A 115,343-nucleotide genomic window follows, 5' to 3' on the forward strand; every position below is an offset into this window, starting at 1 on the left:
AACAAGATAGGGTGGCACCAACTTCAAATGTCAACGGGTCGACATCCCAACAGGAGAACAATGAGCAACTCCGAGGTAGACAAGGTCAATTTTCGACTTGATCAAGTTCTAGTAACTTCTGGCGCAATGTTGGAATTGCCGCCCGGCGGCGTTACCGTAATAGTGGGCGCCAATAACGCCGGAAAATCGACGTTGCTTCGACAGATTAATATGGTCCTACAGTCAGGGGCTGATGTCCTTCCACACCAACTACCACGTCTAGTGCAACAGCTTGGCATATTCGCGGAGTGGTCTAGTGAAACTCTATATCAATGGCTCAAAGCTTCTCATGGAGTAATTAAGCGTGACCCTGCAGCAGGCGGAGACTACTTCCACCTCGCCGGATTACACAACGGCAACGGTCAAATTATTCCAGTGACTTCAGTATTCAACGGAAGCTTGCACAGTACGCAAGCTGCCGTAGCGCAACAGCTATACGGCGAGCTCGTCTTCTTTGCAGACGCTCAGTCAAGACTTGGTCAACAATTTTCGTGTGCCGGAAAATCAGAAATTGGGGCACCTTCTGGGGAGCCGCTGCACCGCCTGCAAGACAACAGGGACGTCTTTGACAATCTAATCGCAATTTCGGAAAGAGTGTTTGGTAGCTCTCTACTATTGGATGACTACGCTGGTGGGACTCTCAGAATTAGAGTCGGAAAAGTAGATCTTCCTATTCCCTTGCGGAATGAGCCACTTGGCGAGTTCGGAGATGCGGTTAGGGATCTGCCCGCACTAGATACTCAAGGTGACGGCATGCGTAGCTTCTTTGGACTAATAGTGCCGGTCATTACGGGAACTAAAAAAATTGTCCTAGTTGACGAACCGGAAGCATTCCTGCACCCGCCCCAGGCGAGAGCGCTAGGGCGCGAGCTTGGTACTATCGCAAAGAACACAGACCAACAGCTTGTAGTCGCGACTCACGACAAAGATTTCATCGCCGGTCTATTGCAGTCAGAAGCACCCCTATCTGTAGCTCGTTTGGTGCGGGACGGAAATCATACGCGTATAGCGCAGGTCCCAGCAGCTGACCTAAAGAGGGTTTGGGATGATCGCGTACTGAGATACTCGAATGTACTCGATGGCCTATTCTCGCGACTCGTAATTTTGTGTGAGGCAGAACAAGACTGTCGGTTCTATGAGACAGCGCTGGAATCATACATCGACGAAGGAGGAGACGGAACTGCTAGCGCCCCTCTGCCGTCGAGCGATGTTCTCTTCATCCCAACAAATGGGAAGGACGGGTTCGCAAAACTGATCCCCACCCTCCAACAACTTGCAGTACCAACCGCAGTAATTGTGGACATTGACATTCTAAAATCCGTGGTTCAGACAAAGCAGCTTTTTGAGAGCCTCGGTGGAAATTGGAACGAAGTCGATACAGATTATCGATTGGCTACAGAGTGGCTGAAGACCGCTGGAGCTAAGAAGACATTTAGTAGTGTTCTGCAGACTATTACTAGCGTTCTAGGTCCAAAAGTAGCGGAGAACCCGGAAGGCTCCTACGACAGCACCACCAAGGAGGTCATCGACGAGCTTCTTCGAACGGGCAAGGATCGATGGCATGAACCCAAGGCAGCAGGAGTCGCTGTATTTCGAGGGCAGGCGCAGACTGCGATCTTGGAACTCATCAAAAAGTTCGACGCTCGAGGCCTGCATATAGTTCAAGTTGGCGAGCTGGAAAGATTCGCTCCGGCTCTAGCCAAGAACAAGACATGGCTTCCGGATGCGATCCACCTAGAGGCACACAAGAGTGTGGAAGCACAGAATCTCATTCGCAGGATCCTAGCTCCCCACCTTGTTTCAACGACTGAGTAACCCCAACGCATTCAAGTGGTTCCAAGTGGTTGTCTTGGATTAAAGTCAGAGAAATTGCTGAGGCCATCTCGTCTGCACCTCGGTTTGCCAGCGCCTCTACCATTAGCTCGCCAAACACTGGCCGCTGCCGAGCGAGTTCTCCGACAACCGTTGCGAGCACCGACGCATCTTTGAAGGAGTCCAGCAATGACTCGTGAGTAACCCCCATACGAGAAGCCAGCGTCTGAAGAACCTGAAGCTCAGCTAGCCCCGCCCGAAGCGCCGCTGCCTCGTTTGTCGTATCACGCCGTATCTTCCTGGCCGAGTCAGCTATGTCCAGCATGCGCTCAGAGATACTCACCGGGTTCATCCTGATAGACGCTTTGAAGCTATCTTGCATCGCTGGAGCAGCATGATTCTTGATGTGCCTGTACAGTGAGTGGGAAGAAACTGCGAACCGTTGCGAAATTTGCGAAATTGGTGTGTTCGAGTAAATCGCATCCTCAATCTCAACACGCTTGAACGAACGACATACATTGCATGGCCTACCGCTTTCAGCAACCTCTACTTCCATCTCCGACTCCCTGATAATAGATCTAATTTTATCAGAAGTTGAGTTTGCGATGAAATATGCAAGGTTCATTCGAACTAAGATGAATATTTCGTATGCGTGTTTCTGAAATTATCAATATTCAATTAATTTAACATATTTCATGATCTATGCTATTTCAAATCGTATCTATAGCAATTAGAGTAACATTTGGATGGACAACACTCCTTAACCTGAGGTTAAGGTAGTTCATGAGAATAATTTGAGAATTATGTGTGTACACAGGTGTACACAAATTTGAAGGGTGTGTTTACACTCCTATTCTGATCTGGCCATTTTTCTGTATCGAGCGATAGTCGCCCTACTCATTTTTTGGTCAGGGAAGTCCTCATTCCAAAGTTTCGACTCAAAAGTGTCGCTTCCAGTTGCAGCAAGACTCCCTCGCAGAGTGGTCCTCCAGATGGCCCACATCTCGACTCGATGGTCGCGCGTCTTTTGGGATTTAGCGCCACTTATTTGCCCGCGCTTCGAATTGATCTGGCTAGAGGCTTCTGCCACTTCAGGATCATAGTTCTTCTTGGCAAATTCCGCCGCCCTGCCGCAGAGCACTGCAACATCCACTTTTCCATTCTTGACTGCATTTGGATCTGAGGATAGGTAAGTATACTCTGTCAGCATTTCCCTATTAATATATCTGTAAACCTCCTCTGCTAGTTCGTCCTCTGTCAACTCGAACGGTTGTGACATCGCGAACGACACCGCTACGCGATTGAGTAGGTCAAGTCGGCTAGCAGGGTAGTTCTGCGCTCTCCAGCGCATAGATCGCACCTCGGCATCACTGAATCTCGTTTGCTGGGATGGAACCTGTCTTACCGGAAGATCTGAATTGAGGTGTATTGCTTTAATGTAAAAATTCCGCCACTCACGCCCCGCCGGTTTCGCCGATCTGACAACCCGCCGAGTGGAACCTTCGTCCTTCTCTGCTTTAGACAAAGGCGAAGCCTTATGCTCCAACTTCATTAGCCTGAGATACTCCTGCAAGAGCCACCGTATCTCCACATCTCGCGCAGTTCTTGCAGAAGCAGCTCTCTTTCCCGTTTCAGTAAGTAAAATACGTTTACTACTAGACACAACTCCCCTGGCTGCAGGTTCTATCCCCTCTACATCGTTTGGCTGCAGATTCGTGGTTTCTTCTTTTGGGGGCACTTGTTCCGGAAGAACTTCCTCGTACTCTCGTCTTTCATCCATTGCTAGTACTCACCGCCATAGAAGTCCGGTTCAAGATTCAATCCTGTTGCGATTTTATGCACTACCTGTAGTCTTTCAGAGCCTCGCCCACGTTGAAGAGTTAAATCCATCAACCCCTGTACAACGTTCCTCTTCTGCTCTAGATCTAATTCCTCAAAGGCTTTACGGATATCTTTACGTGCTTTCACGGGATCCGCTCCGTCATCCAACGATGCTCTCCTAGATGTCGGCATAATATTCACCGCTAGTGATGCCATGACACTCAGGGATGATTGCTGAAGTCGTAGCTGGTCAATCTTAGTTTCTAGTGCGTTATATCTTTTTCGCAGGTCGCGCAATCTCTGTACTGATTGAGCAGTTGTAATTAGACCCTCGTCTTCTCGATCCATAGTTTTGAGCATGTCGTTATTGACTTTTTCAAGCTCTCGCATTGGTTCGATGAGGTCAATCTCTTCTTCTTGTCTGAACATTGCAGGAGGACCGGTTAGAAAGGCTAGCTCCATCTGTTCTAGAACCCTCTTCTCAGCAATCTCACCTTTGATTACTGGGTGGCCTGCCTTTGGGGTGAAGCAGTAATATCCTTTGTTTGTGTATCGCATCTTCGCGCCACAAGTTCCGCACAGAATTAGCCCGCTTAGAAGATGGCGCCTTGCGGGCCCGGGTGTAGTTTGTCTTGTAGGATCGCGCAAGATCGCATTCGCAGCCATCCAAATTTCTTCACTAACAATCGGTTCGACATGTGCAGACTTGATAGCTTCTCCGTGACGCACCACGCAGCCGTAGTAAGCAGGGTTCGCCAACATGTCTCTAATACGCACTGCCTGCCACGGCGTCACCTTGCGCTGCTTTTCGCCTGCGTTCTTCTTCTCTTTCTTTGGCACCCCTCGTTCATTTAGATCCTGCGCCATCCCGTATATCGATCTTCCCTCGATTAGGGCGGCGTAAAGCTCTCTAACGATCTTCGCTTCGCTCTCGTCTACCTTTTCGTTCATACGTCTGCCGACTTTCTTGTCCGCAAACATGTACCCGTACCGTGCTTTTCCGGGGACCGGGCGGCCAGATTCAACTAACTGATTATTTTTCGACCGCTGACGTGAGGCTTTGTGTTCAACCTCATATTGCGACCAAGCAGCAACGGTGCGCGCCACGGCACGAGCCGCCGGGGTGGTCAAGTCAAGACCACCTGCCTGCACCGTGTGGATGTTAACTCCAAGTTCAATGACCCGTTCGAGGTCCTTCGTGCGGCGCAGAAGCCGATCCTGCGCCCAGGTGAGGATTACGTCCGGTTTCGATTGAAGAAGTGCTTCAAATTCTGGGCGCACTCCTTTAGTCGCGCTCTTGTCATTTTCCTTGTACACCTTGGTAACGAAAAGCCCCAGGTCTTCTGCCAATTTTTTGCATTCGGCCAGTTGTCGAGCGACTCCGGCACCTTCGCCTGATTCGTCCTGAGATATCCGAACGTAAATCACTGCCATATTTTGAACCTCCTACACTTATTATTGCTTTTACGATGCAGAAATCTCCAGCGAGTGGGGGCGCCGCCCGGGATGATCTCGGAGCAAACGGCGCCCTGCTCGGCGATACGGTCGATCAGGGTGGCATGCGCAGCCGGATAGGCGCGGTCTGCGCCGCCCGCGAGCACGGCGATGGTCGTTGCCCCTGCGGCGAGCGCGGCGCGATGAGCGACGGCATCAATGCCATACGCGGCGCCCGAGAAGATCACCGCCCCGGCGTCGCAGACGCCTCCGACGATCTCGGCGGTGACGTTTTCGCCGTATCCGCTCGAGGCGCGTGCTCCCACCACGGCAAGGCCGTGCGCGTGCAGCACCCCAGGGTCACCGCGCACCCAGAGCGCGAGAGGTGCGTGATCCCCGAGGTCATCGACACGGGCGGGCCAGTTCGGGTCGCCTGGGACGAGCAGACGAAGCCCCGCAGCGGCGGCCTGCTCTAGGTCGCGGAGGGTCGCGCTGTGGCTGAGCCTCGGGCGCCACCGTTCGACTGCGGCCCGAACGGAGCGCGGATCGAGCGCCGCGCGCCGAGCTTCCGTCGGGTCTCGCCAGGCGTCTGCCACGATCTCAGCCGGAGTAGAGCCGGCCACCAGATGGGCGAGTAACGCCGGCGCGCCGAGCATCGCGACCAATACCCCTGCCGCACGATCACCGGGCTCGGCGATCCTGGACCAGGCAGCTCGGGCGAGCAGCTCATCGGCCCCGTGCTGCGCGGCCATTCCTGCGGCCCCGGCTGGGTGTACCCCTTCTAGTAGGCGCCGGGTCTCAGCGTTGGCGGCGAGGGGGATCATGCCGCCACCCCATTCCGCAGCATCAGCGCGCGCGCCACCTCGTGTCGGCCGGGCCGCTCCATGCCGTCGAGGTCCGCGATCGTCCACGCAACTTTGAGCGCCCGGTCATACCCGCGTAGCGTGATCCCTCCCCTGGCGAGTGCCCGGTCGAGCACGATGGTTTCGGTGCGCGCCAACCGGAGCTCGGGCCCGCGCAGCCATCGTCCGGGCACGTCGGCGTTCACCGCCCACGGGGTGCCGACGAGTCGCTGTGCTGCCCGGGCACGGGCCTCGACCACCCGGACGCGCAGCTCGGCGCTGCTCGGGCGGGCGGTCTGCGCGTCCTGAAGGAGCAGGCTCGAGACCCGTCGCACCGTGAGCCGCAAATCGATGCGGTCCGCAAGGGGGCCGGAGATGCGCGCGAGGTAGCGGCGACGCTGCAGCGGCGGGCACTCGCACTCGAGCGAGGTTTCGGCGGAGCCGAGCTTGCCGCACGGGCAGGGGTTCGCCGCCAGGATGAGTTGCACACTCGCGGGCAGGGTCGCCCGCATGCGCGCCCGGTGTATCTCGATCACGCCCGACTCAAGCGGTTGCCGCAGCGCGTCCAAGACTTTGGGCGCGAACTCCGCCGCTTCATCGAGAAACAACACTCCATGGCAGGCGCGGGTGACCGCCCCCGGACGGATCACGTTCCCGGTGCCGCCGCCGATGATCGCGGCTGCCGAGGCGGTGTGGTGCGGACTCTCGAAGGGTGGACGCCGCACGAGCCGGGTCAGCGCGGCACCGCTGCCCAGCGACGCAATGCTGCTGGCCTCGATCGAGGCCGCGTCCGAGAGGTCCGGCAGGATCGACGGGAGCCGGGTCGCCAGCAGCGTCTTCCCCGCCCCGGGCGGGCCGACGAGCGACAGGTGATGGCGCCCGGCGGCGGCGACGAGCATCGCCTCCACCGCTTCGGGCTGGCCCACCACGTCCACCATGTCGAGCGCATCGCCCGGATCCTGCGCGGGTGTGTCGCTCTGAGCCCCGAGGAAACGCGCGTCGGCGCTCGCCGCAGGGTGTGTCTGCATCGGCACCCCGCGGTACCAGTCGACCGCCTGCGCGAGGGTCTCGGGGGCCACGACCGTCATGCCCGCAACGAGGCCTGCCTCTGCCGCACAGCTCGCCGGGACCATCACCCGGGTAAACCCGAGCCGCTGTGCCGCCACGACCGTTCCGAGGAGCCCGTCAGGGCGCCGCAGACCGCCGTCGAGCCCCAGCTCGCCGAGGTGCGCGGTCGAGGCAAGTCGTTCGCGTACGTCATCGCTGCCCGGGAGCTGAGCCGAAGCGGCGAGCGATGCGAGTGCGATCGCGAGGTCGAAACCGGAGCCCTGTTTGGGGAGCGCCGCGGGCGCGAGGTTCACGGTCAAGAAGCGGTTTGTCAGCGGCAGATCGGCCTGTGCCGTCGCCAGCCGCACCCGCAGCTTCGCCTCCGCGAGCGCCGCGTCGGGCAGGCCAATGATCGCCATGCCGGGGAGCTGCTGCGACACGGCCGCCTCGACCTGCACCGCGGCCCCCTCAAGGCCGTTCAGGGCAATCGTTGCGGCCCGGCAGACCGCGGCAGTCACGAGATGCCCTCGAGGTGGTCGATGCGGGGGCGCTCGCCCGGCCTGACCGTGATGCCGATCGCGTCGATCCTGAGGGCGTGCGCGGCGGGGTATTCCGCGCGCACCCAACTCAGCAATAGCCGGCGCAACCGCTGCGCCTTCTGCAGGGTGATCGCCTCGAGGGGGTGGCCGTAGCCGGTGCCGCTGCGGGTCTTCACCTCAACCGCGACGATCGTGTCACCGTCGAGCGCGACCAGGTCGAGCTCACCACGGGCGATCCGCCAGTTGCGCGCCAGGATCTGGTACCCGCGCTCTTCGAGGTAGCTCGCCGCGAGTTCCTCGCCGTGATCCCCCAACGCTCGGGATCGGGGCACCGCCTGCGGTACCGCAGGGCTGCCAATACTGTGCTGTGCCATCTCGCACCTCCGCACTCAGCCTGCGATGCAGCGGGGCGCGGTGGGGCGGGAAATCAGGATCGGTGGAGAACTCGCTCGGGCGAGTCGCTGTGGACGGGAAATGCCGTCCGTGCGTTCGATAACGAGGGCCGGTGGCCTATTCGTCGAGCGCGAGCTCCTGCGGCAGCGAGAACTCGCGGGCCGAGAGCTCTTCAACGTTGACGTCCTTGAACGTCAGCACGCGTACTGACTTTACGAAGCGGTCGGCGCGGTACACATCCCACACCCACACGTCCGTCATGCTCAGCTCGAAGTAGAAATCACTGCCGGCGTCCTGGCGCTTGAGGTCGACCTCATTCGCGAGATAGAAGCGCCGTTCGGTCTCGACGACATAGCGGAACTGCCCGACGATGTCCCGGTACTCGCGGAACAGCGACAGCTCAGCTTCGCGCTCGTAATCGTCCAACTCATCATCGTTCATCACCCCCATCCTAGCCCCGGACGCGCCGCCTGAAACCCGGATTGACTTATTCGAACATATGTTCGAATATTGCAGCATGAACCATTCCGCGACCGTGCAGCAGCTGCAGCAGCGCATCACCGAGATGCAGTCGCTGCGTCTCGACGATCGCGCCCTGCCCACTGCTGATGCGGCGCGCGATTTACTGCCCGGCGGGGCGCTCCGCAGCGGTTCGAGTTACGCCGTACACGGCTCGACCCAGCTCGCCCTGGCCCTGCTCTCGGAGGTGTCTGCCGCCGGGTCGTGGTGCGGCGCCGTGGGTCTGCCGGGTCTCGGCGCCGAGGCCGCCGCGACGATCGGCATCGCCCTCGACCGCTGGATCAGCATCCCCCACCCCGGCGAGCACGCCGTCGGCATCGCCGGCACGCTCAGCGAGGTCTTCACCGGGATCATCCTGCGCCCCACCACCCGGGTTGAACCGCGCGAGGCGGAGCGACTCTCGGCGAAGCTGCGCGAAAATGGCGCAGTGCTGCTCGTCCTCGGCGATTGGCCGCGCAGCGAGAGCACGCTCCGCGTCGAGCGCTCCGTCTGGTCCGGCCTCGGCGCGGGCCACGGCCTACTCGGGGACCGCGAACTCACGATCAGCTCCGACGATCGGCGCGGCCTGGGGCGGCACACCGTCCGCTTCTCGGGTGGCCGCCTGGTCGCGGGCGCCCCCGTCGCCCCGCTGCGCGCGGTTCCCCCGCTGGGCGCGTCCCGATGAACGCGCACTCGGCCGTCCCGCCGCGCACCATGGTCGTCTGGATCCCTGACTGGCCGATCCTCGCCCACCGGCAGAGCCTGGGCCTCGCAGGCGACACTCCGACCGCGCTCGTCGCGGGCCGCCGCATCGTCGCCGCATCGGCCGCGGCCCGCGCCGAGGGCGTGCGCGCGGGCCTGCGCGAGCGCGAGGCCCAGCAACGCTGTCCGGGCATTGAGCTGCACCCCTACGACCCTGAGATCGACACCCGGGCGTTCGAGCCGGTGCTCTCGGCGATCGAGGAAACGGTGCCGGCGGTCGAACCGATCAGGCCGGGGCTGTGCGCGATTCGGGCCCGTGGGCCCGCCCGCTATTACGGGGGCGAGGCCGCCGCCGGGGCGGCGCTGCTGGCCGTACTGCGCGAGCGCGGCCTCACCGAGGCGTGCATCGGCATCGCCGACGGACGCTTTGCGGCCGAACAGGCGGCCCGGGGCGAGACCATCCCCGGCGGCTCCCCCGCAGAGACCGCGTCGTCCGGCGCCGATCCGGCACTCCGCGTCGTTCCCGCAGGATCCGCGCCGGCGTTTCTCTCCCCGCTGCCCGTGGCGCGAGCGACCGGCGCCGAGCTCTCGGACGTGCTGCACGGCCTCGGCATCCGCACCCTCGGCGGCCTCGCGGCCCTACCCGCCGCGGTCGTCGCCGAGCGATTTGGTCCGGCGGGCGCCGCCGCGCACCGGCTGGCGAGCGCCACCGACGGGGCAGGTGGGGCTGCCGAAGAGGTGCGCCCCCGGAAGCGTGCGCGAGAGCTCGAGGTCTCGCTCGACGCCGAACCTCCGATCGCCCTCGTCGACCAGCTCGCCTTCACCAGCAGCGCGCAGGCCGAGCGCTTCGTCCGCCAACTCGCGGAGGAACGGCTCGTCTGCACCGAGCTCACCATCACGCTGGTGGACGACACCGGCGCGGTCCACGAACGCAGCTGGGCCCACCCGCGCCAGTTCACCGCGAGCGACGTCATCAACCGCATTCGATGGCAAACCACCGCACTGTACAGCGCCCTTGAGCGGGGTGGGGCGGGCATCGCCCAGGTGCGCATCTCGCCGCAGCGCACCGATCGCGCCGAGCGCCACGAACCGGGGCTCTGGAACACCGGCCCCGACGAACGCATCCATCACCACCTCACCCGCATGCAAACCCTCCTCGGCCACGAGGAGGTCGTCTCGCCGCGCATCGCGGGCGGGCGCGAGGCACGCACCCGGCAGCGGCTCGTCCCGTGGGGCACGCAAGAGACTGGCGCGACGCCGAAGCGCACCCGCGCGTCAGCGGTGTCCGGCCCCTGGCCCGGGCACCTTCCCGCCCCGTACCCCAGCATTGTGCTCGGCGAACGAGAACAGGTCGAGCTGCTCGGGGCGGACGGCCAACCCATCACGATCGACGACGAGGACCTGCTCGCCGCCACTCCGGGCTGGTTCCGGGTCTCCCCGCACGAACGCCCCACCGCGGTGCAGGCTTGGTCGGCACCCTGGCCCCTTCGCCAACACTGGTGGGACGAGGGCGAGGCCCCGAGCGGCGAGCTGCACCGCATGCAGGTCGTGCTCGCGGACGGCAACGCCTGGCTGCTCGCCCACACCGAGCAGGGCTGGTTCGCTGAGGGGAAGTATCACTAGGGCCGGCCCGCTCAGCCGCCTACGCGGCACCACCCGCCACGGCACCACACGCACCACACCACGCCACACCACACCACACCCCGCAGCACCGGAGGCCCCCATGGGCTGGAACAACCCGCCACTCCCCTGGAGCGAGTTCGAGCGCACCCTCTCGGGGCGCGCAAGACCCACGCCCCTGCCCGTGCCCGAACCGGCCGGCGAGGAACTGTCCGCTCCCGCAGGGCTGGCCGCCGCGGGCAACACTCCGACCCCACCGACAATCCCGCAGACCACCCCGGTCACCCCATACGCCGAGCTGCACGCCCATTCCTCCTACAGCTTCCTCGACGGTGCCAGCGAGCCACAGGATCTCGTGGCCGAGGCGGCGCGGCTCGGCCTCTCGGGGCTCGCGGTGACCGACCACGACGGCTTCTACGGATCGGTGCGCTTCGCCGAAGCGGCAGCAGCGCACCCCGAGCTACTCACCGTCTACGGCGCCGAGCTCTCCCTCGGGCTCGATGGCCCGCAGCAGGGCGTTGCCGACCCCATGGGCAGCCACCTGCTCGCGCTCGCCCGCGGCACCTCCGGGTACCACCGCCTCGCGACCGCGATCACCGAGGCGCAGCTCGCGGGCGGCGAGAAGGGCCGGCCCGTCTACGACCTCGAGCAGCTCGCCGCGCAGGCGAACGGCGAATGGGTGATCCTGACGGGGTGCCGCAAGGGCGCGGTGCGCGGTGCCCTCGAGAGAGAGGGCCCAGTGGCCGCGCGCCGCGAGCTCGACCGCCTGATGCACCTCTTCGGGCGGGACAACGTCTTTGTCGAGCTGACCGACCACGGCCACCCGGGCGACGACGTCCGCAACGACCGGCTCGCCGAGCTCGCGGCCGATACCGGCCTGCCCACCCTCGCCACGAACGCCGTGCACTACGCCCGCCGCGACGGCCAGGCGGTCGCCGAGGCGGTCGCCGCCGTACGGGCCAGGCGCAGCCTCGACGAACTCGACCCCTACCTCCCCGCGACCGGCAGCGCGCACCTGCGCTCGGGGGCCGCCATGGCCCGGCGGTTCGCCCGCTACCCCGGCGCCGTCGCGCGCACCGTCCCCCTTGCACAGGATCTCGCCTTCCCGCTGCGCGCCGCGCGCCCGCGGCTGCCAAAGCTCCCCGTGCCCGACGGCCACAGCCCGATGAGCTGGCTGCGCGAGCTCGTCGCACAGGGGGTCCGGCGGCGCTACCCGCGAGCGGACGAAGCGACGCACGCCCGCATCCAACGCGAACTTGAGGTCATCGAACAGAAGGACTTCCCGGGCTACTTCCTCATCGTGCACGACATCGTGCAGCGCGCCAGGCAGCTCGGGATCCTGTGCCAGGGCCGGGGCTCGGCCGCGAACTCAGCCGTCTGCTACGTGCTCGGCATCACCTCGGTCGACTCGATCTTCTACCAGCTGCCCTTCGAGCGCTTCCTGTCGAGCATGCGCGAGGAAGAGCCCGACATCGACGTCGACTTCGATTCCGGTCGGCGCGAAGAGATCATCCAGTACGTCTACGAGACCTACGGCCGCAGAAACGCCGCCCAGGTCGCGAACGTCATCACGTACCGCCCCAAGGCCGCGGTGCGCGACGCGGCGAAGGCGCTCGGGTACAGCGCCGGGCAGCAGGCAGCCTGGACCCGCGGCATCGAGCGCTGGGGCAGCATCGAGGAGGACCCGTCCTCGCCCATCCCGCCGGCCGTGACCGCGCTCGCGACCCGCCTTTTGCGGGCCCCGCGACACCTCGGCATCCACTCGGGCGGCATGGTGCTCACCGACCGCCCCGTCGGCGAGGTGTGCCCCATCGAGCACGCGCGCATGGAGAGGCGCACGGTGTTGCAGTGGGACAAGGACGACTGCGCCTGGATGGGGCTCGTGAAGTTCGACCTGCTCGGCCTCGGCATGCTGTCGGCGCTGCAGTTCACCTTCGACCTCGTCGCCGGCGCCACCGGCGAAACGTGGGACTTCGACTCGATCCCGAAGGAAGAGCGGGGCGTCTACGACATGCTCTGCCGCGCCGACTCGATCGGAGTGTTCCAGGTCGAGAGCCGCGCGCAGATGAACACCCTGCCGCGCCTGCTGCCGCGAACGTTCACCGACCTGGTCATCGAGATCGCGCTGATCAGGCCCGGCCCTGTACAGGGCGGCGCCGTGCACCCGTACCTGCGCCGGCGCGCGGGCGAGGAGACCGTCACCTACGCGCACCCCGCGCTCGAACCGGTACTCAAACGCACCCTCGGCATCCCCATCTTCCAAGAACAACTCATGCAGATGGCAATGGCCGTGGGCAACTGCTCGGCGGAGGACGCCGACCTGCTGCGGCGTGCGATGGGCTCCAAGCGAGGCCAAGAGCGCATCTCCGAGCTCAAGGAGAAGCTGCTCGCCGGCATGGCCGACAACGGGATCGCGCCCGATGCCGCCGAGCAGTTGTACGGCACGATCGAGGCGTTCGCGAGCTTCGGCTTCGCCGAGAGCCACTCGATCAGCTTCGCCCTGCTCGTCTACCTGAGTTCCTGGTGCAAGCTGCACTACCCCGCGGCCTTTCTCGCGGGGCTCTTGCGCGCACAGCCGATGGGCTTCTACTCGGCGCGCACGCTCACCGACGACGCCCGCAGACACGGCGTACGCGTGTTGCGCCCCGACGTACAGCACTCGGACGTGCACGCCGCCCTCGAGCCGCTCGGGACGAGCACGGGCGCCGGCGCACCCACCGGTCTGCACACGTGCACGCACCCCGCACAGGATCCCGTCGGCGCGTTCGACCGCACGGCGCCCGACACGACCGCGGAGCACCGGCGCGACGGTGGCTTCGCCGTACGGCTGGGGCTCGCCGAGATTCGGGGAATCGAACAGGCGGTGGCCGCCCGGATCGTCGAGGCACGCCGGCGCGGCGGGCCGTTTCTCGATCTCGCCGACCTCGCCCGCCGGGCCGACCTCGACCGCTCCCGCATCGAGATGCTCGCTTCGGCCGACGCGTGCGCGGGACTGGGTCTCGGGCGCCGCGAAGCCCTCTGGGGCGCCGGTCCGGCAGCCGACAACCGGGAGCGCTACCTGCCCGGCACCGCGGCGAGCGTGCAGCCACCCCTCCTTCCGGTACTCAGTCCCGCCGAACAGACTGAGATTGATTTGTGGTCCACCGGCGTCGCCCCGGGCGCGCACCCCGTGAGCTTCCTCAGGCGCTCGCTCGACCGGCGCGGGGTGCTGCGCTCGGACCGGCTGCCGCACGCAGAGAGCGGGCGCCGCGTCGAAGTGGCGGGCCTCGTGACCCACCGGCAGCGCCCGGGAACCGCCGGCGGCATCACCTTCCTCAGCCTCGAGGACGAGGCGGGCATGGTGAACGTGATCGCGAGCGTCGGGGTGTGGACCCGCTACCGCCGAGTCGCCCGCACGTCCCCGGCGCTCGTCGTGCGGGGCCACCTCGAGCGCTCGCCCCAGGGTGTAGTGAACATCGTCGCCGACCATTTCGAGGCGCTCGCGGCGCCCGGCAAGACCCGGTCCCGAGACTTCCAGTGACGGCCGCGCGCCGTCGCGCGCAGCAGAGGCCTGCACCCCACGAAGGAGCTCGAAGCAGGCGAAGCGCGATGGGAATCGGAGAACTCTTCGCCGAGCCGCACCTGACCCCCGCTGCCGCAAACGAGTAGGCTGGCGCGTGTGAACGACACCGTAGCCCGGCACGCATCGACCGCCTTCTTCACCGATCACTACGAGTTGACGATGGTCGACGCGGCCCTGCAGGCGGGTACGGCCCACCGCGAGAGCGTGTTCGAACTCTTCGCTCGCCGCCTCCCCGGCGCGCGGCGCTACGGCGTCGTCGCCGGCACCGGCCGATTACTCGAAGCGATCCAGGACTTCCGCTTCGGCGACGCCGAGCTCGAGTGGCTGCGCAGTCAGGGGTTCCTCCGCCCCGAGACCCTCGACTGGCTCGCGGACTATCGCTTCAGCGGCGACATCTGGGGCTATCCCGAGGGCGAGGTGTTCTTCCCGAACTCGCCCCTGCTCGTGGTGCAGTCGAGCTTCGCCGAGGGCGTGCTGCTCGAGACGCTCGCACTCAGCGTGCTCAACGCCGACTCGGCTGTCGCAACCGCGGCCTCGCGCATGACCCACGCCGCGAACGGCAAGCCGCTCGCCGAGATGGGCTCGCGCCGCACCAACGAGCACAGCGCCGTCACTGCCGCACGCGCCGCGTACATCGCCGGCTTCAGCGCCACGTCGAACCTCGAGGCCGGCCGCCGCTTTGGCGTGCCGACCATGGGCACCGCCGCGCACTCGTTCACTCTGCTGCACGACAGCGAGCGGGAGGCATTCCAGGCACAGATCGACGCGCTGGGCGTCGGCACCACCCTTCTCGTGGACACGTACGACATTGAACAGGGCGTGCGCAACGCCGTCGAGCTCGCCGGCCCCGGCCTCGGTGCGGTCCGCATCGACTCGGGCGACCTGCCCGTCGTCGTCGCTGAGGTGCGCGACCTCCTCGACGAACTCGGCGCGCTACAGACGAAGATCACGGTGACGAACGACCTCGACGAGTACACGGTCGCGGCCCTCGCGCACTCCCCCGTCGACTCGTTCGGCGTCGGCACCTCGGTCGTCGTCGGCTCGGGAACACCCACGATGGGCATGGTCTACAAGCTCGTCGCCCACAAGGACGACGCCGGGGAATGGGTATCGGTCGCGAAGAAGTCCCAGGACAAGGCATCTGTCGGTGGACGCAAGAGCGTCAAGCGCCGATTCAGCGCGCGCGGGCGCGCGGTGGCCGAGGTCGTCCTCGTCGGGGACGGCCCCGCGGGCGCGCCGGAGGGCACCGACCTCGGGGCTTCGGCGCGCGAGATCCTCGTGCCGCTAGTCGTCGCGGGTGAGCCGCTGACGCAGCACCTGGGCGCGGCCGGCATGGAGGCCGCACGCGAACGCCACGCGAAGAGCGTCGCCGAGCTACCGCGCGTCGCGATGAGCTTGACGCGCGGTGACCCGGCGATCCCGACAGAGATTCGCTAGCGCCGAGCGTCGGCCGCGTCAACCACGCGGACCGACCGTGACCGGCTCGGGGATGAGCGTGATCCCCACCCGGTCACCCGGCCGGAACGTCGTCGACGCACTGTGCTGCGAGGCGAGCGTGCTCCCGTCAGGAAGCTCCACGACGGTGCGCCGAATCGCCCCGAGAAAGCCGGACGTCAGGACAACCGATTCCGCGGCCCCCGCCCCGCCCCGCGTCGGGCCCAGCACGACATTTTCCGGACGAACGTAGGCGGTGACCTGACGGTCGACACCGCTCGAGGCGCCTCCGGGGTCCGGCAGCGCGGGCAGCGCCCCGCCGAGCACCGTGACCACCGAACCGTCGAGCACACCGGAGACCCGGTTCGACAGCCCGACAAAGTCGGCAACAAACGCCGAGCTTGGCCGCCGGTACAGCTCCTCGGGGCTCCCCAACTGAGCGATGCTCCCCCGGTTCATGACCGCCACCCGGTCCGAGATCGCGAGCGCCTCCTCCTGGTCGTGGGTCACGAAGATCGTCGTGATGCCGAGTTCCGTCTGGATCGAGCGAATCTGGTCCCGCAACAACACCCGCACTTTGGCGTCCAGCGCCGACAACGGCTCGTCGAGCAATAGGGCGCGCGGCCGAGTCACGAGCGCACGGGCGAGCGCGACCCGTTGCTGTTGGCCGCCGGATAGCTCGTGCGGGTACCTCGCCGCGAGGTGTCCGAGTCCCACAACATCGAGCATCTCGCCGACTCGGGCACCGCGCTCGACGCGCGGAACCCGACGCATCCCAAGGCCGAACTCGACGTTGCGCGCCACGCTCAAATGCGGAAACAGGGAGTACTGCTGAAAGACCATGCCGATGTCGCGACGGCTCGCCGGCACGTCGGTGACATCGACCTTTCCGATGCGCACGCGTCCACTGGTCACCGGTTCTAACCCCGCGACGCAGCGAAGCGCCGTCGTCTTCCCGCAACCGGATGGGCCCAGCAGACAGACGAGCTCACCCGGGGCGAGCGCAAGATCGAAGTCTCGCAGCACGGCCGTGGCTCCGTAGGCCTTGGTGACGCCTTCGAGTCGCACGGATAGGCCGCCGCCGATCGGCTCGGCGGGAGATGGCGTCGGACGAGTAGTCATGGGGTTGGGTCCTTCTTCGAGACGGAACGAGGGGGTGCCGACGGAGCGCGCCCGCGCCGATCCAGGCCACTTACCGTGAGCAGCAGGAGGAACGCGCCCACGAGCGCCAGCAGCGAGACGGCGACCGCGACGAACGGATCGGACTTTGAAACCTGTAAGAGCGCGGTCTGGAGCGTGGTTCGGTTCAGCAGCGATGACACCGTGAACTCGCCCAGCACGATGGCGATCGTGAGGAGCGAGGCCGCCAGGAGGCTTCCGCGCAGACCTGGCGCGATCACTCGAACCAGGACCGTGCCCCAGCCCGCCCCCAGCGACTGGGCGGCCTCCGCGAGCACCCGCGCATCCATCCCGGTGAGCTCGGCGTTGATCGCCCGATAGACAAACGGCAGCACGAGCACGCCGTAGGCCAGACTCAAAGTCCAGGTTCCCGTCGCGCCCCAGTTGCCGAGCACGCGAAAGAGGGGCGCGAATCCGACGACGAGCACGATAGCGGGAATCGCGATGGGAAGCACGGTGAGTAGGTCGAGCGCGCGCTCCAGGCGCGGAAAGCGCAGATGCACGAGCACGATCGTCGGGAAGAAGAGGACGAGCACGATCACGACCGTGAGTGCCGCCAGCAAGAGCGAGTTCCCGATTCCCTGCACCAGCGCCCGGGTACTGCGCGCATTCTCCGGGGCGAACAGCGCACCCCAGTGCTCGAGGCCGTACCCACCGCCCATCTGGCGGAACGTGAACTCGAGCATCGAGAGCAGCGGAATGAGAAACACGACACCGACACCCCCAATTACCGCGTACGCGACGCCGCGCGACGGGCGGCCCGGGACCGGCGCCCTCAACGTTGCCACCGCCCGGCGCGCCGCATGAGCCATCCGTAGGCGCACATCACGACGGCCATCACCAGGATCATGCCCAGCGCCAGTACGCCGGCGGAGCCGGCATTGCTGCCCCCGGTCTCACCGATCAGTGCGGCCCGAATCTGCAGCGGGACGATCTGTGACCCCTGGCTGATCAGCGCCGCCGCCGTGGCATACGAGGAGAAGGCATTCGCGAAGAGCAACAGCAGGCACCCGAAGAAGCTGGGCGCGAGCAGCGGTGCGCCGACCCGTGTCCAATAGCTCACGCGCGAGCCGCCCAGCGTAGCCGCTGCCTCGGCCCATCCGGGGCGCAGCGCCGAGAATGCCGGGCCGAAGGTAATCACCATCAGGGGAATTTGAAAGTACAGATACGGCAGGATCAGGCCGGGAAGCTCGTACAGCCACACGCCGTCGGCGAAGAGATCGATCCCCGCACGCTCGCGGAGCGTCACGGTGATGATTCCCTGGATCCCGACCGTCGCGACGAACGCGAAGGCAAGCATGATGCCGCCGAACTGAGCGAGCACTGAGCTCGCCGCGTCCACGCTCTTGCGCAGCAGCCCGCGCTCGGGGAGGGCGGCGATCGCCCAGCACAGGATCGCGCCGACGCACGCGCCGATGAGTGCCGTGAGCGCACTCACCCACACGCTCGCCCCGAACGCGTCGAGCGTATTCGGGGACAGCAGCACCGAGAGGTTCGCGAGGGTGAATCCGTCGGGGCCGACGAAGCCGCTTCCGACGGCGAGCACGGTGGGGACGCACAGGAAGAGGAAAATGTACAGGACGAAGGGGGTGAGCCCCAGCGCCGGGAGCAGTCGTTTCATCGCGGGATCACGGCGAAACGTGGGGCGCCGACGAACCGGCACCCCACGCGTTCGCTACTTGATCGCTGCGGCCCAGCGCTCGGCGAGCACCGCGTTTGCGGCCGCAGTCTGCGCCTCGTCGGGCGAGACCCAGTCGGCACCGCTCGTGCCGAAGGTCGCCGCGTCGATGAGCTTCTCGTCAACGGCGCCCGACTCGGTCAGCGCGTCAATGCGCACTGGCACCGCGTTACCTTCGAGGAACAGAGCCTGGGCCTCGTCCGAGAAGATCCATTCCTGCCAGAGGCGCGCCGCGGCCGGGTTCGGCGCGTCCGCATTGATCGCCTCGTTATAGAAGGAGACGTAAGCGGCACCGGGCAGCACGACCGTCTTCCAGCTCGGCACGTCCTGTGCCACGGCGACGTTGTTGAACGACCAGTCCAGGACGGCCGGCGTTTCGCCCGAGGCGATGGTTGCCGGGGTCGGATCGAGCGGCAGGAAGTTGCCCGCCGCGCGCAGGTCACCGACGAAGTCGATGCCAGGCCCGAAATCATCGACGCCGCCGCCGTTCAGGGCCGCAAGCCAACCCACCGCGGCAAAGGCTGCGCCGGCCTGCGTCGGGTCTCCGTTCAGCGCGACCGATCCACGGTAGTCTGCGCCAAGCAGATCGGCGAGCGCCGTGGGCTCGGGGAGCTTGTCCGAGTCGTAGCCGAGCGACATGATGCCGGAATAGTTGTTGACCCAGAGGCCCTCGGGGTGCTTGTTTGCCGCCGGGATGTCGTCCCACGTCTCCACCTGGTAGGGGGCAAACTTCGCGGTATTTTCGAGTGCGACCGCGGTCCCGAGGTCGAACACGTCGGGGGCAGTGTCCTGACCCTGCAGGTTGTCCGCGGCCTGAATCTCCTCCGCGCTCGAGGCGTCGGGCGAGGCGGAGTTCACCGTAATGTCGTATTTCTCCTCGAATCCGGAGATGATCGCACCGTAATTCGCCCAGTCCTCGGGGAGGGCGATGACGTTCAGCTGGCCCTCTTCTTGAGCGGCCTGTACCAGGGCCTCCATGCCACCGAAGTCGGCGGCGCTCTTCGCGGTCGATGCGTCGTGTGTTGCCGACACGCTGCCGGCAGCGTCTCCGGACGACGATGAACAGGCCACCAGCGTTCCGCCCAGGACGAGGGCAGTGGTGGCAAATACGGCGGTACGCAAGATAGGACGTACGGTCACTGAGGAAACCTTCCGTGGGGAGTGTTCGGACCGCCCAACAGGGCGCCTGCGGCCACCGCTTCTGGCGGGGGCCGGTCCGCTCCAACACTAGGTTTTCTCAGTAAACGGCAGACAGTCTGCGCGTGAATGAACGGGGCGAATGAGATGCCGAACTGGCGCTGGCGCCTCGGCTCGCACTCGCGGTGGGGCGAACCGCCCTACTTCTTCATCTTTTCGTAGACCTTCTGGCAGTCCGGGCACACCGGGAACTTCTCCGGGTCGCGACCCGGGGTCCACTTCTTGCCGCAGAGCGCACGCACGGGCTTCCCCGTGAGGGCAGACTCGAGGATCTTGTCCTTGGGCACGTAGTGCGAGAACCGCTCGTGGTCCCCGTCCTCCAGGTGTTCCTGGTTCAGGAGCTCCTCAAGTTCGCGGTCGAGGACGTCAGTTCCGCCTGCGGGCGAGCCCGGATCGTTGCGCGTAAAGATACCCATGACGCCATTCTACGACGTCGCTCGCGCAAGGCGCCTGCACGCTCGACGAGAGTTCTACGGGTCAGTCAAACATCTGCGCGACGGCAAGCAGCTCGGGGGCGTTGCGGTCAAAGACCCGCCCGCCGACAAACACTCCGACGAGCAAGAAGAACGCGCCATACACCACGCCGAACACCAACGCCCCGATCTGGGCGGGGAAGGTCGGTTCGGTGATCGCCGAGAGGGCGACCCAGACCGGCGGCAGCGCGAGCACGACCGATGCCCCCATCGAAATCGTCTGCGTGAGCGCGGAGCCTGACCCGGACCACTGGGGCTGCACAAAGGGGCTGTCGCCGGGACGAGTCGTCGGATACGGCGACAACGCCGACGTCACACTCGACACACCGCAGCCGATCAACAGGACCGCCGTCGACATGCCAATCACGGCGGGCAGCGGGCGCCAGTCACCAAACACGGCGACCGTGACACTCGAGCCGATGAGTACGACCGGGATGCCGAGCAGCAGCACGGGGACCACCCGGCCAAATCGATCGTCTCGGCCCTTGATGCCGCTGGCCACGTGGATCCAGATCGCCGTGGCGTCCGTCGCGACGTCGTTGTGGATGCTCCAGGCAAGCAGCAGGCAGATCACCGGAAGCGGGATCAGGGCGAGCGCCTGGTGCGGGGCGCCAGCGACCATCATGGCAATCACCATTGCCAACGGCGCGAACGGGATTGCGAACAGCGCCACCCGGTAACGAGGGTCACGGAGCCAGTACGTCACCGTACGCGCGCCGATGAGCGACGAGGGGCGGGCAGAGAATCGTTCGAACCACCCGAGCCCGCTGCGCGCGAGCCCGACGGCCACGGGGCGGTCGATGCGCTGCATCGAGACGCGCACCACGAGCACCCAGAGCGCCAGCAGCACGAGGATCGAGACCAGCGTCACGGCGAAGCGCCCGAGCGCGCCGCCGAGCTCCCCCGCCACCGCGAGGTCGAGACCGCGCAACGCGGCGCCGAAGGGGGTCCAGCCCGCCACCGCAGCGGTGTCGGCGGCCGAGCGCTCAAGCCCGTCTCCGATCGCGCTGCTCACAACGAAGAACAGCAGCGGAAGCGTCGCGACCGCGATGATGGCACCCAAGACGCCACGCACGTCCGCCGCGCGCTCCGACGAGAAGATCAGCTTCGAGGCGCCGGAAGCGGTGCGTCCGAGCAGCGCCGCGAGGACGAGCGTGCCGAGCATTCCGAGCACCATTGCCCAGGACTGCGACCACCAATCGGGGCGGAACACCGTCAGTGCGATCAGCCACGTGCACACGAACAGGAACGGCCAGGTCAAGACCGTACTGATGAGCAGACCGAACGCGATCGAACGAGGCGATGCGGGCAACCCCGCGAACTGCCGGGGCTCGAGGTGCGAGCGGTTGAGAAAGAGCGGCAGCACGCACGCCAGGCCCAACACGAACGTCGAGGTCACCGTGTCGAGATCGGCGCGAAGCACGGCATTCCCGTTCGAGAGCGCGCTAGGAGCCCAGGCGATCGCGACTGCGGCCGCGCCCCCCAGCACGATCCCCAGGAAGATCAGCGCGAGATTGCGCGAGGGGTGGCGAAACGTGTTCGCCAGCAGCGCTAGTCGGAGTCTGAGGATCGGTGCAACCACTCCAAGCCCTTTCCAGCTTCTGACGCCTGCGTGAGGTGCGTGAAGCGCTCTTCGAGGCTCACCCCATCGCGTACCGCGTCGACCGTTCCCTGCGCGATGACCTCACCGTCGGTGATGACCGCGACATGGTCACACACGCGCTGAATGAGATCGAGGCTGTGGCTCGACATGATGACGCTGCCACCGCCCGATACGAACTTCTCAAGAATCTCGGTGACGTTCGCGGCAGACACGGGGTCGATCGCCTCAAACGGCTCGTCGAGCACCAGCACCTCGGGCGAGTGGATCATGGCCGAGGCCAGGGCGATCTTCTTCTGCATGCCGGCCGAATAGTCCGACACCAGGCGATCGAGCGCGGAACCCAGGCCAAAGGCCTCAGCGAGCTCGGACGCGCGGTCGTTCACTACGGATTCTTCGACGCCGTGCAGCACGCCTGCGTAGTACAGCATCTGGGCGCCCGTGAGCCGGTCGAACAGGCGCAGGCGGTCGGGCAGGACACCGATGAGGCGCTTGGCCGCGGGACCGTCGGTCCAGACATCGACCTCGCGCACCGTGACGCGGCCCGAGCTCGGGCGCAACAGGCCCGTGATCATCGAGAGCAGGGTCGTCTTACCGGCGCCGTTGGGCCCGACGATGCCAGTGAATGAGTTCTCGTGCACCGCAATCGATACCTCGCTCGCCGCGAGCACCGAACCGTAGCTCTTCGTCAGGCCCTCGGTGCGCAGCACCACGGGCCGCGATTCGGCAATGCGACCGCGCTCACGCGCCCGAACGACGGAGGGAACGGGGACCTGGATCCGGCCGGTCCGCGGTGAGCGCGCCTCGGCGCGAGTCTCAATGACGGGCAGCGGTTCGGGTGCGGGCGAGGCTGTGGGGGCCGAAACAGGATCCTGCGCGGGGGCGCTCTCCTCGGAAACGGTCAGCGACTCTTGCGCGGGCTGCACGACCTGGACCTCATTCTGTGTTTCGGGCTCTGGGGATGTCACGCCATCGTATTCGGGCGCAGTCTCGGTCTCGTCGCCAGGCGACGTTTCGGCGATGACGGGGAGCACCGGTCCGCCGTTCGCGCGGCTCGGGCGCACGCGCGGGGCAGCCCCGGATCGCCTGGTCACGGTGCGGGGAGTGGAGGCCACGGGCACCACGGACGCGCGTTCCGGCTCGCCGACGACGTGTTCGGCGTCAGGGGCATTTGATTCGGGCGGCACGCTCTCTAACCTACCAAATTTGAGCCATCCGAAAGTGCGTCGATTGCCCGTCCGGCATGCATTACCGGCAGAATGGCAGACGTGAGCCAATCCCCCGCACCACGCGTCCGCCGCGCGACCTCGTGGTCATCGCTGCGACTTCTCACATTGCGTGACCTCAAGGTCCGATACGCAACGTCCGCCCTCGGGTGGGTCTGGTCGATCCTTGACCCCCTGCTGATGAGCCTGATCTACTGGTTCATCTTCACGCAGGTGTTCTCCCGGTCAGTCGGAGAAGAGCCCTACATCGTCTTCCTCCTGTGCGCCATGCTGCCGTGGGTCTGGTTCAACGGCGCGGTTCTTGACTCCACGAAGGCCTTTCTGCGCGATGTGAAGCTCGTGCGCTCCGTCGCGCTGCCGCGGTGGATTTGGGTCGCCCGCATCGTCCTTTCGAAGGGCATCGAGTTCCTCCTCAGCCTGCCGGTGCTGGTGGCCTTCGCGGTGTTCTCCGGCGCCACGGTCAACTGGCGGATCGTGCTCTTCCCGCTCGGCATCGTCCTGCTCGGGCTCCTGATCCTGGGAATCGGCCTTCTGGTCGCTCCGCTCGTCGTGTTCTTCCGAGACTTCGAGCGCGCGTCGCGCCTGATCTTGCGCGTATTGTTCTACGCCTCCCCCATCATCTACGGCGCCGCCGACCTGCCGACGTTCGCGCAGCCGCTCGCCTGGATCAACCCGCTCTCGGGCATCTTCTCCCTGTTCCGCGCGGGGTTCTTCCCCGACCAGCTCGACTGGGGCCTCGTCGCGTCCTCGGCGGGTATCACCGCCGTCATGCTGGTGCTGGGCATCATCGTTTTCCGCCGCTCCGTCGGCGGAGTACTGAAGGAGCTGTGACCGTGGCCGATCCCATCATCGTGGCCGACGGCCTCGGCGTGCGCTTTCGACGCAACCGCGGTTCGCGTCGGAGCTTCAAGGACCTGTTCGCTGGGAAGCGGCGCCGCTCGCGCCCGGGCGAGTTCTGGGCCCTGCGCAACGTCTCGTTCTCGGTCAGTCCGGGCGAGGCCATCGGCGTGGTCGGCCGCAACGGCCAGGGTAAGTCGACGCTGCTCAAGCTGGTCGCCGGCGTGCTCCTGCCCGATGAGGGGTCCGTGTCGGTACACGGCGGGGTTGCCCCGCTCATCGAGATCACGGGCGGTTTCGTCGGGGATCTGACGGTCCGCGACAACGTGTTTCTCACCTCGGGCCTGCACGGCCTGAGTAAGGCGGAGATCCTCGCCCGCTTCGACGACATCGTCAGCTTCGCGGGCGCGGGCGACGTGCTCGACACCCCGTACAAGCACCTCTCGAGCGGCATGAAGGTGCGCGTCGCATTCTCGGTGATCTCACAACTGGACGAGCCCGTCCTCCTCGTCGACGAGGTGCTCGCGGTCGGCGACCGCGCGTTCCGCGAGAAGTGCTACCAGCGCATCGAGCGACTCCTCGGCGAGGGCAAGACCCTGTTCCTGGTGTCACACAACGAGCGCGACCTCAAGCGCTTTTGCACACGGGGGCTCTACCTCGACGGCGGCAAGCTCGCGCTCGACGGCCCGATCACCGACGTGCTGGCGGCGTACAACGAAGACCACCCGGCCTAGCCAGGAGGGCGTCCGGCAGGATCCTGCCCCCGCTATCAGCGACTAGCGAATGACGCCCTCTCCGCGGTTCCAGGCCTCCCAGCGATCCATGAGCGTGTCGATCGCGGCGTGGAATCGCTTCGTCGGCGCGCCCGGCGTAGTGTCGCCGAAGTAGCGTGTCGACCACTGCGCCACATGATCCCGCGCGTCCGGATCACCGTGGACTCGGTCGAGGACCGCGACCGCGTTGCTCGCGTCGTCCACGGTCAACCACTCGCACTCGCTGAGGTACCCCTGCTCGTCAACTTCGGCCTCGGGGTTTGCGGGGCGCGTGACCATGAGCGGGCGACCCGTCGCGAGCCGGTCGTAGATCATCGCGGAAATGTCGCAGATCGCGACGTCAGACAGGGCCAGCTGCCAGCCGATGCTCGGCGATTGGTCGAAGATGTGGTGGGCGGACGGGTCGGCCTCATTCGCCGCGCCGATGGCCGCGATGATCCGCTCGTTGGCGGCGCCGAACTCGGCGTCGACCACGCCGCTGCGCGGGTGCGGGCGGTAAATCACCCGGTGGCGTCCACTCGCGAGCAGCGCGTTCACGAGCCGCTCACCGTGGCTCGCGACCGAGCCGTAGGTTGCCGTCGGGCGGTCGCCCTCCCAGGTCGGCGAGTACAGCACGACCATGCGGTCATCGCTCGGGTAGGGCGCGTCGCCGCCGAAGTGGTCGGCCTGTGGACGGCCGATCTCGATCGTGCGCTTCTCGACGTCGTAGTCCCAGAGCGCCCGCGAGAGCCGAGCCTTCGCAGCGTCGCCGGCGACAAACGCGTAGTCGTAGGTCTTGAACTGGTTCGACGTCATGTACATCTTGTCGCTCTCGCCATGGTTGACGAAGACGTGCCAGCGGCGCCCGTAGCGCATCATCTGGAAGTTGCGGGTGTTCTGGTTCACGTAGAGCACGATCTGCAGCGGCTGCTCAGTGACGATCGTCTCGAGGTCGACGACGCGCGGCACGAACGCAACGTCCAGGCCGCTCTCGTTGAGCAGCGCGCGGGCGCCTCCCGCCGACCGGGCGAGCAAGAGCACCGGATACCGCTTCGACAGCTCGCGCAGCGGCGCGTACCACTGACGCATTTGGTAGAGGTTGACCTCGCCGTCGGAGAAGTAGACGGCGATCCGGAAGTGCTGCTCAGGCAGTGGGCCGCGCGCCTCAAGCGCCTCGAGCACGTCCGCGCGCGCGCGGCGTCCCCGCAAGACCTTCTTCACTAGATTGCGAGCACGTCGACCATCGTTCAGGATTCCCACGAGAGCCAAGTCTACCGGTGGGCTCCTGATCGGCGGTCGGCGTCGGCCCACCGCGCCGGTCCAGGCTGGTCCCGCCCGGGCATGGGAGGATCGTTCAGTGACCTCCAGTGAACTCCCCGCAGTCAGCTTCGTGATGCCCGTCTTGAACGAGGAGGGCCACCTCGAGGCCGCCGTGCGCACCATTCTTGCCCAGGACTACCCGGGCGAGAAGGAGATCGTGCTGGCACTCGGCCCGTCGCGCGACCGCAGCACTGAGATCGCCGAGCACCTCGCGGCGGAGGATTCTCGAGTGCGGATCGTGCACAACCCCCGGCGCGACATCCCCATCGGACTGAACCTCGCGATCGCGGCGAGCCACTCCCCCATCATCGTGCGCGTCGACGCACACTCGGAGCTGACCCCGGACTACACGCGGCTTGGCGTCGAAACCCTGCTCCGCGAGGGCGCCGCGAACGTCGGTGGCATCATGCAGGCCGCCGGGCGCACCCCCCTGCAACGCGCGATCGCCCGGGGGTACAACAGCCCGTTCGGCCTCGGCGGCGGCGCGTACCACGGCGACGGCACCCCCGGGCCTGCCGAGTCGGCCTACCTGGGCATCTTTCGACGTGAGGCGGTCGAGGCCGCTGGCGGCTACGATCCCATCATTCGGCGCGGCGAGGACTGGGAACTCAACCTCCGCATTCGGCGCGGCGGCGGGCTGATCTGGTTCGATCCGGCACTGAAAGTCACGTACTGGCCGCGCTCGAAGCTCAGCCATCTCGCCCAGCAGTTCTTCGCGACCGGAACCTGGCGGGCTGTCCTCGTGCGGAAGTACGGCGGGGCGAACCCGTGGCGCTTCTTCGTCCCGGGCACGCTCGTGCTGGCCCTCGCCGCCTGCGTGCTGCTCGCCGTGCTGCAGCTCACGGGCGTGGTTGACGGACCGCTCTCGGCCTGGCTCAGCCTGCTGTATCTCGCCCCCCTCACCTACACCGCGGGCATCGCGTACGCCGTCGCGAAGATGCCCGGCCAGCAGAGCCCGCGCGACCGGCTGCTCAGCGCGCTCTGCCTCGTCATGATGCACGTCTGCTGGGGCAGCGGCTTCCTCGCCGGCCTCCTCAAGGGCGGCGGGAAGACCGTGGACCGCTCGCGCGCGTAGCGTTTGCCCGGCGTCCGCGCGAGCGTCGAACGGGCTAGTGTGCGGCCGGCAGGATCCCGCGACGTTCCAGCTCGCGCACCACTCGTTCCGCGGCGTGCCCGTCGTCGTGCGGGTTGAATTTCTCGCGCCAGAGCGATGCTCGCGGAGCCGATTCCCGCACCCACTGCGCCTGATCACCATCGGCCGCGAGCTCCGTGGCCAGGCGCACCACGTCGGAGCGCTGGGTGACGAGCGGACCCGGGGCGGTCCCCGTGAAGTCAAAGGTGAAACCGCGTTCGGTGTCGCGGTACGCCGCGAGGTCGGGCACGAGGAACACGAGTGGTACCCGGGCGACGCTCGCGTCAAACATGATCGACGAATAGTCGGTGACGAGCAGGTCTGCCGCCAGGATCACGTCGTTCACGTCAGGATGCCGCGACGCGTCCACGACGCCCGCGTAGCTGCCGAAGGCGTGCGTGCGGGTGTGCCCTCGCGCCACGACGACCCAGTCGGGGCCGAGTTCCTCGGCCAGCCGTGCGACGTCGAGCTCGTCCACGAGAGACGTGCCCGCATCACGCCACGTCGGCGCATAGGCGAGCACCCGCGCGGCAGGATCCACGCCGAGCGCCTCGCGCGCCGCACGGACCACGGCGGGGTCTCGCCGCAACTCGGTGTACGCGCCTGCCCCCGGCGCCTCGCTCAGGAGCGAGCGGGCAAGCCGGTCGTCCCGCGGGTACCCGGTTTCAAGGATCGTCCCGCGAAAGGCGTAGCTCCTTCGGAACTGGCTGCTGGAATGGGGGTTCTGCGAGAGCATGATGCTCCACCGGCGACTTTCCCGGCGGATCGCGAGATTCGTGCGCAGTGACACTCCGGGACGGCCAAGTGCCAGGTGTTTCAGCATGGTGCCGTGCCAGGTCTGCAGGACGGTTTGGCCGCGGCGGCGTGAGAACCCGTGACGCAGCCAATCATTGACGACCAAGAGACTCGCCTCGCCGCGCGCGCGATGCCACTGGGGTGATCCCTCTACGACCGCGGTCGCACCCTCGGGGACCGCCTGATCGGGGCTCGTGACGCTCCAGAAGCGCCGCGCGCCGGGGTGACGACGCGCGATCTCCCCATCGATCGCGAGCGGGTTGCAGCTGACCTGACGGCCGTAGAAGCTCTCGAAGAACACCGTGGGGGTGGAGGGAGCCGCCGCCAGCGATACGACGTTGGAACCAGGCTGCCGCAGCGCCGCAAGCACCCGCGCGGCCGCACCTCCCTGCGGGAAGGCATGGAACCGGTGCGCGAGCGCGCTCGCCTGCGCCACGCTCTCCTCGTGCGCATCTCCCGCGGGAAGGGCGGCTTCGAGTCGCGCGAGCGTCTCTGCCCACGTCCGGGCGACGGCGCCACCGCTCGTGAGCTCGAGGGGCTCGTACAGCCCCCGTGTCGCCTCATACTGCTCGAGGTCCGGCGCGAACCAGACGATCGGGCGCTCGAGCAAGGCGAAGTCGATCGCGATCGAGGAATAGTCGGTGATCACCGCATCGAATGCGCCCAAGTGCGGGGTGACGTCGCGCGCCTGGTCGGAGCCAAACTCGTGCACGCGCTCGCCGAGCACCGAGGCATAGGCCCCCGCGCCGAGCGGGTGCGAACGAAGCATGAGGCGCGCGTTCGCGCGTTCAGCCCAGGCGTGGATCGCCGCGGCCTCGGTGGCGCTCGGCACGGCCGGGTCGGGGGCGCCATCGCGCCAGGTCGGCGCGTAGAGCACGAGCCGTTCCCGCGCGATGGCCGCGTCCGCGGTCACGGACCGCTCAGCGGGCAGCCCGAGCACGGCGCGCACCGCATCACGAGCCGCGCGCGCCCGGGCAGGATCCTGCGCCTGCATCGCGAGCGCGTCGTCCCGCGGGTCGCCGAGCACGCGCACGCGCTCGGGAGAGATCCTGAATGCCGAGACGATGCGCGCCGCCGCAGTTTCCGAGCCGACGACAAACAGCGTGATCCGATCGGAACCCACGCGGTACATGCGCCGCAGCAGTGCGCGCAGCGGCCGGGGCCCTCGCACCTCGGTCGTGACGGCTGAGTCGAGGTGCAGACGCTTGAGCGGCGCGCCGTGCCAGAGCTGCACGACGCGGGCCCCAAAGAGACCGAACCGGTTTGCGTCGCCCAAGCCGTGCGTCACGACGACCGTGCGCGCGCGGAGCGTCTCCCAAAACCCGCGCCAGCCGGCCCGGAGCACCGGCTCGAAACCGGCGGCCCGGGCGCGCCCCGCCTCCGCCTCGTTCGCGACGAGCCAGCGAATGCGCGCGTCCGGGTCTTCCCGTCGAAGCTCGTCCGCGAGCGCGAGCGCACCCTCGCCGACGCCCGCACCGCTGCCAAACACCCAGCGGTCCGCAGCGCGCGGCACCAACCAGGACACCGGGATGGACAGCACGTACTTCGGCAACGCACACAGCTTCGCCAGGTTTCCCTGAGCGAAGCTGAATGCGGCGTCGGCCACGCGGCCTCCTTAGAACGAGTGAGACCTACAGCGTACCGAGGGTCACGGTCGTCTCGGCAGGAACGCCGTCCCGGACGTAGCCGAGCGTGATCTTGCTGCCCCCGGCGTGCGAGCGCACGAGCGCCGACAGCGAGGTGCCGTCGTCGATCGCACGGCCATCGACCGAGGTGACCACGTCGCCGGAGCGAAGGCCCGCCTTCTCGGCAGCGCCGCCCGGAACGATCTCACCGAGGAGCGCACCTGCAACAGTCGCGTTCGGGTCGTTCTCGGCGTCCATCACGGTCGTGCCGAGCAGGCCGTGCGAGGGAACCTCACCCGCGATGATCGCGTCGGAGACGCGCTTGGCGAGGTTCGACGGAATCGCGAAGCCGAGGCCGTCGCTGCCCGCAACGCCGGAGCTCGACGAGGGGGAAGCGATCGCGACGTTGATGCCGATGAGCTCGCCCTTGCTGTTCAGCAATGCGCCACCCGAGTTGCCAGGGTTGATCGAGGCATCGGTCTGGATGACCCCGAGGGTCACCTGGCCGCCGCCCGTCGACTGGGGCTGCTCGTTCGGGTTCGGCACGTCGAAGCGGAAGTCCCACGGGTTTTCCGGCGTCTCCTCGGGGGCCTGCCCCGGGTTCTGCGGAACCAGCGGGCTGCCGACCGAGATACCGCGGTTGAGCGCGCTCACGACGCCGCTGGTGACGGTATCCGCCAGATTCAGCGGCGCGCCGATCGCGACGGCAAGATCGCCGATGTTGATCTTGTCCGAATCTGCCCATTCAATTGCGGGCAGGTCGGTCGCGTCGACCTTGACGACGGCGAGGTCGGCGTAGGGGTCAACGCCCACGACCTCGGCCTGCAGCAGGCGTCCATCGCTGAGCTGCACGCGGACGGACTGGTCGGTGGCGCTGCCATCGACCGTCACGACGTGCGCATTCGACAGAATGTAGCCGTCCTCGGAAATGATGACGCCAGATCCGGTGCCCGAGGCGCTCGCCGAGTTCACCTCGAGCGTGACCACCGACGGCATGGCCTTCGCCGCGACCGCGGTGATCTCGGTCACGCTGCCCGGGTTGGCGATCTTGACCGTGCCGCTTCCGCTGCTCACAGGAGCCGGAGTCTGGTTCGACGCGATGAGCGCGGCCGTGCCGCCACCCACGATTCCGCCGAGCAGGGCGCCGATCGCGAGGCCCGCCACGAGCATGCCCGCGCCGCGGCCACCCGATTTCTCCGCGGGAGCGACTGGGGCGCCGAGGCCGAAGGCGTTGGTCTCAGGCGTCGCCTGCTGCGGCAGGGTGTGCTGCGGAAGCGTGTGCTGCTGGTCCGCAATCTGTGGAGCCTGCTGGGCGTACGCAGGCTGGGCCGCGGGCGGCGCGTATGCCGGCGGCACGGGAACGACCGGCTCCGGGGCGCCGCCCTGTGCCGGATCGATGTTCGTGGGATCAGAAGGTGAAGTCACGTGTATGCCCTTTCTCGTTACTGATGAGTCTGCCCGTTGAATCTATGAATCGCATTTGCTATACCTGGACACCCGCTGCAGACCTTGACGAATGCCCGGAGCGCCCGAGCGGTGCCGCTAGTCCAGCCCGAGCTCAGGCGGGGAGGGAAAGCCCTCGTGCTCACGGGTGCCGTCACTCGCCGCGTCAGCCACGACGTGTTCCCGCAAGAACTCCCGCAGATACGGGAGCGTGATGGTGACCTTGCCATAGCCCGCCGGGGCAATCACCCCAGCCTCGATCAGGCGCTGCCGATACATCGCCGCGTACCCCGAAGCGACATTTCCCATGCGGCGCCGGACGTCCTGCATCCGGCTGGCCTGGTCGTCGTGCACCATCGCGGCAAGAAAGCCACGGTCCGTTGCCGACAGCCCTGAAAGCGACGGCTCAAGAATGAAGCTTCCCATCGAGCGTCGAGCACGGCGATACGCATGTTCGACGTCTTCGATCAGCACCGCGGGCGCGGCGGGATGGCGGCGCCAGGCAATGTCGCCAATCTGCTGCACGAGGAACGGATAGCCCTGCGAGGCGCGCACCATATAGTCCAGGACCTCGGGGCTGACCTGACGACCCGCGTCTCGAATGGGCGTGCGAAACGCCTCGAGTGTTTCTTGCGGCGTCAGCAGCCCGAGCGACACGGGTGCGCACCGGCGCAAGAAAGTCGCCGAGCTCGAGGACAGGAGCCCCCGCACCTCGCCCTGCACCCCGGCCCCAATGAACGCCACTTCGCAATCGGCGCGCACCAGATGCTGGTACTCCGCGGCGAAGCGCTCGATCGTGCTCAGCGCCGCCTTGTTCACCTCATCCAGGGTGAATAAGAGCCCACCGGTGCCTTCAAGCAGCGCACAGACCTGTTCGCACATGGCCCGGAACGACGGAGCCTCGGTGCGACCGTCTGTGTACTCAATACCGATACTGCCGAGCCCTGCGAGCCCGAGTGAGGTCACCCGGAATGAGTTCTTGGGGTCGAGTGCATTCAGGATCTTGGGGAGATGCACGCCGGTGACCCGGTCAAAGAAGTCCTGCGTGGCCGTTTCAGAGATGACGACCCAACCCCGCGAGCGGGCGAGGTCCTCGGCGTGATTCAGCAGCACCGTCTTGCCCACGCCGCGCAGGCCCGTCAGCAGCATGCCGCGTTCCTGTGGCCACTGGCCGAGTTCGAGCCCGTCCTCGAGCTGGTTGAGGGCAGCCTCACGCCCGGCGAGATACGGTGGGTTCTTTCCAAACCCTGGGCGGAACGGGCTGTCCATGTCACTCCTCACGTCGTGACACCAGCATAGCCGATCTGTTTATATCCTTTATAGGTTCACAGGGATTTATAGGCTTTATATCTGCCGGCTCGGACAGCGGCCTGCTCAGCCTCGTTCGCGCTGCGGCGGGAGGAGCGTGATCGTCTCGCGACTCACGCGGCGCAGCCCAATGGCCCACACGACGACCCCGATACCCAGCAGGATCGAGCCGAACCCGATCAGCCACAGGAGCGCCAGCGCCACCGCGGAGGGGTTCAGCGCAGTCGCCACTGCCAGCGCCGCGGCAAGCCCGGCAATGACGGCCCCGACGACGCCCAGCACCCCGAAGCCGCCGCCGGCCCGCTTGATGGATAGCGCGAATCGGAACATGGCGATGCCCGCAAACAGCCCGACGACGACCGCTCCCCAAATGACGAACAGGCTCAACACCGTCCAGGTGACCAGGCCCGGCAGCAACAGCGCCACGGCGCCGACGATGATGGCGAACACGCCCTGGCCAGTGAACCAGCCACTGCGCTGCAGCTTGCGCCGCTCGATCGCTGTAGTGATCACCGTCACGACGCCGTCAAAGATGAGAAAGAGCCCCAGCATGGTGATGAGGGCCTCAACGGCGGTGCGCGTAAACCCGACAGCGAGCACGCCAAACACGATCATCAGGAGGCCGCGCATGAGCAGCAGACCCCAGAGCCGACCGAGGTCGGCGCCGAGCGGACGTGAGGAACTCATCTGCAGACTCAATGTAATGGCCCCTTCGTGTCAGCTTGGTGCCCCACACTCTACTGCTCCGGGCTTGAGGCGCGCGCCGAGCCGCGACGGGCGAACCTCCGCCGTGCCGGCAGCGAGAGTCCAGCGGACAGCACAAGGACACCGCCCAGCGTCGCCAGCCACCCCGCCCAGCCCGGCACGGCCCCTCCCCCTGCGCCCGTCACCGCGAGCCCGAGGCTCACACGCGGGACAGGCGGAGACGCGTGGACCGTCTCGGACGGAATGCCGTAGTCGTCGCACCAGACTCGCACGAGCGGACGCTCACCCTCGACGGCGGTTCCTGCCGGATCCGTGCACCAGCGCACGGTGTACCAGCCGGCTCGGTCCGGGAGATCAATCACGACCTCGGCGCGTTCCCCCGGACCCGTCAGCTCCGCGCGGAGCGTCATCACCGCCGCAGCGCCGCCGGGGGCCTCGGCCGCCCGGACCGGACGCGTCTCGCTCCAATACACCGTCCCCACAAGCGGGACTGCCACGCGCGCGCGTTCCCATTCGGCCCACGGCCCATCAGTCGGCTCGCCGACAATGACGTCCACGACCGAAGCGCCAGGGTGCACCTGCGCGTCCGAGAGGGTGGTGTCGAAGCGCACCCCCACCGGAGCGAATTGCGTCTCCGAGCGGAGCCCGAAGGCGTCGGCGTAGCGATATCCGGCGGGGAGGCCCGCTGCGCTGCGCGCGTCGTCCTGGTCACTCGCGTCGATACCGCAGACCGACACGTAGTAGCCGCCACCACTGGGCGTCAACGCATACTCGAACGAGGCGACCTCGGCCAGCGGGTCGCCCGAGGACCCGCCCACCTGCACACGCACCGGTGCGGTAGCCAGCGGGGCATCTGCCGGAACATCCGCCGACTCTTTCGGCGGCGCCTCGAACGGGCCATAGGCATGACACACCAGCGTCATCGGCAGCGTGGACCCGTCGGTGAATCGACGCCAGGGCGCGCTGCCGTGTGCGAGAGACAGGCTCACAGTGTCGGCGAGCGGCTCACCCTCGGCCAGGATCCTGCTGGGAACCTGGGTCGAAAAGCGCGGCGAAAAGACGAGCGAGTGCGCCTCGCTCGCGCGCAACTGCCACCGGAAATCCGATTCGACGGGGCCGACCGCGGCGACATCTTGCAGCGCAGGGGCGCTCTGCCAGACCCGCAGCGCCGGCCCGGCGGAACCTCCGGGGAGCGTGAGCTCGGCCGACACGGTCACCTCGGCTGAACCGATTTCCGCGTCGCTCGGTGTCAGACGATAGGGAAGGCGCACATCGCCGACAATGGCGGCCGTGGTCACGGGACTGGGACTGGCCCCGGGGCTGGCCGCGCCACCGAACTGCGCCCCCGTCACCGTCATCGTGCCGCTTGCGCCGAGCGGGACGCCCGAGACAGCGATCTCTCCCCGCATCGCGTCCGCAGGGTCAGGGACCACCTGCACCGAGCCCGCGGGCGCCGGAGCCACATATCGGTAGTCATCCATCAGCCTGCTCAGGCGCTGGGCCTCGGCTACCACACGGCCACGCACCGTGGCGTCGGGGATAGCCGCGATGAAGAATCGATGATCCACCCGAAATGGGTCACCCTCTCCCGGGTGACGCAGCCAGATTGCCACTCCGACTGCGGCGGCCTGCTCATTGGTGACCCGTTGGCCGTGCGCGCCGATGAGCCAGTTCACCCGCGCCACCTCTTCGGGGCTCCAGCCCGCATACTGAGTGACCACTGTGCTCTGGTGCGCGGGATCACTCGCAAGCGTGGGCGGCTCCTGACCCCACTCGAGGCAGTACGCGAGCGAACCGTCGGGTGCGCGGTACGCCCCGACTATCGAGAGCCGGAAGTCGTGCGGGATCCGAAAGCCGGGACCCTCGAGAAGCTGCGCCGAGGCAGGCGAGTTGCCCTGGAGCCCGGGCAGGGGCGAGACCAGCAGCGCCCCGCACAGGGCGAGCACAGCGCAAACCATTGCCGCGGCAGAGAGTAGCGGGCGCGAGCGGGTGATTGCAGTCATGTCAATCCTTCCTCGACGGAAGGTCCGTCAGACTCGAAAGATTGCGCCGTTTCCGCGGCCGCCGTCCCCGTTATCCACAGCCGCCATCCGGATCGACACGCCCGGTTCCCGCGCAAATGACCCCTCGATTCGACCGCCGAAGGGATCGCGTGGTAGATTTTCTCTTGTGCCGCGGGGTGGAGCAGTTCGGTAGCTCGCCGGGCTCATAACCCGGAGGTCGTAGGTTCAAATCCTGCCCCCGCAACGAGATATCGCGGTCACACAGTACGGCCCCTGTCACAGACAGGGGCCGTACTGTTTTCCGTTTGCGTCTGGCAGACACCAGGAACACGCCCACCCAGGCGGCCAAATGGATTTGCGGCCGAGAGCCCCGTAGACTCTCTCTTGTGCCGCGGGGTGGAGCAGTTCGGTAGCTCGCCGGGCTCATAACCCGGAGGTCGTAGGTTCAAATCCTGCCCCCGCAACGAGATATCGCGGCAAAACAGTACGGCCCCTGTCAGTGACAGGGGCCGTACTGTTTTGTGTGCGGACGACCACCGATGAGGCGGCCACGCCCAGGGCGGCCACGCAGCCTGTGAACGGCAGAGCGACACGGACACTCTCGGACCCCCACAGACGCAGGCAGGCCCCCACCGAGTCGGTGAGGGCCTGCCTGTGGTTCGAGCCGCGCGGCCGCTACTGCGCCGCGAGCGCCGCCGTGATGGCTGCTCTGAGGCGAGCGTCCGCCTCGCCAAAGGCCGTCCAGTCCCCCGCCTTCATCGCGGCGTCACGGTCCGACAGGGCGGTCTTCATGAGCGCGAGCGCCTCCTGCAGCGCCGGCGAGTCGGTCGAGCCACCAGCAGCAGTATCGTCCGGCGTCGCCGGGGTCTCCCCGCCATCGGTCGGCTCATCCGGTGTCACCGGCACGATCGTGTCGCCCGCCGCAGCACCCGAGTCGCCGCCGAACAGCTCGTCGAGCGCGAGGTCCAGCGTGTCCTCGAAGGCGATCTTCTCGCCGAACGACACGAGCACCTTCTGCAGGATCGGGAAGCTCGTGCCCGTCTTCGCCTTCACGTATACGGGCTGCACGTAGAGCAGTCCGCCACCGACTGGCAGGGTCAGCAGGTTGCCACTGATGACCTCGGTGCTGCCCTGACTCAGGAGGTTGAGCTCCTTCGACACGGTCGGGTCGGTCGTGAAGCTGTTCTGCACCTGGCCGGGGCCGGGCACCGTGTTGCCCTTCGGCAGCGTCAACAGCTTCAGGGTGCCGTAATCCTTCGAGACCTTTCCGGCTACATTCCCCGCGTTCGAGTCCGCGGCAAGGTAGCCGGTGAGGATGTCTCGCGACTCCGCACTCGCGTCCTTCGGAATGTACGTCGAGTAGATCGAGAAGGTCGGGTCTGCTTTCAGCCCGGCCGCCAGCGTCAGGTAGTACGGGGGCTGCGCAAGCGCCGCCTCGCCAGCGGTCTTGCCCGACACGGGATCGCTCGGCGTGCGCCAAGCGTCCTCGCGGGAATAGAACGAGCCGGCATCGGTGACGTGGTACTCACCGAGAATCTCGCGCTGCACCTTGAACAGGTCACCCGGGTAGCGGACGTGGCTCATGAGCTGGGCGCTCATGTCCGAGATCGGCTTCAACGTGGTCGGGAAGACGTTCTGCCAGGCCGTCAGCACCGGATCAGTGGTGTCCCAGGCGTACAGCGAGATCGAGCCGTCGTAGGCATCGACCGTCGCCTTCACGGAGTTGCGGATGTAGTTGATGTCGTTGCGGGCCAGCGAGGTGCGCGGGTTGTCCGAGTCGACGATTGAATCGTTCATGTCGGTGACCTTCGAGTACGGGTACTCGGACGACGTCGTGTACCCGTCGACGATCCAGACGATGCGCCCGTCCACCACCGAGGCGTAGGGGGTCTTGTCGATCGTCAGATACGGCGCAACCTTCTGCACACGATCGACAGGATCGCGGTCGTACAGGATCTGGGAGCCCTCGCTCACGGCGCCCGAGAGCAGGATCTCCATCGACTGGAACTTCAGCGCGTACACGAGCTTGTGGAAGAGCCCCTCGAGTACCGGTCCGCCGTCGCCGGTGAACGTCGTCATGTTCTGCTTCGACTCGTCACCCGTGTCATCGGCCGGGTAATCGATCTCGATGGGCTTCTTCGTCTCGCCTCCGACGATCGAGTACTCGGGCGAGTTCTCGCCGAAGTAGACGCGCGGCTCAAACTCGCCAAGCTTCCCGCTCGTGGGGATCCCGCTTTCCAAGAACACCGGCTGACCGTCAACTGCGCGCTGGTTGCCATAGGCGGCGACGAGGCCGTAGCCGTGCGTGTAGACGAGCGTGCGGTTGTACCAGCCGGTCTGATCCGTGATGTTAATGTCGCGGACGGCGGAGACCGTGTCCTCAATCTTGCCGTCGATCTCGTAGCGATCGACGTTGAGCGAGCTCGGGAACTTGTAGTACTGGCGAATCTGCTCGAGCTGCGAGAAGGTCGGCGAGACGATCGCGGGGTCGAGGATACGGATGTTCGCGGTCGCCACCGCGTCGTTGCGCAGCGCGCCGGGCGTGGCGTCGGTGACCGCGTCGTAGCGTTCGACCTCGACGTCGGCGAGGCCGTAGGCGTCGCGCGTCGCGTCGATATTGCGCGAGATGTACTCGGACTCGAGGCTCTTCTCGTCGGGGTCGACCTGGAAGCGCTGCACGGCCCAGGGGTACCCGACGCCGATCACAAGGCTTGCCACGATGAGCAGCGCGGTGCCGGCGACGGGCAGGCGCCACTTGCCGGTGAACGCGGTAATGATGAAGAGGATCGCGACGATCGCCGCGATGCCAGCGAGGATTTCCTTACCGGGGATGACCGCGTGCACCTCGGTGAAGGCGGCACCCGTGAGGATGCCCTCCTGGTTCGTTACGGTGCGGTACTGGTCAAGCCAGAGGCTCCCGGCCTGCAACAGGAGGTACAGCGCCGCGATGACGGCGGTCTGGATCCTGGTGGACTTGGAGACGCGGACGTCGCGACCGTTGAAGGAAATGCCGCCGTACAGGTAGCTCGTGCCGACCGACGCGATCAGCGAAATCAGCAGGATCGCAGACGCGAAGGCCACGATGCTCTGGAGCACGGGGAGGTCAAACAGGAAGAACGACAGGTCGAGACCGAACTCGGCGTCCACCTTGCCGGTCCCCTCGCGGTTCAGCCACAACAGCACCTGCGGCCACTGGGCCGCCGCCGCGATACCGGCGAAGAAGCCGAAGGCCGCGGGCAGCAGGTACTTGACGACCCGACGCAGCGGCTCGATCATCTCCTGGTAGCGGTCAAGCTGGGCCGTGAGGCGCGCGTACACCGGGCGGGTGCGGTACGCAATATCGATCGCCAGGAAGACGGGGACGGCCATCGCGAGGAACCCGATGGCGAACATCACCACAGCGGCGATCCATTGCGTCGCGAATACCTCGAGGTAGCCGACCTGCTGGTACCAGAACACATCGCTCATCAGGCTGGCGATGGCCAAGAAGCCACCCACCAGCAGCACCACCAACACGATGGTGATCGCGAGCGGCGATGGTCTACGCCGTACAGGGGTCGAATCGGCGGTGGTCGTTTCGGTCACTGAAGCCCTCTTCTGAGTCTTTGAACGGGGTTTTACTACCCTAGCCGTGCATCCCCTGATGATTCGATGGGGCAGCGCTCCAAACCTGCGGGCACACGGCCGGCGTTCAGGTCATCGATCGCCTGCAACGCCTCGTCGAGGGTAGCGACCGGGGCCACGATCATGTCGCCGGGCACCGTCGCCGGCACCTGCGCGCAGTTCCCGAGCGGCATGAGGAAGAGTTCGGTACCGACGCGCGAGGCGCCCCACATCTTTTGCGGCAGCCCGCCGATTGCGCCCACCCGGCCAGTGTCGTCAATGGTGCCGGTGCCGCTAATGATGTGTCCGCCGGTGAGGCTCTCCTCCGTGAGCTCGTCCCCGATACCCAGGGCGAACATCAGGCCTGCGCTCGGGCCGCCGATCCGGTCGAGATGCATCGTGACGTCGACCGGGAATTCGTATTCCGCGCTGACGGTGATCCCCAGGATCGGCGCGGTCGCACCCTTCGGCTGCTCGGGCGTGGCGGTCACGTCCCGTTGCTCGTCATCCCTCAGGATCCCGAGGGTCACGGGGGTCCCCGCCCCCGCGTCGGCGAGCGCGGCCCGCAGCCCCCCGGCCCCGGTGATGGGGGCGCCGGCCACGCTGAGAATCTCGTCTCCCGGCTGCAGCAACCCGTCGGCGGGCAGGTCCGCCACGACGTCCTGAATCACGACGCGCGCAGTGAAGTCGATCCCCAGCGCGCGGAGTGCGGAGGCGGTCGCGTCCGCTTGGGACTTCTCCATCATCAGCTTGTTCTGCTCGTTCCGGTCCTCGGACGTCACGCCCTCGGGGAATACCTCGGAGATGGGCTTGGCAGTCTGGGACGGATCGAACAGCACCGGCAGCAGCGATAGCCAACCCAACTGGTTTTCCGGGCTGCCGTTGATCGAGACCGTCAGAAGGTTGAGTTCACCGTCGGTCGGGTGGGTCTGCACACCGTCGATCGAGATCACCGGGGTGGCCTCGCCGTCGAGCTCAATTTCGCCGAGCGTGTCGACGACCGGCCCGGGTCGCTCAATCACCATCTGGGACGGGACCGTCCACCCGAGTATCAGCACGATCGACAGGATCGCCACCCAGATCATGCCCCGCGATGCGCGGGGGCTCGTGGGCGGCTGAATGGCGGGCAGTTGCTGCGGCATCGGTGCTTTCTCTGGGTTCGTCGGGGCGTCCGGACCGGGCAGGAGCCTCGCTGTTCGCACTGGGCGCAACCAAATCGTGCTCGGGCGGTCAATCTACCAGCGGATTCTGGAGGAGGTCGGGGTAGCGTAATTTCTACCACCAGCGATGGCCTCAGCCCTTCGAGCTTCGGTGGCGATGCGGGAGGCAAGCACAGATGACGAACGACAATCGCGACGAGCGGCCCGAAGACGGACCTGAGGACGCGGCCGAGGAGCTGCAGAAAATGCTGCGCGAGCTCCTTTCAGGCGGCGGGCCCTCCGGGATCGATCCGGCCCAGCTCGCCCGCGCAGCTGGCCTCCCCGGCGACTCCGCTGCGCTACAGGGTCTCTTCTCTACCTTGCAGCGGGCCATGCAGCAGAGCGGCGACGGCATCGATTGGTCGGTCGCCCGCCGCACCGCCATCGATACGGTGAGCGCCGCGCCCTCATCCCCCGCGGATGCGAACGACGTGCTGCGCGCCTTCCCCGTCGCCTCACTGTGGCTCGACGAGGTGACCGACATGGGCGCCTCCCCCGACGCCCCCCGCGCGCTCTCGCGCATCGAGTGGGTGCAGCAGTCAATCGACACCTGGACCGAACTCGCCGAGCCGGTCGCCAACTCCATCAGCAACGCGCTCACCGAAGCGATGTCGACGCAGCTGCCCGAGGAGATGCGCGCGGCGATGCAGGGCGCCGAGGCGATGTTGCGCAACGTCGGCGGTGCGCTCTTCGCGATGCAGCTCGGCACGGTCATCGGCAAGCTCGCGACCGAAGTCGTCTCCGCGGGCGACGTCGGTGTCCCACTCTTGCACGGCCCGGGTCGCGAGGGCGGAGCGCTCTTGCCCGTCAACGTCGCCGCGTTCGCCGAGGGCCTCGACCAGGACGCCGAGGAGGTGCGGCTCGCGCTCGCGGTCCGCGAACTCGCCCACGCCCGCCTCTTCCGTCACGCGAAGTGGCTGCGGCTGCACCTCATCACGGCCATCACCGACTACGCGCGCGGCATCCGCATCGACACCGAGCGCATTGGCGAGCTCGCCGCAGATCTCGACCCGCAGCACCCCGAGCAGATCCAGGAGATGCTCTCCAATGGCTCGCTGATCCCACCGAAGTCCCCGCAGCAGGAGGCGGCGCACTCGCGCCTCGAGACGATGCTCGCGCTCGTCGAGGGCTGGGTCGACGTCGTCACCGAGAACGCCACTTCGCGCCTTCCCGGCTCGACCGCCATCGCCGAGATGGTGCGCCGTCGGCGCGCCGCCGGGGGGCCCGCAGAGCACGCCTTCTCGACCCTGGTCGGCCTCGAGCTTCGCCCGCGGCGCCTCCGCGAGGCAGCCGCGATGTGGCGCGGACTCGAGAACCTGGGCGGCGCCGAGGCGCGGGACTCGCTTTGGGCGCACCCCGACCTCCTGCCCACCGCCGAGGAGATCACTGACCCGGCGCTGTTGTTTGCCCGCCTCGGGCTCGCCGGATCACCCGCCGAGCCCGAGGAAGACGAGTTCGATCGCGCGCTCGCCGAGCTGCTCGGCGATGCGCCCCGGCCCGTCGAGGGCGTCGACGGCGGCATCATCGCGGACGCTCCGGAGACCACTGGTGAGACCGAGGATCCGGAGCTCCCGGGCGAGCCGGACACCCCGCGCCCCTAGGGGTTCGGTGCGGCGCTCGGCGGAGCCTCCCTCACAGGGGTCTCGTCGAGCGCACACGGCCGTCTTTCTGTGGATAACTCCTCCGCGGGTCGCGAAGGTCGCACACTGGGGCAATGAACACCCCCATGCCGCTCGCACTTTCCGCCGACCTCCCCCTCGTCTGGGAGTCGCCAGACCGGTTGCGGATCGGGGTGGCCCGTCCCATCGCGCGCCTGGACGGGCTCTCGCCCGCCGAGCAACGATTCCTTTCCGTGCTCACTGCCGGCGTTTCCGAAGACCGCCTCGCTGAGGTCACGAAACGATGCGGGTTGACCCACGCACGACGCACCGCGCTGCTCGCACGTATCGCGGACGCGCTGGGGCCGCCGCCGCCGGGCTCATGGCCGCGGCCCACACCTCCGCTGCGTGTCTGCATCGCGGCGGGCGAAGGCTCGGTTGATTCCGCGTGGGCTCGCGTGTTCGCCGCTGCCCTCGGCTCGACTGGGCCGCACTGTGCGATCGCGGCAACCGTCGACGCGGTGACGGACGCGGACTTCCTCGTGCTCCCGGAACGCTACGCCGCTCCCCGCGCGCAGCTCGGGCCGTGGTTGAGCCTCGGCCTCCCGACACTCTCCATTCGACTGCGCGACCGGTCGGTGCTCCTCGGCCCGCTTCTCGGGGCGAATGGCGCGCCCTGCCTGGACTGTTGCAATCAGGCGGAGCTGGCACGGGATCCGGCCTGGGCAGTCATCACCGCCCAGGTATCGGGAACGCGACCTCCGAGCGAGACGACCAGTGTCGCGCTCGCGCTCGCCGCCCACGTCGCCGCACTATTGGAGGCCCAAGCGGGGCGCGTCGCGGCTGCGCCGTCGAGCGTGCCGTTGGCGCCGACTTCTGCCGGCGGCTGGGACACGCTGGGCGCTCAGCTCGAGCTTCCCGTGCACCAGGGACTGCCGCGTCACGGCGGTGAACACCGCCAGGTGCCCCGCCGTGCGGAGTGCGCGTGTGCGACGCTCGAGGCGCTTGAACCGGACTACGCCGCGGCGGGTACTCCGATGCCGGCGGCCGCCAGGAAGCGGGATGGGGTGCGTCGCGCCCGCCCGCCCGCGGCTGAGCCCGAGAGCCGCAGCTCGTCGCGGGCGCGCGTGAGCGCCACGTAAGCCAGACGGCGCTCCTCGTCGATCGCATCGTCGCCGACGGCGTAAGAAATCGGCAGGATCCCCTCGCTCATCCCGATCACGTGCACGAGCGACCACTCGAGACCCTTCGCGGCGTGGATCGCGCTGAGCGTGACGGCCTCGAGCGTCGGCTCGTGATGCGCGCGCTGGCGCTCGAGGAGGTCGGTGCTGAAGTCAGCAACGCTGATGCCCTCTGGCGCGTCATCGACCAGCGTCAGCAGCGCGCCCAGCGCCTCCCAGCGCTCGCGCTGCGCAGGCCCCGTCGGAGGCTGCGCCGTCCACCCGAGCTCGCGGATGACGTCGCTGACCACCTGAAAGAGCGGTCGCCCGTCCGGCGCGAACGACTGCGCTCGGATCGCCATGACCGCGCTCTTGACGTCCGCCCGGTCGAAGTAGCGCTTCGCCCCGTGCACTCGGCTACTGATGCCACGCGAGTTCAGCGCCTGCTCGATGCGCGCGGACTGAGCGTTGGTCCGCGAGAGCACCGCGATCTCCGATGCCGGCAGGCCGCCCTGAATGCGGGCGCGGATGGCGTCCGCAACCGCGTTCGCCTCACTCGACTCGTCGGGAAACCACTCGAAGCTCGGATCGGACGCCGCTTCCTGCCGCATGGCTCGGAGGGTGAGCGCCCCCGGCTGGCCATGCATCAGGCGGTTCGCAGTGCGCACGATCGGTTCCGTGGAGCGGTAGTTCCGTTCCAGCCGAAACTCGTGCGCACCCGGGTGCTCGCTCGCAAAGCGCAGCAGCGACCGGCTCGAGGCACCGGCAAACGAGTAAATGGTCTGGCTCGCGTCGCCGACCACGCAGACCTCGTCGCGTTCACCGAGCCACACCGACAGCAGGGCGTGCTGGAGCGGCGAAACGTCCTGGTACTCGTCCACGGTGAAGAATCGGTACTGCTCGCGCACTTGCTGTGAGACGCGCGGCTCCGACTCCAACATGCCAGTGACGAGCACCAGCACGTCCTCGAAGTCGATCTCGCGCCGCTCCTCTTTGAACTTCTCGTACGCGCGATGCATTTCGAGCATCTGTTCCGGTGTGACCGCATCGGGCAGCGGTCGCTCGGCCAGCATGCCGGCGTAGCTGTCGAGGCTCAGCATCGAGACCTTGCGCCACTCGATCTCTGCGGCGACATCGCGCAGCGCCTCGCGGTCAAGCCGCAATCGCATCGCCTCGGCAGCTTGCGCGAGCGTCGCGCTCTTGCTCGGGAGCACGCGCGGGGCGAGGCCGCCGACCACCTGCGGCCAGAAGAACCCGAGCTGCGACAGCGCCGCGCCGTGGAACGTCCGCGCCCGCACGCCGCCCGCGCCGAGCGCACGCAGCCGGGTCTGCAGTTCGCCCGCCGCCTTACGCGTGAACGTCACGGCGAGCACGCGTTCGGGGGCGTACGCGCCACAGGCGACGCCGTGGGCAATGCGGTGGGTGATGGTGCGAGTCTTTCCGGTGCCGGCACCCGCGAGTACGACGACCGGTCCGCGCAGGGTCACCGCGACTGCACGCTGTTCCTCGTCGAGGGCGTCGAGCAGCTCAGACTCCACGCTCGGCACCCCCCGCACGGCCGACCTCCGCGTCGTCGCCCTGGGCGATCCAGCTGTCGATAATCCAGCGCGCGATCGAGCCCTCGCGCGGCAGCTTCAGGCCGTCCGCCGGGCTTCTCAGCTCGTCGCGCGAGAACCAACGCAGCTCTGCGATCTCGGTCGGGTCTGGCGAGAGCGCGGCAGGATCCTGCCCGGCCGCCAAGCCCGCGAGGTAGCCGAGCATCAGGGAGCGGGGGAAAGGCCAGGGCTGCGAACCCAGATAGTCCAGCCGGTCGATGCGCACGCCCGACTCCTCGGCGACCTCGCGGCGCGCAGCCTGTTCCGCGGACTCGCCGGCCTCGACAAACCCCGCGAGGAGCGAGAAGCGGCCCGCTTCCCAGAGCAGGTTCGAGCCGAGCAGCGCGCGATTTTCATGCACGACCAGGACGATCACAGCCGGGTCGGTCCGCGGAAAGTGTTCGACGCCCGTCACGGGTTCGACGCGAGCCCAGCCGCCCTGCGCGGTCTGGGTTTCCGAGCCGTCGCGGGGAGAGAAAGCGGCCGACGCGTGCCAGTGCTGCAGCGCGACCGCCATGGCCACGAGTTCGGCCTCATCGGGAGACAGCGCCACCCCCGCGGCCCGCGCGGGGACCCACTCGCGGGTCGTCGCGTCGCGGTCGGCCGTCCCGCCTGTCCCAGCCGAGTCGCCTGTCCCACCCGAGCCGCCTGTGCCGTCTGTCCCGTCTGTGCCGTCGACGTCCGTGGCGAAGATGGGCGCCCCTGCGAACCGTCCGAGATACCAGTGCGCCGTGCTCCGCGGGCCGGCAATGGGCAGGAGTGCGAGCGCGCCGTCCTGCAGCGGCAGCGTGGTGCCGCGCAGTTCGAGCAGCCGCGCACCCGGCTCGGCCCAGGCCCGCTCAAGTGCGGCATCGTCCATCCGGGTGGCCGCGTCGCGGTCGATTCCGCCGCGAGCCAGCGGCGGGATGCGTGAGTAGTCCCTCATCGACTCCTCCTCCCGTGCGCGTGGCGTACCCTCGACGTCCAGCGCTCTTGCCTACGCTAGACGCCATGGCCAGCACTCCACTCACTCTAGCCGCGCTCGCCACGTCGGCGGTCCCAGACCTCGCCGTGCACGGAGCCTCCGGGGTCGCCGCAGGGCCGAGCGGGTCCTTTCTCTCCGCGCTCCTCGAGTCTGATCGCGGCCGCCTGATCGTGCGCGTTCCGCGCACCGCCACCGCCGAGGCGGAGCAGTCGGGCGAGTTGCTCGGGCGTTCGGCGTTGACCGCCGGCACGCGCGCCCAGCTACCATTCGCCGTGCCCGAAACCCTCGGGCTGACCCGAGCGGGCGAGAGCCGCGCGGTCGTGTCCACCTTCCTCGTGGGTGAGCATTTCTCGGTCTCGGACCTGGCTGACGATTCGCTGCTGCTGCAGCCGATCGCCGAGGCCATCAGCGCGATCCATCGTCTCCCTCCCTCGACCGTTCAGCAGGCCGGGCTCGCGAGCCGCACCGCCGCCGAGGCCCGCGCCGCGAGCGCACGTCTCGTCGAACGCGCCGAAGCGACGCGCATGCTGCCGTCGACGGTCGCGGCGCGGTGGGCCGAGGTGCTGCAGGCCGCCGAGCTCTGGGAGTTCGCCCCGACCGTCGTACACGGTTCGCTCGACGATACGCAGTTGCTCGTCTCGGACGACCAGGTCGTGGGAGTGCTCGGCTGGTCCGAGCTCCACATCAGCGACCCGGCCGATGATTTCGCCTGGCTCGCCGGCGCGGAAACCGGTGTGCTCTGCGCGGTCGTCGCCCGCTACGCGGCGCTGGGTGACAGCGCCGACGGCGAACGCCTCCTCGCACGCGCGGCCTTCGCGCACGAGCTCGACGTCGCCCGCTGGCTGCTGCACGGCGTCGAGCAGCACGACACGGGCATCGTCAATGATGCGGTCGCGATGCTTGATCGCCTGGTCGACCAGCTCCCGTCGCTCTCGCAGCCCTTGCTCCCCCATTCCGTACTCGATGTCGCACAGGTCGACGACCTGCTTGACGACACCCCACGCGTCGACGAGCGCGTGCACGACACGTCGGCGTCCGACGTGTTCGACGACGAGCGCGTGTTCTTCGCCGACACCGACTTCATCGAGCCCGTCGAGCGCCGCACCGACGCTGAAACCGACCTCGACGAGACCGGGGTGGTCGACGAGCTCTCCGAAGCCGGGGTCACCGACGAGGCCGAGCGGGACACTCCGTTTGACCCGCTGGCGACGGCTCCGCTCGAGCCGTTCGACTTTGGGGAGCTCGAAGATGGCCCGGACGGAAACTCCCGCTAGGCCGACTTTCTCGACGTCGCCCGAGCGCTATCGCTCGTTCCAGAGCCGCTCGAGCTCCTCGACTCCGCGCGGGTGTTCGCCTTGCAGCTCGATCCCCTCGGCGACGTAGAACAGAGTGACATCGATGCGGCCCGCGTCGATCCCGGTGTGCGCCGCGTACGCGTGGCGATACAGGTCGAGCTGCAGGAATCGGCTAGCCTTTTCCGCCTGGTCGCGGGGCGCGCGTCCGGCCTTCCAGTCAACAATCTCGAAGCGCGCGTCGTCGCCCTCCCCCTGCTGGTAGACCGCGTCGAGTTTGCATACGAGCCTCGATCCGGCGAACGGGATCGACACTTCCTGCTCGACCGCGATCGGCATCAGCTCGGCCCACCGCGACGCCTCGAAGTGCGCGACCATCGGGGCGAGCGCCTCGGCATCGTCCGCAAACCGGTCATCGAACGACGCCTCGACCTCGGCCTCGAGCTGATCGTCGAACTCATCCGCGCGCCGGTCCTCAAGATCGACATCCCACGCAAAGAGGGCCCGGGCGGTGCCGCGCGCGGTCGTCGCGCGGCGCTCGACCCACTCGTGGAAGCGGTTGCCCACGCGGGTCTGGCGGAAGGGGCGCTCCGGCATCGGGCGCAGCCTCCGGCGCTCGGCGGCTGCGGGGTCGGCAATGATCTCGTGGAACAGCGAGGCATTGATGCGCTCCCCCGGTAGCAGCTCGGTACGCCCGGGGCGGGCCACCGCGGCGGCGTCCGCGTCTCGCTCGGCAAGCAGCAGGCGCACCGTCGGATCGAGCGGCGGGGCGGAATCGCCTGCGCCGCTTTCCCCAGCGACCGCATCGATGGACTCGCGCACGCGTTCGGCAGCGGCGAGCACCTTCTCCCGTCGCCGACCCAGCGGGTCGAGCGGCCACTGCAGCGTGAGCTCGGCACGCGCGCTCGGGTCCTCGTCATATTGCGAAGCCTCCGGCGGCGCGGTGATGATGCCTGCCTCGCCGAGTTCGCTCAGCACGATCGACGGGCCGCGCTGGCCCTTCTGCCCGCCCCAATACGACCCGGTGAGCAGGAGCCGATCCCGTGCCCGAGTGAGCGCCACGTAGGCGAGTCGCCGCTCGTCTGCGGCGTGCCGCTCGGCGAGCTCTGCCTTGTACGCGGCGATGTCGTTCTTCAATTCTTGCTGCGTCGCGGCAATCCGCCAGTTCAGTGCTGGTCTCGACGCGGCGTCTCCCCGCAGCTCGTCGGGGAGCTGTCCGACCCGCAACCAACCAGTGCCCTCGCGCGGCTTCGACGGAAACTCGCCGGCCACAAGGCGCGGGATCGCGACCAGGTCCCATTCGAGGCCCTTCGAACTGTGCACCGTGATGAGCTGGACGGTGCCCGGTTCGGGCTCGGGGACGTGTTCGGCGTGCGCGTCGTCGCCGATTGCACGATCGAGCCAGGCCAGTAGTGCCGGCAGACTGCCGGATTCGTCGGTCGACACGAACCCCTCAATGAGTTCGTGGAACGCCTCGAGATTCGCGCGGGCCGTCGCCGACCCGGCGTGACTCGCGCGCTCGTTGACCTCGAGTTCGATGTCGAGGCGGAGGGCATGCTCAATCTGGCGGACGAGCTCGGGCAGACTCGCGCCGACCCCGCGCCGGAGCTCGGCAAGCATCGTCCCAGCGTCGCGCAGCCGTTCTCGTCCCACCTCGCTGATCGAACGCATCGCCGTGTGCGAATCAGGCAGCCGCGGGATCTCGTCGAGCGCGTCGAGCAGCGTCGTGCGACGGTCGGGGTCGGGCAATACCCCGTCGGGCGCGAGATCCTCGTCGCTCAGCTGCTGCTGCGAGGCGTCGCGCCTTGAGAACCATCGCATCGTGTCGCGAAGGCCCGACAGGTCGGCGACCCCGATCCTGAAGCGCGGGCCCGCAAGCAATCTGATCAGGGGCCCACCAGCGTCGGCCGACCAGATACAGCGCAGCGCGGCAACCACGTCAGTGATCTCGGGGGTGGTGAGCAGGCCGCCGAGCCCGACGATCTGGTTTGGCACCCCGAGCTCGGTGAGCGCTGCCGAGAACGCCGCCATGGGCCGGCGATTACGCATCAGAACCGCGGCCGTCGGCAGGGACCCAGTGCGGGCGAGGTGTTCGTCCCGGGCATCGCGCATCCAGACGGCAAGCTCCGCCCGCTCGTCGTGCACCGTCTCGGGATAGCGCACCTCGATGGTTCCCGCGGGGGCGCCGGGGCGCGGCGACAGAACGGGCACCGCGATCGGGGACTCGGCCGCTAGTGGACCCGCTACCACGTTCGCGGCGTCCAAGACCGCCGCGGCGTTTCGCCAGCTCGTCGACAGGCTCAGGGTGACGGACTCCTGCGCCGCGCCACCGCCCGAGCCGCCGGAGCCGCCCGAGCCTGCCGGGCCTCGGAAATCGCGGTGAAACTGCGGCAGGTTCTCGCTCGAGGCGCCGCGCCAGCCGTAGATGGATTGGTGCGGGTCGCCCACGGCCATCACGGTCTCGCCGGCGAAGAGCTTCGCGAGTAGGCGGGTCTGCCCGACGGAGGTGTCTTGCACCTCGTCGAGCAGCACAACGGGGCTGCGACGCCGTATCGACGCGGCGGCCTGTGGGGAACGCTCCACCACGTCGAGCGCGAGCGCGACCTGGTCCGAGAACTCGAGCCAGCCACGGCGCTGTTTCTCTGCGGCATAGCTCGCGGCGAGGCGCGAGATCAGCGCGGTTCCGCCGATCGCATCGACCGCCTTCACGATGTCGGCGTACTGCTTGCCACTCGGCTGTCCTTTTCGCACCTCGGCTTCGTTATAGGGCAGTGTGAGGACTCGAGCGAACTCCTCACCGACCAGGTCGACGCGCCCAAAAGACGAGAGGTGCTCGTGCACCGAGCGATCCAGCTGCAGGACGAGCTCGGTGAGGCGGCCGAGCGAGAGCTCGGACTCGGGCAGCGCCGTGTCTGCACTGGTGCGCACGACCTCGCGGGCGAGACGCCAGGCGCTCGCGTCGTCGAGCAACACGGCGTCCGCCGCAACGCCCGCGCTCGCGCCGAACTCCTGCACAATTCCCGAGGCGAACGCGTTGTACGTGCTCACTTGTGGAAGGTCGAGGCCATCCGCGAGCGCGTCGATGAGCGCGGGCGCCCGCTCCGCCTCGGCTGCGCTGAGCGCGCCCCCGGCACGCGCCGCGTCGAGCTCCTCCGCGAAGGTGATGAGCCGCAGCCGCACGCGCTCGGCGAGCTCGCTCGCGGCTTTCCGCGTGAAGGTCAGGCCGAGCACCCCGTCCGGTGGCACGAGCCCGTTCGCCACGAGCCAGACGACTCGGTTTGCCATCGTCTCGGTCTTGCCGCTGCCGGCCCCGGCAACGACGAGTGCGCTGCCACCAATGGGGTGTTCGATCACGCGTTGCTGTTCGGGCGTGGGTACTCGGGCCTCGCCGCCGGGGCCCGCCAATAGCTGGGCGATGCGCGGTGCGCTGAACGGCGTGGTGATCTCGCTCACTCCTTCGGTCGGCATGGTCACCCGGCACTCACCGCCGGGACAATGTGGATCTGGCAGCTTCCCGGACGGAACTCATCGGTGCAGTGATGCTCGACCCGAGCCGTGAATCTGCCGGCGGCCATCACCTCGGCGGCTGCGGCCACGCGCTGCACAAACGCTTCTCGTTTCTCCGCGTCGAGCGGCTCCTGCGCGAACTCGCGAAAGCTCTGCCCCCGACCCGTGGCGTCGGGATGGACATAGAGCAGCCGGGCGCCACCGTTCGCAGGAGCCTCCGCGGTGCCGACAGCGTCCGCGCTCTCCCCCGCGCCCGCGCTCTCCCCCGCGCCCGCGTCCGCGTCCTGCTCGGCGAACGCACCCTGCTCGGCGAACGCGCCCATGAGCGTGGCCAGCTGGTAGGCCTGCAGCTGGGCGTGCTCGGTGACCTCGGCCGCCGAGGGTTTGGTGCGCCCCGTCTTCAGGTCGAGCACCGTGGTCTCGCGCGAGCCGGCCGCGGAGACGACGGTCTCGACGCGGTCAACGATGCCGGTCAGCATCGCTCGCCCGAGGGGTAGCGCGAACGACGCCTCGGTGCCCGCGAGTTCGCGGCCCGACCCCTCGAACTCGCGGAGGTAGTCGGCGACAGCCTGGCTCATCGCGCGGGCGGTGCCGAGCAGGCGCTCGGACTCCCACTCGGCGTCGAATGGGAGCCGATCCCACTCGGCGGTCACCGCGGCGAGAATGCGTTCCGGGTCGGGCTCGCGGATCGTCTCGAGGGCGTGATGCAGCAGGGTTCCGATGCCGGCCGCGGCGTTCGTGTCGCCGCCGCCCAACTTCGAGATGACCCAGTCGAGCGGGCATTCCTCGGATCGTTCGAGCTGCGACGGGCTGACCCCCACGGTCGCCTCGGGATCCCCCGCAAGGTCGGTGAGCGGTGCCATCGTTGAGGGGGGCGCGACGCCGTACCAGTCGGCGGGGTCCGCGCCGGGCACGCCCTCCCGCGCCAGGGTCACGAGGGCGGCGAGGGCCGCCTCGTCTGTGGGATCAGCGGTAACGCGGCGGCGCATCTCAGCGACGGAACCGCGGAGGGTGATTCGACTGCTCGGCAGCGCATCGACGGCGTGCGCCCGGCCAAAACCGAAAAAGGGGCCCGGGTGCTGCTCGTCGGCGGCGAGAGCCAGCACGAGCAACTCCCCCGTGGCCCGCGAACAGCTCTGTGCGAAGAGCCGCAGCTCGTCGTGCATCGTCTCGCGCCGCCCGGGCGCCGAGGCCTCGCCGCCGCGCAGCCAGCGCTCCAGCGCAGCCGAGCCGAGCATCGAGCCGCGAGCGCGCAGGTTGGGCCACACGCCCTCTTGCGGGCCCAGGATCGCGACGACCGCGAACTCGCGGCCGATCGCTCCCTGCGGCGTGGTCACGGTGATGGTGTCGCGGACGCTGCGCGCCGCGAGCGAGTCCTCTGGCAGCGCGCTCGTGTCGAGTGCGACGAGCAGATCGGCGACCGACTGATCGCTGTCCTGCTCTTCATGACGCTGGAGCGCGTAGAAGAGAGCAACGGTGGCGTCGAGCGAGCGGTTCGCCGCCGCGGAACGCGGCCCCTTGCCAGACAGTGCCTCGCGCTCCCACGAGACGGCGAGCTTTGAGGCATCCCAGAGCGCCCACAACACCTCGCGCGCCGTGCCGCCAGCCTGGTGCATGCGGGCTCCGGCGAGTGCGGTGAGCGCGACGCGGCGCAGGGCGCGGCCGCCCCGGCTGTCTACCACCGGCTCGACGCCGGGGTGCGCGAAGGCCTCGGCGACGACTTCGTCGAGCGGGCGTGGGCCAGCGACCGACACCGATCCATCCGCCTCAGTGTCGTCGCCAGCCGCCACCTCGGCCGCGCGTTCGCGCGCCTCGCGCTTTTCCTGCAGCACCAGCGCCGCGCGCAGTCGGCGCACGCCGATAGGATCGAGCCCGCCCAGGGTGCCCCCGACCAGCCCGAGCACCTCGTCCGGGGCGAGCGGATTGATGTCGAGCGCGTGCTGCATCAGGCGGATCAGTTCACGCACAATCGTGTGCTCGCGCAGCACGATGCCGCCGGCGGCGATGCCCGTCGGCACCTGCTGCGCGGCAAGCAGCCGGGCGGCGCGAGCCGCCTCGCCGCGGCTTCGGCAGATGACCGCCATCTGTGACCAGGGCACCGGTGTGCGGGTCTCCCCGCGAAGACCCACAGGACCGAGGCCGAGACGACGTTCCCGGAGCCGGTGTGCAAGCGCGCCCAGTTGCTCCGCGGACGACGCGGCCCGGGCGAACTGGATGGGATATGGCCCGGCAAGAGCAATTGGAGCGCCCCCGGCTGCCTCGGCCCGGCGCTGCGCCCCGGCACCCGCCGCACCGATGCGGCCGGTGAGCCCGCCGACAAACTCGCGTAGCTGCGGCCCGTGCCGGTACACGCGCTCGAGCACGACCAGCTCGTTCGCGCCGTCTGGCCCCGCCGCGGGCAGCGCATGCCCACGGCGCCGGAGCTCGGACTCGAGCCTCGACAGCACCGCGGTGCCGCCGCCCTGGAACGCGCTCGTCGCGATGTCGGGATCGCCGAACACGCGGACCCGGCTGCCCCGGTTCGCGCACGCAGCCAGCAGCGCGAGGCCGCCCTCGGTGAGTTCCTGCGCGTCGTCCACAAGGATGAGCCGCGGCACCCGAATCTCGCTCGGGCCCGCAAGCAGGTCGCGCGCCGCACGCATGAGCCCGCTGGCCGGGAACTCGTGGGGGCGATCCTGCGCCAGCTGCGCGCGCACGCACGAAATCACCTCGGCCGCGAACTCCCACTGTGCACGCAGCTCTGAGTCGCCCCCGTGCCCGGCGTCATCGGCCGCGGTGAGCGCGCGCCGCAGCGCCTGGACGTCGACGCCGGCGTCGTCGAGCACCCGCCAGAGCTCGCGCAGCTCCGCGCGGAACGCGGGGGTCTCGGTGAGCTCGCGGGTGAGCCCGGCCGCGGCGATGCGCTCGTCAGTGACGCGGGCGAGCTCACGCTCGATCGCTTCGTCGTGCGCGGTGCCGGTCAGGAGCCGCGGCGCGGGCTGGTTCGCGACGGCGCGCGCCCGGGACAGGATGGTAAAGCCAAGCGACGCGGCGGTGCGGACCGGGGAGCCGTTCAGCGGCCGCGGATAGCCTGCCTCAATACGGGCGAGCAGGGACTTCGCCACGAGGCGGTTGGGAGCGAGCACCAGCAGGTCGTTCGGCGACCACCCGGGCGCGTCGGCCTGACGCAGAAACGTCTCGATCAGGACGGTCGTTTTGCCCGAGCCTGGGGCCCCCAGCACGCTGGCGTGGCTGCCCGGATCAAGCGCGATCGCTGCGAGCTGCGAGGGGTCGAATTCGGACATGCGCTCATGGTAGCGAGAACCACCCACACGGCGGCTCGACGTGATCGAGCGCGCAGTCCCCGCCCGCAGGCGGCCTGCGCTAGCAGCGAACGCGGCCTCGCGCGCGCGATCGGAGCAGGCCCGCGCCCGTAGACTCTGAGCATCCCGACAATCAGGAGGCATCTCGTGGAAATCCGCATCGGCATCGTCAACTCCCCGCGTGAAATTGCGATCGAGAGCGACGCCACGCAGGCCGAGGTCCAGCAGATCGTCGAAGCTGGCCTGTCCAGCGACGCGAAGCTCGTCGCCCTGCGAGACAGCAAGGGCAAGCAGTACCTCATCCCGGCGGCGTCGATCGCCTACATCGAGATTGGTGAGGTCGCCGCCCGCAAGGTCGGCTTCATCAACTAGCTTCGGCTAGCGTCGTTCCAGCCGCACGGCCACCTCAAGGTGGCGCGTGTGGGGGAACATGTCGAATAGCCGTGCCTCGCGGACCGCGTACTGCGGCATCCGCGTGAGGTCGGCCGCCAGGCTCTCGGGGTTACAGCTCGAGTAGATGACCTGCGGCACGCCCGATGCGTCGAGCCAGTCGGCGAGCTCAGGCCCGATCCCCCGCCGCGGCGGGTTCACGATCAGCAGTTCGGGCAACGCTTCGCCGCGCGCCCGGGCGCCCAGCGCAAACGCCGTCGCGTCCGCTGCGATGAACCGGGCGTCGATCCCGGCCTCCGCCGCAGAGCGACGCGCGGACTCGACCGCAGCCTCGCTCGTTTCGACACCGAGCACGATCCGGTCGGCGCTGCCGCCCGCGGCCCGAGCACAGTGCAGCGCGAACCCGCCGACGCCGCAGTACAGGTCCCAGAGAGACGCGGGCTGGGCCGCACCGACCCACGCCGACGCCTGCGCGTAGAGCGCCCGCGCAACCGCGGTGTTCGTCTGGAAGAAGCTCTGCGGGCGCAGGTGCAGCGAGACTTCGCCGAGGTCCATGTCCAGCGATTCGCCGAGCAGGAGCTCCTCGTGCTCACCCTCAAGCACCGCCCGGTGCTCGGGCAGCAGGTTCACGGAGACGACCGTCGCGAGCGGGACGAGGCGCACGAGGTCCGCCAGCAGCTCGCGGATGCGCCGCACGGCGCGCTGGCTCCGCACGACGAAGCGCAGCATCAGCTCTCCGCTCGGCGCCTCGGTCACGTGCACGAACTTCACCTCGCCGCGCTTGGTCGGCACGTCATACGGAGCGAGCCCGGTCAACGTCAGGAACTCGCCAATCACGGGGATCACCGCGCGAATGCCCGGCGACTGGATGCCGCAGTCGCGCAGGTCGACCCCCCGCCGGTCGGGGTCCAAGATGCCGAGCGTCGGTGCCTCGACGGTCCCCCCGATTACGAGCTTCGCCTTATTGCGGAAGTCGCGTTCGGCGCCGGGGCTCGGATCCTGCCCCGCACGCCCGTCGCCGCGGACCGGTTCGAGCCAGAGAATGTCGGGGTGCGCCGAGAGCAGCTCGCGGCAGCGATTCTGCTTGTCCGAGACCTGCCGAGGGTACGGAACGGGCAGCAGGGAGCAGGATCGGCACCGCCCCGCGTCGTAGTACGCGCACTCCATGCGAGTCCCTAGGCGGTGAGGCCGAGGGCGTCCATGCGTCGGATGTGCTCGGCGATGAGCTCGGTGAACACGGGCTCGACCTCGCTGGCCACAAACTTGCGGTTCTCGCTGAGCAGCAACACTTCCCGCGCCACGAGCAGCGTGTCGCCGACGAGGCGGCGGCCCCAGAGCGCAAGGGAATCGTCGAGGGTCGGGTCGGCGGCGATCGCGGCCGCGAGCAGCGCCTTCAGCTCGTCGCGCCCCGATTCCCCCGTCAAGATCTGGATGGCGTCGCGGGCGTAGCCGTCGCGAATGCCACCGGCGATGCTCGCGAAGAAGCCGTCGAACAGCCCGCCGACGAGGTACACGGACAGCACGTGCTGGTGCCAGTCATTCGCCTGCACGCGCTCGAGGTAGCGATCAATGACGGGCGTGTAGGGCGCCATCACGACGTGCGGCTCTTTACCGCGGCGCCGGATCTCGGCGGCGAAGCGCTGCTGCTTCGTGAGGGCGACGCCGGCGACGCGTGCCAGCACGTCCTTCGCTTCGAGCGACTGAGCGCCGACGACCGCGCGCGTTCCCGCCTCGTAGAGTTCGAGCTGGAGGTAGGCCGACAGCCCCAAGAAGGGCAGGATCCCGGGAGCGAACTCCGCGAGCTCGACCTGCTGGGCGTCATCCCCCTGTCCGCGCACACGAATCTTCCGCGCGGGAAGGGCAGGGGTACGCAGACGCCGGAACCAGGAAATCACGTCTTCAGTGTATCCGGCACACTATGCGCGTCGCCGAACGCGCCGGGGCCACGCCGGTAGACTGCTCGTATCGCGAGCGCCGAGGAGCGCCCGCCGCTACGCCTGGGACGTGAATCAGGGCGTAGACCTCACCTCCACACGGAACAGGACCGCACGTGACCACTTTCGCAGAACTCGGTGTCGACCAGGACATGGTTGATGTGCTTGCCCAAGAGGGCATCGTCGACGCCTTCCCCATTCAGGAGCAGACGATTCCCCTCGCGCTCTCGGGGCAGGACATCATCGGTCAGGCCAAGACCGGTACCGGCAAGACCTTCGGCTTCGGGCTTCCCCTGCTGCAGCGCATCGGCGCGAACCCCGAGCCGGGCGTGCAGGCGCTCATCGTCGTCCCCACCCGCGAGCTGTGCGTCCAGGTGTACCAGGACCTCGAGCTCGCCGCGCGGGACCGCAAGGCGACCGTCGTGCCGATCTACGGCGGCAAGGCATACGAGGGCCAGATCGAGCAGCTGAAGGACGGCGCGCAGATCATCGTCGGCACCCCCGGCCGACTGCTCGACCTTGCGCAGCAGCGCATCCTCAACCTCAAGAACGTGCGCGAGATGGTGCTCGACGAGGCGGACAAGATGCTCGACCTCGGCTTCCTTGCCGACATCGAGAAGCTCTTCTCGCAGACCCCCGAGGGCCGCCACACGATGCTGTTCTCGGCGACTATGCCCGGCTCGATCGTGACGCTCGCCCGCCGCTTCATGACGAAGCCGATCCACATTCGCGCGACCGACCCCGACGAGGGCGTCGCGCAGGCGAACATCGAACACATCGTCTACCGCGCACACTCGCTCGATAAGGAAGAGGTCATCGGCCGCATCCTGATGGCTGAGGGCCGCGGCAAGACCGTGATCTTCACGCGCACGAAGCGCGCCGCCGCACGCCTGCAGGAGGAACTGACCGACCGTGGCTTCAACGCCGCGTCGGTGCACGGCGATCTGAACCAGGATCAGCGCGAGCGCGCCATGGCGTCGTTCAAGGCCGGCAAGAAGGACGTCCTCATCGCGACCGACGTCGCCGCCCGCGGCATCGACGTCGACGACGTCACGCACGTGATCAACCACACCGTGCCCGACGACGACATGACGTACCTGCACCGCGTGGGACGCACCGGCCGCGCCGGCCGCACCGGCATCGCCGTCACGTTTGTCGACTGGGACGACCTGCACAAGTGGGCCCTGATCAACAAGGCCCTCGAATTCGGGATGCCCGAGCCTCTTGAGACCTACTCGTCCTCGCCGCACCTCTACACGGACCTGAACATCCCCGAGGGCACCAAGGGCCGCCTGAAGGCGACGCCGGTGAAGGACACCGCGCCGCGTGCCGGCGCGAGCGGAGGGCGTGGCGAGCGCGGCGGTCGCGGCGGAGAACGCTCGGATCGCGGCGGGCGCGGACGCGGAGAGGGTCGCAGCGCCGGCGAGAGCCGCGAGGGCGCAGCGGCAGAGCCCGCCACGGGCGCGCGGCGTCAGCGCCGACGCACCGAGAGCGGCAACCCCAAGGGACAGGGGCGTCACGAGACACACGGTCACGAGTCACACGGACACGACTCGGACGGCGGCGGCGAGCCCGGCGCCCCGACCGCGCAGGTGTCGCTGACAGAGGCAGCGGCGGAGGGCATTGCCCCGCGTCGCCGGCGCCGTCGCCGCCCGACGGGCGAGACGAACGCACCGGCCGCCGCATCAGGCACCGAATAGGCTGAGTAGCCACCGATCCCCATACGAAACGCCCCGCCGGTCAGACCAGCGGGGCGTTTCGTATTCTCAGAATCTAGACGGTGTCGCGACGAGCGATGTTATAGAAACGGATCTCCTGGTACTCCTCGAGACCCTCGCCGCTGCCCTCGCGGCCGAGACCCGACTGCTTCATACCGCCGAAGGGGGCCACCACGTTCGAGGGGACGCCCTGGTTGATTCCCACGAGGCCCGTCTCGAGCTGGTCCGCGACGTTCAGCGCGCGGTCCAGGTTCTCGGTGAAGACGTAGCCCGCGAGGCCGAACGGGGTGTCGTTCGCCGCGTGCACGGCCTCCTCCTGAGTCGAGAACCGGCTGATGGCCGCGACCGGGCCGAAGATCTCGGTGTTGGCGATTTCCGAGTCGGCGGGTACCCGATCGAGAACAGTGCCCTCGAAGAAGTAGCCCTTGCCCTCGGGGGCGTTGCCGCCGGTGCGCAGCTCGGCGCCGCGGGCGGTCGCGTCGGTGACGAGGCCCGAGAGGCGCTCGACCGCGCGGCGGTCGATGACCGGGCCGAGGCCGACCCCGTCGGCAATCGAGTGGCCCACGACGACCTGCGAAATCTTCTCGGTGAACGCCTCGACGAACGCGTCCGCGATTCCGTCCTGCACGAAGATTCGGTTGGCCGCGACGCACGACTGGCCGCCGTTGCGCAGCTTCGCCAGCATCGCGCCGTCGACCGCACGATCGAGGTCGGCGTCATCGAAGACGAGGAGCGGCGCGTTGCCGCCCAGCTCCATCGAGCTCTTCACGATATTCTTCGCGGCGAGGCCCATGAGGGTGCTGCCGACGCCGGTCGACCCGGTGAACGAGATCTTGCGCACGCGTGGGTCGCCCAGCACGGCCTCGCTGAACGCGCCCGACTGGGTCGTCGTAACGATGCGCATGAGTTCGCGCGGCACCCCGGCCTCGGCCATGAGCTCCACCGTGAGCAGCGTGGTCAGCGGCGTGAGCCCGGCCGGCTTGATCACGGAGGCGCAGCCCGCCGCCAGCGCCGGCGCGATCTTCCGCGTGATCATCGCCATCGGGAAGTTCCACGGGGCGATGAGCACGGCGAGGCCGATCGGCGCACGCTTGGTGAGGATGGTCGCGCCGCCAGCGGGGTTCTCCCGATACCCGCCGGCCGGGCGCAGCAGCTCGTCGGCGTACCAGCGCACGTAGTCGGACGCGTACTGCACCTCGCCCTTGGCCTCCGCCAGCGGCTTGCCCATCTCGCGGCTGATAACGAACGCGAGGCGATCCAGGTTGGCAATCAGTGTCGCGTAGACGTTGTGCAGCACGTCGGAGCGGTGCCGCGGCGTCGTCTTCGCCCAGGCGCGGCCGGCCTCGTCGGCGATCGCCACCTGCTGCAGCGCATAGTCGACGTCGAAACTCGGCAGGGTCGCGATGCGCTGTTCGGTCGAGGGATCGAGCACCGCGAACTCGTTCGCACCGGGCTCGTGGTTCGCGAAGCCGGGCAGGCTTGCGAGCGCCGCGTCCGAGGCGGTGATCTGGTCGGCGGTCGGGGTGGGCATGGTCATGACAGGATCCTTTGGGCGTTCGGGCGGGTACGGGGCTGGCGAGCTGCTAGTGCGCGTCGAGCACGCTGCGGATCGCGGAGACGAGGTCTCCGAGCTCCTGCTCGGTGGCGATAAATGGCGGGCTGATCTGAATGGTGTTGGCGCGCAGCGGGCGCGTGATGAAACCCAGCTCGAGCACCTGGTCGGTGATCGCCTCGGCGCTCAGGCTCGGAACGAGCTCGATGCCCCCCAGGAAGCCGCCGACGCGGGTCTCGACGACGTGCTCGTGGGTGCCGATCTCAGCCAGTAGGCCTGCGAGGGTGAGCTCGAGGCTGCCGGCGCGCGCCACCAGGTTCTCCTGCTCGAGGATCTCGAGGTTCTTGAGCGCGAGCGCGGAGCTGGTGGCGTGTCCCGAGTAGGTGGTGCCGTGGCGGTAGATCGGGGTGTTCGAGCCGGCCTCGAAGAACGGCTGCCAGAGCCTGGGCGCCACGAAGATGCCACCGAGCTGCGCGTAGCCGGAGGTCACGCCCTTCGCGAAGGTGACGATGTCGGGCTGCAGGTCGTAGCGGGTCGACGCAAACATCTCGCCCGTGCGCCCGAAGCCGGTGATGACCTCGTCCGCGATGAAGAGGATGTCGTGCTCACGGCAGAGGCGCTTCACGCCCTCGAAGTACCCGTCCTGGGGTGCGTGCACGCCGCCGGTGCCCATCACGGGCTCCGCAATATAGGCCGCGATCCGGCCGGGGCCCACGCGCAGGATCTCGGCCTCGAGGGCCGCCAGATCGTGCTTCTCGACACGGATCGTGTCGGGGACGAGCGACTCGGTACCAAAGCCCTCGCGGTTGAAATCGAGGCCCGCGACGCTCGTGCCGTAGGCGTGGAGGCCGTGGTACGCATGCTCGCGGCTGATGATGAACGTCTTCTCGGGCTTGCCGACCAGCGTCCAGTACCGGCGGGCCAGCTTGCAAGCGACGTCGATCGAGTCCGAGCCGCCGCTGTTCAGGATCACCTTGGCATCGGCAATCGGGGCAAGCTCTACGAGCTTCTCCGAGAGCTCGACCGCCTGATCATTGAGGTAGCGCCCGAAGACGTGGTACGTCTCCAGCTTCTTCATCTGGTCGTACGCGACCTGCGCCATCTCCTCGCGGCCGTGGCCGATGCTCGTGTGCCACAGTCCGGCAGTGCCGTCAAACAGGCGCTGGCCGGCCGCGGTGGTGACGTACGATCCATCGCCCTCGGCGATGACGATCTGACGCCCGAGGACGGAGGGAATGTGCGCTTGGGCGCTCCAGAGCGCGGGGGTGTGGGTCATGACTGATCTCCTTTGATGGCAAAAAGCGTGCGCGTGATGCAATAGTGATGATTGTATGGTTGTCCTACAAAAAGAACAAGCGAGTGCAGGGCAAGCCCGCGTGGCGAGACGTTAGCCGCCCAGGTGGCGCAGCAGCTCCGCCTCGACGTCCTGGGTGCGGAGCGTCCCGCCGAGATCCGGCGTCACCTCACCCGAGGCAAGCACGGCGTCCATCGCCGCGATAATCCGCTCGGCGGCGCGGGTCTCGCCGAGGTGCTCGAGCATCATGGCCGCCGAGCCCACCTGCGCGAGCGGGTTCGCGATCCCCTTGCCCGCGATATCCGGCGCCGAGCCGTGCACCGACTCGAACATCGACGGGGCAGTGCGCGCGGGATTGATGTTGCCCGAAGCAGCGAGGCCCAGCGAACCGATCGTCGCCGAGGCGAGGTCGGACAGGATATCGCCAAACAAGTTCGAGCACAGGACGACGTCGTGGCGCTGAGGCTTCAAGACCAACTCGGCAGCCATGGCATCCACCAGCACGCTGCGCCAGGCGAGGCCGTCGTGGCGGGCGGCGACCTCGTCCACAATCTCGTCCCAGAAGGTCATCGAGTGGATGATGCCATTGGACTTCGTCACGCTCGTCACGCGCCCGCTACGCCGGGCCGCGAGATCGGCCGCGTACTCCGCAATCCGGGTCACGCCGTTTCGCGTAAACACGGCCTCCTGCGAGGCGAACTCCCCCGGCGTTCCGCGCCCGAACCTGCCGCCGAGCTCGGAATACTCCCCCTCGGAGTTTTCGCGCACGATCATGAGGTCGATGCCCGCGGCGTCGACGAGCGGGCTGCGGAGCCCCGGGACGTGGCGGACGGGGCGAAGGTTCACGTACTGATCGAAGGCGCGCCGGATCGGGATCAGGAGCCCCCACAGGGTGAGCGCGTCAGAGAGGCCGGGGTCACCCACCGCGCCGAAGAAGATCGCGTCGGTCTTCGCCAGCTCGTCGAGCCCCGACTCGGGCATCATCAGGCCGTGCCTGCGGTAGAAGTCCGAGCCCCAGTCGTGATCCTGCCACTCGACAGCAAAGCCCTCTTGCTGCGCGACGAGGTCGGTCACGACACGGGCGACCGCAACGACCTCGGGGCCGATGCCGTCACCCGCGATGCTCGCGATCGCGTACTGGTTTCTCTCCATCGTGCACTCACTCCTTTGTTGCGCACTGCGGGCGGTCGGTCGTCCGGCAGCACCGTTAGCAAATCGACTTCTCGATCCGATTCAGATCTTCCAGGATTGTAGTACAGTTCAACTGCGGTCCACTCGGACACTTCGACAATTGCGTTCTGATTCTCAGTGCACAATCCCTCGAACGCCCATCGCGAGCCGCATGTTACTGACCAAAGGAGCTCACAGACAATGATTCGCAAATTCAGCCTGATTGCCCTCGGCGCCGTTGCCGCCCTCTCCCTTGCCTCCTGCTCGGGAACCGCCGACACGGGCGCCTCCGCCGCCGGCGACGACTCGTACACGATCAAGTTCGGCAACGTGATCTCCGCAGGAGACACGCAGAACCAGGCCTACGAAGTCTTCGCCGAGCTCGTCAAGGAACGCTCGGACGGCCGCATCACCGTCGAGGTCTACCCCGACAGCCAGCTCGGCGGCGAGCGCGAGATGGTCGAGGCCACCCAGGCCGGTGATCTGGAGATGACCGCGCCGTCCGCCGGCGTGCTCGCGAACTTCGACGACTCGCTGCAGGTCTTCGACTTCCCCTTCATCTTCGAGGATGCCGAGACGGCGTACGAGGTACTCGATAGCGACATCGGCGACGAGATGCTTGCCGGCATCGAGGACAGCGGGCTCGTGGCACTGGGTTGGGGCGAGAACGGCTTCCGTAACCTCGCCATGACCGACGGCGTCGTGAAGACCCCCGACGAGATGAAGGGCCAGAAGCTGCGCACCATGCAGGTGCCCATGCACATCGCGTACTGGGAGAGCATCGGCGCGTCCCCGACGCCCATGGCGTTCGCTGAGGTCTTCACCGCGCTGCAGCAGGGCGTCGTCGACGGCGTGGAGAACCCCTACGAGCTCCTACACTCGGCGAAGTTCACCGAGCCGGCCAGCTACCTCACCGAGACGCGTCACATCTACGACCCCGAGGTCATCCTCATCGGCAAGGACTTCTTCGACGGCCTCTCGGCTGAAGACCAGGAGATCCTGCAGTCCTCGGCGGACGACATGATCGTCGAGCTGCGCGAGCTCAAGGTGGACATCAGCGACAAGGTCCGCGCGGACATCGAGGAGGCGGGCGGCACCGTGACCGACCTCAGCAAGGCAGAGCGCCAGGAGTGGATCGACTCGGCCATCCCGTTCTACCAGGAGAACGCGCCGAAGGTAGACACCGAGAAGCTCAAGGCCATCCTTGAGGCGGCCGGCAACACCACCTACTTGAACGCCATCAAGTAAGTACCTCCATGGAGCCTCGCTCCCGCGACGATGCGGGGGCGAGGCTTTTGGTTCGCCAAACGAAAGCCCTCCCATGATCACACGCATCTATCATCACCTCGACGAGCACGTCGAGACCTACCTTGCCTCGGCCGCCCTCGTCGTCTTCACGACCCTCGTGGTCGTGCAGGTTGTCATGCGCTACGTCTTCGGCGCACCGCTGACCTGGTCGGAAGAGCTCGCCCGCTACGCGCTGGTGTGGTTCGTCTGGATTGCCGGCAGCTACGCCGTGCGCTACCAGCGCCACGTCAAGTTCAACTCGATCGTTGAGCTGATCGGCCGCAAGTCCCCGATCACGCAGCGCATCATCCGTATTTTCGTCTATCTGCTCTGGCTTGCCTTCCTGCTCCTCATGCTCTGGCTTTCGATCCAGATGGTGGTGAAGCAGACCGGCACCGGACAGCTCTCCCCGGCCTCCCAGATCCCGATGTACCTCGTGTACTTGGGGCTCCCGATCGGCATGTTCCTCATGTCCTTCCGGGTGATCCAGCACACGGTCGTCGCGTTCAAGGACATCGTGAAGAACCCGAACGTTCCTGTTCCCCCGGCCCAGGTAGAGGTGGATTAATCACATGGGTATCGCAGTTCTCTTTATTAGCTTCCTGATCCTGCTGCTGCTGGGTATGCCAATCGCGTTTGCGCTCGGCATCTCGGCAGTGCTGACCGTCATCGTCACCGAGGTCATCCCGGTGACCTACCTCACCCAGACCATGTTCGGCGCGGTCGACTCATACCCGTTGCTCGCGGTCCCACTCTTCGTGCTCTCCGGCGTCATCATGGAGTACGGCGGGCTCTCGAGGCGACTCATCGACGTCGCGAAGGCCTTCGTCGGCCACATCACGGGCGGCCTCGCGGCCGTGTCGCTGCTCGCCACTGCGGTTTTCGCCATGCTGAGCGGATCCGGCCCGGCAACTGTTGCCGCGATCGGCGGCATCATGATCCCCGCCATGATCCGCGAGGGCTACGGCAAGCCGTACAGCGCCGCGGTCCTCGCGACCGCCGGCGGCGTTGGAATCGTTATTCCGCCGAGCATCCCGCTCGTCGTCTACGGCATCACCACGAGCACCTCCATCGGTGACCTGTTCCTCGCCGGGTTTGTCCCCGGTCTGATCATCGTGGCGCTGCTCTACTTGGTGAGTCGGCATTTCGCCAAGAAGAATGGCTACGGGCTGAACGTGCCCAAGGCACCGTGGAGCGTCCGCTGGCGGGCGCTGTGGGATGCCAAGTGGACCCTGCTCATGCCCGTGGTCGTACTCGGCGGCATCTACGGCGGCATCTTCACGCCCACGGAGGCCGCGGGCATCGCGGTGGCCTACAGCGTGGTGCTGACCCTCGCCTACCGCGAGACGAAGCTCCGCCAGATCCCGGAGATGTTGAAGTCGACGCTGCTCATCTCGGGCATGATCCTGGTCATCATCGCGACGGCTTCGACCTACGCCCGCATCCTCACCGTGGAACGCGTGCCGACGCTGATCGCCGACTTCCTGAGCACGCTCGCCGTGCCCTTCTGGATCGTGCTTCTCGTGATCGTCGTGCTGCTGCTCTTCGTCGGAATGTTCATGGAGACGCTGGCCGGCATCATCCTGCTCGCGCCGATCCTGGTGCCGGTCGTTACCGAAATGGGAATGGACCCGGTGCACTTCGGCATCGTGATGATCCTGGCGTCGATGATCGGCTTTGCCACACCACCGGTGGGAGACAATCTCAACGTGGCCAGTGCCATCAGCGGGCTTTCGATCGAGAAGGTCAGCGTCGCGGCCCTGCCGTTCGTTGCCGTGCTCATCGCGTTCCTCATCGTGGTGGCGTTCGTCCCGCAGATCACCCTGTTCCTGCCCGAGCTCCTCAAGGGCTAGGGCGGCGACTACACGCTCGCGACGTAACCCCTTCGGCACGCGCCGGAGGGGTTACGTCGCGAGGTACCCGCCGTCGACCGGGATCGAGACGCCCGTCAGGTACGCCGCCTCTGGCGACGCCAGGAAATTCACCACGGCGGCGACGTCCCCCGGCTCAGCGATGCGCCCCAGCGGAATGGCGGCGGCCACGCGCGCGGCTTCACCGGCAGGATCCGGAAGGCCGTCAAGCCAGTCCTGGTACAGGGGCGTGCGCGTCATGCCGGGCGCCACCGCGTTGATGCGCACGTTGTAGCGCGCGAGATCCACGGCGGCCGCCTTCGTGAAGGCGAGCATCGCCCCCTTGCTGGCGCTGTAGACGCCCATGGTCGGCACGCCGATGCTGGCGAGCCGGGAGGTGACGTTGATGATGGCTCCTCCCCCGGTGTCCCGCATCCGACGCGCTGCTGCGACCAGCAGGTTCATGGCGGCAAACGTGTTCGTCTCAAAGGTCGCGCGAATCTCGGCCTCCGTCACCTCGAGCAGGTCGCCGGTGTGGTCGATGGCGGCGTTGTTCACGAGCACGTCGAGCCCACCGAGCTCCTGAACGACGAGCTCGACAAGCCGGGCGCTCTCCCCGGGAATGGTGATGTCGGATTGCAAGAACACCGCTCGCTCGCCGAGCTGCTGAGCGACCCGCGCACCGCGCTCGGCCGATCGGCCAGTCACCGCCACGTGAAATCCGTTGTCGATGAGGCGCTGGGCGATGACGACTCCGATGCCGGAGGTCGCGCCGGTCACGAGGGCAACTCTTGAATTCTTCACTTGGTCCTTTTGTCCAACAATTTCGGGCAATCCCTGCTATCGTCGCATACATATGACCGAGCAACCAGATATCGCGCTGCACCGCATGAGCACCGCAGAGGTCGTCGCCGACACTCTGATGCGCATGATCGTTTCCGGTGCCCTGCAGGCCGGCGAACCCCTCCGCGAGAGCAGCCTGGCCGGCCGCCTCGGCATCTCTCGGAACTCGCTGCGCGAGGGCATTCGCCTGCTCGAGCAGAGCCGACTCGTCAAGTACGAGATTCACCGCGGTTCGGTCGTGAGCACCCCCTCGGTGAGCGACCTCGAGGATCTCTACCGCACGAGGCTCCACATCGAGCTCGCGGCCGCCCAGTGCACCGCGGACGACGAGCAGTTGGAGACCATCCGCGTAGCCTTCGAGGCGCTGCAAGCCAGCGTCGCGCTGCAGGAGGCGGAGCCGATCGTGGCGGCCGACCTCAACCTCCACCAGGCCATTGTGGGCCTGCTGCGGAGCAAGCGCATCAGCGAGTTCTACGCCCAGCTCCGCAAGGAGCTGGTGTTCTACTTCACGGTGCTGTCCTACGCGGACGAAGAGTTCGTCAACCCCGAGGAGCCGATCGTTGCGCGGCACCAGGAGATCTATGACGCGATTCGCGGCCGCCAGCCCGACACCGCGGTGAAGCTCATGCGCGAGCACATCATGCAGAACTTCGAGCGCCTGAAAGAGATCTTGATCGCGAACGACGAGGCCGCCGAGACGAAGTAGGTCGCGGGGGCTCAGCCCTCGAGCACGATGCCCAGGTGCTGTGCGAAGATCCCGGAGAAATCGCTCGCCTGGTATGAGCTGAGCGTCGACCCGCGAAGCCCCTCTACACCGACGATGCGGCGCATCTCGAGCTCTCGGAAATCCACATGCTGCAGCCTCGAATTCGTGAGCTCGAGCGTGCCGACCGTGGTGTTCACGAAGGCGAGGCGGGTCACCTTTGCCCCGCTGAGATCAAGCTCGTCGATCGAGCAATCGGTGATCAGGACGTCCCGCAGCTCGGCCCCGCGCAGGTTGACGTAGCCGAGCTTCGAGTTCGAGATCTGCACGGACTGCCAGTTGGCCTCCACGAAGTCGGCCGACCCGAAACGCGATCCGTCGATCTCGACGCTGCGAAACCGAGTCCTGTGCGCCTTGAGGCTCGGCGAATTCACCCGCGAGAGCGTTGTGTCGATGAACGCCGCCCCGCGAAAGTTCGTCTCGTGCGCCAGTAGGTCCTCAAACACGCAGTCGGTGAAGTCGACTCCGGTGAGATCCCGCCCGCTCACGTCCACGCCGACGAACCGCGCTCGATCGAAGCGTTCGTGCGCTGTGATCTCGGCGCCGTCTCGCTCCGTCGGATCGGCCGGGTGCACCCCGTCAAGTCTGGGTGCCTGCGTGCCGGTCTTCTGTGCCATCGTTCAGTCCTTCAGTTGCGCGGCGCTTGAGGTGGGGCGGGAGCCTAGTACGGGTTCACGACCTCGGCCCGGATCCGGCCCACCAGCTCCGCGGAGCTCGTGCGCTCCCCCATCCGGTTTGTCTTGCCAGCGCCGTGGTAATCGCTCGCCCCTGTCACTTCGAGGCCGAACCGCTCAGCGAGTTCTCGCAGCCTTGGCAGCCAGTCCTCGCGGTTCTCGGGGTGATCGAGCTCGATCCCCCACAGCCCGGCGTCCGCAAAGCGGCGGAGGGAGCCTTCTGTGACCGCCTCGCGTTGGCGCCCGGCGGCCGGGTGCGCCAGAACGGACACGCCGCCCGCCGCGCGCACGATCCTGATCGCCTCGACCGTGTCGATCGCGAACGTCGATTCGTAGTAGACGCTGCCGGGGTGCAACACCTCGCGAAACGCGGCGCTGCGGTCGGCGAAGTGACCAGCCCGCACCAGCGCGTCGGCGATGTGCGGGCGCCCGACGGTACGTGCGTCCGTCGAGAGCACGACCTCGTCCCATTCAATGCGATAGTCGGCGGAGAGGCGCGTGACCATCCTGCGGGCGCGCGAAATTCTGGCGTCACGCACGCGGTGCATTGCATCGGCGAGCTCGGCGTGATCCGGGTCGGGCCCGTACGCGAGAAGGTGGGTGGAGCGGCCGCCGTCGCGGGTCGTCAGCTCGATGCCGGGCAAGAGATCGACGCCGTGTGCTCGCGCCGCGCGCCGCGCCGACGCCCAGCCATCAGTGGTGTCGTGGTCGGTCAGCGCAATGCCGGCGAGACCCAGCGTTGCAGCCTCCTCCACGAGGGCGTCCGGCGAGGTCGTCCCATCCGAAAGCGATGAATGGGTGTGCAGGTCGTACCGACCGGCGACTGACGCTGTACGCATACCCCCATCGTATTCGCTGCGCCCGACACCCGGCGGCCCGGCCTCGCCTGAAACGCGGCCGCCTCGGCATCCGATAGCGTCAAGTCATGGCTCGCTTTCTCGCTGGACTCGTCGTACTCGCCTTCCTTGCGCTCGGAGCCCTCATCACCTGGCCCCAGTACCTCGAGCTCGAGCGCACGCTGCCGTTCGCGCAACTCATCGCTTCCCGGGTCGCACTGGCGCTCCTCGCCCTCGCACTGATCGTCCTCCTCGGGCTCGTCGCGCTCATCGCGCGGCCGATGCGCAGCTTCGTCGGCGGGCTCTGCATCGTCCTCCTGCTCGTCGCCGCGGCGAACGTCGGCCTCTCGTGGGTGCGCGGGGTAGGAGACCTGGGCGGCGCGGACAGCACCGCCGCGGCGACCGAGGGAGAGATCACCGTGCTGTCGTGGAACACCAGCGGCGACGCCGTAGCACCCGAGACGATCGCGGTCCTCGCAATTGAGCGCCAGGCCGCAGTACTCGTTCTGCCCGAGACCTCGGCAACCCAGGCCGTTGCCGTCACCCGCGCGATCTCGACCGGCGGCGGCCCCGACTACGCCGTGCACACCGCGTCGCTCGATCCCAGCGGCGCAGACCCCACGCGGGCGACGTCCGTGCTCGTGCGCGCCGACCTCGGCGGCTACGAGCTCCGGGACGGTGACATCTCAGGCAGCGTCGTCCCGACGCTCACGCTGCGCTCTGCTGACGGTTCCGGTCCCACCATCGTCGGGGTCCATCTCGCGCCACCATTGCCCGCCAGCATGGACGAATGGCGGGCAGGAATCGCGCTCGTGCAGACCCGATGCGGCGACGCCAACACGCTTCTCGCGGGCGACTTCAACGCCACCCTAGACCACCTCGGTAGCCTCGGCCGGTGCAGCGATGCCGCACTCGCCCACGGCGCTGGTGCGGCAGGCACGTGGCCCGCTCAGCTGCCCGCTGTCCTCGGCGCCGGCCTCGATCGTGTGGTCGCCGGCGGCAACTGGCGTGCCCAGAGTTTCGCGGTGCTCAGCGGCTTCGACCAGGCCGGGAGCGATCACCGGCCGGTCGTTTCGGTCCTCGCGCCCCGCTAGTACGAGGCGCCCCAGCAGGATCCTGCCGCCTGGTGCCAGAATGGTCCGCATGAAGGACGAACGAAGCGCGGCGCGCACGCACGAAGTCGAGGTCGACAACAGCAACCGCAGCACGACCCCGTCGAGCACGAGGTTTCTCGATTTCATCATGTCCGAGTGGGCGGAGACCTCTGCGGAGATTCCATCAGCACGAGCGGCCGCCCCATTCGCTGCCGCCCGGCGTGCGGCGCTCGCGAGCCAGTTCCCCGGTCAACGCATCGTGATCGAGGCGGGCAGCATGAAGCAGCGCTCGAACGACACCTTCTTCCCGTTTCGAGCGCACAGCGCGTTCAGCCATCTCACCGGTTGGGGCGCGGACTCGGAGCCCGGCGCGGTGCTCGTGCTCGATCCGACGAGCGGCGGACATGACGCGACGCTCTACTTCCGCGAACGCGCTGGCCGCGACACCGAGGAGTTCTTCCAGAACGCTGAGATCGGCGAGTTTTGGATCGGCGCGCGGCCCTCGCTCGCGCAGGTCTCGGGAGACCTGGGCCTTCCCGCCCGTTCGCTCGCGGAGTTTGTCGCCACCTCCGACGACGTGACGCTCGCGGACGACGAGCTCGCTCGGGCGGCGTCAGAGCTCCGTCTCGTGAAGGATGCGTACGAGCTGGCCGAGATGCAGGCCGCGGTCGACGCAACCGCGCACGGTTTCGACGACGTGCTCGCCTCGCTCGGTGATGCAGCCGCTCACCCGCGCGGCGAACGCGTCGTGGAGGGCGCATTTCACGCTCGCGCGCGCATCGACGGCAACACGGTGGGTTACGAGACCATCGCCGCTGCCGGCCCGCACGCCTGCACGCTGCATTGGATCCGCAATGACGGCCCGGTGCGCGACGGCGACCTGCTGCTGCTCGACGCCGGCATCGAGCTCGACAGCCTGTACACCGCGGATATCACCAGAACGATCCCCATTTCGGGCACGTTCTCCCCCGTCCAGCGCACGATCTACGAGACCGTACTCGAGGCGGCCGACGCCGCACGGGCCGTCGTGCGACCCGGCGTTCGGTTCCGCGAGGTCCACGCCGCCGCGATGGAGGTCATCGAGCGGGCGACCCGCGAGTGGGGGTTCCTTCCCGAACCGATCGACGGCGAAGAGACCGCGTTTTACCGCCGGTACATGGTGCACGGCACGAGCCACCACCTGGGGCTCGACGTGCACGATTGCGCGGCTGCGCGACGAGAACTCTATATGGATGGAATACTCGAGCCCGGCATGGTCTTTACTATTGAGCCCGGCCTCTATTTCCAGGCGGATGATCTCACGGTGCCTCAAGAATTCCGCGGCATTGGGGTGCGCATTGAGGACGACATTGTCGTCACCGAGGATGGCTCAATCAATCTTTCTGCGGATATTCCGCGCGCGGCGAGCGACGTCGAGGCATGGGTGCGTCGTTTGCGCGGCTAAGTTCGGCACATTCACTCAATAAGGAATATTGCCGCACGACAGATAGACCGAGTATTCAGTAAGCTAACGCATGCACTGACACTGGGAATAGCTGCAGAAAGGCAACTGCCATGGCGAAGAAGATTACTGAGATTCTGATTGATGACCTTGATGGGACGGAACTCACCGCCGAAACCGGCGAGACGGTCCGCTTTGCGCTTGATGGTGTGACGTACGAGATTGACCTGTCTCGCGAGCACGCGCGCGAGCTGCGCGAGGCGCTGCACGGCTATGTCGCCAAGGGCCGCCGCGCCGCGGCTGGCGCTGCGGCACCGCGACGAGCTGCAAGCACGGGCGGAAATGATCCCCGCGAGCTCGCTGCGGCACGCACCTGGCTGCGCGGCAATGGGCACCAGGTCTCCGACCGCGGCCGCATCCCCGCGACACTGCTGGCGGAATTCCGCGCCGCGCACTAGCGCCGGCTCGCACGACGAGCACATAGCCGCCTGCCGCCCGGGATTGCATGATCCGGGCGGCAGGCGGCTTCTTCTTTGTGTCGGTTACTGCGCGCCGGGAATTCCATTCTTCGCAATTCCGCCACCGAGGATCTGGCGGGCCTGCGAGATCAATTCTGGCTCGGTAATGAGGTCATAGCGTGTGGCGACAAGCTGCATGACGGAAGAGAAGTCACGCCGATTGCGATTGAGCGCATAGGACAACACGCCAAAGAGCATTCCAAAGCCGGCGCCCATTGCGAGCGCCGCGATAAATACCCCCGCGATCGCCGTGTTATCGGGCTGGAAGATGAAAAGAACCAAGCCAAAGAACAGGCCAAGATAGGCGCCCGAAAGCGCGCCCATAAGGGCGACCCGTCCATAGGTCAGCTTCCCGGTGACTCGCTCAACGCTGCGAATATCATTGCCGAGAATAGAAAGGCGCGCGACTGGAAAGTTCGCGCGTGCCAGCGTATCGACGGCGAGTTGCGCGTCGTGATAGCTGTCATAGGTGGAGACGATATCGCCCTTGGGGATCTCGGGCACGGTCATTGCGCGGCGGGTAGGGGCCGTTCCTGGCGTGGTCATGCGCTTATTCTCCCATCTTGAATTCAATTCGGGCAGTACCGTAGAGAGGTGACTGAAACTCGGGTATTTGTGGGCCGCTTGGCAGGCCGAGGCGTGTTCGATCCCGTTGGCGACCGAATCGGGAAGGTGCGCGACCTGCTCGTGGTGTATCGCCCGGCCCTTGCGCCTCGCGTCGTGGGCATGATCGTCGAGATTCCGGGGAAACGTCGGGTGTTTGTGCCGATCGGCCGGGTCACCTCGATCGGCGCCGGGCAGGTCATCACCACGGGGCTCATCAACGTACGCCGCTTCGAGCAGCGCGCTGGCGAGACCCGGCTGATCGCAGAGATGATCGGCCGCGAGGTCCGGTACAACGACGGCTCCGGCCCCGCCATGATCGAGGACGTCGCGATCGAACGCACTCGCTCGAACGAATGGATCGTCAGCCAGCTGTTCGTGCGCCGCCCGCGCGTGGGCAGCGGCTTCTCCCGAGGTGTCGCCCAGACCGTCGCCTGGGGCGAGGTGCACGAACCGCAGGATCCCGGTGCAGCCCAGTCCTCGGAGCTGCTGTTGCAGACCCTGCTCGATCTTCGCCCCGCGGATCTCGCGGAGGCGCTGCTGGAGCTCCCCCGGCCGCGCATGCTCGAGGTCGTGGGCGAGCTGCCCGATGACCGGGTAGCGGACGCGCTCGAGGAAATGACCGAGATCGATCAGCTCGCGGTGCTCGGCAAGCTCGACTCGGTGCGTGCCGCCGACGTGCTCGACCGCATGGAGCCGGACGACGCGGCCGACCTGATCGCCGCGCTGCCGCAAGACACTGGCCAGGAGCTGCTCGGCCTGATGGAGCCGGAGGAGGCCGAGGACGTTCGCCGGCTGCTGGAATACGACGCTGATACCGCCGGCGGCCTCATGAACCCCTCCCCGATTGTGCTCTCCGCCGAGTCGTCTGTCGCCGAGGCGCTCGCAATGATCCGCCGCCAGGACTACGACCCGGCGATGGCCGCCGCGGTCTACGTGACCCACCCGCCGTACGAGACGCCAACCGGCGAGTACCTCGGCCTCGCCCACTTCCAACGCATGCTGCGTTTTCCCCCGCACGAGCGCCTGAGCGCGCTGCTCGACACCGAGATCTCGCCGGTGCACGAGCAAACGAGTGCGGCCGAGGTGAGCCGGCGGCTCGCGAGCTACAACCTGGTCTCGCTTCCCGTCGTCGACGATCAACGCAGACTGGTCGGGGTCGTCACGATCGACGACGTGCTCGATCACCTGCTGCCCGACGACTGGCGGCACGCGAGTGACGAGGATCACCACCTCGGCGGGCACGGCCGGGGAGGACGCAAGTGACGCGCCGGTGGCGCGAGCGCTCGGACGCCACGCCTCGCGGCGCGCTCGGCAGTGCACGGGCGGGCGAGAGCTCCGAGCGCTTCGGCCGCTGGACCGAGCGCATCGCACGCGGCATGGGCACCCCCTGGTTCCTGCTTGCGTTGTCGCTGTTCTGCATCGGCTGGTTGATCTGGAACACGATGGCGCCCGAAAGCGCCCGCTTCGATTCTGCGGCGATCGGCTTCACCGCGCTGACGCTGATTCTCTCGCTCCAGGCGTCCTACGCCGCGCCCATGATCCTGCTCGCACAGAATCGCCAGGATGACCGGGACCGCGTGCAGATCGAACAGGACCGCCAGCGCGCCGAGCGCGCCCTCGCCGACACCGAGTTTCTTGCCCGCGAGGTCGTCTCGCTGCGTCTTGCCATCCAGGAGCTGCCGGACCGAGACGTATTGCGAGCCGAGCTCCGGGCGCTGCTCGCCGAGCTCGATGCGTCGTCGGCTGCGCCGCAGGCAACCGAGCCGCAGGCCCCCGAGGACAAGCGATGAGCGACGGGATGACCCGTGAGGCCGCCTCTCCGGCCGCCCAGGGGGTCTGGAGCGCGCTCGATCGGGTGATTGACCCGGAGATCCGCAAGCCCATCACCGAGCTCGGGATGGTCACGGCAGTGTCCGTCGATGCGGCGGGCGGCGCCGACGTACAGATCCTGCTGACGATCGCGGGCTGCCCGGCCGCGCGCAGGATCGAGGCAGACACGCACGAAGCTGCCGCATCGGCCCCGGGCATCACCGCCGCCCGTGTCGAGGTCGGCGTCATGACCCCGACCGAGCGCGCCGCGTTTGTCGAGCGGGTGCGCGGCGAGCGGGGCGCCCGGGTGACGCAGTTTGGGCCGGACTCGCTGACGCGCGTGATCGCGGTGACGAGCGGGAAGGGCGGCGTCGGCAAGTCCTCGGTGACCACCGGTCTCGCCGTGGCACTCGCTGAGCGCGGGCTCTCGGTCGGCATCGTCGATGTGGACGTCTTCGGATTCTCGATCCCGGCGCTGCTCGGGCTCAGCCGGGACGGCGTGACCGCGCAGCCGACCCGGGTGGGTGAGCTCATCCTGCCGCCCGCGGCGTACGGCGTGCAGGCGATCTCGATCGGCATGTTCCTCGGCGACACCGACCCCCGCAAGGCTTCGGTGTCGTGGCGCGGCCCCATGCTGCACCGGACGGTCGAGCAGTTCCTCCGCGACGTGTGGTTTGGCGACCTCGACATCCTGCTGCTCGATCTGCCGCCCGGCACGGGAGACGTCGCGATCAGCGTCGGCCAGCTGCTGCCACAGGCTGAGGTCATCGTCGTGACGACCCCGCAGGAGGCCGCATCGGACGTTGCGGTGCGCAGCGGGCTAGTGGCACGCCAGAGCGGCCAGCGCGTGACCGGCGTCATCGAAAACATGGCGGGATTGGCGCAGCCCGACGGCACGGTGCTCGATCTCTTTGGCTCGGGCGGCGGCCAGCTGGTCGCTGACCGGCTCTCCGAGGATGTCGAGTCACCGGTCCCCTTGCTCGGCAGCATTCCGCTGAGCGTCGCCTTCCGCGAAGCCAGCGACGATGGCCGGCCCGCGGTGGTGCATTCCCCGCAGGATCCCGCCGCGGCCGAGCTCATCCGGATCGCCGGCGTGATTGCGACCCAGGGTCGCGGACTCGCCGGGCGTTCGCTCGGGCTCGGACTGTCGTGATCACGGCCGCTGAGGCTGCTCCGGCTCCCCTCCGCTTCGCGATTCTCGGCAACGGTGCGATCGCCGCCGAGATTCTCCGGCTCGTCGCCGAGCGTGGCGGCCGCGCGGGCCCCACGCCATCGCTCGAGTACGTCGGCACCGTCTCGCGCGACGCCTCGACTCTCGAAGCGTTCGCCCTCGACCCCGCCACGCGCGCCGACGTTGTTGTTGAGGCGGCGTCGGTCGCCGCCGTGCACGAGCACGGTCCGCGCATCATCGCCGCGGGGGTTGACCTCATCGTGGCCTCGGTGGGCGCGTTCGCCACCCCCTCCGCGCTGCCTCAGCTGCGTGCGTCAGGGACCGGCCGCGTGCACCTCACGAGCGGCGCGATCGGCGGGCTCGATCTGCTGGCCGCCGCTGGCCGCACCGGCGGGCTCGACGAGGTTCTGGTGCGCAGCCGCAAGCTGCCGGCCTCGCTCGCGCAGGACTGGATGAGCACGTCCGAGCGAAGCGAGCTTTTCGCCCTGACCGCGCCACGGACGCTCTTCTCGGGAACGCCGGCCGAGGCGATCGAGCAATTCCCCTCGTCACTCAATGTCGCGGTCGCGGTGGGCCTCGCGGTCGGCGATGATTCGCTCGTGCGGGTGGAGCTCGTCGCCGACCCCGCCGCGTTGCTGACCGAGCACACCATTACCGCGTCTGGCCCGGCCGGCGAGTACGTCTTCACTATACGAAATGCGCCGCTGCCGGCGCGCCCCGCAAGTTCCGGCCTCACCGCCCGCGCACTCGTCGCTGACCTCCTCCGGCTGGCGGAACAACGCTAGCCCACCGGGTTCATGCGGCCCGGCATGACCAGCCAATCGGCCGTTTCATGGATCCGCCGCTGCACAGCTCAACTACTGATCGGCCATTGCTCGCCTGAACATTTGTTCGACTATTCCCGCCGACGACGCCTCTCCGGTGGTCTGAGTGGTGATCTCGCGGGCCGCCAGCGAGTGTCGTGGTCGATCCATGGCGGGGCGAGGGTCTCGGGGAGGCCGCCGCGCATGCGGACCTGCCAACCGCCCGTGTCGAGCGTGCGGTGGTGATGCCAACACAGTGCGACACCGTTGTCGAGGTGCGTCGCGCCGCCGTTCGCGTGCTCCGTGACGTGATGGATCTCACACCAGGCGGCGGGGACGGTGCAGCCCGGGATGATGCAGCCGCCGTCGCGGACCGCGATCGCGCGCCGCTGATGCGCGTTGAACACCCGGTCTCGGGTGCCGAGCGCGATGACCCGGCCCGTCTCGTCTTGCACGACGTGCTGCCGGGACCCGGCGCAGGCCGAGTGCGTCGCGGAGCGCACCGGGATCGGGGTGGGTTCGCCGTCGTGGCCGGTCAGCCACGCGGTGCCGTGGCCGGCCTCGAGCGCGGCGGCGGTGACCTGGATCATCACGGTCACGGGCGCCCCGCCCAGGGTCGGCATGCCGTCGTGCAGGGCCGCGGCCTGGGCGATCACGGCGAGCGCGTCGTGGCGTTTCTGGTCGGAGGTGCGCTCGTCGCGCGGCGCGAACAGGTCCGGGTCGCCGAGGCTCGCCGGGCCACAGAGGCTCGCCCGGTCGCCGGGGTCGATCTCGACGAAGCGGACGGAACTCGACTTGCCGGACTCGCGACCGGTTCCACCAATGACGCCAGGCGAGCCACCCGCACCGTCTGCACTGTCGCCCTCGTCTACCCGTCGCGTCCGGGGCGACGTGATCGCATCGATCATCCGGTCGAACAGGGCCGCGACCTCGGGCACCACCGCGCCGTGTACCGGGACGAGGCCGTCCTTCTCGGCCCCGAATCGGAACGAGCGGCGCCGCTGCAGTTCCTCGAACGACGGCTCGGCCCCGTCCTGGTCGATCGCCGCCGCCCACACTCGCGCGGCCACCCGCACATCGTCCGCACGCAGCGGCAGCGTGGCCTCCCCGCCGTCCGGCAGCGCGGTCCCGCACGCCGCCGCGACCAGGCAGCGCTCCGCCTCGACCACGTCCTCGCGGTCAGCGCCGTCGGGCAGGCCGCCCAGCACGCGCGTGATGACGGCCGCCGCCTCGCAGCCCAACGCCCCCGCGCCGAGCGCCGCGGCGACCGCGGGGAACCGTGGCGGCATGACGTGCCCGCCCAGCCCCATCCTGCAGCGGGTCTCGCGCGCCAGCGCGAACCGGGTCGACGCGGTGCGCCCCGACACCTGGGTCACGCGCTGCAGCAGCTCCGTCGCGTTCCGGCAGCCGTGTCGGTGCGCGAGGGATCCCTCGCCAAAGTCGACCGCGGCCCGCGCGTCGAGCTCGCCCGCGACCTGCACCCGCAACGCGTCCGCGATCCGACCGAACTCCTCGGCCTCCCGCGCGAGCGCGACGATCTCCGCATCAGCCAGCAAGCCGAGCGGCTCCCCCTCTAACGCGGAAGTAACCCGCGCACTCAGCGGCAACACGGCGCAGTCCCAGACGGGGTGAGGGTGGTACCGGAAACCGTTCCGGCTGCGCTGCGGGACATACCCTATTCTCTCACGAATAGTACAGATATTCGATAGAGTGTCGCGAATCTTCTCGAATATTATTCCGAATAAACGCTACGCTGCCTGCAACGGCTCCGGCCGACCAAAGAAGTACCCCTGGAACGAGCTACACCCGTGTTCGCGCAAGAAATCGAACTGGGCTTCGGTCTCGATCCCCTCCGCCACAGTCTGCAGACCGAGCGTGCGCGCCAGCCCGAGAATCATCAACACGATCGCCGCGTCGCCTGGCTCCTCACCAATTCCGCCTACGAACGAACGATCTATCTTCAGTTGCTGCACGGGCAACCGACTGAGGTACTCGAGCGATGAGTAGCCCGTGCCGAAGTCATCGAGCGCGAACCGGATCCCTGCTCGGCGGAGGCCGTCGATGCGCTGCACTGACTCCTCCAAATCGTCATGGAACATGCTCTCCGTGAGTTCGATGCGCAGCCGGTGCGGATCGGCGCCCGTCTGACGCACGATTTTGAACACGCGATTTGCGAAGTTTTGATCTTTGAACTGGCGGGCGCTCACGTTCACCGACAACGAGAGGTGCGCGAACGCCGGATCCTTGCCCCACTCGGCGATCTGCTCACAGGCGCGCCGCAGCACCCAGTCACCGATGGAGTGAATTAAACCGGTCTGATCGGCAATCGGGATGAACTGATCCGGCATGACGAGGCCGCGCGTGGGATGGAACCAGCGAACGAGGCACTCGTACCCCGAGACGAGAGCCGTCTCGTCAACGATGGGCTGGAAGAACAGCCGTAGCTCATTCCGACGCACCGCCTGGCGGAGGTCGGCGAGCAACTCGAGGCGGGCAACCATCTCGGAGTGAATCTCGGGGAGGAACACGCGAGTCTGATTCATCCCGTGGTCTTTGGCCCGGTGCATCGCGATCTCGGCGCGTTCAAGCGTCTGGTGCGCCGCCTCGCCGGCTCGACCACAGATCGCGATTCCGGCACTGAACTCTGAGGTCGCCCCGAGCTCGCTCGCATTGTCCGAGCGAATCAGCTCCCGCCGAATCATGCGCATGATCACCTCGGCCTCTGCCTCGGCAAGCCCCGCCTCGCTGCTGAGTTCGTTCAGGACCAGGCAGAACTCGTGCTCTCCAGTGCGGGCGACCGCGGCAATGTCGGGGTGCGCAGTCAACAGCCGCTGGCTCACCTGGCGCAGCAGCTCATCGCCCTGCTCGTACCCCAATGCGTCATTGATCTCGCGAAAGTTGTCGAGCCCGATCACGACGAGCGCCTCGTTGACGTCACGGGCGACCGCAGAGGCGGCGACTCGCGGCAGCACATCGTCGATGAGCCCGCGCCGGTTCGGCAGGCCGGTCACGGGCTCGAAAAACGCGAGCCGGTGCGCGACGGCCTCGGCGCGCTTCAGCTCGGTGATGTCATTCCACAGCCCAATGCAGTACTCGACCGCGCCGGAATCGTCACGAACCGCCACGACCGTCGACGCCGCCCAGAATTCGCTTCCGTCACGGACGCCCAGGCGAATCTCTCCGCGCCAGGGAGCGCCAGACCGGAGCGTCTCCACGACGCCCTGGACCCCGACGCTCGGGTCGGCCACCGTGACGAAGTCGCCAAAGTGGCGCCCGATGAGCTCCTCGCGGGCATACTGCAACGCCTCGCAGAACTGGTCATTCACGCTGCGAATGCGGCCGTCGGGGTACCATTCGGCGACGATTGCGTGCGCATCAATCGCACCGGTTACTTCGGCAATACGCCGTTCCGCACGCGCGAGCGCGTCCGAGCACGCTTCGGTCACGTCGCTTCTTCGTCGAAGTGGAACGTTTTGGATTCAGTCATTTCGTCGCCCGTTTCGCTGCCGATCGCGTTCACGTCCGCGGGGCCGGATCCTGCCAGATCGGCCACACCAGCGGCACCAGCAGCGCCGGCGACACCGGCGGCGGCGGCCGCAGCACCAGCAGCCGCCTCCCCGCCAATCCGGCGCGACCGAGACGTTGCGGCCGCACGAGCACGGCGCGCCTCAGGAGTGTTTTCGTCTTCCAGTAGCGCATCGCGAATAATACGGCGCGGGTCGTACTGGCGCGGGTCGAGCTGTTTCCAATCGACCTCGTCAAACTCGGGGCCCATCTCGTCGCGCATGCGATCCTTCGCGCCCGAGGCCATCTTCCGCAGGCCGCGCACGAGCTCGCCGAGTTTTTGCGCATAGACAGGCAGTCGTTCGGGGCCCAGCACGAATAGCGCAATCACGAGGATCACGAGGAGTTTGTCGATGGTCAGGCCCACGGGGTCAAGCGTACCGGCAAAACAGGCGCGATCACACTGAGCCACACGGCGAACGAGTGCCTCGCGCGCGGCACGCCTGGCCAGTCTTTCGCCCGCGAACCCCTACTCTGGAACAGACGCTCGCGGGCCGCGCGCGCGGTGAATGTGGAGGCACAGTGAGCAAGCTCGAACGCAATTGGCAATACGCGGAGCAGTTCCCCGTGGAAACCGAGTCCCAGGTGCGCGCGCGCCGGCTCTCGCTTGAGCTCGGGATCGAGCCCGTCAGCCGCTCGGTCGCCGCGCACCTCTCCAGCCTCACCGTACTGACGGGTGCGCAGAGCATCTGCGAGATCGGTACCGGCGTTGGGGCGAGCGGGCTTGCGCTCTTGCGGCACTCCCCCGAGGCAACGCTGACGACGCTCGATATCGAGGCGGAGTACCAGCGCCAGGCGAAGGCTGTGTTCGCGGAGGCCGGGATCCCCGCCGCACGCACCCGCCTCATCACGGGCGACGCGGCCCAGGTGCTTCCCCGCATGAACCTCGGTTCCTATGACCTCGTGCTGATCGATGCGAACCCCGAGGCGCTCCTCGAGTATCTCGAGCGCGCCCTCACGATCGTGCGTCTCGGCGGCACCATCGTGATCCCAAACGCGCTGTGGCGCGGGCGGGTTCCCGACCCCGCCGCACGCGACGGTCTCACGGCAGACTTCCGCGCCCTGCTGAGCGCGGTCGTCGACTCTCCCGCCATCCTCCCCGTGCTCTCGCCCGCGGGTGACGGCCTGCTCACGCTCACGCGCATCGGCTAGCGCGACGCGCGCAGAAACGCAGTTGGGCCCCCGCGAGAAATCGCGGGGGCCCAACTGTTGTGCGCTGAGTGCCGGGTCTCGCCCGGCTCCATGCGGCGCTCGTTTCGACTAGTTTACGGCGCCAGCAAGGGCGTCGCGCAGCTCTTTTGCTTCGTCATCGTTGACCGAAACCACGAGACGGCCGCCGCCCTCGAGTGGCACTCGGACGACGATCACGCGCCCTTCGCGTACCGCTTCCATTGGTCCGTCGCCGGTCCTCGGTTTCATTGCAGCCATGACGCCTCCTCGACTTCATCTTCGGGTCGTTCCTTCCCATTATCTCGGAGAAACCGCGCCCGCAAAAATCGGGTCACCCAGAATGACAGTCAAAGTGCCAATAATTCACCTGGGGTTTGGCCGAAGCGACCGTTCGGCATCGGTCTACGCCGCGCCACTCAGCCAGGCCCGCAGCGCCCGCTCGACGAACTCGATCTGCGCGACGGGCACCTGTTCCTCGTCCGCGTGAGCGAGCGATGGGTTACCCGGACCAAAGTTCACCGCAGGGATGCCGAGCTCGGAAAAGCGCGCGACGTCAGTCCAGCCGACCTTCGCCTGGGGCTCGTGCCCCACGGCTTCGACAAAGCGGCGCGCGAGGGGCGCGTCGAGGCCCGGGCGGGCGCCCGGAGCGAGGTCCACGATCTCGACCTCATCAGCGTCCGCGAAGAACTCGCGCACGAACGCGACGGCCTCCTCGGGGCTGCGGCTCGGTGCGAACCGATAGTTGACCTCGATCGTGCAGCGGTCAGGGATCACGTTGCCGGCAACCCCGCCCTCAATGCGCACCGCGTTCAGACCCTCGCGATATTCAAGGCCGTCGACCATCACACGCTCGGCCTCATACGCGGCAAGCTTCGCGAGCAGCGGGGCGGCGCCCTGGATGGCGTTGATGCCCATCCAGCTGCGCGCGGAGTGCGCGCGCCGCCCATGCACGCTCACGCGGGCGCGTAGGGTGCCGTTGCAGCCGCCCTCGATCGTGCCGTTCGACGGCTCGCCCAGGATGGCGAAGTCCGCCGCGAACAGCTCGGGGCGCGCCCGGAGGGTCCGCCCCAGTCCGTTCAGGTCGGAGGCGACTTCCTCGTGGTCGTACCAAATCCAGGTCAGGTCTACGGCGGGCTCGGTGAGCTCGAGCGCGAGCGCCAGCTGCACCGCGACACCGGCCTTCATGTCGACGGTGCCGCGGCCCCAGATGACGGCCTCGCCGGTTTCGGCGTCGGTGCGATCCTGCACGGGCAGGTTGTCGTTGATCGGCACCGTGTCGAGGTGGCCCGCAATCGCGACCCGCTGGGCGCGCCCGAGGTTCGTCCGGGCGACGATCGTGTCGCCGTCGCGATCAACCGTGAGGTGCGCCGCGTGCGCCAGCAGCGCCACGACGGCGTCGGCGATCTGGCGTTCGTCGCCCGACACCGAGGGGATGTCGCAGAGCTGCCGCGTGAGTGCTAGGGGGCCAGCTGACGGATCAAGGATGGGGGTTACGGGTTCGCTCACCCATCAAGCTTAGAGCGCGGGGTCGGTATCCTCGAAGGTATGACGACACAGCAGCGCCTCGCCTGGGGCTACGGCCTCGCCACGCACACCTCCGACGGGACCGTCCTCGACACCTGGTACCCCGAGCCGAAGCTGGGCGCGCGCCCCGGCGCGATCGACCCGTGGATTTTCCCCGCCGACATCGACGCCCTTGCCGGCCCCGATGAGCGCCGCGGCGTCACCGTCGAGGTCGTGACCATCGAGATCGACCTCGACGCCGCACCCGCGGGCACCTCGGACGCTTACCTGCGCCTGCACCTGCTCTCGCACTGCCTCGTTGCGCCGAACAGCATCAACCTCGATGGGATCTTCGGCGCGCTGCCGAACATCGTCTGGACGAACGCCGGCCCCGTCGAGCCCGGAGACTTCGAGCGCCTGCGCCCCCTGCTTCGCCGCGCCGGCATCGTCGCGATGGGCGTGGACAAGTTCCCGCGCCTCACTGACTACCTGATCCCGAAGGGCGTCCGCATCGCCGACGCCTCGCGCGTCCGCCTCGGCGCGCACCTCGCCCCGGGCACGACCGTGATGCACGAGGGTTTCGTGAACTTCAACGCCGGTACGCTCGGCGCTTCCATGGTCGAGGGACGCATTTCGCAGGGCGTCGTCGTCGGCGACGGCGCGGACATCGGCGGTGGCGCCTCGATCATGGGCACCCTGTCGGGCGGCGGCACGCAGAAGATCTCGGTCGGCGAGCGCGCGCTGCTCGGCGCAAACTCGGGTATCGGCATCTCGATCGGTGACGACTCGGTCGTCGAGGCTGGGCTCTACGTCACGGCCGGCACGAAGGTCCTGCTGCCCCACGGCACCGACGCCTCAGCCGGCGAGCCGGTCGCGGTCAAAGCCGTCGAGCTCTCGGGCGTGCCCCAGCTGCTCTTCCGCCGCAACTCCGCCACGGGCGCGGTCGAGGCGCTCCCGCGCACCGGCCACGGCATCGTGCTGAACGCGGCGCTGCACGCGTAAGTCCCTCGGCAGGATCCTGCCCGGTCTCGCACCAACAGGATCCTGCCGCCGTGTACTACGCAATTGGCCGGCCCCGCGTGTGCGGAGGCCGGCCAATTGCGTAGTGCAGAAACTTAGCGGTTCAGGTGACGCTCGCCCGCGCCGACGTACAGCTGCTGCGGTCGACCGATCTTCGTCTGGCCGTCGCCACGCGCCTCGCGCCAGTGCGCGAGCCAGCCGGGCAGGCGCCCGATCGCGAACAGCACGGTGAACATGCGGGTCGGGAAGCCCATGGCCTTGTAGATCACGCCGGTGTAGAAGTCGACGTTCGGGTACAAACGACGCTCTTGGAAGTACGGGTCGCTGAGCGCGATCTGCTCGAGCTCTTGTGCCAGGTCGAGCAGCGGGTCGTTGACGCCGAGCTCGGCCAGCACGCTGTGCGCGCTGTCCTTCACGATGCGGGCACGCGGGTCGTAGTTCTTGTAGACGCGGTGGCCGAAGCCCATGAGCTTCACCCCCGCCTCCTTGTTCTTGACCCGTTCGACGAACGCGTGTACGCCCTGGCCCGAGTCTCGAATCTGCGCGAGCATGTCAAGCACCGCCTCGTTGGCGCCGCCGTGCAGCGGGCCCGAGAGCGCGTTGATGCCGGCCGAGACCGACGAGAACATGTTCGCTCCGGTCGAACCGACGAGGCGGACGGTCGACGTCGACGCGTTCTGCTCGTGGTCGGCGTGCAGGATCAAGAGCTGGTCGAGCGCCTTCACGAGCGTGGGGCTGAGCTCGTACTTCTCGGCCTTGTTGCCGAAGTTCAGGCGCAGGAAGTTCTCGACGAAGCTCAGGTTGTTGTCGGGGTACAGGAAGGCCTGCCCAATCGACTTCTTGTGCGCGTAGGCAGCGATCACCGGCAGCTTCGCGAGCAGGCGTATCGTGTTTTCCTCGATGCCCTCGGGGCTATCGGCGTCGAGCGAGCCTTCGTAGAAGGTCGACAGCGCCTGCAGGCCGCCCGAGAGCACGGCCATGGGGTGCGCGGTGTGCGGCAGGCCCTCGAAGTAGTACTTCATGTCCTCGTGCAGGAGGGTGTGGTGGCGAATCCTGCTGTCAAAGGCCTCGAGCTCGGTCGGCGTCGGGAGCTCGCCGTAGATCAGCAAGTAAGCGACCTCGAGGAAGGTCGAGCCCTTCGCGAGCTCGTCGATCGGGTAGCCGCGGTAGCGCAGGATTCCCTGGTCGCCATCAATATAGGTGATCGCCGACTTCGTCGAGGCGGTGTTCACAAAGCCATAGTCGAGCGCGGTCAGCCCGGTCTGGCGGGTAAGCGTGCTGACGTCGATGGCGGCGTGGCCGTCAGCAGCGGGCAAGATGGGGAACTCTGCCGTGGCGCCGGGCACGATGAGCTTCGCGGTCCCGAGGGCGGCCTGGCCCAGGCCCTTGGTCGAGTCGATCACAGCGTCTCCTAGCGAGGTCGTCACAGAGTGGGGGAAGGCGCGACTCCTGTGTGCAGCAGACGCCCCATCACTCCACCATATCCGGTCCCGATGACACGCTGCACCCACGCAGCCATTATCGGAGCCCAACAGCGGGGCCGCTGCGCTTCTGTACGGTTCCACCATCGTGGGAACCGCACAACAGAACGGCAAAATCGCTCACGACGAACACATATTTTGCTTCACATCGAAATACTTTCGTGATCTCGCGTGTCGCGTCACGCGCACTCGGGGCAGGATCCGCCCGGCGCTACTCCCCCGAAATGCGGCGGGCGGCCTCAGCGATGTGCGCGTCCGTCGCAGTGGTCGAGAACCGCACGTGCTGCGGCGATCCGTCGCCGTAGAACGTCCCCGGGCCCACCACGATACCCAGATCGGCGAAGTGGGCGACGTCCTCCCACGCGTCCACGCCGCGGGTCACCCAGAGGTACAGGCCGGCTTCGCTGGCGTCGATGCGATAGCCGGCAGCTTCGAGCGCGGGGCGCAGGATCGCACGGCGGGCACGGTAGCGCTCTCGTTGCTCGACAACGTGCGCCTCGTCGCCGAGCGCGGCGATCATCGCCGCCTGCACCGGCGCGGGCAGCATCAGCCCGGCGTGCTTGCGGACCGTAAGCAGCCGCTCGATGAGCGCCGGGTCGCCCGCAATGAACGCCGCGCGGTAGCCGGCCAGGTTGGACTGCTTGCTCAGCGAGTACACGCCGAGCACATCGGTGTGGTCGTCGCCGACGACGCGCGGGTCAAGGATGGACGGGATCGGAGTGCTCTCCCACGGCTTGTCCCACCCGAACTCGGCGTAGCACTCGTCGCCGGCGATGACGGCGCCGAGCTCGCGCGCACGCGCAACGGCAGCGCGCAGGGCGTCGACGCCGAGCACGCGGCCGTCGGGGTTGCCGGGCGAGTTGATCCAGACGAGCTTCGTGCTCTCCGGCCACTCGGCCGGGTCGTCCGAGGCCAGAGCGGTCGCGCCGGCCAGTGCCGCGCCCATGGCATAACTTGGGTAGGCGATCACGGGGTGCACGACGGTGTCTCCGGCGCCGAGGCCCAAAAGGAACGGCAGCAGCGCGACGAGCTCTTTCGAGCCGACCGTCGGCAGGGTGGCCTCGGGAGCCACGGTCACGCCTCGACGGCGCAGGTACCACTCGGCGATGGCCTCGCGCAGGCGCGGGCTGCCCGCAGTCGCGGGGTACGCGTGCGCGTCGGTCGCGTCAGCAAGCGCGCGTCGCACCGAGTCGGGTGAAGGGTCGATCGGCGAGCCGATCGAGAGGTCGATCTTGCCTCCCGGGTGCAGCGCCGCGCGCGCCGAGAACGGCGCCATCGCGTCCCAGGGGTAGTCGGGGAGCGGCCCGCGCATGCCTAGACGGCCTGCGGGGGAAGCACCGCGACGACCGGGTGGTCGAACGTGTACACGCCGACCTTGGCAGCACCACCAGGCGAACCGATTTCGTCGAAGAACTCGACGTTGGCCTTGTAATAGTCGGCCCACTCGCCGGGCAGGTCGTCTTCGTAGTAGATGGCCTCGACGGGACACACGGGCTCGCACGCACCGCAGTCGACGCACTCGTCGGGGTGAATGTAGAGCATGCGGTCGCCCTCGTAGATGCAGTCGACCGGGCACTCATCAACGCATGCACGATCCTTTACATCGACACACGGCAGGGCGATGACGTAGGTCATGCAGGCTCACCAACTTTCGAATCGAAGAGTGCCCAGTCTACCGCTCGGGCAATGGGCGCTGCGCCGGCACGCGGGCGAAGCGCGCCGCCCGCGCGCGTCGTGACCGTTGCCCTAGCTCGCGGCGATAAAGATAAGCCCGTCGAGCGTGGCGGTCGAGGCGCCTTCGGACCCCTCGACGATGTCAAGCTGCTTCACCAGAATGAGGCGTTGCCCGGTCTGCAGGGCGCGGGCAAAGTTCGCGAGCGCCTCGGGCGCGCCCGCGGCTACGACGTTCAGCGGGATCGCGGTGAGCCCTGCAGCGGGTGCGGGCGCCGGTTCGGCCGCATTCGCCGCCTCAGCGCCAGCGCCATCGCCGGCGGTGTCGGCGGCCGCAGCGGCAGCGGCCTCGGCGGCCGCAGCCTCCGGGTCGACCTCCGGCGGAACGGGTGAAGACGCGGTGACCGAGGTCAGCTGCACCCCAGACTGAAGCGCCAGCGTCTCGAGCTCACGCAGGAGCTCAGCGCTCGCCACGGTTGCCGGCAGCGAACCGCTTAACTCAGTCGCCACTGCCTCGAGCTCCGCCCGATTCTTCTCCGCCTGCTGCAGCATCTGAATCTGCACGACCTGCGCGTCGTTGCGGATCTGGGCCGACTCGGCCAGGTCGTCCGTCGATGACGCAATGGCCAGCTGCGGCAGCAGCCCTCCGATAATGCCGAACAGGATCAGCGCGGCGCTCACGACGCCTGCGCCGAGCACCCAGAGGCGTGTCTTCGCACTCATCAGTTGGCCTCCTTTGCGGCAAACCGCGTCGACCGTGCCTCTTCATTGACGGTCAGTTCGATGATGGTGGTGACGCTGCTCGGCAGCGCCTCCTCGCCCTCGGCCGGTGGTGCGGACGCATCCACCGTGCTCGACGTCGCCATCGCGCATTCAAAGCCAGTGACCGCACTCATGCGGTCAATCAGGTCCGCCGCCGCCGCGAACTGCGCGCTGCGAATGGTGACCGTCAGCTTTGCTGCTCCGGGCCCGCACAGCGATGGCGCTTCGGCCGCGGCGGGGTCGACGACGCCGTTCGAGGCCGAGAACCCGACGAGCGCCGACCCCTCGGGCAGGCCCAGCGCGATCTCGTCGCGCAGGTCGATGAACATGACCTCTTCACCCGTCGCCTCCTGGCGAAGCGCCGTGAGCGTCTGCGAGCGGCTCAACAGTTGCTGCACCTCCCCAAACTCGGCGAGCTGTGTGATGAGGGCGTTCGACTCGGCGTCGAGCACATCGAGTCGCTGTTGTGCGAACATCGCCGTGACAAATCCTGCCCCCGCGATGAGCGCGGCGACCGCGGCGCTGGCCACGATCATGAGCAGCAGCTTCGGCAGGGTCTTCTCGTGCTTGAGCGCGGCGCGCTGCGAGGGCGGCAACAGGCTGACCCTGGGGGTCGCGCCCTCCAGGACCTGCGACCGCGAACGAGCTCGATTGAGTACGGACATTATGCGTTCCCCAATGCCAGACCGATCGGGACAGCGAGGTCGAGTTCGCGTCGTTGAATGAGTTCCGCCGGCACGTCCGGGCCAACCGTGATCCCCGCGAGCGGGCGACCGACTGAGGCCGGCAGCCCGACGTACTCGACGACGGCCCGTGCAAACCCGGGCAGCGCGGTCTCCGCGCCGAGCAGGATCACGCTGTCGACCGCGTCGTCCGTGGAATTGGAGAGGTAGTAGCCGTTCGTGCTGCGAATGGATCCGAAGATGCCCTTGAGCGCGTCGAGCATGGCCTGCGAGACGGGCTTATGCCGTGGGTCCGCCCCCTGCTCCAGGCCGAGGTGGCGTTTGACCTTTTCTGAGGTCGAACGATCGGCGTTCAAAATCTCGGCCACGGCGTCTGTGATGGTCTCGCCGCCGGCCGGCACGATGCGCACGAACTGCGGGATGCCATCCTTGATGACGCTGATGGTCGTGGTGCGCGGCGCGATCGAGACGACGGTGTGCGTACCCGCGGGCACCGCGGCCTGAGTGATCGCGCGAATGCCCGCGAAGGGCGCAAGGTCGACCTGCACGACCGACAGTCCAGCGTCGCTCAGGGCAGCAACGTTGGTCTCCACCGCATCTTTGAGCGCCGCAACCAGGAGTCCTCGGATCTCAGTCTCGGGCGCCTGCGGGCTCGGCTCAATCGGATAGAAGTCGAGGATCGTCTCGGCGACGGGTACCGGCAGCAAGTCCTGCACCTGGTACGGCAGCGCCTGACGCAACTGGGCGAGCGGCATGCGGGGCGCCGTGTGTTCGCGGACGAGCACGCGCTGGTTTCCCGCTCCAAGCACGACGCGCTTGCTCTTGAACTTGCCGTCCTTCCAGAGGCGGGTGAGCGCGGAGGAGACCGCCGCGATGTCGATCACCTCGGTGTCGCGCGCGTGGCCTTCGTCGAGCGCGATCTCGGAGGCGCGCACCAGTTTTGGCTTGCGTCCGTTCGGATCTTCGATCTCGACGGCGAGCAGGCCGCGGCTGGAAATATCCAGCCCGATCACACTCCCTGCCATGTTTCCCCCTTGTTGTTACTTCACGAAATTCACTCTGCCGTGTACCGGCGAGAACCACGAAGCTCGGCTCAGCCTAGCCCGACGAGACGCAGGTACCAGCTCGCCACGGCCCCTCCCCCGACAATCCCAATCCAGGCGCCGAGCAGCATAAATGGACCGAACGGCAGCGCCGTCTTTCTGCCCCCGCGTCGCAGCAGCATCAGCGCCACTCCCCACAGCGCACCGAGCAGGAATCCCGCGAACGCGCCGACCACGACCGCGCTCCATCCGACCCAGCCGAGCACGACGCCGACGAGCGGGGCGAGCTTGACGTCGCCGCCGCCCATGCCTGCCGGGTAGACGATCGCGATCAGCAGGTAGCCGGCAAAGAGCGCCGCACCACCCCCCAGGGTCTGGCCGAGGCGCAGCCAGTCTCCCGCTAGCGCCGCCGAGACGACGAGCAGCACGGTGACCACCCCGAGGCTCGGCAACACGATGGCGTCGGGCAGGCGGCGATGTTCGAGGTCGATTGCCGCGAGCGCGATGCCCGCGGCCGCGAACCAGAGCAGGGCGGCGAGCGCGAGCCACCACGACGCGATCTCCGCGCCGGATCCTGTCGGAAACCCTGTCGCCCACACCAGCCAGGCGGCGACCAGCGCGAACGCGACGCCGGTGCCCAGCTCGACCAGCGGGTAGCGTGCGCTGATCTTGCCACGGCAGCCAGCGCATCGACCGCGCAGCGCGAGCCACGAGAGTACGGGCACGTTCTGCCAGGGCCGGATCGCCGCATCGCAGTGCGGGCAGTGGCTCGCGGGCATGAGCGACTCGCCGCGCGGCACGCGCCAGATGACGACGTTGAGGAATGACCCGATGAGGAGGCCGAAGGCACCCGCGCCGACGACGACCAAGATGAATAGAGTAGTCGGCACTAGGGGGCCGCACTGATGTTGCGCACCGAGAGCGGTGTCGGCTCGATCTTGGTACTGCCAGGCACCGAGCTTCCACCCCCTCCGACACGATCGGGGTCGGCAACAGGGATAAACGTGAGTAGTGGCTTGCTGCTGATGTTGTTCGAGTAGATCGAACCAAACCAGTACGGACCCCAATTGTTCATCTTCACTCGGCACTCAGCATAGAGCAGACCGGCAACACGCTTATCGGTGAATTTCACACCAGAAACCTCGATGTCCACTCGGGTCGTCGGACAGCTTGCCGCTGTGTTCGAAGACACAACGTAGAGGTTCCGACTTGTCGCATTTGTCGAGGCAAAGGTGAAAGCTTCCAGCACCATCTTCGGCGCAATTATCGCGAGGTCTGCTCCCAGGGCCACTGTCAGGTCGGTCCTCAGGGTGAGCGTCGGGCAGGCCCGAGCATCGACGATTGTCGGCCGTGTAATGGCAGAAATCTTGGCAGGCATTGGGTGTGCCGTGGAGTACTTCACCTCGCACGCTCCTTCCCATGGCAACACTGAGAATCCGGATGCCACGAACCTGTCGTAATTGAGGCTGCGCCATGCGGGGCCGGGCGCGATGGTCACGGGAGTCTGGTTGATTGCACCCCCCACCCAGGATGCCGGGGCGCTCTTCTTTGGAACCGTCAGCTTTCCTCCGTGGGTCAGCGAACCGACGATGGCCGGAAGCGTGCCACCGGAGAGGTCAACCGTGCCTCCCACGATGGCGTTCCCAAAGACCTTGCCACTTCCCTCACGCACGAGATTTCCGGACACCTCCAGGTTCCCAGCGATTGAGCATGCGCCACTCAGGGTCGCGTTTCCGCTCTTGACGTAGACGCTGCCCTTGATGACCCCGCCGTTCCCGCAGTCGAAGTCACCCGACCGAATCATGACGTCGGCAGGACTTCCAGCGACTGGGGCGTCAAAGTCGCCGTTGCCGTCGACCGTCCAGCTGTTCCCGCTGAAAATCATTGTGTCGTAGTCAAATGTCGTCGCGGGAGTCACCGTCAGCGCGTGAATCCGTTCGATGGTCTGTTTCGTGCCTGATGCAGTGCCAGTTGACACGATGCGCATTTGCGAGGTCGTCGTCGGGCAGGCCGTCGACCATCCGCTCGGGCCGCCGAAGCTGACCTTGACGGAATATGTCGGTGAGGTGCCCGCGATCGTCGCGGTCGCAAGCGAACAAATGGGGCTCGCGGGGTCAACCGAGCGCGCGAGCGCATCCGCGATGCCCGCCTCGGCTGCGGCCTGAGCCTGCACCGTGTTTTTGCTGGCGACGGTCACGTGCGACGAGCCGACAATATTGATGAGGAACACCGCGATGAGCGCGACTCCGAGGAAGAAGACGAGCAGCACCATCGGCAGCGCCGCACCGCGGTCGTCTCTGCGCAGCAGCGCGCGCAGACGTGGACTCAGATTCATGATGCTCTCCCCTCACTCATCACGGGCATTCCAGCGGAGCGGTCGTGCCCTGGGCGACGTTGCCTATGGACCCGAACACGTCAATGAGCCCTTCGTCGCTCGTCGCCGCGCGGAAGGTAAAAGTAAGTGTGCCGCTCTGGCCCCGCGAGATTTCGGAGGGCCCTGCGGTGGAAAAGAACGGCTCGGTCCCGTTCGGCTGCGTGCGATCGAGCAGCGCGACACCGTTGCGCGTGATGCGGTAGTTCGTGCCGGAGCCGGTAGCTACCCAGTTGACGCACTGCCAGGAAATGGCCCCCGCCGCGCTCGAGGCGACCGACGCGACGACCCGGTGGCCACCGTCGCGCACCGCGAATGCCCGAGCGTTGCGAACATCCCTGTTCAGCTGTGTCACGAGCGTCTGCGAGTCGTTCGCGGTGTTCGTGAGACCAGACACCGTCTTCTCGGAACGAAAGAGCGTAATGATGACCGCGGTGATTACAGTCATCAGAATGCCGAACACCAAGATGTAGACGGCAAGCTCGACCAGGCTAAAGCCGCGGTCGCCCGCAACGCGACGCCGGAGTGCGGTGATCACGGCGTGCTCTCGACCATGCGCACGATCACCTTGGTGGTCGCGCTCGAAATCGTCTTCCCGGGCTCGGTTGTCTTCACCACGCTGACGGTGACGGTTGCGAGCCGCTGCGGTGCGGGGCATGAAGACACTGTCCGTGTCGCAGTAAAACGCTCAACCACCTTCGTGGTGGTTAGCGCACAGTCGGTGTCGAGCAGCTCCCCGCGCGATCTGTCGAGCTCGGCCGAGACGACTCTGTTGGCCTGCGCGACAGTCGCGTTCTGAGCCGCGAGAGTAATTGAATTGACGACGAGGGGGAAGAGCCCAATGAGGACGATACCGAGAACGATAATCGCGACGGCGACCTCTACGAGACTGACGCCGACGTCCGACGCAGCTTGCCTTTTACTGTCCACCGCAAACCTCCTTCCCCAGTCGATAACGGAATGCGCCAAACGGACGGCTCTGAACACTTGTCAGGCCGCCCGTTTGGTGCGACGTCTGGGACCCTAGAACTACGGAGTAGTCGTCGCAGTGACGCCGGAGCAGCCGGCGGCCGGACCCTTCTTGGCGGTGTACTTCGCACTGGTCGCAGTAACGCAGTAGGTGTCAAGCGCAGTCGCGTTTGCCACTGTGACTGAGGTGACGTCTCCGGTCTTGAGCGAGTCAAGCGAGACAGAGCCTGCGGCACCAGAGGCAATATGGCCCGCTACCATCGCGCTACCATTCGCGGCAGCCGCCTCGACCTGGGACTTGCGAGCCCCATCCTGGATACCCATGAACACCGGCACAGCAATGGCGACCAAAATACCGATAATGACGATGACGACGGCGAGCTCGACGAGCGAGAAGCCCTTGTCGTCGCGCTTGCGCTCCTGCAGTGCGTTTTTGATGCGCTCAAGCATGATTGTTCCCCCTGTGTAAGTATGTGCACCAACAGTTCACGATCGTGGAACGGTGCGTGCCCCCCGACATTCGCGAGCTTAGGGGCAGGCATGCCCTAGCTTGGCAATAACGCACCGCGCGTCACGAATTTTCACCCGGCCCGCTCACCCGAAAAATCACGGGTGGGTAACGCTACGACTGGCCGATCACCGTTACCATCGTGAAGATCGGCAGGTAGAGCGCGACGACCATGCCTCCGATGACGAGGCCGACAAGCACGAGCAGGATCGGCTCGATCATCGATGTGAGCTGATCAGCCGCGGTCTCGACCTCGCGGTCGTAGAACTCGGCGATGCTCGTGAGCATCGTGTCGAGCGCGCCCGAGTCCTCGCCCACGGCGACCATCTGAGTCACCATCGGCGGGAACACCTCGTGTTGCGCGAGCGGCTGCGCGAAGGGTCGGCCGTGCCGAACCGAGTCCTCGGCCTCCATCAGCGCCTGCTCGACCACCCAGTTGTTCGAGACCTTTGCGACCAGGCCGATCGCCTGCAGCATGGGCACGCCCGAGTGCAGCATCACGGCGAGATTGCGGCTGAACCGCGCGATCGCGACCTTTCGAAACAACGAGCCAAAGATCGGCATCTTGACCTTGGCGGTGTCCACCACTCGGCGCACGTCGTCGTCGGCGCCGTGCCGCGAGTACCAGATGGCGGCAATGGCGACCAGCACAAGCAGGATCGGCACCCAAATCACGGCGGACTTCGACGCCGAGACGAGAATCTGCGTGGGAATTGGAAGCTCGCTCCCGAACCCCGCAAACAAGCTCTCAAACGTCGGGACGACGAACAGCAGCATCGCGATGACCGCGAGCACTGCGACGATCATGACGACGATGGGGTACGCCATCGCCCCCTTGACCTTCTGTTGCAGCTTGAGCTCGGTCTCGAAGTTCTTGGCGATCGACTCGAGCGCGCTGTCGAGAAAACCGCCGGTCTCGCCCACCCGCACGAGGTTGGTCATGATGAGCGGGAACACCTTGCCCCGCCGACCCATCGCCGCAGACAGGGCCGAGCCCTGCTCAACCTCGCGCTTCACATCAGTGAACGCCTGGGCGAGCACCTCGTTGTCGGTCTGCTGCGAAATGATCTCGAGCGCGCGAAGCAGCGTCACGCCGGAACCGATCATGACCGAGAGCTGCTTCGACGAGATCGCGAGGTCCTTCAGGCCGGGCTTACGCTTGAGCGCCTCGATGTTCAGGTCCTTGTTCAGACCCATGCTGTCGTTGTCTTTCACCCACAGCGGGGTGAGGCCCTGGTCGCGCACCGCAGCGACGGCCGCGGCGTCGCTCGTGGCGTGCAGCCGCCCCTTGACCACCTTGCCGTCGGTACCGCGCGCACGGTACACATAGAGCGTGCTGGCGGGACTTGCCATGGCCTAGGCCCGTCCCCGCCGGCCTGGCGCGTCGGCAATGAAATCGCCGAAGCCGTCGTCGAAGGCAAGGCCCATATCGGTCTCGGCACGCTCACCCGGGTCGGACTCGGCGACGAGCCGAGACGCGAGCGACTCAAAGCTCGCCAGGTCGCTCGCCTTGTCGCGCGCCTCGCTGTAGTCGACCACGCCATCGCGCACCAGCGCCGCGAGCGACTGGTCCATCGTGTGCATGCCCTGCTCGCCGCCCGACTGCAGCATCGAGTAGATCTGGTGAGACTTGCCCTCGCGCACGAGGTGGCTGATCGCGGGCGTCATCTTCAAGAGCTCAGTCGCGACCACCCGGCCGCCCCCGCGCTTGCGCAAGAGCGTCTGCGACAGCACGCCCTGCAGGCTGCCGGCGAGCTGGGTGCGGATCTGCCCCTGTTGGTAGGGCGGGAAGACATCGACGATGCGGTCGATCGACTGCGCGGCGTCGACCGTGTGCAGCGTCGCGAAAACGAGGTGTCCGGTTTCAGCGGCGGTGAGCGCGACCGAGATCGACTCGAGGTCGCGAAGCTCGCCGACGAGAATGACATCCGGATCCTGCCGCAAGACATGCTTGAGGGCCGCGGCGAACGTGTGCGTGTCGCTGCCAACCTCGCGCTGGTTCACGATCGACTTCTGGTGCCGGTGCAGGAACTCGATCGGGTCTTCCACCGTCATGATGTGGCTCGCGCGCTCGCGGTTCACCACGTCGATCAGCGAGGCGAGGGTGGTCGACTTTCCCGAGCCCGTGGGGCCGGTAACCAGCACCATGCCGCGGGGCAGATAGGCGAAGTCCTTGAGCTGCGGCGGCATGCCGAGTGCGTCCAAGGCGCGGATCTCGTTCTGGATGAGGCGGAATGCCCCGCCCATCGAGCCGCGCTGCCAGTAGAGGTTCACCCGGAAGCGGGCAATGCCCGGCGCCGAGTACGCGAGGTCCAGCTCAAGCTCGCGATCGAGCACCTCGCGCTGCTCGGGCGTGAGCATGCCACTCAGCACCCGGCGCAGCTCGTCGGGCGTGAACCGTTCGTGCTCCCCCGGCAGCGGCATGATGTGGCCGTCGTGGCGCATCATCGGCACCGAGCCCACGGCCAGGTGCAGGTCAGAGCCTTCCTGCTGTGCGACGGTGCGCAGTGCCTGGTCAAGATCAAACGTCATCGGGTTTCCTCCCCTGGGCGACGCGCGAATCGCGCAGGCCGGCCGAACAAACACATACCTCTACGCCGCAACACGCAGCACCTCTTCGATTGAGGTGATGCCTTTGAGCACCTTCTGCCAGCCGTCCTCGCGCAGCGGGATCATGCCCTCCGCGAGCGCCGATTTTCGAATCTCGAGCCCTGAGGAGCGCGCCACGGCGTGCCGCTCGATCGTCTCGCTGATGACCATGACCTCGTGCAGCGCAACACGTCCGCGGTATCCGGTCCCGGCGCAGCGCGCGCAGCCGACGGGCTCGCCGATGCGGGCGCCCTCGGGGGCGCTGAACCCGAGCTCGCCCAGGAGCACGGGGTCGGCGGGCTTCATCACGCGACATTCCACGCACAGCCGGCGGGCGAGGCGCTGGGCGACGACCGAGTCGATAGCCGACGCCACAAGGAAGGGCTCGATCCCCATCTCGATCAAGCGGGTGATCGCGCTCGGCGCATCGTTCGTGTGCAGCGTCGACAGCACGAGGTGGCCGGTGAGCGCGGCTTCGACCGAGGTCTGCGCGGTCTCGCCGTCGCGGATCTCGCCGACCAGCACCACGTCGGGGTCGCCGCGCAGGATGGAGCGGAGCGCGGACGCGAACGTCAGGCCGGCCCGCGGGTTCACCTGCATCTGGGCGATGCCCTCCATGCGGTACTCGACCGGGTCTTCGATCGTGATGACGTTGATCTCGGGCCGCGCGATCTCGCTCAGGGTTGTGTACAGCGTCGTCGACTTGCCCGAGCCGGTCGGCCCGGTCACCAGGATCATGCCGTGCGGGCGCGTAAACGAGCGCGAGTACTCGTCGAGGTTGTGCGCGGACATCCCGAGATCCTTGATCGACAGAGTCGCTGCGGAATTGTCCAGGATCCGCATGACGATCTTCTCGCCCCAGACCGTGGGCAGGGTCGCGACGCGGAGGTCGATCGAGCGGCCGTTGTGCGTGACCGAAATGCGGCCGTCCTGCGGGCGCCGCTTCTCGGCGATGTCGATGCCGCTCATGATCTTGAGGCGCGAGATCACGCCGTCCTTGATCGCGGGTGACGCTTCCTGCGTGTCGTGCAGCACGCCGTCGATGCGGTAGCGCACGCGCAGGCTGCGGTCACCCGGGTCGATGTGGATATCCGAGGCGCGATCCTGAATCGCCTGCGAGATGATGAGGTTGACGAAGCGCACGATGGGCGCATCATCCCCATCGTCCTCGAGGCTCTCGGTCGAGTTCACGGTGAGTGCGCTTGACGCCTCGTTGTCGAGCGCCGTGGTGAGGTCCGCAATCTGGTCGTCCAGACGCACATAGCGGTCAAGCGCGGTCGCCATCGCGTCGCGGGCCGCCACCACCACCTGGACGGCGAGGCCGATCGAGCTCGAGATGTCGTCGAGCGCGATGACATCGTCGGGGTCGACCACCGCCACGGTGATGCGGCGAGTGTTCGCCTGGATTCCGAGGACCTGGTGGCGCCGGCACAGCTCGGGGGCCAGCAGCAGGACCGCGTCGCGATCGACCGTGGCGTTCGCGAGGTCAACGAACGGCAGACCAGCGGAAACGGCGATGGCCAGCGCGACCTGTTCGTTCGTGAGGTGGCCACGCGCAACGAGTTCGTTCTCGACCCGACGCTCGCCCACTTCGGCAATCAGCGCGTCGACCGTGCTGCGTGGCACAGCGGACGTCAAGACCAAATGTTCGAGAGATCTGCGCATGAAAAGATCTACCCCCTCCGCACCCCACGCTCATCGTAGCGGTGGATTACGCCTCCGTGAGCACTTCCCGCGCGAGTTCCGCTTCGACCCGCGCGAGCGCGGCCGCAAACCGCTCGCCAAACACCGCGATCTCCGCCTCGCCAACGATCAGCGGCGGCGCGAGCCGCACGGTGTGAGCGTCGGGCGCGTTCACGATCAGCCCGGCCGCGAGCGCCGCTGCCACCACCGCCGGGGCCACCGGCGCACTGAGCTCGACGCCGAGGAGCAGGCCCTGCCCGCGGAGGCCCGTCACGAGCGACGAGCCCAGCCCGAGCACGAGGTCGCGGATCCGCTGACCCTCGCGGTTCGCCGCGGCCACCAGGCCGTCGCGCTCCACCACATCGAGCACGGTGTTTGCCGCGGCAGCGGCCAGCGGGTTCCCACCGAAGGTCGTACCGTGCATGCCCGGGGCAAAGAGGTCAGCCGCCACCGGGGTGAGCGCGACAAGCGCCCCGATCGGGACGCCGCCGCCGAGACCCTTCGCGAGAGTGATCGCGTCGGGCAGGATCCCTGCGTGCTGGAACCCGAACATCTCACCGGTGCGGGCGATGCCGGTCTGAATCTCGTCGACAATCAGCAGCGCGCCGTGCTCGCGGGTGAGCTCGCGCGCCCGCTCAAGGAAACCCTCGGGCAGCGGGCGCACCCCGGCCTCGCCCTGAATGGGCTCGACGACGAGGGCAGCGACCTGACCGGTCAGCGCCGCCTCGAGGGCCTCGATGGTCGGGGCGATGTGCTGCACGCCGGCCGGCATCGGCTCGAAGGGCGCGCGCATCGCGGGCTTGCCGGTGAGGGCCAGGGCCCCCATCGTGCGGCCGTGGAAGCCGAGGTCGAGGGCGAGAATGACGGGGCGATCCTGCCCGCCGTGCAGCCGCGCCAGCTTGAACGCAGCCTCGTTCGCCTCGGTGCCGCTGTTCGCGAAGAACACGCGGCCCTCGTCGGTCGCACCCGAGAGCGCGAGCAGGCGAGCCGCGAGCGTGAGCTGCGGCTCTGTCGCGAAGAAGTTCGAGACGTGCACGAGCGTGCCTGCCTGCGCGGAGATGGTGCGCACGAGTTCGGGGTGGGCGTGGCCCAGCGCGTTGACCGCGATACCCGCGAGGAAATCGAGCAACTGCTCCCCCGCCGAGTCCTCCACCCAGCAACCCTGGCCGCGCACGAGCAGGCGCTCGGGAACGCCAAAGGTGCGCATCATGTGGGCGGCGTAGTCGTCCTGCCAGGCCGCGCTCACGGGGTGACCTCCGTGCCGATCCCGCGAGAGGTAAAGATCTCGAGCAGGATCGAGTGCGGCACCCGCCCGTCGATGATCGCAGCCTTGGAGACCCCGCCGCGCACGGCGTCGAGGCAGGCGCGCATCTTCGGGATCATGCCCGACTCGAGCGACGGCAGCATGGTCTCGAGCTCGGCCGCGGTGAGGCTCGAGACGAGCGAGTCGCGATCAGGCCAGTTGGCATAGAGGCCCGGGACGTCGGTGAGCACGACGAGCTTTTCTGCGCCGAGCGCGCTCGCGAGGGCGCCGGCCGCCGCGTCCGCGTTGATGTTGAGCGACTGGCCGGGGTGATCGGCGTCGGGCGCGATCGAGGAGACGACCGGGATGAGGCCGGCGTCGAGCAGCGCGAGGATCGGCTCGGGGCGCACGTCGACGACGTCACCGACGTGACCGAGGTCCACGAGCTCGCCGTCGATCTCGACGGGCGGGCGACGGCGCCCGACGAAGAGCCCGGCGTCCTCCCCCGTGGTGCCGGCCGCGAGCGGGCCGTGCGTGTTGATCTCGTCAACGAGCGCCGGGTTCACTTTGCCGGTGAGCACCATGCGCACGACGTCCATCGCCTCGGCCGTCGTAACGCGATAGCCGCCGCGGAACTCGCTCTCAATGCCGAGGCGCCCCAGCATCTCTGAGATCTGCGGCCCCCCGCCGTGCACGACGACCGGCCGGATCCCGGCGTGACGCAGGTACACGACGTCCTCGGCGAACGCCTGGATCAGCGCGTCGTCGACCATGGCGTTGCCGCCGAACTTGATAACCACGATGGCGTCGCGGAACTTCTTGAGCCAGGGCAGGGTTTCGATGAGTACTTCGGCCTTCGCAGCTGCCTCGCTCTGGGCGAGGACCGTTGTCGTGTTCGTCATTAGCTGGAGTACGCGCTGTTCTCGTGGACGTACGCCTGTGTGAGGTCGTTCGTACGAATGGTCGCGTCGTGTTCGCCCGCGAAGAGCTCAATGCGCACATGGGTCGCGCGCGGCGTGAGGTCGACGTCGGTCACGGGGCGATCGGGGCCGCCCGCGTGGCAGAGGCGAACGCCGTTGAACGAGACATCGACCGCGTACGGGTCGAACTGCGCGGTCGTTGTTCCGATCGCCGCGAGCACGCGACCCCAGTTCGGGTCGTTGCCGTAGATCGCGGTCTTGAAGAGGTTGTTCCGGGCGACCGAGCGGCCGACCTCGACGGCCTCGGCGGGGCTGGCCGCGCCGATGACCTCGATGGCAATGTTGTGGCTCGCGCCCTCGGCGTCGGCCTGCAACGCGGCGGCGAGCCGGTCGCAGACATCGGTGAGCGCCGCCGCGAACTCGGACGGGTCGGGGGTGACTGCCGAGGCGCCCGAGCTGAGCAGCGCGACCGTGTCGTTGGTCGACATGCAGCCGTCCGAGTCGAGGCGGTCGAACGTGGCGGACGTCGCCTGGCGCAGCGCCACGTCGAGCTCGGCCTGCGGCAGCACGGCGTCGGTGGTGATCACGACGAGCATGGTCGCGAGGCCCGGCGCGAGCATGCCTGCGCCCTTCGCCATCGCACCGATCGACCAGCCGTCACCCGCGTGCACGGCGGTCTTCTCGACCGAGTCAGTCGTCAGGATCGCGGCCGGTGCCGTCGTGTCCTCCTCGCTCAGCGCGCCCACGAGTGTCGGCACGTTATGCACGATCTTGTCGCGGAAGGCCTGGTCGCCCGTACCGATGAGGCCGGTCGAGCAAACGAGGATCTGGCCAGCGGTCGCGCTCAGCGCGTCGGCCACGGCCTCCGCCGTCAGCCGGGTCGTGTCGGCGCCGAAGTCACCCGTGAAGCAGTTCGCGCCGCCCGAGTTCAGGACGATCGCTCGTGCCTCGCCGCCCTGGGCGACCGCGCGACTCCAGATCACCGGGTGCGCCTGGGCGCGGTTCGACGTGAATACGACGGCGGCGTCAAAGCGCGGGCCGAGGTTTTCGACGAGCGCGAGGTCGGGCTTGCCGGTCGACTTCAGGCCGACGGCGATACCGGCCGAGCGGAATCCGGCGGGGGTGGTGACGGTCACGGTGCAACTCCATTGACGGACAGGCCGGTCGCTTCGGGCAGCCCGAGCGCGATGTTGGCCGATTGGATGGCGGCACCTGCGGTGCCCTTGACGAGGTTGTCGACCGCGGCGACCACGATGACGCGGCCGACGGCCTCGTCGATCGCGAGCCCGATCAGACACGTGTTGGCGCCGAGCACGTCGGCCGTGCGCGGGAAGCGTCCCTCGGGCAGCAACTGCACGAAGGTCTCCCCGGCATATGCACTCTCCCAGGCGGCGCGGACGTCGGCGGCGCTCGTGCCCGGCACGATGCGCGCGGTCGAGGTGGCGAGGATGCCGCGGCTCATGGGAACGAGCACCGGCGTGAGGCTCAGCGTGACGTCGCCGCGAGCGCCCGCGCCGCGCAGCGCCTGCTGAATCTCGGGGATGTGCCGGTGGGTCCCACCGACGGCATAGGGGTTGGCCGAGCCCATGAGCTCGGCGCCCAACAGGTGCGTCTGCGCAGCCTTGCCCGCGCCAGACGGACCGACTGCGAGCACGGAGACCAGGTCGCCGGGCTCGATGACGCCCGCCGCGATGCCCGGGGCGAGCGAGAGCGCCACGGTGCTTGCGTTGCAGCCCGGAGCCGCGATCCTGCTCGCGCCAACCAGCGCGTCGCGGCCGCGCGAGGCGCCACCGTCTTTGCCGGCCACGATCAGCTCGGGCACCCCATACGTCCACGCGCCGTGGTGCTCGCCGCCGTAGAACGCGGCCCAGTCGGCTGGATCGGTCAGTCGGTGGTCGGCACCGCAGTCGATCGCGACGCGCACATCGCGCAGCTGAGCGGTGAGCTCGCCCGAGGCGCCGTGCGGCAGGGCGAAGAAGACGATGTCATGCCCGTCAAGCACCTCGGGGGTCGTCGGCTGCAAGATGAGATCGGCGAGGCCGCGCAGGTGCGGCTGCGACTCGACGAGCGGTCGACCTGCGCTCGAGTGCCCGGTGACGGTCCGTATCTCGAACTCGGGATGGTCGGCGAGCAGCCGCAGCAGCTCACCTCCCGCGTACCCGCTCGCGCCAGCGACAGCGACGGTGAACGTCATGCTCGACTCCCTGATTGATGCAACGACAAATGGTCCAGTGCCATTCTGGCACTGATCAGCGAGGGACTCGGGCATGTGCCCAATCAGAAGTCGGCGATGATCAGCTTCTTCATGGGCATCATGTGTGCAAAGGCGCCGGGCCTGTTCATCAGCTCAGCCATGTTCTCGGGCACGATCTGCCAGCTGACGCCTGCGCGGTCGACCAGCCAGCCGCACTGCTCCGCCTCCGGCACCGCGGACAGCGCGTCCCACAAGCGGTCGATCTCGGCCTGATCCGCGCACGACACGGAGAGCGACACCCCGGGCGAAAAGGTGAACGGCTGTTCGACCCCCGAGTCCATCGCCACGAACCACTGCGCGCCGATGCGGAAGTCGCTGAACATTACGGACTCTGTCGTCGCGGGACCCGTGGGTTCAGGGTAGGTCGACCGCACCCCGAGTTGCGCGTCGGGAAACAGCGACAGGTAGTAGTCGACCATCTCGGTCGCGCGGTTCTGTGCCGGGCCGCAGAACATGAGCGCGGGCATGAGGAACGGGCGCGGTTCGCCCGCGGGGTTCGTGAGCATGAGCTGCCAGCTCACGCCGTACTTGTCCTGCACCCAGCCGAACAGCGGGCTGAACGGGTACTCGGTGAGCGGCATAAGGGCCGTGCCGCCGTCGAGCAGGGCGTGCCAGAGATCGGACAGGCGTTCGCGCGCCTGGGCCTCGTCGCCGCCCGCGGCCGCATCGCCAAACATCAGCGGGTCGAAGTTCAGCATGAACGAGATCGACGGGTTGGGCGCGAATTCGCCTCCCGCGTTGATCAGCGTGAGGTGGGAGTCGGCAATCTTCACGCTGACAGTCAGCGCCTTCCCGGCAAAGTCCTGCTGGAAGTCGAGCAGCCCGTCGTCAGGGTAGCGACTGTCAACGGTGCTCGCGGCGAAGCCGGGGCCGCCCACCTCGCCGAACGCGGCGGCGTAGAATCTGCCCGCCTCTTCCGCGTTCCCTTGAAACCATAGGTTCGGAATGATCTGTTGCACGATTGCTCCGCTCGCTTGTTTCGGTGCCCTGGTCGTCGGGAACACGCCCAGTATCCGCCCAACCTCCGACACTCACAAGGCTGGTCGGCACGGTCCGTCCAGGTTGCTCCTACCCCTGGCCGCGCCCGGCCACCCCGGCGATCCCAGCCTCCCCAGCCTCCCCTGCACCCCATGGCATCCCAGGCATCCAGGGCGACTTCTCGGCGCGATCACACGTAACGGAGCAATATTTCGGAGCATCGGGCTCCGTTACGTGGGATCGCTCCGGGAACTACGGCACGCAGCGGCGCGCGGGCCGCCAAATGCGCACACCCCTAGGGGGCACGCTCAGCGGGCCGCGAGACTCAGCGCACCGCGAGCCACTCCGCAAAGGTCTGGGTAGTGAGCTCAGCCCCGGCCCCGGGCAACAGCGTTCCGTCGCGCAGCGCCCGCATGAACCCGCCCGGAAGCGGGAGCGCGAGCACGCGGCCGGGGTCGCCGTCGGCGCGCAGCTGCTGGCGCACGAGCTCGGGCATCGATTCCTCGCGCGGTCCAGCAAGATCGGGCAAGCGCCCGCTCGGGCCGGCTTCGGCGATCGCGACGAGCCGCTCGGCCACGTCGCGCGCCGCGAGCGGCTGGGAGCGCATGACCGGCACCAGCACGAGCCGCCCGAGCCGAGCCTGCGTCGATACCTGGCCGGCGAACTCATGGAACTGAGCAGCCCGCAGGATCGACCAGGGTACTCGGGAGCGCTCGACGCGCGCCTCTTGTGCGACCTTCCCGGCGTAGTACCCGAAGGGGGCGCGGTCGACCCCGATGATGGACAGCGCGATGTGGTGGCCCACGCCGGCGCGTGTCTCGGCCGCCTCGAGCGAGTCGGCTGCAGCCTCGAAGAACGCCCGAGATGCGCGCGCCGACTGCGTGCCCACCGAGGTGACGTCGATCACGACGTCGACCCCATGGAGATCGAGCCCCGCGCCAGTGCGCACATCGACGCCCCGAGAGCGCGTCAGCACGAGCACGTCGTGCCCGGCGGCCTCCGCAGCCGCCACGACGTGTCTGCCGACCGCCCCCGTGCCACCAGCTACCGCGATGCGCATGAAATGATCTCTCGGCGCGCTACTCGCGCAGCGTCGCGCCGAAGCGGGACGCCGCGAGCGCGAGGCCGGCGAGCTTGGCCTCGGAGGCCTCCTCCGCCTTCAGCGTGCGATCGTCCGCGCGGAAGCGGAGCGCGAAGGTGATCGCCTTCTGCCCCTCAGCAACGCCGGTACCGCGGTAGTCGTCGACGAGGCTGGCGTGTTCGAGCAGCGACCCCGCACCCTCGCGCACGGTAGCGAGCAGCTCTGCCGCCGGCACACCCGCGTCGACGACGACCGTGAGGTCCTGCGTCGCGGCCGGGTAGGTTGACAAGGCACCGACGCGCGGCTCCCGCGGGGCCAGCTCGATCAGCGCGTCGAGGTCAAGCTCGACCGCCGAGACGCGACCGTGCAGGTGCGAGCCCGCGACGAGCTCGGGGCTCAGCTCGCCGGCGACACCGACCGGCACGAGGCCGTCGGCCGTGCGGATGACGAGCTCCGCGGTACGGCCGGGGTGGAATGCCGGGTGCGCGCCCTGACGGACCTCGAGCGGCGCATCGACGCCGGCGGCGAGCAGGCGTGCCGCGTCGATCGCGTCGGCCCAGTCGAAGGCGCGCGGCGCCTCCCCCGGCTGCTTCGCGATCGCGAGGCCCGCGAGCAGCACGGCCGCGTGGCGGGGCTGCTTCGGCAGCGAAGCGTTGAGCTCGGCGAGCACCGACTCGGCAGGGCGCGCGCCCAGCGGCGGCACCTCGGCCGTGCCGAGCACCGCGCCGGTCGGCTCGAAGACACGACCGAACTCGACGAGCGCCAGATCCGTCGCGCCGCGCGACAGGTTGCGCTGCGCAGCCTTCACGAGACCGGGGAGCAGCGAACGACGCAGGAACGGCGCCTCGCCGTCGAGCGGGTTCGCGAGCTTGATCGCGGGGCCCTCGTCCGTGGCCGCGAAGCGATCGAGCTGCGTCTGCGACACGAAGGGATAGTTCTGCACCTCGGTGTAGCCGGCGGCCGCCATCGAGTCGGCGACACGGCGACGCAGGCGCTGCTCGCGCGTGAGGCCGCGCCCGGGAGGGGCGACGGGCAGCACCGACGGGATCCGGTCGTAGCCGACGATGCGGGCCACTTCCTCGACGAGGTCCGCGGGGCGGCTGAGGTCTGAGCGCCAGCTCGGGGCGGTGACGAGCAGCTCCGTGCCGCCTTCGCTGTCCGAACCCGCGACGACCGCGCAGCCGATGCGCTCGAGCGCCTCGCGCACCTCGGCCTCGGTGTAGTCGACGCCCATAACCTTCGCGGGACGCGCCGCAGACAGGCGCACCGGCTCGGGCACAAACTCAGGCACGATCTCGACGCCGAGGGTGTCGGCCGTGCCGCCACCGAGCTCGACGAGCAGATCAACCATGCGCTGCGCCGCGGCACGGCCGATCAGCGGGTCGACGCCGCGCTCGAAGCGCTTGGACGCCTCACTCGTCAGCTTGTGCCGGCGGGCGGTGCGCGCGATCGAGATCGGGTCGAACGTCGCCGCCTCGATGAACACATCCGTGGTCGCGTCGTCGGTCTTGGTCGATTCGCCGCCCATGACGCCCGCGAGTCCGATGACCCCTGACTCGTCCGCGATCACGAGGTCCTCGGCGTGGAGCTTCCGCTCCTGGCCGTCGAGGGTGACGAGCGTCTCGCCCGGCGCCGCGCGGCGCACCGTGATGCCGCCGCTGAGCTTGCCCAGGTCGTACGCGTGCATCGGGTTGCCGATTTCGAGCATGACGTAGTTCGACACGTCGACCGCGAGGCCGAGCGAGCGGATGCCGGCAAGCTGCAGGCGAGAGATCATCCAGGCGGGGGTGGGCGCTGCGGGGTTCAGCCCGCGCACCACGCGCCCGATGAAGCCGGTTGCGCCGACGCGGCCGCGCACCGGGGCCTCGTCGTTGAGCTCGACCGCGAATCCGTCCGCCGGGGCGGGCGTCACCGCGAGCGCGGGGTCGGTGAAGGCCGCCCCGGTCGAGTGGGCGAGCTCGCGGCCCACGCCGCGCATGGAGAAGGCGTAGCCGCGATCCGGAGTGACATTGATCTCGACCGCGGTGTCGTCCAGCCCGAGCAGGGCCTTCGCGTCCGTGCCGACCTCGGGGTCGAGCCCCAGGGTCGAGAGCACGATGATGCCGTCGTGCTCGTCGCCGAGTGACAGCTCACGTGCCGAGGCGATCATGCCGTCCGACACGTGGCCGTAGGTCTGTCGCGGGGCGATCACGAAGTCGCCGGGCAGCACCGCGCCGGGCAGGGTCACGACGACCTTGTCCCCCACGGTGAAGTTGTGGGCGCCGCAGACAATGCCGCGGACGTCCTCGCCGCCGTCGGCAGCGAGCTCACCCTCGGGAGCCACGCGAACCTGGCACCAGTTGATGGTCTTGCCATTCGCCTGAGGCTCGGGGATCTGTTCGAGGACCTGGCCGACCACGATCGGGCCGGTCACGTCGAAGCGGCGCACCGATTCTTCCTCGAAGCCGACGCGGACAAGATCCGCGTGGACCGACTCGGGGGTGACATCTGCGGGAAGGTCGACGATCTCGCCGAGCCAGCTGAGCGGAATACGCATTAGACCAGGCCTCCGAACTGAGTGTTGAAACGGACATCGCCCTCGACCATGTCGCGCATGTCGTTGATGTCGTGGCGGAACTGGAGGGTGCGCTCGACGCCCATGCCGAAGGCGAAGCCCTGGAACTCGGCGGGGTCAATGCCCGCCGCCGCGAGCACGTTCGGGTCGACCATGCCGCAGCCGCCCCACTCCACCCAGCGCGCGCCGCCCTTGGCGTTCGGCTGCCAGACGTCCATCTCGGCGGACGGCTCGGTGAACGGGAAGAAGTTCGGGCGCAGGCGAATCTTCGCCCCTTCGCCGAACATCTGGCGCGCAAAGTGCTCGAGCGTGCCGCGCAGGTGTGCCATCGTCAGGCCGCGATCGATCGCGATGCCCTCGATCTGGTGGAAGACAGGAGTGTGCGTCGCGTCGAGCTCATCGGTGCGGTACACGCGGCCGGGAGCCAGCACGTAGACGGGCAGCTCGCGGCCCAGCAGCGCGCGGATCTGCACCGGCGAAGTGTGGGTACGCAGCAACAGGTGACGGTCCGCGGGCTCGATGAAGAACGTGTCCTGCATCGCGCGTGCCGGGTGGTCCGGATCGAAGCCGAGGGCGTCGAAGTTGAACCATTCGTGCTCGATCTCGGGGCCCTCTTCGATTTCCCACCCCATCCCGATGAAGACGTCGGAGATCTGATCCTGCAGGAGCGCCAGCGGGTGGCGCGCGCCGACCCGAGCGCGGGCGGGGGCCTCGGTCACGTCGACCGTCTCGGCGACGAGCCGTTCGGCCGCTTCGACTGCGGCGAGCGAGGTCTCGCGCTCAGCGAACGCGCGCTCGACGCGGCCACGGGCCTGGCCCATGAGCTTGCCGGTCGCGGCTTTCTCGTCCTTGGGCACCTCGCGCATGCGGGAGTTCAGCTGCGCGAGCGCAGAACCCTCCCCTGCGTGCTCGGTGCGGGCCGTCTTCAGCTCGGCGACGCTGTCGGCCGCGGCGAATGCGGCGAGCGCTGCGTTCACCGCTGATTCGGCGGCCTCCGGGGTGATCGGATTCGAGTTCGGGTTGCTGTCTGACACGAGACCCGATTCTAGCCGGGTTGGCGGCCTTCTCCGGCCGTCCGCGCTCAGGGTACGGGCGCTTCCGTCAGGGCGATATGATCTTGGGCGTGGAGCACACACGAATGAGCCGAGGCAGTCGCGTCATGCGCGGTGCCTGGTTTGCCGCGTTCGCGACGCTCCTTGCTGCGGCTTCGCACATGCTCGTGGGCGGAAACACCCCGGCCCCGGTCGCACTTGTCGCGACAACGATTGTCGTGCTTCCCCTCTGTGTCGCGCTCGCCGGACGTGAACGCTCGCTCTGGCGGACGTCACTCGCAGTGGCGCTGAGCCAAGGCCTGTTTCACTGGAGTTTCGGCTCGATCGGCGCGGTCACCACACAGGGCCCAGTTCCTGCAGGATCCGGCTTCGCCGCCGCCGCATCGCCGCACGCGGAGCACCTGGGCGCGCTCGGCCAGTTCGTGCCGCAACTTGATTCCTCCGGCGCCGGCTGGCTGATGCTTGCGGCGCACGCCGTCGCAGCCCTCGTCACGGTAGCGATGCTGCGCTTCGGCGAGGATGCGCTGGTGCGCATCCGAGAGGCACTCGCGTCCCTCGGTGCTCAGCTCGTCGGAAAGCTCCCCGCCCGCTCCTTCGCGCTTCCGCGCGGCGGGCGCGTCTCGACGTTCGGCTACACTCCCGCACGCCCGCTGGCGACTGCCCGGGCGTCCATCTCGCATCGGGGCCCTCCGGGATGGGTCGCGTACTCGGCCTAACGCTTCGCGTTCCCCGAAGACGACTACATACTCATCCCTCGTGGCGCCTGCTTTGTAACGGCAGGGCCGCACTCCATCCCGTTCGATGCCCCGGCATCCGGGAGAATTGAGTCTTTCTTATGCGTTCTATCTCCACTCACGCCCCCGCATCCGCGGCGGCGCACTCACGCCGTTCGTCCCGTTCACGTGCCGGACTCGGCGCTGTGCTCGGCACGGCCGTCGCAGCCCTCGCCCTCGCGTTCGGCCCGGCGAGTCCCGCGCTCGCGCACGACCAGCTCGTCGGCACGACCCCGGCGAACGGCGAGGTCGTCGCGACGGCGCCCGAGTCCCTCACGCTGAGCTTCAACAACAACATCATCGAGGTCGGCACCGTGGTGAACGTCACGGGCCCCGACGGCTCCTCCGTCGCAGCTGGCGAGCCGACCGTCGCCGGCACTGAGGTCGTGCAGGCGCTCAACCCCGATCTCGCCGACGGCAGCTACACGGTCGTGTGGCGGGTGGTGTCGCAGGACGGTCACCCCATCAGCGGCACGCAGAGCTTCGCCATCGGCGCGGCGTCCGAGGGCGACGAGACCCCGGCCGTTCCCGAGACCGAGGAAGAGCACTCGCACGAGGACTCGGAATCGACCGAAGAGCACTCGCACGACGAAACGATGCACACCTTGGATGCTGAGGCCGGCCAGGCCTCGCCGTGGCCCTGGATCGGCCTGGGCGTCGCGGGCGTGCTCGCAGCGGGCGCCGTCGTGTTTGCGGTTCGCGCCTCTGGCCGGAAGAAGCGCGCGAGCGAAGCTGGCGCGACGGATAGCGCGGACACCACCGGCGCACCGACCGAATAGCGCCACCCTTCCTTCATTTTCCCCGCCGCAGGCGGCGCGATTTCGCGCGCCCGGCAATTCCTGAAAGCTGACTTCACTATGCGTATTTCTCTGAACTCCCTTCTCCTCCGTCCCCGTACCGCTCGCCTTGCCGCAGCTGGTGCCCTCGTCGTCGTCTCGACGTTCGGCCTCGCAGCGTGCTCTGCGCCGGAGTCGCCCAGCATCACCAAACATTCGGCGACGGAGAGCACCGCGTCAGAGCACGCGGGCGCCGCGCTTGAACAGGCCTGGGCGAAGTCTGGCGCCGGCGATATGAGCGCCGCGTTCGGTACCCTCGTCAACCACGGCGAAACTCCCCTCACCCTGGTCGGCGCCGAAACCACGGCCGCGTCCTCGGTCGAACTGCATGAGATGGCGATGGTCGACGGCGCCATGGTCATGCGGAAACTGTCGGGCGACTTCGACATCCCGGCCGGCGGTTCGCGGGAGCTCGCCCCCGGCGGCGAGCACCTCATGCTGATGGGCCTGACCGCCCCGCTCCTGCCCGGCGACGAGATCACCGTTACCCTGCAATTCTCCGACGGCACGACGCTCGACGTCTTGGTTCCGGTGCGTGACACCGCCGGCGCCGAAGAAGAGTACGCCCCGGGCGAGCACGATGACCATGCGACCGAGCACTAACCTCAGCCGCCGCGCCCTCCTCACGGGGGGCGCGGCCGGCGCCGGCGCGCTGATCGGCGCCGGGGCCACGGCCGTCGCGTTGCGGGGCGGCGCACCCGCCCCCGCGCCCCTCGAGCATCGCTTCGGCCAGGAACACGTTTCGTGTCACGGGGAGCACCAGGCCGGCATCGTCTCGGCGCCGGCCGCCCAGCATCGCTACGCCGCGTATGACCTTCGCCCCGAGGTCGATCGCGACGGGGTGCGCCGCCTCCTCCGGGTTTTGACGGCAGATATCGAAGCGCTGACCTCGGGCGAGGCTCCCCTCGCGGACAGCGAGCCCGAGCTGGCCGCGGTGCCGGCAGGGCTCACCGTCACCGTCGGATTTGGCGGGGGCCTCGTCGACCGGGTGGATCCTGCACAGCGTCCCACCTGGCTCGCCGCGCTGCCCGCGTTCTCTCGCGACGCGCTCGACGGCCGCCACGACGGCGGGGACCTGCTGCTCGTGATCGCCGGGGACGACTCGATCGCGGTGTCCCACGCGTCCCGCATGCTGCACCGCAGCCTCGCCTCGTTCGCCACCCCGCGCTGGGTGCAGCAGGGCTTCCGGCGCGCACGCGGGGCCGAGCACCCGAAGACGACGATGCGCAACCTCATGGGGCAGGTCGACGGAACGGTGAATCCCGCCCCCGATTCTCCGGATTTTGCGGGACTCGTCTGGCACAACACGGGGTGGCTCTCGGGCGGCAGCGCGCTCGTGGTGCGGCGCATCCGGATGGAGCTCGACACTTGGGAACAGGTCGACCGGCCCGGCCGAGAACAATCGATCGGGCGGACGCTGAAGAACGGGGCTCCGCTCACGGGTGCGCGAGAGCATGACGAGCCGGACTTCGCGGCGACCGACTCCCTCGGGCTCACCGTCATCCCGGACTTCGCGCACATTCGGCGCGCCCGCTCAGAGGACCCGGCCGAGCGGATCTATCGCCGTGCGGTGAACTACGACGACGGGACCGAGCAGGGGCTGCTCTTTGCGTGCTATCAGCGCGACCCACTCGCACAGTTCGTGCCGATTCAGCGTCGCCTCGACGAGCTCGATCTGCTCAACGAGTGGGTCACGCACACCGGATCGGCGGTGTTCGCCGTCCCAGGGGGCTGGCGCCCCGGAGGCATGCTGGGCGCGAGCCTGTTCGCTTAGCGGCGCTGCTCGAACGCCGACTGGTACAGACAAACCGACGCGGCGGTCGCCAGGTTCATGGACTCGGCGGCGCCGTAGATCGGGACTTTCAGCGAGCGGTCTGCGAGCGCGCGCGATTCTTCGCTGAGCCCCCGCGCCTCGTTGCCAAACAGCCAGGCCGCGGGCTCAGCGAGGGTACCGTCGTCGCGGGCATCGGTGAGGTCGTCCCCACGAACGTCCGCAGCCAGCACCCGGAGCCCTGAGGAGCGGGCGAGCTCCAGGAGCGAGGCGAGGTCTCCGGCGAGCGCGACCTGGATGTGGAAGAGTGATCCGGTCGTCGAACGCACGACCTTCGGGTGGAAAGGGTCGATGCACTCCCCCGCGAAAATAACGGCGTCCGCGCCGGCCGCGTCCGCCGCGCGGATGATCGTGCCGGCGTTGCCCGGGTCGCGAATCTCGTTGAGGATCGCGACCAACCGGGGCTTCTCGGCGAACACGGCGGAAAGCGCGGTCGGGAAGGCGCGGGCCACGGCCACGACACCCTGCGGGGTGACCGTGTCGGCCATCGCAGCGATGACGATGTCACTTGCCGCGTCGATCCTGCGACCGTGGTCGTTCGCGAGCGCCCCCAGCTCGGGGTGCTTCTCAAGCGCCTTCGGGGTCGCGTATATCTCGTCGACCAGGTCGGGTCGGTACATCAGCGCCTCGCGCACGGCCTGCGGTCCCTCGAGCAAGAACCGCCCGGTCGCCAAACGCTCGGACTTCTTCGCCAGTTTCGCCGCACGGCGCACGCTTGGGGAGCGCGGGTTCTCCATCACCCCACCAGTCTATCGCCGGCCGGGAAAACGTTCGGTGAACGGGCCGACACACAACAAAGCCCCGCCGGAAGACCGACGGGGCTTTGTGCATGAAGCGGGAAGAGCTTAGGCCTGCTTGGGCGCCGAGGTATCGGCAGGCAGGGCCTTCTTCGCGACCTCAACGATCGAGGCGAACGCTGCGGGCTCGTTCGTGGCGAGCTCCGAGAGCATGCGACGGTCAACCTCAACGCCGGCAATAGCCAGGCCCTGGATGAAGCGGTTGTAAGTCAGGCCGTTCAGGCGAGCGCCAGCGTTGATGCGCTGGATCCAGAGGCGACGGAAGTCACCCTTACGCTTACGACGATCGTTGTAGGCGTAGGTGTACGAGTGGAGCAGCTGCTCCTTGGCCTTCCGGTACAGGCGCGACCGCTGACCGCGGTAGCCCTCTGCACGCTCAAGGATTACGCGACGCTTCTTGTGGGCATTTACCGCCCGCTTTACTCTTGCCATTTCAGTTCTTCCTATTCAAAAAAAGTGTGGGGACCTAGTGACCGAGCAGCTTCATGGCCTGCTTCGCGTCACCCTTCGAGAGCATCGCGTCCGCGTTCAGGCTGCGCTTGCGCTTCGAGGACTTGACCTCGAGGTTGTGGCGCATGCCCGCACGCTGCTTCATGAGCTTGCCGGAACCGGTGAGCTTGAAGCGCTTCTTCGCCCCCGAGTGGGTCTTCTGCTTAGGCATCAATTTCTCCTTGTGTTGTGCGTGTCGCTCTCGCGACGACGTGTGGGCCGGACGAGTGTGTTACTCGGCCGAAGTCTCGGGCTGCTCGGCGCTCGTCTCATCAGAGACGTTGCGCCGGGTGGCCTTTGCCTCAGCGCGGCGAGCGTTCTGCTCGGCCTTCGCCTCGGACTTGTTCTTGAGCGGCGCGACGACCATGACCATGTTGCGGCCATCGATCATCGGGTTCGACTCGACGGTGCCGTACTCGGCGATCTCTTCCGCAAACTTCTGCAGCAGACGCACGCCCTGCTCGGGACGCGACTGCTCGCGACCGCGGAACAGGATCATTGCCTTGACCTTGTCGCCCTGACCCAGGAAGCCAATCGCGCGCTTGACCTTGGTCTCGTAATCGTGCGTATCGATCTTCAGGCGGAAGCGGACCTCCTTGAGGACCGTGTTGGCCTGGTTGCGCCGGGCTTCCTTGGCCTTCTGCGCCGCCTCGTACTTGTACTTGCCGAAGTCCATGATCTTGGCGACGGGAGGTACTGAGTTCGGGGCGACCTCGACGAGATCGAGATCTGCATCAGCCGCAAGCTTCAGGGCTGCGTCAATGGACACCACACCAACCTGCTCGCCGCCTGGACCTACCAGGCGAACCTCGGGGACGCGGATTCTGTCATTCGTACGGGGATCGCTGATCGCCGGCTCCTCTGATCTCGTGGGGCGACGGCTCCCCAACTCTGGGGTGCCACGTCGGCGAAGATCAGGGCCTGGCGTGCGTTCACGCAAAGCACTACACCCTAGAGCTGCCTGCCTGCGATGAACACTGACCGACGGGGTGTCAACAACCCGGTAACCTAGTAACTGGTTGCGGGTGGGAGAATCTCCACTTCAGTTCTCGATCGGATGAACGAGAGCCTCAGCAAGTTTAGCAGAAGACCCGCCGCCTTCCAAAGCGCCGATGCAGCGAGTACACGGCCCCGCAGCTTTTTGCTGTGGTCTTGGCCGAGAAAGAGAAATAGAACCCCATGAGCGAGACCCCCAACGAGCAGCCACTCGACACCACGAACGAGACGCTCATCGCCTCCAGCGAAACCGTCTCGCAGGCCACCCGCGATATCGCGGACGTCGCCGCGGTCGAGGTCATCACGACCGCCGCCGTGCACCTGCTCAGCGCCGCGGCAGTGAAGTGCGGACTCGCCCACAACCCCGAGGAAGAGACCGACCTCGACGAGGCGCGCAAGCTCATCAACGCGCTCGCCGGGCTCGTCACGGCGGGTGCCCCCGAGATCAGTGACTCGCACGCGCGCCCACTGCGCGACGGCCTGCGCTCCGTGCAGCTCGCCTTCCGCGAGGCGTCCGCAATCCCCGACGCGCCCGGCAAGGGCCCGGGCGAGAAGTGGACCGGCTCTGTCATCTAGCCTCACGACCAGGGGCGAGCGCGTCCGAGCGGGCCTGACGGACTCACTGTCCGTCGGGCTCGGCGTGTTTCCCCTCGGCATCGCGCTCGGTTTCCTCGTCGTGCAGGTCGGCCTCCCTGGCTGGGTGGCGCCAGCGCTCTCAATTGTGGTGTTCGCGGGTTCCGTTGAGCTGCTACTCACCACCATGCTCGCGGCCGTCGCGCCGCTCTCCACGATCGCAGTGGCCGTCTTCGCGGTGAACTTCCGCCACGTCTTCTACGCATTCTCGTTCCCGATCGAGGTCGTAAGGCCAGGGTTTGCCCGCGCCTACTCCGTCTACGCGATGATCGACGAGGCGTACGCGACCGCGGCGCTCATGCCGCGCGAGGTGAACTCGAGCACCCGCATGCTCACGATGCAGGTCGCGTGCCACGCCTACTGGGTGGCCGGTGGGCTCGTGGGTCTCGCGATCGCGAGCGCGCTGCCCGCGCCGATCGAGGGGTTCGAATTCGCACTCTGCGCGCTCTTCATCGTGATGACGCTCGACGCCTTCCGGTCGAAGCGCGAGTTGCCCTCGGTGCTGCTCGCCGGCGTCTCGGCTTCCGTGGCGCTCCTCGCGACCCCGGGCGCAGCCATGCTCGTCGCGCTGATCCTCTTCGCGGCGCTGCTCGCGCTTCGCTACGCCCTCGTGCGCGAACACGAGCCTGTCGCCCCAGAGGAGGGAGAGCTCCCCCATGCCGAGCACTGAGTACCTGATCGCCGCGATCGTCATCTCGGGGCTCATCACATTCGCCCTCCGCGCGATCCCGTTCGCCATCCTGAAGCCGCTGCGCAAGTCGCGCTTCATCACCCGCATGGGTCGATGGATGCCGGCGGGAATCCTCGTGATTCTCGCGATCATCACGCTGCAGGGGGTACTCGTCGAGCGCCCCGGCACGTGGTGGGCCGTCCCGGTCGCGGCAGCTGTCACGGTGGCAGTGCACCTCGCGACGCGTCGCCGCACGGTGCTCAGCGTCGGCGCCGGCACCGCCTGCTACGTCGCGCTGATCGCGTTCTTTCCGGCCTAGCAGGGGCGGATTCCGCTTAGCTTTGGTCGGGAGCGCGCAGGCTCACCGTCATCGAGTCCACCCGATCGGCGATCAGCGCGCTCTCAGCCCAGCGCTGCTGCATCCGCGCCAGCAGCGCGTCGAGCGCGGCCCGATCGAGGCCCGGGGCAAGCGTCAGCACCACTCGGGTCTCGGGAGCAATCAGGCGGGCCAATGGGTCTCCCGGTTCGAGCGTGATGCCGAGCACGTCCGGTTCCGCGGCGATGCTCAGCGCGAACGCGGCTACGACCTCGGGCTCGGCCCAGCCCGGGAGCACCCGCTGGCCGAGCGCGAACGCCTCGAGCGCGGTGCGGCGAACGCCGTACTCGCGCTCGGGCGTCGCCGCGTCAATCATGATCAGGTCGGTGTGTTCCTGCGCCGCGGCGAGGGCCGCCTGCGCTCCCGGAACCGGGATCGGCCGGGCCTCAGGGTGCCACCGCTGCATCGTCTCGACGGAGCTGAAGATCGGCAGCACTCGGCGCCCATCGGGAGCCGCCACCGTCACAATCGAGAGCTCCTGGGTTTTCTCGACGATGCGCCCCTCAGGGGTCTCGCCGAGCTCGCCCGCCTCCGCAATCAGCGCGACGAGAAAGCGCTCGGCACCAAAAGCCGCGACCGCGTCGGCGTGCGCCTCGGCGAGCTCGCGAAGCGCCGCCGGGTCGCCCCCGGCGCTTCGCTCGCCCACTTCACGCACCCGCGCCACCGCTGCCGACACCGCGACCGGAGTCGTGCCGTCGTCACCGGCGAACGCGGTGCCGTGGTGGTCGAACGTTCGACCTTCCCACGGGAATCCCGCGGAATCGACGTCGCCGCCGGGCACCAACCCTGCGGGCAGGGCGGGGCCGGGTGCAGGCTTTTGCCCGTCCGGCCATCCCTCGGAGGGAAGCTGCTTGGCGGCCATAGCCTCTGCTAGTCCCCGGCGACGTCGAGTGCGGCAGCGAGCGTGAAGGCCCCTGCGTACAGCGCCTTGCCGACGATCGCACCCTCAAGGCCGAGCGGCACGAGCTGGCGCAGTGCGGCGAGGTCGTCCAAGCTCGAGACGCCGCCCGAGGCGACGACCGGGCGGTGCGTGCGCTCGAGGACCTGCGTGAGCAGCTCGAGGTTCGGGCCGCGGAGGGTGCCGTCCTTCGTCACGTCGGTCACGACGTACCGTGCACAACCGACCTTCTCGAGGCGCTCCATGACGTCCCAGATGTTGCCGCCGTCCTCGGTCCAGCCGCGTGCCGCCAGAGTCTCGCCGCGCACGTCGAGGCCGACCGCGATGCGCTCGCCGTACCGGGCGATCACCGAGCGGGTCCACTCAGGGTTTTCGAGGGCAGCGGTGCCCAGGTTGATGCGCTTGGCGCCGAGGCCGAGCGCTGCTTCGAGGCTCGCGTCGTCGCGAATGCCTCCCGAGAGCTCAATGTTGACGCCCTTCGACTGACGAATGACCTTCCGCAGGATCGCGGCGTTGTTGCCGCGTCCGAATGCCGCGTCGAGGTCGACGAGGTGCACCCATTCGGCACCCTGCTCGATCCAGTCGAGAGCGGCGTCAACCGGGTTGCCGTAGTTGGTCTCGGTTCCGGCCTCGCCCTGGGTGAGGCGCACTGCCTTCCCATCGGCGACGTCGACCGCGGGCAGCAGCTCCAGCTTGGGGCGCTTGTTGAACTCGCTCATCGTTCCTTCTTGTTTGCAACGTGGAGGTCCGGGCCAATGGCCTCGCGGCCGCACGGAACAAGACACCAGCCTAGCCCAGGCTGCGGACCCAATTCTCAAGCAGCCGGATCCCGGGCTCACCCGACTTCTCGGGGTGGAACTGGGTCGCCGACAACGGGCCATCCTCGACGGCGGCGATGAACCGTTCACCGTGCTCGGCCCAGCTCACGCGGGCCGTCTCGGGTGCGCCCGCGGCGG

General features: G+C 67.7%; 101 protein-coding genes and 2 tRNA genes (1 of these 103 running past the window's edge). 34 read left to right on the forward strand and 69 right to left on the reverse strand.

The window, feature by feature from the left end; translation table 11 throughout:
• Positions 1 to 60: 60 nt before the first annotated feature.
• Entirely contained in the window at positions 61 to 1,854 is a 1,794-nt protein-coding gene (locus KOE53_RS02215) for an ATP-dependent nuclease (protein ID WP_188057200.1), read from the forward strand.
• Here the strand turns inward: KOE53_RS02215 and KOE53_RS02220 are convergent.
• From KOE53_RS02220 to KOE53_RS02250, 7 genes are all read right to left on the reverse strand, one after another.
• Positions 1,808 to 2,476: a hypothetical protein gene (locus tag KOE53_RS02220; protein ID WP_188057201.1), complete on the reverse strand. Its 669-nt coding sequence runs from the start codon at positions 2,474 to 2,476 to the stop codon at positions 1,808 to 1,810. The two genes, KOE53_RS02215 and KOE53_RS02220, sit on opposite strands and share 47 nt — an antisense overlap.
• Positions 2,477 to 2,701: 225 nt before the next feature.
• Positions 2,702 to 3,631, reverse strand: a complete 930-nt coding sequence (locus tag KOE53_RS02225; RefSeq protein WP_188057202.1) for a hypothetical protein — start codon at positions 3,629 to 3,631, stop codon at positions 2,702 to 2,704.
• Positions 3,632 to 3,633: 2 nt separating this feature from the next.
• Positions 3,634 to 5,106 (reverse strand): recombinase family protein, encoded by a 1,473-nt coding sequence (locus tag KOE53_RS02230; RefSeq protein ID WP_188057203.1) that lies wholly within the window; start codon positions 5,104 to 5,106, stop codon positions 3,634 to 3,636.
• Entirely contained in the window at positions 5,097 to 5,930 is an 834-nt protein-coding gene (locus tag KOE53_RS02235; RefSeq protein ID WP_188057204.1) for a DNA-processing protein DprA, read from the reverse strand. Before KOE53_RS02235 ends, KOE53_RS02230 begins: the two co-directional genes overlap by 10 nt.
• Complete coding sequence (locus KOE53_RS02240) at positions 5,927 to 7,513, reverse strand: YifB family Mg chelatase-like AAA ATPase (RefSeq protein WP_188057205.1); 1,587 nt, start codon at positions 7,511 to 7,513, stop codon at positions 5,927 to 5,929. The genes KOE53_RS02235 and KOE53_RS02240 overlap by 4 nt, the downstream gene beginning before the upstream one ends.
• Positions 7,510 to 7,908 (reverse strand): YraN family protein, encoded by a 399-nt coding sequence (locus tag KOE53_RS02245; RefSeq protein ID WP_188046129.1) that lies wholly within the window; start codon positions 7,906 to 7,908, stop codon positions 7,510 to 7,512. The genes KOE53_RS02240 and KOE53_RS02245 overlap by 4 nt, the downstream gene beginning before the upstream one ends.
• Positions 7,909 to 8,044: 136 nt before the next feature.
• Positions 8,045 to 8,368, reverse strand: a complete 324-nt coding sequence (locus tag KOE53_RS02250; RefSeq protein ID WP_188046128.1) for a DUF2469 domain-containing protein — start codon at positions 8,366 to 8,368, stop codon at positions 8,045 to 8,047.
• Positions 8,369 to 8,444: 76 nt separating this feature from the next.
• Between KOE53_RS02250 and imuA' the strand changes: the two genes are divergently transcribed.
• The 4 genes from imuA' (at position 8,445) to KOE53_RS02270 (ending at position 15,746) form a co-directional block, all read left to right on the forward strand.
• Complete coding sequence (gene imuA' / locus KOE53_RS02255) at positions 8,445 to 9,110, forward strand: DnaE2-dependent mutagenesis accessory factor ImuA' (RefSeq protein WP_188057206.1); 666 nt, start codon at positions 8,445 to 8,447, stop codon at positions 9,108 to 9,110.
• Positions 9,107 to 10,750, forward strand: coding sequence for a DNA polymerase Y family protein (locus tag KOE53_RS02260; protein WP_188057207.1), 1,644 nt, complete (start codon positions 9,107 to 9,109; stop codon positions 10,748 to 10,750). The genes imuA' and KOE53_RS02260 overlap by 4 nt, the downstream gene beginning before the upstream one ends.
• A gap of 100 nt (positions 10,751 to 10,850) precedes the next feature.
• On the forward strand, positions 10,851 to 14,267 hold the full coding sequence (locus tag KOE53_RS02265; RefSeq protein ID WP_188057208.1) for an error-prone DNA polymerase: 3,417 nt from the start codon (positions 10,851 to 10,853) through the stop codon (positions 14,265 to 14,267).
• A 138-nt stretch (positions 14,268 to 14,405) separates the two neighbouring features.
• Entirely contained in the window at positions 14,406 to 15,746 is a 1,341-nt protein-coding gene (locus tag KOE53_RS02270) for a nicotinate phosphoribosyltransferase (RefSeq protein WP_188057209.1), read from the forward strand.
• Between the two features lie 18 nt (positions 15,747 to 15,764).
• Here KOE53_RS02270 and KOE53_RS02275 read toward each other — a convergent pair whose 3' ends face one another.
• The 7 genes from KOE53_RS02275 to KOE53_RS02305 form a co-directional block, all read right to left on the reverse strand.
• Entirely contained in the window at positions 15,765 to 16,865 is a 1,101-nt protein-coding gene (locus KOE53_RS02275; RefSeq protein ID WP_188057210.1) for an ABC transporter ATP-binding protein, read from the reverse strand.
• Positions 16,862 to 17,701 (reverse strand): ABC transporter permease, encoded by an 840-nt coding sequence (locus tag KOE53_RS02280; protein WP_251364099.1) that lies wholly within the window; start codon positions 17,699 to 17,701, stop codon positions 16,862 to 16,864. The genes KOE53_RS02275 and KOE53_RS02280 overlap by 4 nt, the downstream gene beginning before the upstream one ends.
• Positions 17,698 to 18,543: an ABC transporter permease gene (locus tag KOE53_RS02285; protein ID WP_188057212.1), complete on the reverse strand. Its 846-nt coding sequence runs from the start codon at positions 18,541 to 18,543 to the stop codon at positions 17,698 to 17,700. The genes KOE53_RS02280 and KOE53_RS02285 overlap by 4 nt, the downstream gene beginning before the upstream one ends.
• A 54-nt stretch (positions 18,544 to 18,597) precedes the next feature.
• Entirely contained in the window at positions 18,598 to 19,740 is a 1,143-nt protein-coding gene (locus tag KOE53_RS02290; protein WP_188057213.1) for an ABC transporter substrate-binding protein, read from the reverse strand.
• A gap of 197 nt (positions 19,741 to 19,937) precedes the next feature.
• Positions 19,938 to 20,213, reverse strand: coding sequence for a DUF3039 domain-containing protein (locus KOE53_RS02295; RefSeq protein WP_188046119.1), 276 nt, complete (start codon positions 20,211 to 20,213; stop codon positions 19,938 to 19,940).
• A 61-nt stretch (positions 20,214 to 20,274) separates the two neighbouring features.
• Positions 20,275 to 21,852 (reverse strand): hypothetical protein, encoded by a 1,578-nt coding sequence (locus KOE53_RS02300; RefSeq protein ID WP_188046118.1) that lies wholly within the window; start codon positions 21,850 to 21,852, stop codon positions 20,275 to 20,277.
• On the reverse strand, positions 21,822 to 23,057 hold the full coding sequence (locus KOE53_RS02305; protein ID WP_353055558.1) for an ABC transporter ATP-binding protein: 1,236 nt from the start codon (positions 23,055 to 23,057) through the stop codon (positions 21,822 to 21,824). Before KOE53_RS02305 ends, KOE53_RS02300 begins: the two co-directional genes overlap by 31 nt.
• A 72-nt stretch (positions 23,058 to 23,129) precedes the next feature.
• Between KOE53_RS02305 and KOE53_RS02310 the strand changes: the two genes are divergently transcribed.
• Together KOE53_RS02310 and KOE53_RS02315 are read left to right on the forward strand one after the other, a co-directional pair.
• Positions 23,130 to 23,927, forward strand: coding sequence for an ABC transporter permease (locus KOE53_RS02310; protein ID WP_188046117.1), 798 nt, complete (start codon positions 23,130 to 23,132; stop codon positions 23,925 to 23,927).
• Between the two features lie 2 nt (positions 23,928 to 23,929).
• Positions 23,930 to 24,667 (forward strand): ABC transporter ATP-binding protein, encoded by a 738-nt coding sequence (locus KOE53_RS02315; protein WP_188046116.1) that lies wholly within the window; start codon positions 23,930 to 23,932, stop codon positions 24,665 to 24,667.
• Between the two features lie 42 nt (positions 24,668 to 24,709).
• On the opposite strand, the gene KOE53_RS02320 is transcribed toward KOE53_RS02315, so the two are convergent.
• Entirely contained in the window at positions 24,710 to 25,945 is a 1,236-nt protein-coding gene (locus tag KOE53_RS02320; protein ID WP_188057214.1) for a CDP-glycerol glycerophosphotransferase family protein, read from the reverse strand.
• Positions 25,946 to 26,042: 97 nt separating this feature from the next.
• Between KOE53_RS02320 and KOE53_RS02325 the strand changes: the two genes are divergently transcribed.
• Positions 26,043 to 27,080: a glycosyltransferase family 2 protein gene (locus KOE53_RS02325; RefSeq protein ID WP_353055559.1), complete on the forward strand. Its 1,038-nt coding sequence runs from the start codon at positions 26,043 to 26,045 to the stop codon at positions 27,078 to 27,080.
• 34 nt (positions 27,081 to 27,114) lie between these two features.
• Here the strand turns inward: KOE53_RS02325 and KOE53_RS02330 are convergent, their stop codons facing one another.
• The 5 genes from KOE53_RS02330 to KOE53_RS02350 form a co-directional block, all read right to left on the reverse strand.
• Positions 27,115 to 29,538, reverse strand: coding sequence for a CDP-glycerol glycerophosphotransferase family protein (locus tag KOE53_RS02330; RefSeq protein WP_188057215.1), 2,424 nt, complete (start codon positions 29,536 to 29,538; stop codon positions 27,115 to 27,117).
• Positions 29,539 to 29,563: 25 nt separating this feature from the next.
• Complete coding sequence (locus KOE53_RS02335) at positions 29,564 to 30,982, reverse strand: S1C family serine protease (protein WP_241095370.1); 1,419 nt, start codon at positions 30,980 to 30,982, stop codon at positions 29,564 to 29,566.
• Positions 30,983 to 31,099: 117 nt separating this feature from the next.
• Positions 31,100 to 32,269 carry an ATP-binding protein gene (locus tag KOE53_RS02340; RefSeq protein WP_188057216.1) on the reverse strand — a complete coding sequence of 390 codons (1,170 nt, stop codon included), beginning with the start codon at positions 32,267 to 32,269 and terminating at the stop codon, positions 31,100 to 31,102.
• A gap of 105 nt (positions 32,270 to 32,374) precedes the next feature.
• Entirely contained in the window at positions 32,375 to 32,995 is a 621-nt protein-coding gene (locus KOE53_RS02345; RefSeq protein ID WP_188057217.1) for a DUF308 domain-containing protein, read from the reverse strand.
• Between the two features lie 50 nt (positions 32,996 to 33,045).
• Entirely contained in the window at positions 33,046 to 35,016 is a 1,971-nt protein-coding gene (locus KOE53_RS02350; protein WP_188057218.1) for a hypothetical protein, read from the reverse strand.
• Positions 35,017 to 35,186: 170 nt separating this feature from the next.
• Between KOE53_RS02350 and KOE53_RS02355 the strand changes: the two genes are divergently transcribed.
• Together KOE53_RS02355 and KOE53_RS02360 are read left to right on the forward strand one after the other, a co-directional pair.
• A tRNA-Met gene (locus KOE53_RS02355) sits at positions 35,187 to 35,260 on the forward strand.
• A 146-nt stretch (positions 35,261 to 35,406) separates the two neighbouring features.
• Positions 35,407 to 35,480: transfer RNA gene (locus KOE53_RS02360), tRNA-Met, on the forward strand.
• A gap of 211 nt (positions 35,481 to 35,691) precedes the next feature.
• On the opposite strand, the gene KOE53_RS02365 is transcribed toward KOE53_RS02360, so the two are convergent.
• Positions 35,692 to 38,601, reverse strand: a complete 2,910-nt coding sequence (locus tag KOE53_RS02365) for a UPF0182 family membrane protein (RefSeq protein WP_188057219.1) — start codon at positions 38,599 to 38,601, stop codon at positions 35,692 to 35,694.
• A 35-nt stretch (positions 38,602 to 38,636) separates the two neighbouring features.
• Positions 38,637 to 39,761, reverse strand: coding sequence for a YlbL family protein (locus tag KOE53_RS02370; protein WP_188057220.1), 1,125 nt, complete (start codon positions 39,759 to 39,761; stop codon positions 38,637 to 38,639).
• Positions 39,762 to 39,955: 194 nt separating this feature from the next.
• On the opposite strand from KOE53_RS02370, the gene KOE53_RS02375 reads away from it, so the two are divergent.
• Positions 39,956 to 41,419, forward strand: a complete 1,464-nt coding sequence (locus KOE53_RS02375; RefSeq protein WP_188057221.1) for a zinc-dependent metalloprotease — start codon at positions 39,956 to 39,958, stop codon at positions 41,417 to 41,419.
• A gap of 1,012 nt (positions 41,420 to 42,431) precedes the next feature.
• Here KOE53_RS02375 and KOE53_RS02380 read toward each other — a convergent pair.
• Entirely contained in the window at positions 42,432 to 44,114 is a 1,683-nt protein-coding gene (locus KOE53_RS02380; protein WP_241095371.1) for an ATP-dependent helicase, read from the reverse strand.
• A complete protein-coding gene (gene nudC / locus KOE53_RS02385) occupies positions 44,104 to 45,096 on the reverse strand; it encodes an NAD(+) diphosphatase (RefSeq protein ID WP_188057222.1) in 993 nt (330 codons plus the stop codon). Before nudC ends, KOE53_RS02380 begins: the two co-directional genes overlap by 11 nt.
• 65 nt (positions 45,097 to 45,161) lie before the next feature.
• On the opposite strand from nudC, the gene KOE53_RS02390 reads away from it, so the two are divergent.
• The gene (locus tag KOE53_RS02390) at positions 45,162 to 46,409 is read left to right on the forward strand and encodes a phosphotransferase (RefSeq protein ID WP_188057223.1); all 1,248 of its coding nucleotides are present in this window, start codon (positions 45,162 to 45,164) and stop codon (positions 46,407 to 46,409) included.
• 27 nt (positions 46,410 to 46,436) lie between these two features.
• Here KOE53_RS02390 and KOE53_RS02395 read toward each other — a convergent pair whose 3' ends face one another.
• Positions 46,437 to 49,895 carry an ATP-dependent DNA helicase gene (locus KOE53_RS02395; RefSeq protein ID WP_188057327.1) on the reverse strand — a complete coding sequence of 1,153 codons (3,459 nt, stop codon included), beginning with the start codon at positions 49,893 to 49,895 and terminating at the stop codon, positions 46,437 to 46,439.
• 2 nt (positions 49,896 to 49,897) lie between these two features.
• Entirely contained in the window at positions 49,898 to 53,218 is a 3,321-nt protein-coding gene (locus tag KOE53_RS02400; RefSeq protein ID WP_188057224.1) for a UrvD/REP family ATP-dependent DNA helicase, read from the reverse strand.
• A gap of 165 nt (positions 53,219 to 53,383) precedes the next feature.
• Between KOE53_RS02400 and KOE53_RS02405 the strand changes: the two genes are divergently transcribed.
• Positions 53,384 to 53,608, forward strand: coding sequence for a DUF3107 domain-containing protein (locus KOE53_RS02405; protein ID WP_188046103.1), 225 nt, complete (start codon positions 53,384 to 53,386; stop codon positions 53,606 to 53,608).
• A gap of 6 nt (positions 53,609 to 53,614) precedes the next feature.
• On the opposite strand, the gene KOE53_RS02410 is transcribed toward KOE53_RS02405, so the two are convergent.
• Positions 53,615 to 54,793 (reverse strand): methyltransferase domain-containing protein, encoded by a 1,179-nt coding sequence (locus tag KOE53_RS02410; RefSeq protein WP_188057225.1) that lies wholly within the window; start codon positions 54,791 to 54,793, stop codon positions 53,615 to 53,617.
• An 8-nt stretch (positions 54,794 to 54,801) separates the two neighbouring features.
• Positions 54,802 to 55,521: a ferritin-like fold-containing protein gene (locus tag KOE53_RS02415; RefSeq protein WP_188046101.1), complete on the reverse strand. Its 720-nt coding sequence runs from the start codon at positions 55,519 to 55,521 to the stop codon at positions 54,802 to 54,804.
• A gap of 155 nt (positions 55,522 to 55,676) precedes the next feature.
• Here KOE53_RS02415 and KOE53_RS02420 point away from each other — a divergent pair, with 155 nt between their 5' ends.
• On the forward strand, positions 55,677 to 57,260 hold the full coding sequence (locus KOE53_RS02420; RefSeq protein WP_188057226.1) for a DEAD/DEAH box helicase: 1,584 nt from the start codon (positions 55,677 to 55,679) through the stop codon (positions 57,258 to 57,260).
• 73 nt (positions 57,261 to 57,333) lie between these two features.
• Here the strand turns inward: KOE53_RS02420 and KOE53_RS02425 are convergent, their stop codons facing one another.
• The 3 genes from KOE53_RS02425 to KOE53_RS02435 all read right to left on the reverse strand — a co-directional run bounded on the left by KOE53_RS02425 (position 57,334) and on the right by KOE53_RS02435 (position 61,276).
• A complete protein-coding gene (locus KOE53_RS02425; RefSeq protein ID WP_215401648.1) occupies positions 57,334 to 58,815 on the reverse strand; it encodes an NAD-dependent succinate-semialdehyde dehydrogenase in 1,482 nt (493 codons plus the stop codon).
• 46 nt (positions 58,816 to 58,861) lie between these two features.
• Entirely contained in the window at positions 58,862 to 60,106 is a 1,245-nt protein-coding gene (locus KOE53_RS02430) for an aminotransferase family protein (protein WP_188046099.1), read from the reverse strand.
• A gap of 111 nt (positions 60,107 to 60,217) precedes the next feature.
• A complete protein-coding gene (locus KOE53_RS02435; RefSeq protein WP_188057227.1) occupies positions 60,218 to 61,276 on the reverse strand; it encodes an isocitrate/isopropylmalate dehydrogenase family protein in 1,059 nt (352 codons plus the stop codon).
• 219 nt (positions 61,277 to 61,495) lie between these two features.
• On the opposite strand from KOE53_RS02435, the gene KOE53_RS02440 reads away from it, so the two are divergent.
• From KOE53_RS02440 to KOE53_RS02450, 3 genes are all read left to right on the forward strand, one after another.
• Positions 61,496 to 62,542: a TRAP transporter substrate-binding protein gene (locus tag KOE53_RS02440; RefSeq protein ID WP_188057228.1), complete on the forward strand. Its 1,047-nt coding sequence runs from the start codon at positions 61,496 to 61,498 to the stop codon at positions 62,540 to 62,542.
• 73 nt (positions 62,543 to 62,615) lie between these two features.
• Positions 62,616 to 63,149 (forward strand): TRAP transporter small permease, encoded by a 534-nt coding sequence (locus tag KOE53_RS02445; protein WP_188046096.1) that lies wholly within the window; start codon positions 62,616 to 62,618, stop codon positions 63,147 to 63,149.
• Between the two features lie 4 nt (positions 63,150 to 63,153).
• Positions 63,154 to 64,434: a TRAP transporter large permease gene (locus KOE53_RS02450; protein ID WP_188057229.1), complete on the forward strand. Its 1,281-nt coding sequence runs from the start codon at positions 63,154 to 63,156 to the stop codon at positions 64,432 to 64,434.
• Between the two features lie 51 nt (positions 64,435 to 64,485).
• Here KOE53_RS02450 and KOE53_RS02455 read toward each other — a convergent pair whose 3' ends face one another.
• Positions 64,486 to 65,235 (reverse strand): SDR family NAD(P)-dependent oxidoreductase, encoded by a 750-nt coding sequence (locus tag KOE53_RS02455; protein ID WP_188057230.1) that lies wholly within the window; start codon positions 65,233 to 65,235, stop codon positions 64,486 to 64,488.
• Positions 65,236 to 65,287: 52 nt separating this feature from the next.
• Here KOE53_RS02455 and KOE53_RS02460 point away from each other — a divergent pair, with 52 nt between their 5' ends.
• A complete protein-coding gene (locus KOE53_RS02460; RefSeq protein WP_188057231.1) occupies positions 65,288 to 65,980 on the forward strand; it encodes a GntR family transcriptional regulator in 693 nt (230 codons plus the stop codon).
• 11 nt (positions 65,981 to 65,991) lie between these two features.
• Here KOE53_RS02460 and KOE53_RS02465 read toward each other — a convergent pair whose 3' ends face one another.
• Positions 65,992 to 66,654, reverse strand: a complete 663-nt coding sequence (locus KOE53_RS02465; RefSeq protein WP_188057232.1) for a pentapeptide repeat-containing protein — start codon at positions 66,652 to 66,654, stop codon at positions 65,992 to 65,994.
• Between the two features lie 44 nt (positions 66,655 to 66,698).
• Positions 66,699 to 67,550, reverse strand: coding sequence for a PHP domain-containing protein (locus KOE53_RS02470; protein ID WP_188057233.1), 852 nt, complete (start codon positions 67,548 to 67,550; stop codon positions 66,699 to 66,701).
• Between the two features lie 86 nt (positions 67,551 to 67,636).
• Between KOE53_RS02470 and KOE53_RS02475 the strand changes: the two genes are divergently transcribed.
• From KOE53_RS02475 to KOE53_RS02485, 3 genes are all read left to right on the forward strand, one after another.
• On the forward strand, positions 67,637 to 68,641 hold the full coding sequence (locus KOE53_RS02475; protein WP_188057234.1) for an endonuclease/exonuclease/phosphatase family protein: 1,005 nt from the start codon (positions 67,637 to 67,639) through the stop codon (positions 68,639 to 68,641).
• A 49-nt stretch (positions 68,642 to 68,690) separates the two neighbouring features.
• On the forward strand, positions 68,691 to 70,085 hold the full coding sequence (locus KOE53_RS02480) for an aminopeptidase P family protein (RefSeq protein ID WP_251364048.1): 1,395 nt from the start codon (positions 68,691 to 68,693) through the stop codon (positions 70,083 to 70,085).
• A gap of 110 nt (positions 70,086 to 70,195) precedes the next feature.
• Entirely contained in the window at positions 70,196 to 70,540 is a 345-nt protein-coding gene (locus KOE53_RS02485) for a histone-like nucleoid-structuring protein Lsr2 (RefSeq protein WP_188046088.1), read from the forward strand.
• Positions 70,541 to 70,624: 84 nt separating this feature from the next.
• Here KOE53_RS02485 and KOE53_RS02490 read toward each other — a convergent pair whose 3' ends face one another.
• Positions 70,625 to 71,146, reverse strand: a complete 522-nt coding sequence (locus tag KOE53_RS02490) for a YflT domain-containing protein (protein ID WP_251364049.1) — start codon at positions 71,144 to 71,146, stop codon at positions 70,625 to 70,627.
• A 48-nt stretch (positions 71,147 to 71,194) separates the two neighbouring features.
• Here KOE53_RS02490 and KOE53_RS02495 point away from each other — a divergent pair, with 48 nt between their 5' ends.
• From KOE53_RS02495 to KOE53_RS13765, 4 genes are read left to right on the forward strand one after another with little or no spacing between them, the layout of a single operon-like run.
• Positions 71,195 to 72,469 (forward strand): magnesium transporter MgtE N-terminal domain-containing protein, encoded by a 1,275-nt coding sequence (locus KOE53_RS02495; protein WP_188057236.1) that lies wholly within the window; start codon positions 71,195 to 71,197, stop codon positions 72,467 to 72,469.
• Positions 72,466 to 72,996: a DUF1003 domain-containing protein gene (locus KOE53_RS02500; RefSeq protein WP_241095375.1), complete on the forward strand. Its 531-nt coding sequence runs from the start codon at positions 72,466 to 72,468 to the stop codon at positions 72,994 to 72,996. The genes KOE53_RS02495 and KOE53_RS02500 overlap by 4 nt, the downstream gene beginning before the upstream one ends.
• Positions 72,993 to 74,168, forward strand: a complete 1,176-nt coding sequence (locus KOE53_RS02505) for a P-loop NTPase (RefSeq protein WP_251364050.1) — start codon at positions 72,993 to 72,995, stop codon at positions 74,166 to 74,168. Before KOE53_RS02500 ends, KOE53_RS02505 begins: the two co-directional genes overlap by 4 nt.
• Positions 74,165 to 74,971, forward strand: a complete 807-nt coding sequence (locus KOE53_RS13765; RefSeq protein WP_188057237.1) for an aspartate dehydrogenase domain-containing protein — start codon at positions 74,165 to 74,167, stop codon at positions 74,969 to 74,971. The genes KOE53_RS02505 and KOE53_RS13765 overlap by 4 nt, the downstream gene beginning before the upstream one ends.
• Positions 74,972 to 75,081: 110 nt before the next feature.
• On the opposite strand, the gene KOE53_RS02515 is transcribed toward KOE53_RS13765, so the two are convergent.
• The 3 genes from KOE53_RS02515 to KOE53_RS13915 form a co-directional block, all read right to left on the reverse strand.
• Positions 75,082 to 76,545: an HNH endonuclease signature motif containing protein gene (locus tag KOE53_RS02515; RefSeq protein ID WP_188057238.1), complete on the reverse strand. Its 1,464-nt coding sequence runs from the start codon at positions 76,543 to 76,545 to the stop codon at positions 75,082 to 75,084.
• 192 nt (positions 76,546 to 76,737) lie between these two features.
• Positions 76,738 to 78,435 carry a putative bifunctional diguanylate cyclase/phosphodiesterase gene (locus KOE53_RS13770; RefSeq protein ID WP_188057239.1) on the reverse strand — a complete coding sequence of 566 codons (1,698 nt, stop codon included), beginning with the start codon at positions 78,433 to 78,435 and terminating at the stop codon, positions 76,738 to 76,740.
• Positions 78,432 to 78,920, reverse strand: coding sequence for a twin-arginine translocase TatA/TatE family subunit (locus tag KOE53_RS13915; protein ID WP_188057240.1), 489 nt, complete (start codon positions 78,918 to 78,920; stop codon positions 78,432 to 78,434). The genes KOE53_RS13770 and KOE53_RS13915 overlap by 4 nt, the downstream gene beginning before the upstream one ends.
• Before the next feature lie 155 nt (positions 78,921 to 79,075).
• Between KOE53_RS13915 and KOE53_RS02530 the strand changes: the two genes are divergently transcribed.
• Entirely contained in the window at positions 79,076 to 79,705 is a 630-nt protein-coding gene (locus KOE53_RS02530; RefSeq protein ID WP_188043999.1) for an O-methyltransferase, read from the forward strand.
• 108 nt (positions 79,706 to 79,813) lie between these two features.
• On the opposite strand, the gene KOE53_RS02535 is transcribed toward KOE53_RS02530, so the two are convergent.
• Both KOE53_RS02535 and dapE read right to left on the reverse strand, forming a co-directional pair.
• Positions 79,814 to 79,981 (reverse strand): DUF3117 domain-containing protein, encoded by a 168-nt coding sequence (locus KOE53_RS02535; protein ID WP_188044000.1) that lies wholly within the window; start codon positions 79,979 to 79,981, stop codon positions 79,814 to 79,816.
• Positions 79,982 to 80,125: 144 nt separating this feature from the next.
• The gene (dapE, locus tag KOE53_RS02540; protein ID WP_353055560.1) at positions 80,126 to 81,229 is read right to left on the reverse strand and encodes a succinyl-diaminopimelate desuccinylase; all 1,104 of its coding nucleotides are present in this window, start codon (positions 81,227 to 81,229) and stop codon (positions 80,126 to 80,128) included.
• A 39-nt stretch (positions 81,230 to 81,268) separates the two neighbouring features.
• Here dapE and dapD point away from each other — a divergent pair, with 39 nt between their 5' ends.
• On the forward strand, positions 81,269 to 82,228 hold the full coding sequence (gene dapD, locus KOE53_RS02545; RefSeq protein ID WP_188044001.1) for a 2,3,4,5-tetrahydropyridine-2,6-dicarboxylate N-succinyltransferase: 960 nt from the start codon (positions 81,269 to 81,271) through the stop codon (positions 82,226 to 82,228).
• Positions 82,229 to 82,341: 113 nt separating this feature from the next.
• On the opposite strand, the gene KOE53_RS02550 is transcribed toward dapD, so the two are convergent.
• The 22 genes from KOE53_RS02550 to pheS form a co-directional block, all read right to left on the reverse strand.
• The gene (locus KOE53_RS02550) at positions 82,342 to 83,649 is read right to left on the reverse strand and encodes a citrate synthase (protein ID WP_188044002.1); all 1,308 of its coding nucleotides are present in this window, start codon (positions 83,647 to 83,649) and stop codon (positions 82,342 to 82,344) included.
• Between the two features lie 289 nt (positions 83,650 to 83,938).
• Entirely contained in the window at positions 83,939 to 85,039 is a 1,101-nt protein-coding gene (dapC, locus tag KOE53_RS02555; protein WP_188057241.1) for a succinyldiaminopimelate transaminase, read from the reverse strand.
• A gap of 2 nt (positions 85,040 to 85,041) precedes the next feature.
• The gene (gene fdxA / locus KOE53_RS02560; protein WP_188044004.1) at positions 85,042 to 85,362 is read right to left on the reverse strand and encodes a ferredoxin; all 321 of its coding nucleotides are present in this window, start codon (positions 85,360 to 85,362) and stop codon (positions 85,042 to 85,044) included.
• 111 nt (positions 85,363 to 85,473) lie between these two features.
• Positions 85,474 to 86,121, reverse strand: coding sequence for a GspMb/PilO family protein (locus KOE53_RS02565; protein WP_188044005.1), 648 nt, complete (start codon positions 86,119 to 86,121; stop codon positions 85,474 to 85,476).
• A complete protein-coding gene (locus KOE53_RS02570; RefSeq protein WP_188057242.1) occupies positions 86,121 to 86,825 on the reverse strand; it encodes a PilN family protein in 705 nt (234 codons plus the stop codon). The genes KOE53_RS02565 and KOE53_RS02570 overlap by 1 nt, the downstream gene beginning before the upstream one ends.
• Positions 86,825 to 87,868: a type IV pilus assembly protein PilM gene (gene pilM, locus KOE53_RS02575; protein ID WP_188057243.1), complete on the reverse strand. Its 1,044-nt coding sequence runs from the start codon at positions 87,866 to 87,868 to the stop codon at positions 86,825 to 86,827. The genes KOE53_RS02570 and pilM overlap by 1 nt, the downstream gene beginning before the upstream one ends.
• 68 nt (positions 87,869 to 87,936) lie before the next feature.
• A complete protein-coding gene (locus KOE53_RS02580; RefSeq protein WP_353055561.1) occupies positions 87,937 to 88,776 on the reverse strand; it encodes a prepilin peptidase in 840 nt (279 codons plus the stop codon).
• Positions 88,776 to 90,221 (reverse strand): bactofilin family protein, encoded by a 1,446-nt coding sequence (locus tag KOE53_RS02585; protein ID WP_188057244.1) that lies wholly within the window; start codon positions 90,219 to 90,221, stop codon positions 88,776 to 88,778. The genes KOE53_RS02580 and KOE53_RS02585 overlap by 1 nt, the downstream gene beginning before the upstream one ends.
• Before the next feature lie 19 nt (positions 90,222 to 90,240).
• Positions 90,241 to 90,795, reverse strand: coding sequence for a PulJ/GspJ family protein (locus tag KOE53_RS02590; RefSeq protein ID WP_188057245.1), 555 nt, complete (start codon positions 90,793 to 90,795; stop codon positions 90,241 to 90,243).
• Positions 90,792 to 91,187 carry a type IV pilus modification PilV family protein gene (locus tag KOE53_RS02595; RefSeq protein ID WP_188057246.1) on the reverse strand — a complete coding sequence of 132 codons (396 nt, stop codon included), beginning with the start codon at positions 91,185 to 91,187 and terminating at the stop codon, positions 90,792 to 90,794. The genes KOE53_RS02590 and KOE53_RS02595 overlap by 4 nt, the downstream gene beginning before the upstream one ends.
• A gap of 99 nt (positions 91,188 to 91,286) precedes the next feature.
• Entirely contained in the window at positions 91,287 to 91,676 is a 390-nt protein-coding gene (locus tag KOE53_RS13680; RefSeq protein ID WP_188057247.1) for a prepilin-type N-terminal cleavage/methylation domain-containing protein, read from the reverse strand.
• A gap of 172 nt (positions 91,677 to 91,848) precedes the next feature.
• Positions 91,849 to 93,087, reverse strand: coding sequence for a type II secretion system F family protein (locus tag KOE53_RS02605; protein WP_188057248.1), 1,239 nt, complete (start codon positions 93,085 to 93,087; stop codon positions 91,849 to 91,851).
• A gap of 3 nt (positions 93,088 to 93,090) precedes the next feature.
• Positions 93,091 to 94,266, reverse strand: coding sequence for a type IV pilus twitching motility protein PilT (locus tag KOE53_RS02610; RefSeq protein WP_188044013.1), 1,176 nt, complete (start codon positions 94,264 to 94,266; stop codon positions 93,091 to 93,093).
• A gap of 60 nt (positions 94,267 to 94,326) precedes the next feature.
• Positions 94,327 to 95,988 (reverse strand): GspE/PulE family protein, encoded by a 1,662-nt coding sequence (locus tag KOE53_RS02615; RefSeq protein WP_188057249.1) that lies wholly within the window; start codon positions 95,986 to 95,988, stop codon positions 94,327 to 94,329.
• Between the two features lie 46 nt (positions 95,989 to 96,034).
• Entirely contained in the window at positions 96,035 to 97,252 is a 1,218-nt protein-coding gene (locus KOE53_RS02620; RefSeq protein ID WP_256434423.1) for an acetylornithine transaminase, read from the reverse strand.
• Entirely contained in the window at positions 97,249 to 98,151 is a 903-nt protein-coding gene (gene argB / locus KOE53_RS02625) for an acetylglutamate kinase (RefSeq protein ID WP_188057250.1), read from the reverse strand. The genes KOE53_RS02620 and argB overlap by 4 nt, the downstream gene beginning before the upstream one ends.
• On the reverse strand, positions 98,151 to 99,305 hold the full coding sequence (argJ, locus tag KOE53_RS02630; RefSeq protein WP_188057251.1) for a bifunctional glutamate N-acetyltransferase/amino-acid acetyltransferase ArgJ: 1,155 nt from the start codon (positions 99,303 to 99,305) through the stop codon (positions 98,151 to 98,153). Before argJ ends, argB begins: the two co-directional genes overlap by 1 nt.
• Positions 99,302 to 100,363: an N-acetyl-gamma-glutamyl-phosphate reductase gene (argC, locus tag KOE53_RS02635; protein WP_188057252.1), complete on the reverse strand. Its 1,062-nt coding sequence runs from the start codon at positions 100,361 to 100,363 to the stop codon at positions 99,302 to 99,304. Before argC ends, argJ begins: the two co-directional genes overlap by 4 nt.
• 83 nt (positions 100,364 to 100,446) lie before the next feature.
• Positions 100,447 to 101,382 (reverse strand): VOC family protein, encoded by a 936-nt coding sequence (locus KOE53_RS02640; RefSeq protein WP_188044018.1) that lies wholly within the window; start codon positions 101,380 to 101,382, stop codon positions 100,447 to 100,449.
• 344 nt (positions 101,383 to 101,726) lie between these two features.
• Positions 101,727 to 102,461 (reverse strand): SDR family oxidoreductase, encoded by a 735-nt coding sequence (locus tag KOE53_RS02645; protein WP_188057253.1) that lies wholly within the window; start codon positions 102,459 to 102,461, stop codon positions 101,727 to 101,729.
• Between the two features lie 19 nt (positions 102,462 to 102,480).
• Positions 102,481 to 105,018 carry a phenylalanine--tRNA ligase subunit beta gene (gene pheT / locus KOE53_RS02650; RefSeq protein ID WP_188057254.1) on the reverse strand — a complete coding sequence of 846 codons (2,538 nt, stop codon included), beginning with the start codon at positions 105,016 to 105,018 and terminating at the stop codon, positions 102,481 to 102,483.
• Positions 105,018 to 106,070 carry a phenylalanine--tRNA ligase subunit alpha gene (pheS, locus tag KOE53_RS02655; RefSeq protein WP_188057255.1) on the reverse strand — a complete coding sequence of 351 codons (1,053 nt, stop codon included), beginning with the start codon at positions 106,068 to 106,070 and terminating at the stop codon, positions 105,018 to 105,020. The genes pheT and pheS overlap by 1 nt, the downstream gene beginning before the upstream one ends.
• Positions 106,071 to 106,159: 89 nt before the next feature.
• Between pheS and KOE53_RS02660 the strand changes: the two genes are divergently transcribed.
• The 4 genes from KOE53_RS02660 to KOE53_RS02675 all read left to right on the forward strand — a co-directional run bounded on the left by KOE53_RS02660 (position 106,160) and on the right by KOE53_RS02675 (position 109,471).
• Complete coding sequence (locus KOE53_RS02660; protein ID WP_188044022.1) at positions 106,160 to 106,804, forward strand: hypothetical protein; 645 nt, start codon at positions 106,160 to 106,162, stop codon at positions 106,802 to 106,804.
• Between the two features lie 119 nt (positions 106,805 to 106,923).
• Positions 106,924 to 107,640 (forward strand): copper resistance CopC family protein, encoded by a 717-nt coding sequence (locus KOE53_RS02665; protein WP_188057256.1) that lies wholly within the window; start codon positions 106,924 to 106,926, stop codon positions 107,638 to 107,640.
• A gap of 78 nt (positions 107,641 to 107,718) precedes the next feature.
• Complete coding sequence (locus KOE53_RS02670) at positions 107,719 to 108,300, forward strand: copper chaperone PCu(A)C (RefSeq protein ID WP_188057257.1); 582 nt, start codon at positions 107,719 to 107,721, stop codon at positions 108,298 to 108,300.
• The gene (locus tag KOE53_RS02675; RefSeq protein ID WP_188057258.1) at positions 108,278 to 109,471 is read left to right on the forward strand and encodes a Dyp-type peroxidase; all 1,194 of its coding nucleotides are present in this window, start codon (positions 108,278 to 108,280) and stop codon (positions 109,469 to 109,471) included. The genes KOE53_RS02670 and KOE53_RS02675 overlap by 23 nt, the downstream gene beginning before the upstream one ends.
• Here KOE53_RS02675 and KOE53_RS02680 read toward each other — a convergent pair.
• From KOE53_RS02680 to infC, 4 genes are all read right to left on the reverse strand, one after another.
• On the reverse strand, positions 109,468 to 110,268 hold the full coding sequence (locus tag KOE53_RS02680) for a TrmH family RNA methyltransferase (protein WP_188044026.1): 801 nt from the start codon (positions 110,266 to 110,268) through the stop codon (positions 109,468 to 109,470). The genes KOE53_RS02675 and KOE53_RS02680 overlap by 4 nt on opposite strands.
• Positions 110,269 to 110,373: 105 nt before the next feature.
• Positions 110,374 to 110,757, reverse strand: a complete 384-nt coding sequence (rplT, locus tag KOE53_RS02685; RefSeq protein ID WP_188044027.1) for a 50S ribosomal protein L20 — start codon at positions 110,755 to 110,757, stop codon at positions 110,374 to 110,376.
• Between the two features lie 34 nt (positions 110,758 to 110,791).
• Positions 110,792 to 110,986, reverse strand: coding sequence for a 50S ribosomal protein L35 (gene rpmI, locus KOE53_RS02690; RefSeq protein WP_188044028.1), 195 nt, complete (start codon positions 110,984 to 110,986; stop codon positions 110,792 to 110,794).
• Between the two features lie 60 nt (positions 110,987 to 111,046).
• Positions 111,047 to 111,664, reverse strand: coding sequence for a translation initiation factor IF-3 (infC, locus tag KOE53_RS02695; RefSeq protein WP_188044097.1), 618 nt, complete (start codon positions 111,662 to 111,664; stop codon positions 111,047 to 111,049).
• Between the two features lie 329 nt (positions 111,665 to 111,993).
• Between infC and KOE53_RS02700 the strand changes: the two genes are divergently transcribed.
• From KOE53_RS02700 to KOE53_RS02710, 3 genes are all read left to right on the forward strand, one after another.
• Positions 111,994 to 112,386 carry a DUF1844 domain-containing protein gene (locus KOE53_RS02700; protein ID WP_223159727.1) on the forward strand — a complete coding sequence of 131 codons (393 nt, stop codon included), beginning with the start codon at positions 111,994 to 111,996 and terminating at the stop codon, positions 112,384 to 112,386.
• Between the two features lie 64 nt (positions 112,387 to 112,450).
• Entirely contained in the window at positions 112,451 to 113,113 is a 663-nt protein-coding gene (locus KOE53_RS02705) for an AzlC family ABC transporter permease (RefSeq protein ID WP_353055562.1), read from the forward strand.
• Positions 113,100 to 113,432 carry a branched-chain amino acid transporter permease gene (locus KOE53_RS02710; RefSeq protein ID WP_188044029.1) on the forward strand — a complete coding sequence of 111 codons (333 nt, stop codon included), beginning with the start codon at positions 113,100 to 113,102 and terminating at the stop codon, positions 113,430 to 113,432. The genes KOE53_RS02705 and KOE53_RS02710 overlap by 14 nt, the downstream gene beginning before the upstream one ends.
• A gap of 16 nt (positions 113,433 to 113,448) precedes the next feature.
• Here KOE53_RS02710 and KOE53_RS02715 read toward each other — a convergent pair whose 3' ends face one another.
• The 3 genes from KOE53_RS02715 to hisH all read right to left on the reverse strand — a co-directional run.
• Positions 113,449 to 114,351 (reverse strand): SseB family protein, encoded by a 903-nt coding sequence (locus KOE53_RS02715; protein ID WP_188057259.1) that lies wholly within the window; start codon positions 114,349 to 114,351, stop codon positions 113,449 to 113,451.
• An 8-nt stretch (positions 114,352 to 114,359) separates the two neighbouring features.
• A complete protein-coding gene (gene priA, locus KOE53_RS02720; protein ID WP_188044031.1) occupies positions 114,360 to 115,106 on the reverse strand; it encodes a bifunctional 1-(5-phosphoribosyl)-5-((5-phosphoribosylamino)methylideneamino)imidazole-4-carboxamide isomerase/phosphoribosylanthranilate isomerase PriA in 747 nt (248 codons plus the stop codon).
• A 70-nt stretch (positions 115,107 to 115,176) separates the two neighbouring features.
• Positions 115,177 to 115,343: the final stretch of an imidazole glycerol phosphate synthase subunit HisH gene (hisH, locus tag KOE53_RS02725; protein ID WP_188057260.1), read on the reverse strand. The gene runs 466 nt beyond the window's last position; only the last 167 of its 633 coding nucleotides appear in the window; its start codon lies off the right edge, out of view; the stop codon is at positions 115,177 to 115,179.

The organism is Leucobacter sp. CX87 (genome assembly GCF_018682295.1).
Lineage (GTDB): Bacteria > Actinomycetota > Actinomycetes > Actinomycetales > Microbacteriaceae > Cx-87.

What these genes read in the sequence shown, in the direction of transcription:
- KOE53_RS02215 (WP_188057200.1), top strand. Translation starts at nt 61, where the DNA reads ATGAGCAACTCCGAGGTAGACAAGGTCAATTTTCGACTTGATCAAGTT.
- KOE53_RS02220 (WP_188057201.1), bottom strand. Translation starts at nt 2,476, where the DNA reads ATGAACCTTGCATATTTCATCGCAAACTCAACTTCTGATAAAATTAGA.
- KOE53_RS02225 (WP_188057202.1), bottom strand. Translation starts at nt 3,631, where the DNA reads ATGGATGAAAGACGAGAGTACGAGGAAGTTCTTCCGGAACAAGTGCCC.
- KOE53_RS02230 (WP_188057203.1), bottom strand. Translation starts at nt 5,106, where the DNA reads ATGGCAGTGATTTACGTTCGGATATCTCAGGACGAATCAGGCGAAGGT.
- KOE53_RS02235 (WP_188057204.1), bottom strand. Translation starts at nt 5,930, where the DNA reads ATGATCCCCCTCGCCGCCAACGCTGAGACCCGGCGCCTACTAGAAGGG.
- KOE53_RS02245 (WP_188046129.1), bottom strand. Translation starts at nt 7,908, where the DNA reads ATGGCACAGCACAGTATTGGCAGCCCTGCGGTACCGCAGGCGGTGCCC.
- KOE53_RS02250 (WP_188046128.1), bottom strand. Translation starts at nt 8,368, where the DNA reads ATGAACGATGATGAGTTGGACGATTACGAGCGCGAAGCTGAGCTGTCG.
- imuA' (WP_188057206.1), top strand. Translation starts at nt 8,445, where the DNA reads ATGAACCATTCCGCGACCGTGCAGCAGCTGCAGCAGCGCATCACCGAG.
- KOE53_RS02260 (WP_188057207.1), top strand. Translation starts at nt 9,107, where the DNA reads ATGAACGCGCACTCGGCCGTCCCGCCGCGCACCATGGTCGTCTGGATC.
- KOE53_RS02265 (WP_188057208.1), top strand. Translation starts at nt 10,851, where the DNA reads ATGGGCTGGAACAACCCGCCACTCCCCTGGAGCGAGTTCGAGCGCACC.
- KOE53_RS02275 (WP_188057210.1), bottom strand. Translation starts at nt 16,865, where the DNA reads ATGACTACTCGTCCGACGCCATCTCCCGCCGAGCCGATCGGCGGCGGC.
- KOE53_RS02285 (WP_188057212.1), bottom strand. Translation starts at nt 18,543, where the DNA reads ATGAAACGACTGCTCCCGGCGCTGGGGCTCACCCCCTTCGTCCTGTAC.
- KOE53_RS02295 (WP_188046119.1), bottom strand. Translation starts at nt 20,213, where the DNA reads ATGGGTATCTTTACGCGCAACGATCCGGGCTCGCCCGCAGGCGGAACT.
- KOE53_RS02310 (WP_188046117.1), top strand. Translation starts at nt 23,130, where the DNA reads ATGGCAGACGTGAGCCAATCCCCCGCACCACGCGTCCGCCGCGCGACC.
- KOE53_RS02340 (WP_188057216.1), bottom strand. Translation starts at nt 32,269, where the DNA reads ATGGACAGCCCGTTCCGCCCAGGGTTTGGAAAGAACCCACCGTATCTC.
- KOE53_RS02345 (WP_188057217.1), bottom strand. Translation starts at nt 32,995, where the DNA reads ATGAGTTCCTCACGTCCGCTCGGCGCCGACCTCGGTCGGCTCTGGGGT.
- KOE53_RS02350 (WP_188057218.1), bottom strand. Translation starts at nt 35,016, where the DNA reads ATGACTGCAATCACCCGCTCGCGCCCGCTACTCTCTGCCGCGGCAATG.
- KOE53_RS02370 (WP_188057220.1), bottom strand. Translation starts at nt 39,761, where the DNA reads ATGCCGCAGCAACTGCCCGCCATTCAGCCGCCCACGAGCCCCCGCGCA.
- KOE53_RS02375 (WP_188057221.1), top strand. Translation starts at nt 39,956, where the DNA reads ATGACGAACGACAATCGCGACGAGCGGCCCGAAGACGGACCTGAGGAC.
- nudC (WP_188057222.1), bottom strand. Translation starts at nt 45,096, where the DNA reads ATGAGGGACTACTCACGCATCCCGCCGCTGGCTCGCGGCGGAATCGAC.
- KOE53_RS02390 (WP_188057223.1), top strand. Translation starts at nt 45,162, where the DNA reads ATGGCCAGCACTCCACTCACTCTAGCCGCGCTCGCCACGTCGGCGGTC.
- KOE53_RS02395 (WP_188057327.1), bottom strand. Translation starts at nt 49,895, where the DNA reads ATGCCGACCGAAGGAGTGAGCGAGATCACCACGCCGTTCAGCGCACCG.
- KOE53_RS02400 (WP_188057224.1), bottom strand. Translation starts at nt 53,218, where the DNA reads ATGTCCGAATTCGACCCCTCGCAGCTCGCAGCGATCGCGCTTGATCCG.
- KOE53_RS02410 (WP_188057225.1), bottom strand. Translation starts at nt 54,793, where the DNA reads ATGGAGTGCGCGTACTACGACGCGGGGCGGTGCCGATCCTGCTCCCTG.
- KOE53_RS02425 (WP_215401648.1), bottom strand. Translation starts at nt 58,815, where the DNA reads ATGACCATGCCCACCCCGACCGCCGACCAGATCACCGCCTCGGACGCG.
- KOE53_RS02430 (WP_188046099.1), bottom strand. Translation starts at nt 60,106, where the DNA reads ATGACCCACACCCCCGCGCTCTGGAGCGCCCAAGCGCACATTCCCTCC.
- KOE53_RS02435 (WP_188057227.1), bottom strand. Translation starts at nt 61,276, where the DNA reads ATGGAGAGAAACCAGTACGCGATCGCGAGCATCGCGGGTGACGGCATC.
- KOE53_RS02440 (WP_188057228.1), top strand. Translation starts at nt 61,496, where the DNA reads ATGATTCGCAAATTCAGCCTGATTGCCCTCGGCGCCGTTGCCGCCCTC.
- KOE53_RS02445 (WP_188046096.1), top strand. Translation starts at nt 62,616, where the DNA reads ATGATCACACGCATCTATCATCACCTCGACGAGCACGTCGAGACCTAC.
- KOE53_RS02450 (WP_188057229.1), top strand. Translation starts at nt 63,154, where the DNA reads ATGGGTATCGCAGTTCTCTTTATTAGCTTCCTGATCCTGCTGCTGCTG.
- KOE53_RS02460 (WP_188057231.1), top strand. Translation starts at nt 65,288, where the DNA reads ATGACCGAGCAACCAGATATCGCGCTGCACCGCATGAGCACCGCAGAG.
- KOE53_RS02465 (WP_188057232.1), bottom strand. Translation starts at nt 66,654, where the DNA reads ATGGCACAGAAGACCGGCACGCAGGCACCCAGACTTGACGGGGTGCAC.
- KOE53_RS02470 (WP_188057233.1), bottom strand. Translation starts at nt 67,550, where the DNA reads ATGCGTACAGCGTCAGTCGCCGGTCGGTACGACCTGCACACCCATTCA.
- KOE53_RS02475 (WP_188057234.1), top strand. Translation starts at nt 67,637, where the DNA reads ATGGCTCGCTTTCTCGCTGGACTCGTCGTACTCGCCTTCCTTGCGCTC.
- KOE53_RS02480 (WP_251364048.1), top strand. Translation starts at nt 68,691, where the DNA reads ATGAAGGACGAACGAAGCGCGGCGCGCACGCACGAAGTCGAGGTCGAC.
- KOE53_RS02485 (WP_188046088.1), top strand. Translation starts at nt 70,196, where the DNA reads ATGGCGAAGAAGATTACTGAGATTCTGATTGATGACCTTGATGGGACG.
- KOE53_RS02490 (WP_251364049.1), bottom strand. Translation starts at nt 71,146, where the DNA reads ATGACCACGCCAGGAACGGCCCCTACCCGCCGCGCAATGACCGTGCCC.
- KOE53_RS02505 (WP_251364050.1), top strand. Translation starts at nt 72,993, where the DNA reads ATGAGCGACGGGATGACCCGTGAGGCCGCCTCTCCGGCCGCCCAGGGG.
- KOE53_RS02535 (WP_188044000.1), bottom strand. Translation starts at nt 79,981, where the DNA reads ATGGCTGCAATGAAACCGAGGACCGGCGACGGACCAATGGAAGCGGTA.
- dapD (WP_188044001.1), top strand. Translation starts at nt 81,269, where the DNA reads ATGACGACACAGCAGCGCCTCGCCTGGGGCTACGGCCTCGCCACGCAC.
- dapC (WP_188057241.1), bottom strand. Translation starts at nt 85,039, where the DNA reads ATGCGCGGGCCGCTCCCCGACTACCCCTGGGACGCGATGGCGCCGTTC.
- fdxA (WP_188044004.1), bottom strand. Translation starts at nt 85,362, where the DNA reads ATGACCTACGTCATCGCCCTGCCGTGTGTCGATGTAAAGGATCGTGCA.
- KOE53_RS02565 (WP_188044005.1), bottom strand. Translation starts at nt 86,121, where the DNA reads ATGAGTGCGAAGACACGCCTCTGGGTGCTCGGCGCAGGCGTCGTGAGC.
- KOE53_RS02570 (WP_188057242.1), bottom strand. Translation starts at nt 86,825, where the DNA reads ATGTCCGTACTCAATCGAGCTCGTTCGCGGTCGCAGGTCCTGGAGGGC.
- pilM (WP_188057243.1), bottom strand. Translation starts at nt 87,868, where the DNA reads ATGGCAGGGAGTGTGATCGGGCTGGATATTTCCAGCCGCGGCCTGCTC.
- KOE53_RS02585 (WP_188057244.1), bottom strand. Translation starts at nt 90,221, where the DNA reads ATGAATCTGAGTCCACGTCTGCGCGCGCTGCTGCGCAGAGACGACCGC.
- KOE53_RS13680 (WP_188057247.1), bottom strand. Translation starts at nt 91,676, where the DNA reads ATGCTTGAGCGCATCAAAAACGCACTGCAGGAGCGCAAGCGCGACGAC.
- KOE53_RS02605 (WP_188057248.1), bottom strand. Translation starts at nt 93,087, where the DNA reads ATGGCAAGTCCCGCCAGCACGCTCTATGTGTACCGTGCGCGCGGTACC.
- KOE53_RS02610 (WP_188044013.1), bottom strand. Translation starts at nt 94,266, where the DNA reads ATGACGTTTGATCTTGACCAGGCACTGCGCACCGTCGCACAGCAGGAA.
- KOE53_RS02615 (WP_188057249.1), bottom strand. Translation starts at nt 95,988, where the DNA reads ATGCGCAGATCTCTCGAACATTTGGTCTTGACGTCCGCTGTGCCACGC.
- argB (WP_188057250.1), bottom strand. Translation starts at nt 98,151, where the DNA reads ATGACGAACACGACAACGGTCCTCGCCCAGAGCGAGGCAGCTGCGAAG.
- argC (WP_188057252.1), bottom strand. Translation starts at nt 100,363, where the DNA reads ATGACGTTCACCGTCGCTGTCGCTGGCGCGAGCGGGTACGCGGGAGGT.
- KOE53_RS02645 (WP_188057253.1), bottom strand. Translation starts at nt 102,461, where the DNA reads ATGCGCATCGCGGTAGCTGGTGGCACGGGGGCGGTCGGCAGACACGTC.
- pheT (WP_188057254.1), bottom strand. Translation starts at nt 105,018, where the DNA reads ATGCGTATTCCGCTCAGCTGGCTCGGCGAGATCGTCGACCTTCCCGCA.
- KOE53_RS02665 (WP_188057256.1), top strand. Translation starts at nt 106,924, where the DNA reads ATGCGTTCTATCTCCACTCACGCCCCCGCATCCGCGGCGGCGCACTCA.
- KOE53_RS02670 (WP_188057257.1), top strand. Translation starts at nt 107,719, where the DNA reads ATGCGTATTTCTCTGAACTCCCTTCTCCTCCGTCCCCGTACCGCTCGC.
- KOE53_RS02675 (WP_188057258.1), top strand. Translation starts at nt 108,278, where the DNA reads ATGACCATGCGACCGAGCACTAACCTCAGCCGCCGCGCCCTCCTCACG.
- rplT (WP_188044027.1), bottom strand. Translation starts at nt 110,757, where the DNA reads ATGGCAAGAGTAAAGCGGGCGGTAAATGCCCACAAGAAGCGTCGCGTA.
- rpmI (WP_188044028.1), bottom strand. Translation starts at nt 110,986, where the DNA reads ATGCCTAAGCAGAAGACCCACTCGGGGGCGAAGAAGCGCTTCAAGCTC.
- KOE53_RS02700 (WP_223159727.1), top strand. Translation starts at nt 111,994, where the DNA reads ATGAGCGAGACCCCCAACGAGCAGCCACTCGACACCACGAACGAGACG.
- KOE53_RS02710 (WP_188044029.1), top strand. Translation starts at nt 113,100, where the DNA reads ATGCCGAGCACTGAGTACCTGATCGCCGCGATCGTCATCTCGGGGCTC.
- KOE53_RS02715 (WP_188057259.1), bottom strand. Translation starts at nt 114,351, where the DNA reads ATGGCCGCCAAGCAGCTTCCCTCCGAGGGATGGCCGGACGGGCAAAAG.
- priA (WP_188044031.1), bottom strand. Translation starts at nt 115,106, where the DNA reads ATGAGCGAGTTCAACAAGCGCCCCAAGCTGGAGCTGCTGCCCGCGGTC.